Raw genomic sequence first — 115,343 nt, 5'->3', positions numbered from 1 at the left:
TTAAAAATCCAAGCAAAAATAATAGTGCCTGTAATGCCTAGAGGAAGCCCTAATAAAATAATAAAAGGAACTTTCCAGCTTTCATATAAGGCAGCCAAACATAAGAAAATAAACAAAATAGAAATGAGATATAAATAGATCGCTTGGCGGCTAGATTGTTGCTCTTGTAAAGAAAGACCACTCCATGCGACATCTATACCAGACTGTTTGCTGACCATATCACTTAACTGTTGCATTGCTTGACCTGAGCTAAAGCCTGAACTTACATTTGCTTCAAGTTGAATGGCAGCTAGCCCCATAAATCGGGTAAGAGCTTCTGGGCCACCCGTCCACTGACTTTGCGCAAAATGGGCGAGGGAAAGCATTCCACCTGTATTATTTCGTACATGCCAATACGCTAAATCTTCGGGTTTAGAACGAAACTCTGAATCACCTTGCATAATGATTCTCTTAATTCGACCTCGTTCAACAAAATCGCCAACATAGTTTCCACCCCAAGCAGTCGATAGTGTTGAACGAATTACTTGTTGGTCAATTCCTAACATTTTGGCTTTATTTTGATCGAGCTGAATAAATACTTCGGCTTTATCTTCACTCACAAGAGGACTTAGATTTTCAAAGGCTGAATAATTTCGAGATTCTTTTTCTAAGGCTTTATATTGTTTAATTAATTCATCGCGCCCTTGACCATTTACATCTCTAAGCCAAAGTTCTAAAGCATCAGATTGACCTAAACCAGATACACTTGGTGGCATTCCTACCATGACTTTAGCTGGCAAGTTTTTTTGTAAATATGCTTGGGCACGTTCACGAATAGCACTCGCCGTATTAGCTTCTCCTTTGCGCTCATTCCAATGTTTAAGCGAAACAAAGGCCATACCTAAATTTGGACCGCTCCCTGAAAAGTTTTGTCCATTTACCACCAGTACGGTATTAATATTTTTGGCTTCATGTTCAAAGAAATAATTATTGACGAGTCTTCCAATTTCTTCGGTTTGGCTCATTGAAGCACTGTTATGCAAACTATAGGGAACAGCAAGTAATCCTTGATCTTCATTTGGAATAAAGCTTGTAGGTAAACTGCGGTAAATTATAAATAGAATAACCGCGATGCCCACAACCAATAGACTGGAAAATACTTTGAACTTGATTAAAAAAACAGATAAAAAACTAAAAGCTGATCTGACTTTTTGAAGAGCAAGCTCAAGCATTTGTCCCCATTTTGGTTTTTTATTATGTTTTTTTAATAGAACTGCGCACATTGCTGGCGTGATGGTCATGGCTACAAATAGTGATAACAACATAGCTGCTGCTAATGTAATAGAAAACTGACGGTAAATCATACCCGTCGAACCACTAAAAAAAGCCATTGGAATAAATACCGCGGTTAAGACCAGCGTAATACCCACCAATGCACCGCTAATCTCTTGCATCGACATTAAACAAGCTTCACGTACACTTAGCTGTTGTTCGTGCATAAGCCGTTCAACATTTTCCACGACTACAATCGTGTCATCAACCAATAACCCAATCGCTAAAACTAGAGCAAATAGCGTAAGTGTGTTAATGCTCATTCCAAACAAATACAACACCACAAATGTGCCACTAATGACGATCGGAACCGTAATGGTTGGAATAAGAGTTGCACGCCAATTTTGTAAAAAGAGATACATCACAATAACAACAAGCACGATTGCTTCAAGCAAAGTGATTATGACCTGCTTAATTGACTCTTCAATAAATGGTGTATTGTCTCTCGGATAAACGACTTTATATCCAGCTGGTAAATGCTGGCTAAGCTGGGCCATTTTTTCTTTAATAAGAGCAGAAGTCTCGATTGCATTGGCATCTGGACTTAGAGAAATTCCTAAACCTGCCGATGGATAGCCATTAAGTGTGTTAATACTTTCGTAATTTTCTGCCCCTAATTCGACTCTCGCGACATCTTTTAAATAAACAAGGCTACCATCAACATTTGCTTTAACCACTACCGATTTAAAGTCATCTATTGTTTTTAAACGCGAACCTGCTTTTACTTTTGCATAAATATTTTGGTCAGCAGCAGAGGGCATTGCACCAATCGAACCCGCAGCAATCTGAGTATTATAATCTTCTAGGGCCTTTTCAATATCACTCGGCACAAGTTGATAATTTCTAAGCTGATTTGGATTTAACCAAATGCGCATGGCATAGCTTGAACCAAAAACATTAACTTCACCAATACCTTGTAACTGACTTAAAGGCTGTTCAAAGTGATTCACCATATAATCAGACAAATCAATATTGCTGGTTTTACCAGTTTCATCATATAGCCCCACAATAAGTAGCATATCGCCCGTAGTTTTCCATATGTTTACGCCTTGTCTTTGAACTTCCTCAGGTAAACGGTTTAATGCACCATTAATTCGGTTTTGTACTTGGAGCTGTGCTTTATCAATATCTGTGCCAATTTTAAAATGAATATCAATGCTACTCGTTCCTGATGATTCACTATAGGACGTAAAGTAAAGCAAATTATCCAGACCTTTTATTTGTTGTTCTAAAATTTGGGTCACACTTTCTTCTACTGTATCAGCAGCTGCACCACGATAGTTCGCAACAACCGTAACACCCGGTGGAGCAAGGTTGGGATAACGTTCGACAGGCATTGCTAAAGTGGCAAGAAAACCAAAAATAAGAATAGTGATTGCAATGACAGAAACAAAGATAGGGTGATAGATAAAAAATCGAGAGAGCATTGTTATGTCTACTTTAAGATTGTTTTAAATAGGTTTTTAGGCACACGAAAGTGTAATGGTAACGCTTTTTTACAGCACAAACAATAATGATTATCATTATATAACTAATAATTATTTTTATCTTGATCAGTAAAAGTCATCCGTATATGATGCTCGGCACATCATAAATGATAATAATTATCATGTGGTAATCATTATCCAGAATAAGGGCCGAGAAATGACGTTAACGAAAAAGGCGCTGGTGGTCGCCATCTCAACACTGCTTCCTTTCGCCGTTCAAGCAAATACAGGTAGTGAACAGCAGGGTAATAGTGAACCAGTTCAAAAACTTAAAACTATTGTGGTTTCTGCTGCATTAAAAGAACAAGACGTAGATAAAGCACCTGCATCCATTAGTGTGATCACAAGTGAAGAGATTGAACGCAGTGCGGCGCTGAGTCTTGCTGATGTTTTACAAAAACAAGCTGGGGTTTATAACTATAACAGCGGACAGGACAAAATTATTATCCGAGGGATGCAAGATACTTCTGGCAGTTATACTTTAATTCTAATCAATGGAAAAAGAACATCTTCCTTGGGAGCAATGTGGCGGGGCAATGACTTCGACTGGAGTTCAATTCCATTAAATAGTATTGAACGAATTGAAGTAATTCGCGGACCAATGTCATCGCTTTATGGGTCTGATGCCATGGGTGGTGTAATTAATATTATTACCAAGAAAGCCGAAAATGGACAGCTTCATGGTTCGGTCTTTGGACAATATAACCGAGCCGATCGCGGAAATGGTAAAGATCAATTCCGATACGGTTTTAACCTATACGGTGGCTTAACCGATAATGTTAGTTTCTCTCTTTCAGGTGATTCTTATAACCGTGATGCGTGGTATCGAAATGGTAAACCGGACTCAAATGGTGCCTATTTTGTAGAAAAAGACACTAAGAATGTACATGGGACTTTAAGTTGGGATATCAATGATCAACAAACTTTAGACCTAGATTTAGGTTATACCAAAGATAAGAGACCACTTACCCAAGATGCGGCATCTTCGATTCAAGAAGGTGAAGATGAGCGAACCAATGTAGGTATTACTCATCGAGGGAAATGGAGTTGGGGTAAAACAGAAGCTTATATTGGAAAAGAAACCGCTAAAATTTATGACTATGACAGTGAATATAATGCTCCACAAAGTCGCAATTATAAGCAAGAAAACTTACTAGGTCGTGCTTTTGCTAACTTTGACTGGATGATGAATAACACCACAGCTGGTGTTGATTATAAAGATCAGAAAATCACAGATCCTGTAGGATACACATCTGGTGGATCTGAACAGAAAAGTTATGGAGTATTTGTTCAGAATGATACCCATATTAACGATGCACTGACCTTAACTTTAGGTGGTCGTTACGACGACTTTGATAATTTTGATGGTAAAGCAACTGGTAAAGCATATTTAGCTTATCAACTCGCTGAAGGTGTGGTCTTAAAAGGTGGTGTTGGTCAAGCTTATAAAGTTCCGGGACCATATCAGTTAGATGCAAATTATGAGTTAATTTCTTGTGGGGGGAGCTGTTTTATTACAGGAAATCCAAATCTAAAACCCGAAGAAAGTACTAACTATGAAGCATCTTTAATTGTTCGTAAACCAAACTGGAATGCTGGCGTTACAGTATTTGAAAATGATGTTGAGAACTTAATTGAACGTGTTTCTAATCCTAATTCTCCAAATCCAACCAAATATCCATATAAATGGGACAACGTTGCTAAAGCAAAACTAAAAGGTGTGGAACTCAACGGAGCATATGACTTTAGTGATGATTTAGGCATAACAGCTAATGCAACATATTTGGATGCTAAAAATGAAGTAACTGGTAAAGACCTTACTGAACGTCCCGAATGGTTAATTAATAGCTCACTTTCATGGTCTATTGTTGAAAACTATCGTATGAATCTTGGTGCAAGCTATGTAGGTCATCAAATGTTATCTAGTGGTAAAGAGTTACCAGCCTATACTACTTACGATGTGACATTTACCTCACCACTTTCGCCACGTTTAACATTGGACTATGGCGTAAAAAACCTGACCGATGTTGATCTGGAAAATGAAGATGCATCATTTAATACCAAACTTTATGGCCGCAATTACTTTGTAAAAGCGACTTATAGTTTCTAAGTTAAAACTAAGTACAAAGCCTATTCGTAGGGGAATAGGCTTTGTTTTTTATTAGACAAATATCCATAATTTTCAAACCAGTGTAGACAAAATAATTTTAAGAATTTCTATACTTTTCAACATTAGGGCTAATTAATCATGACGGCAACTTCAAAATCATTATTAAATGGACTACCAATAAAAAAATCGAGAATACAGGTTTTTGAAATTTTAAATCAAAATCCACAAGGCTTAAGCGCGGTGAGCATTTATGCACAAATTAAAAATGAACATAAAATTACGCTCGGAACAATTTATAGAATCTTATCTGAATTTGAAAATCGCAAGCTTATCAAAAGGGTCTTCTTAGGAAAAAGTAAAAGTATTTATAAAATCAGAAAAGATAAAATGAGCTGTAACTTAATTTGTCTTAAAACCGCAGAAGCAACTAGCTATGAACATGAAAAAGTAAAAGAACTACTGCATGAAGTCATAGATGTTATTTTTGCGAATACAGGAACTAATATCAGTAGTATTGAACTTAATCTCTATACAGAATAAAAAGTTCAGATAGAAAAAAGGACAGCCTAAACTGTCCTTTTTTATTAAATTTGTTATTTGATGACTTTAATTCGAGTAGTCGCTGGAATAATTAAAGGTGAATTCTTAGCGACATAGCTTTCAAGGGCATCAATATCTTGACCACCACCTACACGGTTTTGACCTTCTTTTAATACCGTAAAGTTGTCACCACCATCTGCCAAGAAGCTATTTACCGTCACGCGGTATACTTTACTTTCAACCAACGGTGAACCAGCAACCATGATGTTACTTGCTCGTGGTGAAACAGATGTATTTGCCGCATATTGATAAGTTAATTCTTTAGACGGCTGTAAAATTCTAGCTGAGTTTGCATTTGCACCTGACCATTGCTGTTCAATTACATCTCTAATTTGTTTGCCAGTTAAGCTCAGAGTCACAATAGAGTTACCAAAAGGTTGCACCGCAAAAACATCGCCAAAGGTGATTTGGTTACTGCTATTGATGAGTAGATCGGCACGGACACCACCTGGGTTCATTAACGTAAAGTCAGAGCCTTGGTTACTTGCTTTTAAGGCAGCCGCTTGTTGAGCATCTGCAATCATAATACCCAATGGGCTTTCACCACTTTCGACTTGAGTACGACTGACTACTGCTGTTGCAGTTCCAACCACACGGCTTGAAATGGTGGTCACCGCTTGGCGGTATTTATCTAAAATCGCTTCAATGCTTGGGGTTTTACTAAATTTTTGATAGAGATCGGTAAGGCTTACCGTGGTTGTGCCAGACGTATAGGCCTCACTTTGTACAGGAACTTGTTTAGCATCCTTCTTAATCACATCACCAGTTTTACCATCTAACTCAACCTTGATGTCAGTAATGAGCGTGCCATATTGTCCAGCTGAGGTAAGTAAGAACGGTTTTGCGGGATTTTTGGTTGCATAGTCGCAAATATAAGATTGATGCGTGTGACCTGAAACAACAATATCAACTGCTGGATTAAGCTTATCCAAAATTCCTAAAATCGGGCCGCTTAAGCCATCACATGTTTTCTCATTAAACTTCGTACTTGGCGCTGCACCTTCATGTACTACCACTACAATTGCTTCAATTCCTTGTTTTTGTAACTCAGGAATCAAGGCATTTACTGTATCGGCTTCATCACGAAACTCAACGTCTTTAATACCGGCAGCAGAAACAATACTTGGCGTTGCTTTAAGGGTTAAACCAATAAATGCAACTGGAATTCCACCATAAGTTTTGACTTTATATGCAGGAAAGATCGTTTTACTGGCATCATTTTTCATTGCTACGTTAGCAGCAAGGAAATCAAATTTTGCACCACTAAAGTTTTTATTAATTTGGCAAGGCGTAGTGCTTGTATATTGCTGACATCCACCGTTCTTTAAACGGCGTAATTCATCTGTACCACGGTCAAATTCATGGTTACCCACAGCATTAAAGTCAATTTGAATATCATTCATGACTTCAATGGTCGGTTCATCTAAAAATAAAGAAGAAGTTAGAGGAGAGGCGCTAATTAAGTCGCCCGCCGAAACCACAGCATTATTTGGATTTTCTGCTTTAAGTTTTTTAATCGCATCGGCGAAGTAACTCACTCCACCCACAGGAATACGAACAGATTGAGCAGCATCATTTGGATTGGGTGCTTCGACGTAACGCTTAGGTGGCTCAAGATTTCCGTGAAAGTCATTAAAAGCTAAAATATTTACGGTTTGATTGCTTCTTTGAGCGGGTGGTGCGGTGTAATTATCATCATCGTCATTACATCCAGCCAATAACGTTACTGCCAGAGAAAGTGTTGTTACTTTAAAAAGTGTTGTTAAATTTTTCATTTTTTTATCATTTGATCAATTAAGACGGATAAAAAATACGCTTTTAGTATGAATGTTTGATGAAACCTTTAATGAGCAAATATGTTCGAAATATTAAAATTTGGACAAAAAACACAATTATCGAACAATATCTTGGCTAGGGGTGGTCTACAAACCCAAATTTTTTATTTAGAATAAATTTTTAATGACCTTATAAGATTTAATCAAGTGATTCATTTCACAAGATTAATATGAACCGGAGATAATTTATGCAATGGACTAAACCAGCTTTTACTGATTTACGCATTGGTTTTGAAGTTACTATGTACTTCGAAGCACGTTAATTCAGTTTCATCCAAATATGTCATAAGCCCTAGTCTTGTTCTAGGGCTTATCTCTTTCTAATAAGATATTAATTTTATGTATATTTATGTTTTAGGTTCAGCTGCCGGAGGCGGGTTCCCGCAGTGGAATTGTAATTGCCCGAATTGTCATGGTGTACGCACAGGTTCAATCCAAGCCAAAGCTCGTACTCAATCATCAATTGCTGTTTCTGAAAATGGAACAGACTGGGTTTTATTAAACGCATCACCTGATATCCGCCAGCAACTTTTTGAATTTAAAGCAGCTCAACCCGCACGTAAATTGCGTGATACAGGAATAACAAGCGTTATTTTAATGGACAGTCAGTTAGACCATACGACTGGGCTTTTAACCTTACGTGAAGGTTGTCCAATGAATGTATGGTGTACAGAAATGGTCCACCAAGATTTAACGAGCGGCTTTCCAGTATTTAATATGCTTAAACACTGGAATGGTGGTCTTCAATACAATGAAATTAATCCTAAACAAGCTTTTAAAATTGATGGTTTCGAAAATTTAGAATTTTTGCCTTTAATTATTAAAAGTGCTGCGCCACCATATTCACCGCATCGAAATGACCCACATGATGGTGATAATATTGCTTTAATTATCAAAGATCATAAGACACAAAAACAGTTGTTCTATGCGCCTGGTCTTGGAAAAATTGACGATCAAATCATGCAGATTATGCAGAGTTCAGACTGCGTCATGATTGATGGTACGCTTTGGACAGACGATGAAATGCAACAAACAGGGGTTGGAACTAAAACTGGCCGTGAAATGGGGCATTTATATATTAGTGGTGAAGGTGGTTCACTATCTTATTTAAATCAGCTGAGTACACCTAAAAAAGTGCTGATTCATATTAACAATACCAATCCAATTTTAAATGAAAACTCTAGCCAGTTTGCTGAACTTAAAGCAAATGGTGTAGAAGTTGCCTATGACGGCATGCAGATTGAACTCTAAGGTGAAACATGACTCAAACACCTGAAGCTTTAACGACTGAACAATTCAAACAAGCCATTATCGATAAAGGTCAGTATTATCATATCTATCATCCATTTCACGTGATGATGTATGAAGGTAAAGCAACCCAGCAACAAATTCAGGCTTGGGTTGCAAATCGATATTACTATCAAATTAATATTCCGCTTAAAGATGCGGCGATTATGGCAAATTGCCCCGACCAGCGAGTCCGTCAAGAATGGATTCAACGCATGATCGACCAAGATGGTGAATATCCAGATGGAGGTGGTCGAGAAGCATGGTTACGCTTGGCCGAAGCTGTGGGCTTGAGTCGTGAACAAGTTATTTCTGAAGAACTGGTATTACCGGGTGTGCGCTTTGCTGTAGATGCATATGTGAACTTTGCACGCCGTGCTTCATGGCGTGAAGCAGCAAGCAGTTCTTTAACTGAACTTTTTGCTCCACAAATTCATCAGTCACGACTTGATTCATGGCCACAACACTATCCATGGATTGATGATAAAGGCTATGAATATTTCCGTTCTCGTTTAAGTCAGGCACGCCGTGACGTTGAACATGGTTTAACAATTACACTTGATTCATTTACAACTCATGAGCAACAAGAGCGAATGCTTGAAATATTGCAGTTTAAACTAGATATTTTATGGAGCATTCTAGATGCTTTAACACTTGCACATGTTCACAATGAAGCACCATATCACAGCGTGACGAGCAAACGAGTTTGGCACAAAGGACTATTTAAATGAATAAAGAGCAGTTTGATTTAAACCTTGTGCCAACATGGCGACAAGGCTACCGTTTTCAGTTCGAGCCAGCTCAAAATGGTTTTGTGATTTTATATCCTGAAGGCATGATCAAGTTAAATGAAAGTGCAGGGGCAATCGGGCAATATATTGATGGGCAGCAGAATGTTTCTGCAATTATTGCCCAGTTAAAGCAAAAATTTGGTGATATTGCTGAGATTGATCAAGATGTAGTGGATTACATGCTGGTCGCAAAGCAGCAACACTGGATTGATTTAGTATGACAGAAGGTGTTGGCCTACCTTTATGGTTATTAGCGGAACTTACTTATCGTTGTCCGCTACAATGCCCATATTGCTCAAACCCATTGGACTATGCTCAGCATAAAAATGAGCTGACCACTCAAGAGTGGTTTGATGTTTTTGATCAAGCACGTCAGATGGGTGCTGTTCAACTCGGTTTCTCTGGTGGAGAACCACTGGTACGTCAGGATTTAGAACAACTCGTTGCACATGCTCATCAGCAAGGCTTTTATACCAACTTAATTACCTCAGGCATGGGCCTTACTGAACAACGTATTGCTGATCTAAAACAAGCGGGCTTAGACCACATTCAAGTGAGCTTCCAAGCTAGCGACCCTGTGGTAAATGATGCCTTGGCAGGTTCAAAGCATGCTTTTGAACAAAAGTATGAAATGTGCCGACTGGTTAAGAAATACGATTATCCAATGGTACTTAATTTTGTTATTCATCGACATAACATTGACCAGATTGAACAAATTATTGAACTTTGCCTTGAGCTGAATGCCGATACAGTCGAGCTAGCAATTTGTCAGTTTTATGGTTGGGCTTTTCTAAACCGCCAAGGTTTATTACCCACGCAAGAGCAACTGACACGTGCAGAACGGATTACCAATGAATATCGAGAAAAATTAAAAGCGCAAAATCATCCTTGCAAACTTATTTTTGTAGTGCCTGATTATTATGAAGAACGGCCAAAAGCTTGTATGAATGGCTGGGGTAAAATCTTCTTTACAGTTGCTCCAGATGGTATGGCGCTACCTTGCCACGCAGCAAGACAATTGCCAATTTCATTTCCAAACGTCCGTGAACATAAATTGTCAGATATTTGGTACAAATCAACGGGATTTAATCATTTTCGTGGCGATGCATGGATGCCTGAAGGGTGCCGTAGTTGCCCAGATAAAGATCGTGACTTTGGCGGATGTCGGTGTCAGGCCTATATGCTGACTGGAGAGGCGGCTAATGCAGATCCTGTATGTGGGAAATCGCCGTATCATCAAATGATTGAACAAGCACGTACAGAAAGTCAGTTGGCTGCACCACTGCAAAATTTAGTATTTCGTAATAGTAGAAACTCTAAATCTTTAAGCGCCACAAAAAATATTCCAGTCCACACGCTTACAGACATATAGCAAGTAGGAATGCTCATGAAGCCTAGCCATATTTCAGTTTTTGATGGACATAATGATGCTTTAACACGCTTATGGCTAAGTGATCACCCAGATCCCGTACATGCTTTTATTCATGAACGTTTAGCTGGCCATCTTGATTTAAAACGCTGTCAAGAAGCTGGTTTTATGGGAGGAATGTTTGCGATTTTTTTACCCCCATATAGCTATGTTCAACAGCATCATCCTAATAAGCTATTTGATCAAAATGCTTCTGATTTTACCCAACAGCAAATTGAACAAATTTGCTTAGAACAACTCGATTTAGCTCATCAACTCGCTCAGCATTCTAAAAATATTAAAATTTGCACATCAGTTCAAAATATTCACGATTGTTTAGCAGAGAAAAAGCTAGCAATTGTGTTGCATATGGAAGGTGCTGAAGCTTTACAGCAAAATCCTGATTTACTCGATGTATTTTATGAAAGAGGTTTGCGTAGTATTGGCCCACTTTGGAATAGACCTAGCCGCTTTGGACATGGTTTAAATGCCAAGTTTCCTCATTCACCCGACACCGGAGCAGGTCTTACCAGCGATGGTAAAAACTTTATAAAACGCTGTGCCAATAAAAAGATGGTGATTGATGTTTCACACATGAATGAACAAGCGTTTTGGAATACGGTAGATATATTGCAGCAGCCAATTGTAGCAACGCACTCTAATTCACATGCTTTATGCCCTCAAGCACGTAACTTAACTGACTCACAGCTTAAAGTAATTCGAGAAAGTAAAGGGATTGTAGGCGTAAATTTTGATGTCGCGTTTTTACGATCCGATGGACAACGCAATGCAGATACATCCATCGATGTAATTTTAGAACATTTAGAATATTTAATGGATCATTTAGGCGAAGAACATGTGGGCTTTGGCTCTGATTTTGACGGTGCACTTATTGGTACTGAACTTAAAGATGTGACAGGGCTACATCGCTTAATTGAGCGTATGCAACAGCGTGGTTATTCTAAAACACTGATTGAAAATATATGTCTTAATAATTGGGTGAGGGTACTTGATAGAATTTTGGCTTAATAATGAATGACTAAATAGAGTTAATCTACAGAATCATAACAGTTTTTTTATTGGCCGAAATGACTAAAAAAAATACAAATAGTTTAATTGTCAACCATTCGGTATATTCACTACACTCAACCTTACTGAATGTAAGAACATTTGGTATTTCAGGTCTTTTGTGGTTTTCACATTACCCATTTCTTCATGAGAAGTAGAAATGGGTTTTTTCTTATGTGAAACAAATAAACGTGATATCCATCACAAGAACTACTAATTATTGGTATAACCACTCAATTTCATCTTGACTAAAACTTCAGCATTAAATACATTTGTAGTGTATTCAAAGATAATAAGATTGCTTAAAGCAATTCATAATACTGCTTAATCCTGAAATACAGTAAAAAGCCTATTCAAAATATAGAATAGGCTTTTTGCTTTGTATCAAAATTTATTTTTTAACTATTACACTATTCAATTAACATAAAAATTAAATACCTTACAAAAGCGGAGCAAATGAAAGCCGTTAAATAACAAATTATGTGCTATTAATTAAAACTGATTTTTCAAAAGTTACTCCGTCAATCGAAGAGGTGCAAAATGTTAAAGTCAATTTTAGTGATAGGAACAGGTATTGCGATTGGGATGTGTGTCTACAAGAAGAAGCAAAAGAACAGTAAGAGTTTTAACACAGATCACGATAGCGACCCAGTGACTAGTAAAGACAGGGTCCAAAATCAAGATGATGGCTCAATTGATAACGCTGTACAAGTTTAAAATTAAATAAAAAGGGGTTCAAATAATGAACCCTTTAATTTTATTAAAACTCATAATTATTTTAAATAGATTAACTTAAAGATAATAATTAAATTAATAATTACTCAACTATTCATTTAATTATTACAAAAGTATGATTAGAACAAAAAAAACACTTTCATTATTAAAATTTACATATTGTATCAGTGGAGTCTTTATTATTAGCGATGCGGATAATAAAAAAGGAGACTAGAATGTCAAAGCGCCATATTTTAAAAGAAGTAAATGCCAAAAGTATGTGTGGTATGGAAATTGTAGTTGAACAAATTTATGAAAATATTTATGAAAAAAATTTTGTCCAAGCTGAACAAGAGCAAAGCTGGTTGCCACTTTCTAAAATTGTGATTTCGGATAAAGTCATTAATTTAGATCCGGATAACAGTTTTGCTCATCCAAGAACAGGTAAGGTTTTTAAAGTATTGAACTCCTAATAAATTTGAGTTCACCAGCACACTACACGTTACAAATTATTGAGGTGATTCCTACAGAGGTATCACCTCAATGTCTTTCAGTAAGAGCTGATTTTTCCCATTAACGCTTTAATTAAGAGAAATTGCATTTCATGACTCGTGATTAACTAAAAAATAGGGTAATTTGTTTATAAAGTTTTTAAGTAAACACTGATTTTTTATGATAATTGAGATAGAAACACATCCACTAGAACCCTTTTTACCTGAAAATGCGCGTTTACTCATGTTAGGTAGCTTTCCGCCACCGCGTAATAAATGGAAGATGGATTTTTATTATCCAAATTTCCAAAATGACATGTGGCGAATTTTTGGTTTAATTTTTTTCCAAGACAAAACTTACTTTTTAAGTGAAAACCAAAAAAATTTTAATGAAGAACGTATCCGAAATTTCTTAATGGAAACAGGTATTGCGATCTTTGACACGGCTTATCAAATTAAGCGGTTGAAGGGGAATGCCGCAGATAAATTTCTTGAAATCGTAACCCCAACAGATCTTACCGTTTTGCTTCAGCAGATTCCCCTATGTCAGACCATCATGACCACAGGAGATAAAGCAACTGATACCCTAATTTCAGTTTTACCCGAGAACACTGAAAAACCACTTATAGGGACATCTACATCGACTTACTTTGCAGGAAGGCATATCAATTTATATCGCTTACCATCTTCGTCTCGAGCGTATCCATTGGCACTAGAGAAAAAAGCTGAGGCTTATCAAAAATTCTTTCAAGAAATTGGGATTTTATAAGTCAAGTTGAAGTCTCTTACATCATCCATTCAACGGGTAAATATGAAACGGCTTTAATCATTGTACGTTGGAAAAGACTCGTATCTGGGTCTTTTTCATATTCAACAACTTGTCCATTCGACTGATAATCTAACCAAATAATTTTACCTTCACTGTTTAACTTAAGCTGATAAGCGACTTGAGGTAAATGCTGATCGAGCATGACCGAAATTTGAGCTTGTAATTGACTCGACTCAATAACAAGACCAACCTCAGTATTTAAGTAAGTCGAACGTGGATCAAAGTTAAAAGAACCAATAAATACTTTACCGTCTACATCAAAAAATTTGGCATGCAAGCTCGATTTATTTTTACCTTTTGCTGGAATCACACTTCCAGTTACCACTTCATACCATGTTCTACGTCTGCGTTCTAAAAATGGCTTAAACTCAAATAGTTCTACACCACTTTTCAGCATTTCGACTCGATATTGACTATAAAAAGCATGCACAATTGCCACATCGTTTGCAGCAAAAGAGTTCGTTAAAACCCTAACTTTAACGCCTTGAACTTTTAACTGTTTTAAATAGTAAGCGCCTTGTTGTGTAGGAACAAAATAAGCTGAAGCCAATTCGATGTGCTGCTTTGGTTCACCCATAATGGCCATAACTTGCCCATAAAGCATCTCTTCTTTAGAAGCTATTCCTAAGATCTTTTTTGGTGAATCTGCAACAAAATATGCTTTTGACCATTGAATTGGATAGTGCTCTAGAAGTTCTTTTAAATAAGTTTGAGCATCATAAAGTTTATCTTCGGTTTGAGTATGATTTTCACTTTCATGAAGCAAATCATGATAATGCTGTCGTAACGATTGCAAGTGGTGGACAGCGCAAGTCCCGACCAGCTTGGTCGCATCTTGGCTTAATTCACTTTGCCAGAAATCATTAAAAACTGCTTGAGCATGCTGTACCGTATGTCCATAAAATAAGATATCTAGATCGGTAAACTGAAACTTACTACTTGCATCAAAATATTCACTACTGATATTACGCCCGCCAGTTACAGCAATCACGCCATCTGCAATAATTAATTTATTATGCATACGATGGTTTACTTTCTTGAACCGGAAAATATAGTCCAAAATTCTTACATATCTGAATTTATATGGATTAAATAAACGAATTTCAAAGTTAGGATGGTGTAGAAGGCTTCTTAGAACACCATCAAGTTTTACTCCATTTTGATCGTCAATGAGTAACCGAACTTTTACACCACGATCTGCCGCCGTTAATAACTCGTGCAGCATTAGGTTCCCAACAAAATCATTTGTCCAAATATAGTATTGTAAATCGATTTTTTCTTTTGCATTTCTAATTAGATACATACGAGAGGCGATACTGATAAAAGCATCATCTAATGCAACAAAAGCAGTTAATCCTTGTTTAGTTTTTTCTGTAGCTTGTTCATCATTCAACCAATTAAAGCTATTTGTCACTGTATCATTCTCATCAGGGTCGTATGTATCGTTATACGAAGGTGTGTGTGTAAAGCCCCAGGCATTTAATGCCATACTACTGTAGTGCTGATAGAACTGATTAATCATGTAAGCTTTTGTCGCATCCAAGATAAGCACATCACAGCATTTTTATATTCAATTTATATGTCAAAATTCATATTAAACTCTATAAATGCATTATGCCAAGCCTCAACTCTAGCAATTCCTTATATTTATAGGCACTTCTAAGAGAGCATATCCATTTAAACATATAAAGTTAAATTTAACCTTTTTAAGGCTAATGCTATATTTAATATTATTTTCGAAGGATGCTCGAGATGAGTCATGTAGGTTCTTGTTTATGCAATGAAGTCAAATTTTCTATCAATAACGAAATCAAGACTGTGTACCATTGCCACTGTAGTCTCTGTCGTAAACAAACTGGAACAGGAGCGAATGCTGCAACTTTAGTGAGTCAGGATAAATTTGAATGGCTCTCAGGTTTTGAGCTTATCCATACTTATAAAAAAGAAACAGGCTTCACATCTTCATTTTGTAGTAAATGTGGATCGCCTGTACCTAATTTGGTAGGAACTACTCATTTTATGTGGATTCCATTAGGTCTATTAGATAAAGACATTCGGGTTTTAAAGAAGCTTAATTTTTGTATAGTTTCAAAGACAAACTGGGCAAATACCGTAATTGCAGATCAATCTTATAATCAGCTTCCAACTTTAGATGAGCTAAAAATATTTTTTGATTAGAATAAATTTTTATCTAAAAACGAGACTCAGTTTGCATTAACTTTATTTTTTTCGGATGGTTATGCTTGCAGGTTTCACAAAAACACACTAATTACAATTGGCAGCACAACAATTACATTAGAAAACATGATATCTATCATACTTCCTTAAAGGGTTGAGTGAGTAGCCTGACAATAAAAGGGAGAAAATAAAATGCCACAATATTTAATCATTGCTGAGAATGTGTATAAAAAAATTGAGGACAAAAATTTATTTTCTGAAAGCTCAGCAGAGAACTTAAATCAGTTGGTTAGCGTAATCCGCAAAGAAATTAAAGGAACCAAGTTTAAACTTAAATATAATTTTATAGATTTTGAAGAATGCTTAACCAAGCCATTAGAAGAATGCGCGATTAAGTTGGATATGAGCCTCATGCCCAAACATAAAAATAAAGATGAATATATACTTTGGCTCGCGGGTTTTATTGAAAGAATTACAACGGGAGGAGAGGCCAAGCTTCCACCAATCTCGAAATTTATTCCTCCAGACTTTAAGTTTAACTATGACGAACCTCCTAAAGTGTCATCCTCGACAAGAGATGATGGGGAGATGATTATTAATTATTTCAAATCAGATGCCTTTACTAAAATTATAAAAGAAGAAAAATAAGTTAAAAAAATATAGAAGTGATCGTCCACTACACTTCTATATGTCGCTGTAAATTCAGCAACCGCCTTCTGGGGCGGTTTTTTAATTTAGCTCTCCTTATTCTTATAAAATATATTGTTATAACTTTTCACAAAAGTTTGCATAACGCACAGAATCAGTCTCATTGGCCTAAAAACAGATACAACCTTCAATGTTAATTTTTAATTTACTTAACTATCTTTTGGAGATACCAATGTTCAAAGCTCTGTTTTTCTTTAGTGCTGGTGCTGTTTTCGGTTACTGCTGTAAACACAAAGAGGATAAAGCTAAAAAGGAAAATTCTTCTAAATAAGCTAAATATATTCTTAAAAAACTCGCTGCTTAGTCAGTTTTTTATAAGGAGGTGTCTATGCTCCACAACCTTAGACAAATTTTCTGTATTCATGTCTGGGAATATGATTTTGATATAACTCACGACGAAATTAAAGAGTGCAGAAAATGTGGGAAAGTTCATAGAGTGAAGAACTTCCGCAAACTTACTTAAGATTTAAAGAAGCGCTTTTCCTCTTAAGTAAATATTAAAAATTAAATAGGCTTAATCGTTTAAATATGTTGAGCCTATCTAATATAAATTTTAAAACCAAGCGTTTTAGTTAATATTAATACCTACTAATTTAATCAGAATAAAAAAGTAAAAATAAATCACACTTTTAAACAATATGTTGTTATTATCGCCACAATTGATCAAGTAAAATTAAAAATGCAGAAACAATTTAATAAAAATTAAAAACTTATTTTTATAACTTTGAAATTATAATTATATTTTATAAATAATTAAAAAGGAGATATAAATGCCAAAATACTTGCTATTAGCAGAAAAAATTAATAAAAATATTAAATATAAATACTCTAGCAATCATTTTAAAAACTTAAATAATCTCATCATAGAAATCAAAAAAGCCATTGCAGGTACAGAATTAAAATTTTTATATAACTTTGTGAATTTCGAGGGTGCAGTTGTTAGCTTTAAAAATGAACTACCTATTACATTAGATATGAGTTTGATTCCAAAGCATAAAAATGAAGATGACTTTGTTTTATGGTTAGCAGATTTTATTGATCGTATTACTATAGATACAAGCAAAGGAATTGACTAAAGGTAGTTCGCTCTTAGACAAACCATCAGGGATAAAATATTTAAGGTTCCTGTCTAGGGGCTGAATTCATATCATGTCGAACTTTGCTTATATTTTCATAAATGACCTTACGCATTCTGTTTACTGCACCTAATGGCTTATGTTCAGGTAAGGCATGCCACGGCGTAAAAGAAAGATTTTCACAGAACTGGTTTTGTTCAGGTGTATCAAAGTTTTGCTTTGGAATGTGAATAGTTGCTACTTGATAAAAGGGAGCTGCTTTTTCATCCCATTCTGTCATCGCATCTTCTACTAGCATTTTACTTGAAGTTCTCGGCTGAATAAGGAACTCCATACAAGCATCAGTATTTTGCAAAGTATTTTTTAAAGCTTCTCTTAAAAAATCATGACTAGGGTTTTTAGGTAGATTATTTGGTGTTACCGAACAAGCACGTACTGAATATTTAACTGCTTGTCGATCTTTGCCAAGTCCCAACTGATAGGGAACCATAGACCAATAACGTGCATAGAGTGGGTTTGCAATTTGTGAGTTACGTGCTCCCAGCGCATTCATGGTTCCCTTAAAGCCTAAGGCAAAAGGAATATGAAGTTTTCTGATCATATTATGGCTATTCACATCATTCATAAAAGAAAGATATCTTTTTGCATCATTGGCAAAAAAGACAGGGTGATTAATCATAATAAAATCTTGAGTGGTCGCTTGTTTTTCACTTTCTAAAATTTTGTCTCCAGATACACCTAAAAGTTTTATGGCGATTCCGCGTGCATCTTTGTCAATGTCGGCACTCGTGGCGTCATTAGATGCATTTGAAAAACGAATCCATGCTTGATAACTTTGATCTGGGATAAAAACTCCTTTAGCAAACTGAGCAGGTATATTTTTTGAGACATGAAACTCGGCTCGAACACAACCATGCGCTTTAGGATGTGCATCACGTAAAGCATTTCCCGCCGTATATTGTTCACGAATTGACTTTTCAATGACTTGAGCTATGTTCTGAGCTAACGCTTCCTCATTAGACTGTAACTTTTCCCCTAAAACTGTATCAGCTTCTGGATAGGCGATACTTTCTGAAGATGTCTTTATTGGTATGGTTCTTTGGGAATGTAAAGTTTCACTACAACCTGTGATTGCAAACACAAGAGGAGTAAATACAAACAATATCCTAAAATGAGTAGGCTGCATAAAATTTGACATTTATTATCTCCTCAGTGCAAAAATATTTTAGGATAATATTAAGTTTAATTGTTTAACTATATTTTGAGCTTTATAAAAAATATTAACTGTAAATAATTTAAACGTCATTGTTACTTATCTGAACAATAAAATAAAAATTATTATTTAATATAAAACCTCTTAATACATTAAGAGAATGTAGACATGATAACTAACTCACAAAATGTACAAAATAATTCTAATTCATCACCACATCCAATCACTCAAAATACACTTATTGATCGGTTTAGTCCTATCTATTGGAGAATAGATGGCCCACAAACAATGTCTTTTGCTATTACGAATTATGGAAATGGTTTCGAAGCATCTTTTAGAGCACGAATGGCAAATGATCTAGTAGGAATTAGTTGGGATTCTAATGATACTAAAGATCATAAATTTTTAGCGTATCAGACCAAATATAGCTATGCAGGGGTGGTTTGGGACTTCGATATTGAGTTATCTGCCACGATGCCAGTGCTTAACAATCCAAGTTTAACGCCCACTTTAACGGTGTACTATAATGAAAATGGTGTAGATAAAGTTGCCTATGTTGTCTTATTTAACTATGCAAATAATCCTTCATCGCGAACGGCACATATTCATATTAACTGGGATACAGTAAAAGCTGGATTTTCTGCTACAGATAGCTTCCCGGTAACTAACATTCAACGGATTTCATTTTCAGGTTTCACGAGCCATTATAATAGTCAATCAGCCTTACCTTTAAGCCAGCCTGAAGATGGCTACATTCGTCTGACCAATTCAGTCGTAACTGGTACAAATGCAAAGTTAAATTTGAGCCGTGTGGTTGTTCCTCAGCACAATTATGGTATCTGTACGAGCTATGACGACCACTATGATTTAAATCCTCAGCGCTTAGTCAACAATATGGTGACTTTGGGATATAAGGGTTTGGTTAACCACTATTGTGGAATGTCACATTATCCTGAAATGACATGGAAAAGTGATATTAATAAATGGCAAATACCAGATACGTTGGTAACAGGTGAAGCGGTCGTTAACTCATGTACGCGTAAATGGCATGAGAAATATGCTCAGGCGTTACATAGCGCCAGTCTGCAACCCATCTTTGGGGTAAGCTTTGAAATGTATTCCTTGGGGGCTAATGAATATTGGGCTCAACGTGACTGGAACAGTAATTTGGGTAAAACAGGCTATCAACCACCGAGCTATTTTTTTAGTTTAAGTCATCAGAATGCTTTGGCATATCTACGTAAAGTCTTTATTGAATTTGCAGATGCAATGGTAGTAGGGGGATGTGATGTAAACATGCAGATTGGTGAACCTTGGTGGTGGTATAACACCGATACGAATCTACCTTGTGTATATGACTATCCAACAAAACTAGCCTTTAATGCAGATACAGGTTTATATGCACCAGATTTGGGAACAATCTATGAAGCAATGAATAAAACAGGAACGCCATATGATGAGTTTAAAACATGGCTCAGAAATAAATTAGGTCAAACCTGCCAAGACATTCGCACGGTCATTAAAGCGAAATACTCCGCTGCCAAAGTTAGCCCCCTTATTTTCTTTCCTTCTATTCAATCTCCGATTCAGACTTTAGCCACTTATATTAACTATCCAAGCCAACATTATTCATATCCTAATTTTGATTATATGATGACAGAAGCTTATGACTGGCTATTGGAAGCTCGTTTAGACTTAGCACATCAGGCAGTTTCACAAATACCTATACAAGGACTAGGCTATCCTGCCAATAAAGTCATTTACTTATCAGGGTTCGTTCCTGATGCATCTATTGCCTATATTTATGGATTTGATAAAACCAAGCCATATCGAACGCCCATTTGGCAACGAATTTTTGGTGACATGAAAAACAATGTTTCCTTAGGTTTAATGAAGCAATTTATTTGGGCCTATCCACAGGTTATGTTTGATTCAATTACGATCGATACTACTCAGGCTCCAAATGGCTTCTTTGTTGAAAATACGCTGTATTCGCCAATTAGTGATAACACACCATATCCACCAGATATTTACCTCTAAGTAAACATAACCCTTTTATAAAATAAGTGATTTGATAAGAAAACCTCTTCAAGTAAGAGGTTTTCTTCTTTTTGAAACTGAAGCTTGCTTAGACGTACCTGACTGGCTATGCTGTGATAGATTGTCATGAAAGCCAATTTTAATTTAAGCAAAATTAAGCTCTTGTATTACTGTTACATAATCTATTTTGCTCGACTATAAATACCGAATGATTTAAAGGAAACCCAAAGATGAAATCTCGTGCAGCTGTCGCCTTTGCCCCAGGAAAACCTTTAGAGATTGTTGAAGTTGATGTTGCACCACCTCAAGCGGGTGAAGTTTTAATAAAAATTACCCATACAGGGGTATGTCATACCGATGCTTTTACATTATCTGGTGATGACCCAGAAGGTGTGTTTCCTGCCATTTTAGGTCACGAAGGTGCAGGTGTTGTAGTTGAAGTGGGTGAGGGCGTAACAAGCGTTCAGCCGGGTGATCATGTTATTCCACTGTATACAGCTGAATGTAAAGAATGCTTATTCTGTAAATCTGGAAAAACCAACTTATGTGTTGCAGTACGTGCTACACAAGGTAAAGGTGTCATGCCAGATGGAACCACACGTTTTTCTTATAATGGTGAGCCGATTTACCATTACATGGGTTGTTCAACCTTTAGCGAATATACAGTGGTGGCAGAAGTATCTTTAGCAAAAATCAATCCTGAAGCGAATCACGAGCAAGTATGTTTACTTGGATGTGGTGTGACGACTGGTATTGGAGCAGTGCATAACACAGCAAAAGTACAAGAAGGTGACTCTGTTGCTGTATTTGGCTTAGGTGGTATTGGTTTAGCTGTTGTACAAGGTGCACGTCAAGCGAAAGCTGGGCAAATTATTGTAGTAGACACCAACCCAGATAAATTTGAACTTGCTAAGCAATTTGGTGCTACAGATTTCTTAAACCCTAAAGATTATGATAAACCGATTCAACAAGTCATTGTAGAAATGACAGGCTGGGGTGTTGACCACTCATTTGAATGTATTGGTAACGTCAATGTAATGCGCTCAGCTTTAGAGTGTGCACATCGTGGTTGGGGACAATCAGTCATTATTGGTGTTGCTGGTGCAGGTCAAGAAATTTCGACTCGTCCATTTCAGCTAGTTACCGGCCGTAAATGGTTAGGTACTGCTTTTGGTGGGGTAAAAGGCCGCTCACAACTTCCAAAAATGGTCGAAGATGCAATGAAAGGTGAGATTCAACTTGAACCATTTGTAACGCATACTATGCCTCTTCAAGACATTAATACTGCTTTTGATTTAATGCACGAAGGTAAATCAATTCGCACAGTCATTCATTTCTAAATGAAATAAAAAAGGGCTGTAATTCAGCCCTTTTTTACAACTTATGATTTTATATGTTAAATGGCATTACCGCACATGTCAGTTGTACCCTGAGGATAGTTAAACTGTAGCGCATTACGGTCAGTGATAAGCTCATTAAACAATTCTTGTCCAAATAATTGATTAGAATATACTGATATACTGCTTGCTACAGAAAAACTTATATTTTCAAGAGGCGCAGGTAAAGAAGATTGATAACCTTGATCAACACCATTAAAAATGAAACCGACTTGTCTAGTATTCTGATTAATATATATTCCTAAACGTTGGTATTCCTGTGTATTATTTGTCATGTTTTGACTCTTGTAGTAGGAGTGATCAGGTCCACTATTATCGCTAACTCGATAAGCCACTGAATAACTTAATCTAGGAGGGTTTTCACCAAAATCTGGATCATAAGTTCCCATTTCAAACCCATAGCTTGATCTAACTGAATAACCGTTATTTGTTACGCCAGTAAAATAAATACTAGACATATAAGCATTGTTTTCAAAACCTGAGTTAACAAGCGTTATTGTTGGAATTTTAAACTCCATTTCAAATGCAATAATACCTGTGTGAGGTATCGTTAAATCTCCAATGTCATTAGACGAATTAAGACTCGCTTTACTTCTAGCTACATAATCTATGTAGCCATACTCACTTTCTGGCCTAGGCTCTACTTTTAGACTAAATTTTTGACCTGTTATCGATGGAAATATACTCAGAGGAACATATCCAGGATTTTCATTACTCCAAACATCATAGTCTTGTTGTGTGGCATCAAAATTGTATTGACAGACAGGGGCAGAATTAAGGGAATTCGTTTGAGCTAATAGCATCTGTGGTGCTAATTTTTCATTTTTTACAGATGATGAACTGCTTTTAGATGCGACTTTTCGGTTAGCTTCATTAAGCGGTCTGGTACTTGTATTGTCAGAAGATACTTCATACATTGCCCAACATAATGTAATAGCGCTAACAGCAATTATGCCTATTTTTTTCATAAATATTCCTATTAAGTTAAGTATTAAATTTTTAGAAAGTAGCGATAAAGTAAAATTTATTATTAATTTTTAAATATTTGAAATTATTAGGTTTATAAACTATTGAACATGATTAATCATATTCAATAGTTACAGTAGCCATTGCACGTACTTTACCAGCAGTCACATTTGCGGCTGTTTGATAGTAGCGAGCAGTCATCGGTATGTTATATTGAAGTGTCTGGTTAGAGGACAATGTACCTAAAGCGAGCTTATCGCCTTTTTTGATGACCTGATTCTTATTTTGATAGTTCCACAATAATTGTACACCCACACCATTGGCTTTTTCAGATGCAGCAGCTGTATTAGTTAAAACCTGATTGTTTGTGCCGTCTTGTGTAAAGTCATAAGTTAAACTAATGAGGTTTTTCTCTTCATAACCCGTTGGGTTAATACCACCATTACAAAGAATGTTCATATCAAAAGTTTGTTCGCCTTGAGTAGAACCAACGCCTTTGAATCCAGCCTTTGTAACTGTAGGAAGCTGTACTACCTTGTTAATATTCCCTTGAATTTCACATGAAGAGGATGCAATGGTAATCGCATTAGCATTAACAGTACTTGTTAAGAATGGTTGATTTGGAAAACCGCGGACATAATAGCTACTATATCTACCCGGTACTAACGTTCCAGAGCCAGTTTGTGGAGCAATTTTAATAATTTCCACCACAAAATAACCAGATCCTAAATAACGAGTACCAGATATTCCACCACGTACATAAGGATAATAGCCCGAGAAATTCGTATTATTGTCTGCTTCACGATAGAGGCGAATACCAATACCCGGAATGTTCGTGGTATAGATGCTATTACCTAAAGAACTTAAAGGGTAAGATTGGGTTAATTCAGCAATTACTGTATCGTAATTATCGCATAGGCGCGCTTCAGTGGAAGTACGGTTAATAGGAAAAGTCGCTTTTCTTAAAACTGCCCCGACTTGGTCACTAGGGCGTACAACAACACGCCCTACAGACATAAGGACATCATTTGCCTCATAATTATATATACGACATGCAGCATTAGCCTCACCATACACACCAAGGCCAGCCGTAAATAAGAAACTTGTTAATAATATTCTTTTCATTTGCAGACAGCCTCAGTCATTACCATGCTTTGTTGCTTATTTTGCAACTGATTACTAATGTTGTACTCAACTGAACAACGTTCATTGCTTTCGTCACCCCATTTCACATAGAGACGATCTTGAGCAAGTGGAGTACGTAAGTAAATCATACTACCTTGTGCAACAATACCGACAGCTTCATCTTTCTGATTAAATACTTGAGCTGCAAACGGTAAGCTGTTGCCATCTACAGTTTTACTATTAATGTAAACTGCATAACCAGTTTTAGTCGCAAAATCTACTTTAGCAATTGCACCAGCAAAAGGTGCAATACGTTGACTTGTTTCTTCAAGTTCTACTTCGCTCGACATTTCTTGTGGGTCAAGGGTAATGTCATTAAGACGGTACGGAGTAACATAAGGAACTACCGCATAACCCGCTTTATTCACGCTCAAACCAACAGCATTATTAACTTTTGCTCCGGCAGCTTCTGGCGCATGCACAAGTACCATCGTTTGGCCTTGTTCAGGTCCAAATAAAATACCTTCTGAGTGTGCAACCACACTACCAGTTAAGCTAACCATTGCTTGTTGGTAAGAATCAGCCACACTATAGGAACCACCAACAGTTGTATAGTTAGTACGATAACGACCATTTACGTTAAATGATGGATTCGCATAATCCTGATGCGACATTGAAGCGCCGTAACTAAAGCGATCCCCAACCATTCCACTTGCACCAACAGTACGACTGTCTTCAGAAGCAGTAACGTTGACGTTAACTGAATTCTTTTTGAAATCAATCGGGAACGATAATGTCATTAAATATTCAGTATCGTGTGTTTGATTCGTTGAGCCATATTCAACTTTACGGTTAATTGCAGATAAACCATAAGTTAAGCCATGGAAATTATTACTATAACCAAGCTGATATTGCTTAGTACTTTCGCTACGGTTCCAATAGTCAACCCACGAACCTACTACATAGAAGTTACCCCAACCTTCAGGTAAACCTTGGTTCAAGGTAATTTGGAATTCGCTACGTTGGCGACCAGCAGAGTAGGTATTAATACCTTTTTCTTCAAAATCACGGATAAGTAGAGCATCACGTAATTTGTAGAAGTTTTCTGTTGAGTAACGATAGGCTGCTAATGTTAAGTTTGTGTTGGTCGGAGTAATTAGCTTGCTATAACTTAAACGGAAACTTTGCCCCGATTGTGAAGACTGTTTTTCAAACTCAGCTTCAGAATGTGTAACGTCAAGTGCAATCGCACCAATTGGCGTAGCAAAAGCAGCACCCAACAATACAGCGGCATAATTTTCTGTAGCTTGTATGCCTGTATAACCTGTTAGGTAGTTGTTAATACCTTGCTGGTATTTACCTTGAACTACCCAAGGATCGAGATCAATATCCTGATCGCGGAACTGACCTACAGTTAATGAATAACGATTCATGCCAGGACGTAGCATCTGCACAACAGATGCGTAAGGCACAGCAAACTTTTGTATCTCACCATTTGCTTCAATAACAGTAACTTCAATCTCGCCACCAAAACCAGTAGGGTAAAGGTCATTAATTTCAAAGTTACCTGGTGCTACCGTTGTTTGATAAATAAGTTGACCTTGTTGACGAACTTCAATTTTTGCATTGGTTTTGGCATTACCACGAATACGCGGAGCATAACCAAGCATACTATTTGGTAACATACGATCATCACTTGAGAAATCGATACCACGATAACCATATGAGTCAAATATTTCGCCGTTTGTAAAGCTATCACCTAAGGTTAAAACACCACGGTATTTAGGAAATGCGCGCTGTAAGTAAGTACTTGTTTCTTCGTAACTTGATTTAGATTGATTTTCGGCAGGGGTGTCTTGCCATTGCCATTGACCATTATGACGTAATTGCCAACCGCCTAAATTTAGTCCAGCAGTTACGCCCATAAACGCATTTGTTGTTTCGCTTTGGTCATTAGACTGAGTAAATGTTTTGTAAGCACTGCCGTTATAAGATAAAAAGGCAGCATTAATCCCTCGATCCCATAGACTTGGGTCGACATAGCCTTGCGCATTTTTTTGCAAAGCAACTTGTGGAATCGAGATATCTACACGTAAGCGAGAGTTATCAAACTCATAAAATGCATTTTCAACCCACTCTTCAATTTTGTAACAACTACTATTTTCTTTTTGAAGAGAAGCGTGTTGCGCTAAAATCTCTTGTTTTACACCATATTCAGCAAGAGTATTTCCTGTAAAGCAGGTTACAGCATTTTTATTTGATTCTAATGCTTTAAAGAACATACGACGTTTGCCAAACCATTGGCCATTTACATAAACGTCAACATTATATTCGCCTGGTAAAACAGGGTTCCCGTATTTAAAACGAGAAATATCAACTTTTTGAGCATCGCCAATTAAAAAAGCAGAATCAAATTCAGCTTCTACAGGAGCACTCGCGACTGTTTCTTCAGCGTGCACGAATACAGGCATTGTCATTGTGACAACACCAGAAGCCAAGTAGTAACAAATATGGCGTTTTAATAATTTATAAGATTCTTGCCTTTTTTTTGGCATAGCTAAGTCCGCCTACTCACATAATAGGTGCTTAAATTTATTAAAAAGATAAATCTGATTACTGAAGTTTTATTTGGTGTTCGACTCGACCACCATAGTCATTGACATTCATAAAACTCATATCTTGAAGATTGCCATTCTTAAGCTGAACAGACTCTTCAGAAAAAGGTTTAATCATTAAACCTTGAGGTAATAAATCAACTTTTTTATCACCTGCCTTTTGGTAAACAGAAGTCATCGTGATATGAAAAGGAGTTGGGTTTTTTACCGTTAAGTTTTGACCAGATTTAACCCATTGAAGCTTATCAGCTGCTAAATTCGCATCGTCTTTAATCGAAGCTGGTCGATAAAAGAATTTAATACGTGAGCGAATTGCTAATTGCAGGAAATTATCAGGCGTCGTATTTTCAGTTTTTGAAGTTGGTCTTGGAGGAATATCCAAAACGTTTAACCACAAAACTGTTTCTTGCTTCTGATTTAGCTGAGAAGCTGTTGGCAGAGCAGTAATACGAAGGGTCTGACTTTTTGTAGCCTCAACACGAGAAATAGGTGGAGCAATCATAAAAGGTACTTTTGATTGGTCCGGAGTGCTTTTTGAGTCGCCTTCATCAAGCCATGCTTGAACAAGTGCTGGTTTTGAACCGTTATTACTAACTTGTAGTGTAACTTCGCGAGCATCCGAAGGATAAATCACACGAGTGCCATGAATTACAATTTCTGCTTGAGTAGCAGGTGCAACAACTGCTGAAGCAAATGCCAAACCTAACAAAAAATTATAACTGTTCAATTTCATTTCAGAATTCTCAACCAACAAAGATTCGGGAAAGCGTCACAAAAAGAGGGTTTCCATGTAAACATAGAAACCCTCTCATCCATCAATTATTGATAGATAATTGTGTATTGAACAGAAGTGTTTACTTTACCAGCAGTAGAAGCGCCAGTTGCATAGTATTCAGCATAGTAGTTAAGGTCTGCGCTACCAGCTGCAGCTACGTCAACCCATTGAGAGTTAGCTTGAGCACCGTTTGCACCAGCAGCAAGAACTGGGATGAAGTTGTTGTTGCTACCTAAAAGTTGAACGTTAACGTTTTTAGCACCAGTAGCGTCTTTGTTAAGTAAACGACCAGTATTAAAGTCAACGTTAGCACCTGGTTCGAAGTAAGTAGCTACTTTACCTTCAGAACAGTTAGCTAATTTAATTTGGAAAGGAGTACGACCAGCAACATCCCCAGCAACAGCTAAAGTTTGCTTAGAAACAGTTGGAAGAGTAACTGTGAAGTCTTTACCAGCTGGAGTAACGATGTCACAAGTTTTGTCTGTAACTAAACCATTAATTGTAATTGTACCATCAGCAGCTTGAGCATTCGCAATCCCTACAACCGAAAGAGCAGCGATCAAAGCAAGTTTTTTCATAGTGTTTTCTCAAAAGTCTGGATAAAAGTTTATTTCCTTACTTTTCCAGTGTTTGACATCTTGAAAAGTAATGCGGCGATATTAACACTTCTTAAACAAAATGCAAACTAGATCACATTATTTTTTCATAATAAAAATTAAATCACACTAAAAATAAATACTTAAAGACTACCTTTTACAGGCTATATAGCTGTTTATAAATAATTTTTGTTTTTTCGAAAAAAGAAGAGATACAGAAATAAGCAAGTTACATAAGAACACTATGTAAATAAGAAAGAATTGAACAAATTATGTGAAAAATAAGCTTAAATTCTTACAATACAATTATATAGAATAATTTATGCATATGTATATAGAAAAAACATACAAATAGTCATTTTTTATGAAAAAAGAGCGACTCATCATTTAATTCATCAAAATGTGCGATGAAGTCGACAAATCACTCTTAAATCATACTTATTGTAGGAGTAGCCTCAAAAGCTACGCCTTATTAAGTTAGTGATAGTTGATAACCACCACTTTGCGATTAGAACCTATACTTTCAATGCTAGTGTCCATTTTCTCAGTATGTTGAGCTAAGTTAGAAAGACTATTTTTATTTAAATATTCACTATCAAGTTTAATATTTAAATTGTTTACCTCAACACATTCTATCTCGCTATGCTGTGTTGAGCATGTATCTTCAACAATATTTCCTCTTATCATTATTGTGTTATTTGCATAACAAAATAATGTGGAAGTGGAAAGCACCATCAGAATAAGAAGTTTAAAAATATTATTTTTCATTTTATATACCTATTTATAAAATAGTTTATATATATTTGATACAATATTTTTAATTCAAAAACAATCATTAAGTTTAAATCAAGAAAAATTATTAATTTTCATGTGATATAAATCACATTAACCATTTTAAATAATGTAATAGTTAGAATTCTTAAATTATATTAATCCATGTAATTATTTAAAAATAAAATCATTAATTTAAATTATTGATATTTATGTAATTTTTAAAATTAAAGATTAACAAAAAAAACAGATAATTATAAAATCACCCAATAATATACGATTAAATATTTAATAAATATGTAATTTATTAATTTGATTCTATTATTTATATTTCAAAATTACTACAGAGAAATGAGATACCAATTTTATTTAAAATGTGACTAATTTAACTTTATCAGAAATAAATTAAAAATTAATTACACCTTATTTATTAAAAATTATTACGCACCGCAAACATATTGAAACCCATCACACTTTTTTAATATATTGAGGCGTAAAATATATTTTTCTAACTACAATTTAAATATGTACGATTTTTTAAGGCTGAACAATATTAATTAGAGATATGAGTTAGAGAAAAGCGTAGCAGTGTTTAAACGCGACATCTTTAAAAATTATTTAAAAGAAGTGCGCTATTTGAGATAAAAGCATAATGAATATTCATCTAGCTTTAGAGTTAAAGAAGTTTAGTCGTAGGTTTGTTTGCAGACAGACAACATTTAGTTAAGTTCTATAAGTACTATCCAAATAAAAAATACTCACTTTAACAACGTCGTCATCAAGCTTATTTCGGCCATCTACTAAAGCTTCAAGCTGCATTTCAGCGAGTACTAAGATAGCTGATCGTATATTTTTGCATTTTGGAAGTTATGTTTGCCTGAAATAATTGTTGATAAAACAACACTAGCATTGAAAAATGATGAAATATAAACATTTCCAATCCTGCTATTTTTGCGTAAACAATTGAAAATAAATAATAAATTAAATTGGCATAAAAGCTGCTCAATGCAAGTGATGAAAGTGGAATTATCCTAAGGAATCCGTATGTCACTTGTAGTAGATAAAAAAGAAAATTCTAAAGAATTTGTAAAAAACATCCTGTCTGAAATTTGGGTCACTCGATGTCCAGTACCTACAGCAACAGGTATTTCATTAAAACGCGGTACTTTAGTTAAAAAGTTTGAAAAGCACGGCATTGATGTTGCCGTCTTGCAAGATGCGCGTAAAGGTTTATCGGTTCATCATTTTGATCACCAATTGCCAGCTTTGTTCCGAGAAGGTGGAAATGTACCTGCATTAGCTGCACGCTCTGAAGGCGCGCCAAGCCGACTCATTGGATTGACTTGGATTGATGAGTGGCAAGTCATTATTGTGCGACCTGATTCAGATATTAGCCAGCCAGAGCATTTAAAAAATGCGAAAGTTGCTTTACCAGAATACGCTGACAAACGTGCTGGCAGTATTTTTAGAGCCATGTCATTGCAAGGTATTCGTGGTGCTTTACAACTTGCCAATCTCACTTTCCGTGATGTGAATTTTATTGAAGTACCTGAGCGTGCTGGATCTAAAGAAAATCGTGATGCGAGTACATATTGGTCAGGCCTAGATGCATTAATTACAGGTGAAGTTGATGCTGTGTATGTAAAAGGAGCATCTGCTGTTGAAGCTGCAACTAAACGTGGCCTAAAAGTTGGAATTGATTTAGATAAATTTGAAGATGTGACTTCTCGTGTTAATAACGGCACACCTCGCCCAATTACCGTCCATGAAGATCTATTAGAAGATCACTTTGATGTGGTAGTCGATTTTCTTGAAGAGTTATTCGATACCGCAGATTGGGCACAAGATCACTTAGATGAGGTCTTGGTCATTCTAGAAGATGAAACGATTGCAGGGGCAGAAAGTGTTGCGACAGCCTATCGAAATAATTTTCATAAGTCTTTACATCCGTCATTAAGTGAAGAGCGTTTAGAGCTTTTAAAACAACAAAAAGATTTTCTTTGGTTGCATGGCTTCTTAGAGCGCGACGTCGATATTGAAACATGGGTAGATCATCGTCCCTTACTCGAAGTTTTAAAACGTCGTCAAAATAAAAAATTTTAAAGAGGATTTGATCATGACAACACTTATTCAAACGCCATTGTCTCGTGAACTCAATGACTTTATCGAATTGAACCGTGAAAAAGCTGAATTTGCTTTTGAAGTATTCCGTGAAACAAGAACAATTACTGCAAACGGAACAGTTAATTTTGTTGAACGTGGACCTGAAAATACCTTAGCCACTTTTAACTATGCAGGGCCGTGGTCTAAAGATAAAAAAAGCAAAGTATTGGTGGAGACAATTGATGGTGAAGTTCTACTGGGAAGAAAAAGTGCAGGTGGCCGCTATAACAAGCTTTTTAAAGAGCATGCAGATGTCACCACAATATCTCATGTACACGCGCCGAATTTAGGTGCTTGGGCTCAGACCCATCGTACTTTACCGATCCGTTATGTGCCTGTTCAGCGCTTTCATTTGTTTAAAGAGTTGCCGATTTACATTGATCGCCGTCAAGCTGAAGTGGATTTTATTTTAGATCAGCTCAAAGTTGATATTGAACATCGGGCCATCTTGGAGGCCAATGGCGGAGCGACTGTATGGGGACGCCAAGGACTACAGGAAACTGCTGAATTTATTTTATTGCTTGAAGAAGGAGCTCAAATTCAGCTGCTCGCTGAATTAGTCGGTGGCAGCCGAGAATACGGGCAAGGGGTTTTACATCAGCAATGGAAAATGAGCGGATTGACTGAAAAAGCAAAATCGCTGGGCTTACTTCCCCTGAATTAGATAAAGATTTAAAAAATAAAGATCGAGAATACTATGGCTGTAAAACTTTTATGGTATCTCACTTCTCCAGATGGACCATATCCTTGGTTGGAATCTGGGCGGTGGGATACCGATTATGAACACTTGCAACAGATTGCGATTACCGCAGATCGACTTGGTTTTTACGGTTCACTCATGGGTACAAGTGAGTATGAAACACTTGCTGTTGCTGCAAGTTTAATTCCATTTACTGAACGTTTAAAGTTTCTGGTTGCTCAACATCCCGGAGAAGTTCAGCCAGCAGTTTTGGCAAAATATGCGCAAACTTTTGATGCATTTTCTAAAGGGCGTTTGTTATTTAATGTCGTTAATGGAAATGATAAGGGTCTGGCAGCTTTAGGCATTCACTATACTCATGATGAACGTTATGACTTTAGTAAAGAATACTGGAATGCATTTCAACAAAACTACTTAGGTGATACCTCTGGATTTGAGGGCGAGTTTATTAAAATTGCTCCACGATTAGAGGGCGGATCTCCAATGTCCAAATGGCGTGGTCCAACTCAAAAACAAGGTGTTCCTTTGTGGGGAGCAGGAACTTCTGCCAAAGGCGTTCAGCATTCTGTTGAATTGCTAGATGTATATTTAAGTTTTGCGAATACACCGCCGTTACTTGGAGAAAAGTTTAGCAAGGTTACGGCTGAGGCAGCAAAAATTGGCCGAACTTTAGAATTTGGGACTCGATTACAAATTATTGTTCGGGAAACAGAAGAAGAGGCTTGGCAATATGCTCAGTCGTTACTTGACAAAATTGATGTAAATTATGCAATCGAAGCTGTTAAACGACAGCTTCCTCCAAATGAAAGTTTTGAGAGTTATCAAAGTAACAACCCATCTATTCAAAAAAACTTAGAACAATTACGGCGAGGTGTTTTGCCTCAAGCTAAAGATTTTGAAATTTATCCTAATGTTTGGACTGGCCCATCTTTATTTGGTTTCGATATTTTAAACCCAGCCGCAGGAACTGCCTTAGTGGGTAGTGCTGAAAATATTGCCAAACGGATTAAAGAATACGAAAGCTATGGTGTATCAGCCTTTATCTTGTCTGGTTTCCCTTTGATTGGAGAAGCTTATCGGGTAGCAGACTTATTATTTCCATTATTAGAGCTAGATCATGGTTTTGAGTTACCTAAGCTAAATAGAAATTCATCCATTGATTCCCTCTTGAATCAAGAAGTCGTGGTTTAAGGGAGAAGGTATGAATAAAATTACACGTAGGGAACTCATTAAACAGACTGGATTAGGTGTTGGTGCTTTTGCTGCCATTAGCCTTATAGGATGTTCTAAACCCGACTCTTCATCGTCTGAAAGCGCTACTGCTGCTCCCCCCCAAAATGATACGCCGAAAAAAGGTGGTGTGATCAAAATTGGAGTGATTAATGGTAACCAAGCAGGCAATTTAGATGCACATAAACCTATTGGTATGTCCAGTGCGTTTAGAGGCTGGCCTTTATATGCAAAGTTATGGGAATGGGGCAGAGATATTCAGCCAAAACTTGCCCTTGCTGAATTTGCTGAGCCCAATAATGACGGAACCAAATGGACCATTCGCTTAAAAAAAGGACTCGAATTTCACCACGGTAAAACCATTACAGCCGATGATGTTATTTTCTCTTTACGGCGCTTAACCGACCCCAAACTTGCCTCACCATTTGCAGCTTATCTTTATTCTTTACAAAGAGATGCAATTAAAAAACGCGATGTATACACCGTTGAAATTCCTTTTTCTCAAGGAAAGGGATTGGTTGCTTTACCAGAAGCATGGATGAGCTGGGGTGGCATTGTTCCTACAGATTATGACCCAGTTAAAAATGTAGTCGGCGCTGGTCCCTTTAAGCTGGAAAGTTTTACACCCGGTCAGCGTTCACGTTTTGTACGTTTTGAAAATTATTGGAAAGAAAATCAACCTTATGCTGATGCAATAGAAATTATAGATTTTAAGGATCAGACAGGGCGTCTTGCTGCTTTGCAATCAGGTCAAATTGATATTGCCTCTGGGGTAAGTGCTGAGCATATTGCTTTAATTCAATCTAATAAACGGCTAAATCTAGTTTCATCGGAAACCGATGCTTGGCAATCATTTGATATGAATACGTCTAAAGCACCGTTCAATGATCCTCGGGTACGACAAGCTTTTAGATTGATTGCTAATAGAGATGATTTAGTTAAACGGGCTTTAGCTGGGCAAGGACGAGTTGCAAATGACCTTTATTCTTTTAGCGATCCTGTATATGACCACAGTATTGCTCAGCGCAAGCAAGATTTAAATAAAGCAAAATCGCTACTCAAAGAAGCTGGTTTTAATAACAGTTTAACAGTCGATTTATATACAGGCCCAGATAGCAATGCCGCATTAGTTTTTGCTCAACATGCTGCTCAGGCTGGTGTCATTGTTAATGTTAAACAGGTTGAAGCTGCTACTTTTGCGGATGCTTTAAAACAAGATTGGGCATTTAGTACAGGCTCGAATGTTTCGCGTCCTTTCTTATTAACAGTCTTGCAAATTGATGGACCGGGTGCGGCAAATAATAAAACTCGTTTTAAAAATGAGCGTTTTACCGAACTAGTGCATGCAGCATTGCAACAACCCGATTTGGAAAAACGAAAAGTTCTTGTACATGAAGCACAGCATATTCAACATGAGCAAAGTGGTTTACTCATTTGGGGCTTTAATAATGTCCTGGATGCACATTCGAACCAAATTGGTGGTGTAACGCCCGATCGCACAGGCTTTGCTGCGTGGCGTACAGATGAATTCTGGCGTAGAGGGTAACCAATATGACAATTCAATCCAGCAAAATAGAAGCATCCATTCAACAACCAGCAATTGCCAAGTCATTTGAGTTTCCTGCATGGTTACCTTGGTTTTTGACACGTTTAGTGTCAGGGGTATTGGTTGTATTTGTTATTAGTCTCATTGTTTTTATTGCGACACAAGCACTTCCATCTGACCCGGCTCGTGTCATTTTAGGACCAGAAGCACCTGAAGCAACGGTACAAATACTTCGTGAACAATTGGGATTAAATGATCCGATATTGCTTCAATACTGGCATTGGTTGAGTCAATTATTACAAGGTAATTTTGGACGCTCGATTGATTCCAATGTGCCTGTTTTAGAAATTATTCAGAATTATTTTGGTAATACAGTTGCACTCACGAGTCTCGTGATTGTTGTTACTGTACCGCTTTCAGTCGTGTTAGGTGTGTGGCTCTCGCTTCATCGCGATAGCAAACTCGACCGTATTATTGTCTCTAGCTCTATTGTGTTTAAAGCGGTGCCAGGGTTTGTTATTGCAATTTGGTTAATGATGTTTTTCTCAACATCGGTTTTACACATATTGCCAGCCGCATCGTTGCTGATTCCTAATGAGTCGCCTTATAGCCAACTAGAGTTTTTAATTTTACCAATTTTAACTTTAGCTTTATCACTCATTCCATATCTGATGCGTTTAGTACGTGGTTCCATGATTGATGCTCTAGAGTCGGAATATGTAACCTCTGCGCGACTGCGAGGTATTCCTGAGCGCCGGATTATTTGGAAACATGTTTTACCAAATGCATTGGTTCCTGTGGTGCAGGGTACAGCATTGACCATACGAGTTTTGCTGAGTGGTGCTCTCATTATTGAGGTGGTTTTCAGTTACCCCGGTATTGGTAATGCACTTAATGCAGCAATCGAAATGAGGGATATCCCGACTATTCAAGCAATCGTTTTATTGCTCACCATTTGTGTGGTGGTTGTTAATTTAATTGCAGATTTAATCACGACTTTACTCACACCAAAAATACGAACTGCAAAAAGACATAAAGCACGTTCGCCAGGCCGACGTCAGGCATTACGTTTATGGAAATCTGGCCGACCAATTACTGTAAAACCTGTCGATCGTCGCAATGCTTTAAAGAATATTCAGCAAGGAGGTGGGAAATGAGCTCACTTCATTGGTACCAAAGAAACTTTTTTCAAACACTAATTCGTGAAAGACAAGTACGTTTTGGATTTGTAGTCACAGCCCTAGTTTTGATTTTCGCACTGGTTGGACCGTTATTTGTTGCATTTGAACCTACGGCATTGGTCGGCATGACTTATGGACCACCTGAAGGAAAATCATTTTTAGGTTATGACTATATTGGGCATGATGTTTGGTCACGTGTACTTGCTGGCGGTGCTTCAATTATCTGGATGACGCTGGCTGCCAGTTTGGTCGCATTAATTATTGGTTCTAGTTTAGGCATATTCGCTGCTTTTGCCCGAAATAAGATTGATCAGTTCGTAACTTGGCTGACTGATGTTTTTATGGCCTTTCCTGATCTTATTTTGGTCTTACTTATTGTTTCGATGTTAGGTCGACAGCCTTGGCTCATTGTTTTAACGGTTTCAATTGCTTTTATTCCTGGAGTCATACGTCTTGCGCGAAGCGTTGCACTTAATTTAGTGGAACAGGAATATATCGAAGCCGCCCGAATTCTTGGTTATTCAAAAACTTATATTTTATTTCGTGAAATTTTACCCAATATGTTGACGCCTTTACTCATTCATCTTGGTGTGATGCTGACATGGGCAGTGGGTATGTTATCTGGTTTGGCTTTTCTGGGTTATGGCGTGGCACCTCCAGCAGCAGACTGGGGACTCATGATTAATGAGAACCGTGCGGGTTTATTGGTTCAACCGTGGGCTGTGTTTGCTCCTGTCATTTTAATTGCTTTGTTTGCGCTCGGAACGAATGTATTGGCTGAGGGTGTTGGACGTGCAGCAGCTCGGATTGAGGAAAAATAAGCATGGCAAATACATTTAAAAATACAGTATTGACCGTAACAGACTTAACCGTGGCATTGGTAAACACTGGCAATCACATCGTTTCTAATATTTCATTTAGCTTACGAGAAGGTGAAGTTCTAGGGTTGGTCGGAGAGAGTGGTTCGGGTAAAACGACATTATCGAGCGCCTTATTGGGCTATGCACGACATGGTGCCAAGATTATTCAAGGGACTATTGAACTGGATGATGAAGATATTCTCAGTTTAGATGATCATGCTTTACGTCAGGTTCGTGGCTATAAAATTAGTCATGTCGCTCAAGATCCTGGAACGGCACTCAACCCAGCATTAAGTATTGGTCAACATTTATTTGAATTATTAGAAGTCCATCAAGCACAGTTATCGAGCGCTGAAAAATACCAAAAAGTAGCTAAAATTTTAGATGAAGTGGGGTTACCTCATGATGAGCTATTTCTCAAGCGTTATCCCCATCAACTTTCAGGTGGACAGCAACAACGAATTTTATTGGCCTTGGCATTCTTGCTACAGCCACGTTTGATTGTTTTAGATGAGCCAACCACCGCCTTAGATGTGACGACGCAGACATTGGTGTTGAACATCATTCGTAAATTATGCCGTGAATATAATGTTGCTGCTATTTATGTATCGCATGATTTAACGGTTGTAAAAGACATTGCAGATCGGGTGATTGTTTTATATTCAGGGCGAATTGCTGAAGATGCGGTATTAACACAACTATTTGAAACCCCTAAGCATCCTTATACGCAAGGTTTACTTAATGCCATTCCCGATGTGGCCATTCGTAAATATTTATCTCCCATTGAAGGACATGCACCTTCACCAACTGAACGTCCAGCGGGGTGTGCTTTTGCAGTACGTTGTACTTTCGCCACAGATATATGCCGTCAAAAACAACCTGAATTAACTCAATTAAAAGATGAGTTTGACCCGCATTTTGTTGCTTGTCACCATTCGGATCATGTTGGCGTGATTACTTTTAAAGAGATTAATCATCAGGTTATTGAACGAGAAACCGATCGAGAAGCACTGCTAAAAGTTGAACATATTAATGCATGGTATGGGCAGCAACAGGCTCTTTTTGATATCTCATTTCAACTCAAAAAAGGCGAATGTTTAGCATTGGTTGGTGAGTCGGGTTCGGGTAAGACTACTTTATCACGTGTGATTGCTGGCCTGAATGAAAATGCAGATGGACAAATTACCTTAGCAGATAAAGTATTGTCATTGCGTGGACAACAGCGTCATTTACAGCAGCGACATAAACTGCAATATATCTTTCAAAACCCTTATAAAGCCTTAAATCCAGCGCATACGATTGGTCAGACATTAATTAAGGTCGTGCAGCATTTCTTTGGAGCATCTCGACAAGAAGCCATAGAAAAAGTCACACAGGTACTTAAACAAGTCTCTCTGCCTATACAAGTTCAAGAACTCTATCCTAGAGATCTATCAGGTGGAGAGCGACAACGTGTGGCTATCGCGCGAGCTTTGCTGTGCCAACCTGATGTTTTGATTTGTGATGAGATTACCTCTGCTTTGGATGTTTCAGTTCAGGCATCTATTTTAAAACTGTTACAAGATCTTCAGCAGCAAGGTGTGACCTTACTATTTGTGACCCATAACCTAGGGGTTGTTCGTGCAATCGCAGATCGGGTCGCCGTATTAAAAAATGGACATATTGTTGAATATGGTGAAACAGACCAAGTGCTTAGTCATCCTCAACATATATATACCAAAACTTTGCTTACCCATGCGCCAAGCTTGTTTAAAAACAACGTACTTGAAGTTAGCGCATAAAAAAGAACAGATTTTTCGGAGTTAAAAATGAACGATATTAACCAACACAGTTTTTTAGAATTAGGTAGCGTAAGACATATTCAAAGCGAGCAAGAAGCACTTGATATTGCAAAAGAGGTGGCAGATCAACTGAATCAATTTGCTCGAGATCCAAGTTATAACAAGACAGTACCGTATGATCAGGCGCGTTTAATTTCAGAAGCTGGTTTAACCGCGATAATTGTGCCTAAGCAATTTGGGGGCTTAGGTGCCAATATTTCAACATTGGTCAATGTGGTAAAAATTATTTCATCTGCCGATGGTGGTGTAGGGCAGTTATTACAAATTCACTTCACTATGTTCCGAGGAATTTTGACTGGCTATGACGATGAAATCCGTGATCAATTACTTGCCGATGTATTAAGTGGAAAACGTTTGGGCAATGCACTTGCAGAAGTGGGAGGCAAAGATAAATTTCAGCATAAAACACGCGTAGAACGAAATGCGGAAGGACAATTAATTCTAAACGGCAGTAAGTTTTATTCTACGGGCTCTTTACTCGCAGAATGGATTTCTTTATTCGCGGGTAGTGATGATGGACCAGTCTCAATTTTAATTCATCGAGATACACAGGGAGTAGAGTTGCTCGATGACTGGGATGCGATGGGACAAAATAATAGTGTCAGTGGCACTGTTAATTTTAAAGATGTAATTGTTGATGAACGTTATGTTGCTAAGCGAAATACGGGTGGTTTAGGCACTGTTTTACGTACGGGACTTACTTGGCCTCAGATTTTACACGCTGCAATGGACACAGGAATTGCGAAGGGCGCATTACAAGGCGGGATTGATTATTTACAACATCATGCTCGACCTTGGGTGGAAAGTGGCGTCGATTCACCTACACATGAACCTCATATTATTAAACAAATTGGTGAGTTTGCTGTTTTGGTCCGTTCGGCTGAAGCATTGTTAGATCGTTCAGCACAGATTTTTGAACAGCATTTGGCAAATGTAGAAGATGAAGACTTACAAACTGAACTGATTTTATCGGTTGCTGCTACACGAAGTCAGTCTGATCATGCATCTTTAAAAATTTCGAGTGAAATTTTTGGATTACTCGGCGCAAGTTCAACTTTATCGAAATGGAATCTAGACCGTTTCTGGCGTAACGCACGAACGCACACCACGCATGATCCAATTCGTTGGAGGCTATATCATGTTGGAAATTATTATTTAAATAATATTCCGCCAGGAGAATACAACTCAGTACTCCTGAAGAAACAGGCAGAAAATGTGACTAAATTTAGTAAATAACCCGAGTTCGAAAGTAAATATGATACTCGGAAACGTCATCTGCAACCTGCATGGTTTAAACAAGAGACTGTTTCTACGAGAGGTTTTAATAAATCCAAGAAAAGAACAGGTTTTGCAGGTGACAATGCCTTTGGTTACTTTGGGCGAAACCAAAGTAACTCCAGCTGAAAGCTAATCCTAAAATTGGATAAAACTCGATAAGACTCCGTTAAAATAATTGTTTTTAAAGAGATTAACATTACCGATGCTAACTACTACGATAGTTTACGGTTACTTGAATTTGGATGCTAAAAATAAAAAGGTTGTCATCAAGACAACCTTTTTTATTTTGAAGTATTAAGCCACTTGAGCTTGAATAGAAATATCTTGTGCAAGCCATTCACGAACATTAATTTGTGCAGGAATAAAGTTCCAGCGATAGAGAAAATCACTCAAGTCTTGTAAAGCAATAATAGAGATTTCATCAAAGTTAGTGTTCAGTTTCAGATGTGCATCTGCACCGTATGCCGCATGAACCCATTGCTCACTACTATTACATTCTTTTGCCAAATAACGATGGGTTTCATCGGCATGTGCATGGGCCCATTGTTCTGCTTGTAAAACAGCATCGACAATTGATTGGGCTTGCTCTGGATATTGTGTTAGAAAATCTTCATCAACAGTCAGCGTTCTTGGTGTTCCATTATTGGAACGTAGAATAGGGTCTGGATGTGAGCCAATATCAATAATGGTATGCAGGGCGAAATCATGGGCAATTTGCGCAGCATGTGCACCTTTTAGAAAAATGGCATCGACATCACCTTTAATTAATGCCACGATCTCCGCACTTGCATTAATTTTGTTGCGATTGCCATAAAAACTAGAATCATTTTCTTCAGGCTGTTGTTGTTGGGCGGCTAAAATGTCTGCTCGTAAACAATCAACCAACTCAAGATCACTTACCTTCAAATTTACGGTTTTTAATGAATTTTCTAAACCACGAATCGCCTGTGCACGTGAGAAATCAATAATTGCATCTTGATTCAGTGGAATACCAAAACGTTTGCCTTTTAAGTCTGCAACAGTTTTGATGTTTGAATCATAGCGTGTTAACAACAATTGAACTTCATCAGCCCAAGATAAGCCAATCACTTTGGTTTTTTGACCCGATGCATATGCCCAAATGGCTGGAATACTCCCGCCATGTCGAACTGAGTTGGCAAGTGTGTGGTTAAAATGAGAGTTACGAATATCTTTGGAGTTTGATTCTCGAATTGATTTTATTTCAATCTGTTGCTCATTAAACTTTTCTTTGAGCCAACCTTTTTGAATTGAAATGCCTAGACCAGTTGGTACAGGGCAGCGTGTATACCAAAGTGTGTTTAATGGTTGAGTTTGAAGTGTTGTCATCATGACATCCTTTTGTGGTTTTCATGCTTTAAAGCAAAATTGATGCCATTCATTAATCTATTGATATTTATTAATTATTTTTAATATCTTTTTTTGTGATGTTGATATATCAAATTTTGTTGCGATTACAACACAAGAATTGCGCGGGTGTTTTAAAAACAACACCTCCATAAATAGCGCTCTATAAAAATAATATAAAACAATAATTTAAAATATTTTTTAAGGCCATTAATTTGGCATGAATCTCGCAATAAAACGGAATCTTAAATTTTTACTATCTTTTATGTTTAAAAATTATCCATTACTACGAAGTTTGGCTTTATATCGTTTTATGCCATTTCGTTTCTTATTGACGGCAACCTTATTTGTTATTGCGAATATAGGGTTAGCACTTCAACAGTATTCAATCGGACATGCGATTGATACCTTAAAACATAGTGAACGAGAAACCTTATTTCAGCATGCTATCACTGATCCTTTAAATCCTTGGTTTTGGTTCATTCTACTTACGAGTATTGCCACTATCAGAGCTGTTATTCAGTATTTGGCAGGGTTAAGTGCTTTAACCATTGGCCAGCAACTGCTAAGTATTTTAAGAGAAAGAATCTTTAGTCAAGTACAGCATTTAGATGTTTCATGGCACTGGAAACATGGTCTAGGAGAAGTATTATCTCGTACAACACGTGATTCAGATAAATTAAAAGAAGCGCTCATCAATTTTTGGCGTCAAGTGTTTGAGTCAAGCTTAGTTGTTACCGTAACTGTTGGGCTCTTGTGTTGGTATCATCCTTGGCTCGGCCTAGTTCCTTTATTATTTATTTTTTTAGGGCTTTGGGTTTTATTTAAACTGACCAATCAATTGGTGGTTCTGGACCATCAAGTTGCATCTGCATATGAAAAAGTCAGCGATACATTGGCAGAAAGCGTGAATGGAATTCGGGTAGTCAAAGCTTTTCAGCTCGAAGAGAAACTTTTACAACGTTTTAACCATGCTGTAGATCTATTTATTCATCATTCTATTCAGACCATCAAGACAAGTGCGAAACGGTTGCCTATTCCGCAAGTGATTATTGCTGGTTCTTACTTATGGGTTATTGCTTTTGGTGCTTATTTAATTGGTCAAAATCAGTTGCAAGTAGGGCAATTTGTAGCTGCCATTCTCATGGCAAATTTATTGGTGTTTCGCATTGAAAGCATTGGTCAGGTCTTACATATTTTCGCTGATGCGCGTTCGTCTGCGACAAGAATCTGGCAAATGTTAGATGAGAAGTCCGCAATTGAAGATCAACAATATCCTCTAACGTTGCAATCGCGTGATGAGTTAAGCATTAAATTAGAAAATGTCAGCTTTCAGGATAAAACAACAAAAAATTATATTTTAAAGCAATGCAGTGTTGAATTTCGAGCAGGTGAAGTCGTTACTGTTGTCGGTAAGACAGGCTCAGGTAAAACGACTTTGATGAATTTACTCAATCGTTTTATTGACCCAACAGAAGGGCAAGTTTTGATTGGTTCTGAGCAAATGGGATGGACGAATATTAAAGATTTGAGCCTATTTGAATTACGACATTTGGTTCAGATCATTCCTCAAGAAAATTTCTTTTTCAGTGGCACACTGGCAGATAACTTAAGAGTTGCTAAACAAGATGCAACGGAGCAAGAGATGAAAGAGGCTTTACATTTAGCTTCTGCATCTGAACTATTACAAAGACTTGATCATGGTTTAGACACGTTGATTGGGGACAAGGGCGTTACTTTGTCTGGAGGACAAAAACAACGACTTGCCTTAGCCCGTTCTATTTTAAAAAATTCGCCAATTTTAGCGTTAGATGATTCTACCAGTGCCTTAGATGCGACTACAGAAAAACAAGTTTTACAGCGTCTATCAGCGCTGTCTGATGATGGAAATCATTTTAAGAAAACAATCATTATTAACTCTAATAAACAAACCACGATTGCTTTATCTGATCGCGTTATTGTGCTTGATCAGGGTCATATTATTGCCCAAGGCACACATGCTGAATTGGTTCAAGATTGTTTGTTTTATCGAGAGTTGATGGGTTTTCAGTTAGAGCAGCAGGAGATTGATGCATGAATACCAGTGTTAAAAATTTCCGCCCATTTACAAAATCAGCTGATCTACAAATTGAAGAAAATTTGGCAAATACCTCAATTCATAGAGGCATGCTAAAAAAACTTATTCCTTTAGTTTATCCCATCCGTTACTTGCTCCTAGCTCTAATTGCAGTAGAAATTTTACAAGTGATGAGCGTTTTTGTTCGGCCTTGGGTGGTGAAATATATTTTAGATTCGGGCTTTCAACAAATTGCTGGAAAAATAGTATTGAATCAGCCTGTTTTATTCATTGCGATTAGCATTTTAACTTTGAGTTGGATTTGTCGTTTTGCTTTAGCGGGTGTGTCAAAATATCTTTCAGGCCGAGCAGCTTTGAAAGTAATTAATGGTTTAAGACGTTCGTTATTTCAGCATATCCAGAGTTTAAATATTGGTTATTTTGATCGCACCAAGGCTGGCAGGATTATTTCACGGGCCGATCGTGATGTCGAAACACTAGAGCCTGTTTTAATACAAGGGCCACCAGAGTTACTTTCGGCAATTTTGCGTTGTGGATTAGCTTCAGTACTGCTTTGGCATATCTATCCACCTTTCTTTTGGTGCTTATTTGCGACACTACCCATTTTATTTGGAATGACTGCTATTTTTAAAAAGTCATCACAAAAACATTGGGGACGAGTTGCGGAGGAACGCAGTCGATTTACTGCTCATTTGGTTGAAACAGTAAATGGAGCAAAAATCATTCAGCAGTTAAATTACACTGAAACCAATCAATCTCGTTATCAAGAATTATTAAAAGACTTTAATAACTCTATTATTTATGGCAGCAAGCGGACCAGTTGGTTTGCTCCCTTTACAGGTTTGCTTTCGACTCTAGCTACTGCCGGATTCATTGTGATTGGTAGTTATGCTTATAGTGACGGCATGATTAGTATAGGACAATTTGCAGAAAGTATTTTCTATGTGTTTTTATTCTTAGCGCCGTTGCAGGAACTGACTGATCTATTTGAACGTTATGCCAATGGGGCAGCATGTGCGCAGCGAATATTTCTACTTTTAGACACTCAATCTACGATTCAAGAACAACCGAATGCTGTGAAGCTTGAACATTTAAATGGTCATATTCGTTTTCAGTCGGTAGATTTTGCCTATACCCACAAACCTGTTTTACAAAACTTTAATTTAGACATTGAAGCTGGAAAAATAATTGCGATTGTAGGGCCAACAGGACATGGCAAAAGCACCATGGTTCAGTTGCTAACGCGATTTTATGAACCTCAGCAAGGTGGAATTTTTCTAGACCGTTATCCAATACAAAATATTCATCTTGCAAGTTTAAGACAGCATGTGAGTATCGTTTTACAAGATAATGTTTTATTTAGTGGATCTATTTTAGATAACTTACGTCTAGTTCAACCTGATGCTACAGACCAGAAACTTATCCAGGTTATTGAAGACTTGGGAGCGGATGAGATATTTCAACAACTGCCGCAAGGCTATTTCACCGAAGTGGGAGCGCTTGGTAAAAATCTTAGTCATGGACAAAGGCAACTTGTTTGTTTAGTTCGAGCTTATTTGGCAAACCCTAAAATATTAATTCTAGATGAAGCTACCTCTGCAATCGATATTTATACCGAGCAAAAAATACAATATGCGCTCAGACGCTTATGCCAAAATAGAACATGTATTGTCATTGCACATCGGCTAAGTACTATTCGTGAAGCCGACAAAATTGTTGTAATTGAAAATGGCCATGTCGTAGAAGAAGGTTCGCATGAGCAGTTAATACAGCAGCAGTCAGCTTACTTTCAGTTATATCAGTCATATTTACAAAACCAACTTGTTTAAACGATTTGCAAATTTAACAACTGTAGTTTTATAAACATTTTTTTGAATCATTGTTTAAATTTAAACAATGATTCTTTTATTTAATCTTCTTAATACATTGATAATAAATAATAAAATATTTGGCATCGGCTTTGCTATATCGGTCTAGATCGTTAAGGAAGCCAATATGCGTACATATTTTTCTCAATTCATTCTTCACTCCTCAATTTTTGCACTGAGTACACTCACTGCCTCAATTACTTTGGCAAATGATCAAAAGAATTTGCCAGAGAAAGAGGATGCTATCACATTACAATCTGTGGTCGTCACAGGCTCTAGACGAGCAATTACTAGCTCTCTTGATGCACCTGCACCTGTTGATATTTTAACTGCCAAAGAGTTACAAGAGACTGGTGCAACTGATCTTGCAGCAGCATTAACACGGCTGTCTCCTTCAGTGACTTTACCGAGTTCTCCTGCAGGTGGGTTTGGGGCATCGGTTCCGCCAAGTATTGCACTTAGAGGATTATCTGCTGATCAAACTCTAATTTTAATTAATGGAAAACGTCGACATACATCCGCTTATTTCACCCGCCAAGCCTATGCAGGTGGAAGAGGCGCAGCGGTAACTGATTTAAGTTTAATTCCAGTGAGCGCGATTGAGCGTATAGAAATCTTGCGGGATGGTGCTGCGGCACAATATGGGTCAGATGCAATTGCCGGTGTCGTTAATATTATTTTGAAATCACGAGATCATGGAGGTGGCGTAAGCTATCAAACGGGTGGCTATACTCAAGGAGATGGTGAACAACATAAAGTTAATCTTTGGAAAGGTTTTGCGCTCCCTAATGATGGTGCGTTGACGGTTGCATTAGATTTAGGCAAACGTGAAGCTGCAAGTAACACGGCACCGGATACGCGAACTTTTTATGATGGTTCAACCAAGGCTCAATATACAGAACAAAATACGCCCTATAGAACGTGGAAATTTGGCTCCCCCGAACAAAAAGATCAAATCAATGTGACTGCCAATCTAGATTTGCCTTTGACAGATGACGTTGCACTGTATGGTTTTAGTAGCTATGGACACCGTAAAACAATAGGGGAAAATTTTTATGAGCCTCCAACAACCAAAACAGTACTGAATCAATCTAGCTATTTTAAAGAACGTTATCCAGATGGACGCTCGCCATTGAGCTTGGTCACTGTAGATGATTTTGCAACCACAGTTGGAGTTAAAAAGGGAGAGCAAGCGTCAGGTAAATATGATCTTTATGCGACCTATGGGCAAAATAAAGTGAGTACCGAACAAGGTAACGGTATTAACCCAAGTTACGGCTCAAATTCTCCTTCAAACTATGACTTGGGTGAAAATATCTTTGCACAATTAAATACAGGGCTAGACTATAGCCGTGATATTGCAATTGACTGGTTAGCAAGTCCACTCACGTTGTCTACAGGGGTTTTATATCGTTGGGAGCAATATAAGCAAAATGCAGGTGATCCAATTGCCTATACCCGCGGCCCATATTTCAATCCAAGCACAACTTTAGGCGTTGGTGTTCCGGGAATATATGCAGGAATTACAGACCAGGATGAACGAAAAATCAGTCGTGATGTCTATGGTATCTATCTAGATTTAGAAGCAGATATTATTAAAGACTTGAATGTCGGAGCAGCAGTCCGGAGTGAAAAATATTCAGACTTTGGTTCGACCACAAATGGAAAAATATTTGCTAAATATGATGTATCACCTAAATTTACGGTACGTGGTTCAGTCAATACAGGCTATAGAGCGCCGTCATTGGCACAGCAGGGCTATTCGGCTTATAGCGTACAAACTGTGCAGACCCCTTCAGGTTGGCAAGATGTTCAACAAAGAACTTTAGTTGCAGGAAGTGAGGCGGCTTTACTCATTGGTGGAACTTCTCTTAAACCAGAGAAATCGACGAATTATTCTTTAGGTTTTGTTTGGAAGCCACTTGTTAATACATCGGCAACTTTAGACCTTTATCAAATCGATATTAAAAATCGTATTTTGCTTTCAGACAATATTACTGGAAGTGTAATTACCAATGCTTTTGCCAATACACCGTATTCAAATATTGCCAATGTGGCGTTCTTTAATAATTTATTAGATACACGTACTCAAGGCTTAGAGCTCGCACTTAAACATGATTTAAACCTTGAACAATATGGCAAGTTAAATCTGAACCTAGGTCTGGCATATAACAAAAATGAAATTACCGAAACTCGAGATTCTATTACCGCAAAAGGTGAGCGAATTCCTGTTTCAAGTATTGCAGGACGAAATACACAAAGCCTCATTGAGTCTGCTGCACCGAAAACAAAGCTAACGCTTGGCGCACTTTGGTCAAATCAAGCATGGAGCGTGAATACGGCTGTCCGTCGCTACGATAAATGGACCACTTTAAATAATACCAATACTGCACTAGACCAAACCTTTGACCCTCAATGGATTGCAGATTTGGATATTGGCTACAAAGCGGATGCATTCGTGAAAGGCCTGAAATTTAATTTAGGGGCGATCAACTTATTTAATAGCCATCCTGATCAAGCCAAAGATTCCTCGGTTGGCAACATTGTCAAATATAGTTTTAATGCGCCTGAAGGAGCATTTGGAACGTATTTATATGGCCGCGTAAGTTACGAATTTTAAATCAAAAATGATGAGACAGTTTTTAAGGTAAATAACAATGCAACATACTTTTTTATCAACTTTATGCAAGTTTTCTTTAATTACAACGATGTTAACTTCAAGTTGTTTGGCGACCGCTCAAAAAGCTTCAGCGCCTGAAGATAAATATGGAGATGGCCGAGTTTCCGAGTTTTATACATGGAAATCGGCTATTCCTGAACAGGCAGGAAAATTATTAAAAACAGAAGCGATTCATAATCCTTATATTCGTTTAGCAAATGACAGTCAGGCTATTCGGATTCTCTACAGTTCTACGAGCGGTAAAGATAGTAAAACACCTATTGTGGTTTCAGGAAGTATTCACTTACCAAAAGGAACTCCACCGAAAGAAGGTTGGCCAGTGGTGTTATGGGCACATGGTACTGTAGGTTTGGCCGATGCTTGTGCGCCGTCTTGGAGTGGACGATCATACCGAGATGTACAATATCTAAATCGTTGGCTTAAAGAAGGATTTGCTATCGTTGCCACAGATTACGAAGGGTTAGGTGTTGCAGGACCACACTTGTTAATTAATAATCCAATGCTGGCTTATAGTATTTTAGATAGTGGTAGAGCTGCTTTAAAAACCAAATTGCCACTTGCCAATAAGTTTGTGATTGTTGGCCAATCACAAGGAGGCGCTGGAGCTGTTGCGGCTTCTTCCTACTCGGCAACGTATGCACCTGACTTAAATATTAAAGGTTCAATTGGTACAGGCGTGATTTATCAAGATCCTGAAGCGACGCCTGAAAAAAATCAGTTAAAGTTAAATCCTTACGAAGTCAGCCCATCACTCGCTTATGGCATCTATAGTTTTTTAGTGACACAAAGTTTATATCCAGAAATTAAAACAGAAGATATTTTCACTCCTGAAGCTGCTCCTTTAGTTGAACAAGCAAGAAATGCCTGCTTAACAAGTTTTATGGGAGATATTCAAACCGCAGGGCTTTCGCCAGCACAAGCATATAAACCTAATCCGCCAGCAAGCTATAAAAAGCTGCAAGAGAAACAGTCAAATGATTATGGTTATTACCCTACATTAAAAATCAATCATCCATTATTTATTGGGACAGGGGCAAATGACCGAACTCCAGATGCTCGTTCTCAAATGAAGCTAGTGGCAGATGCTTGTAAAGCAGGTACAGTAGTCGAAGGTCATTTGTATCATGGCTTAGGACATAGCGAAACTGTGAATGCCTCCTTAAAAGATTCAATTCCGTTTGCTAAAAAGGTGATTGCGGGAGAGAAAATTCAGGCTATTTGTAAACCTGACTTGCAATAAAAGATGGACTAAAGATTTTCTCACTGAAGAAAATCTTTATTAAAAAAAGCCGCTCTTCAAAGATATTGAATAAGCGGCTTTTTACTTTAAATGTTTAAGCGATTTGTTTTAATCTTTTGGCTGCCTCTTCACGTACAGCGGGGATAATATAACGACCATAATCGACCGTATCATAGATCGGATCGTAGCCCCGATTTAAGAAAGTCGTTACCCCTAAATCTACATAATCAAGTAATGAGGCAATAATGGTGTCTGGCGTGCCAACTAGGGCAGTCGTATCGCCATACGCCCCTACAGCAGTTGCGGTTGGCATCCATAATGCGCGGTCATGTCGATCACCTTGCTGGGCTACTGCTAATAAGCGCTGTGAACCGATGCCTTTGATTTTATGTCCCGATAATGTGCCATTATTTTGAAAAGTCGGATTATTTTGAATATCTGCAAGAATCTGTTCTGCTCGTTGCCAAGCAAGTTCTTCAGTTGCACCAATAATAAGACGTACAGATAAGCTAACAGGAGGCTGCGGTTTATTGGCTTTTTCTGCTGCGAGCTTCAATTTAGTAATTTGCTCTTTTACTCCAGCCAGTGGTTCACCCCATAGTGAATAGAGATCTGCATGGCGGACTGCAATATCATAAGCAATGTCTGATGAACCACCGAATGAAATCGGGATTGTACCGTTGACTGGCTTTAACGGGCAAAAAGCATTATCTAACTTAAAGTATTTACCTTCATAGCTAATCGGTTGATCGCTTTTCCAAAGTTTCTGGATGATATCTAGATATTCACCCGTCCGTTCATAGCGCTGAACTTTATCAACAATATAATCGCCTTCTTGAGGCTCAGCTGTAATTCCCGTAATTGCATGTAAACGGATTCTTCCACCACCTGTAGTATGGTCAAGCGTAGCAAAAGAACGCGCAGCTAGATTTGGAGTGAGGAGTGCAGGACGATGGGCAATCATAAATCCAAGACGTTCTGTATGTTGGGCAAGGTATGCCGCGATTTGTGCACTGTCTGGGCTGGTTGGTCCGCTAGCAATTAAGACTTTATCAAAACCCGCATATTCATGTGCACGTGCATGGTAACGTAGATATTCGAGGTCAATTTTATGGCCAATTCGCGTTCCTTTGGTTTCAGACCATTGGTTAGGGAAAACCATACCTACAAATTCGATGCTCATTATTAAACCTATTTTATGGATTTTAAATGAATGAGCAAAATAAATGCCAAGGTTTATACCTATATAAATCAAATATAGAAATGGATTATAATTTTTTAGAGTGTTTGGATTTAATCAAAAAGACAACATTGTGTTTGAGAAGCAACATATCATAAAAAAAGAATTGTGTTGATTTTTAATTTATAAGAGAGAATATTCTTATAATAAAATAGGTGAATTTTGGATTAAATATCTTTATTTATTATTTATTAAAAAACACCCTGAAATGTAATATAGCCTTTTAGAATGCTTATATCATAAGTTTTATGGGGCAATTATGAAGACCTTTTTAGATAATGATTATAAAGTAATTACTTTGCCTGATAATGGTGTTCCTGTAAAACCAATAAGAGCAAAAGCAATTATCTTTTCAGATCAAAACTCCCGTAAATTATTAAATCAAGTGGAAACGATTGCTCCAAGCTCTGCCAGCGTCATCATTCAAGGTGAATCTGGAACAGGCAAAGAGTTAATTGCACGTGAAATTCATTTGAAAAGTGATCGTAAAAATAAGCCTTTTCTTGCAGTCAATTGTGGTGCTTTAGTCGAGACACTTGCTGAGTCTGAACTGTTTGGTTATGAAGCTGGGGCTTTTACGGGTGCAAACAAAACTCGAGCTGGTATTTTTGAAACAGCCGATGGTGGTACTTTATTTTTAGATGAAGTAGGTGAGTTACCACTATCTTTACAAGTTAAGCTGTTAAGGGTATTGCAAGAAAAAGAAGTCGTACGCGTGGGTGGTCGAAAACCAATCCCAATTAATGTCCGTATTTTGTCGGGAACACATGTCGATTTACGTAAAGCTGTAGCAGAAAACAAGTTTCGTTTAGATTTATATTATCGCTTGAACGTGGTTGTGCTTAATATTTTGCCACTGCGTGAACGTAAAGGAGATATTTTACCTTTGGTTGATTTCTTCTTAAGTTCATACTCTCAGAAGCTCATTACCACTAAACCCAATATCAGCGATAAAGCAAGAAATGCGCTGCTGAACTATAGTTGGCCAGGCAACATTCGTGAGCTAGAAAACAATATCCATTATGCTTTGCTCGTGAGTGGCGGTCAAACAATTGATCTTGAGCACTTAAGATTTTCTGAGGAACCGGGTTCCGCCGTGTTACCAGACAATGATCTGATTCAAGAGTTTGAGAATATCTTAAAGCGTTTATTTCAGGAGTATGATGGGGAAGTTTGGCATATTATTGAAGATAAAATTGTAAATACTGCATTTTCAAGTTGCTGGAATAATCAGGTCAAGACTGCAAAAATGTTAGGTCTATCTCGTAATGTTTTGCGTAATCTTCTATCAAGATATAACTTACTACCTAATAAGAATGAAAATGAAATCGCTTAATGATTTTACATAGAAAAAACATCCATTTTTTAATGGATGTTTTTTTGCGTTGTGAATTTTGTGACCCATAAACCCAATTCAAAAAGCAGCCACATTGGGACTGCAAGAGCAAGCATGCTAAAAACATCAGGAGGGGTAATAAACATTGCAATAAAAAAGAAAAATACAATGATGTGCTTACGATGTGCTTCTAGCTGTTGGATAGAAATAAGACCAATAAAAATAAGAATATAAGTTAAAACTGGAATTTGAAATGCCAGACCAAAGGCCAGAAAAAGCTTTAGACAAAAATCCAGATAGCTATTGATATCCGTCATGGGTAACACATTATCGGGTGATGCCAATACGAAGAACTTTAAAGCAAGTGGCAAAATTAAAGTATAGGCAAACACAATTCCTAAATAAAATAAAAGGTTACTCGAAAGCACGAGTGCTATACCGAACCTTTTTTCTTTTTGATAAAGAGCTGGAGCAACAAATTGCCAAAATTGATAAAGAATAAAGGGAATGCTTAATAAAATCGCAAAATAAATATTGAGTTTAAAGGGCGCTAAAAATGTACTCATGACATCTGTTGCAATCATGGTGGAATTGCTAGGAAGTAATGAAATTAAAGGATGAGCAAGAAAATGGTAGTTCTTCTGAGCAAGCGGAAGTAATAATAAAAAAATCGCTAAAACAATACCAATGCTATAGATCAGCCGTTTTCTTAATTCTTTTAAATGTTCGCTATATTTCATTTCAGTGAGGCTTTCACTGACAATATGTTCCATCATGCGGCTTGTTCCTCACTGAATTTATTGGCTATTTTAAAATGAGCTAAAAATGGTGTCTTTAACTCATCTTGTGAAAGGGTATAGATATAGTCATTGATGCGCCGTGGTTTGGCTTTTTGTTCTGTAAAAACAGATGTTTGTACATTTTCAATTTCTTGTTGCATAAGAGCGAGTTGTTGTTTGAGCTGCTCTTCATTTTGTTTTATTTTTTGCAGCTCTTCTTGCATGACTCTCTTAAGTTCGATCAGGTCAAGTTCGTTTTCAATATCATTTTGAATTTTACTAATTTGGTTTTTAACTGCTCTGTATTTGAGGAGAACTGATCTTAACGTGTGAGGAAGTTTTTCAGGTCCTAAAATAATAAGCGCAATAATTGCAAAAGCTAATAACTCTCCAAAGCTGATATTAAACATAATACTAAATCACTCATATTTTATTTTGTTTTTCATTATGTGATTCGAGTGGACTGATATCTTTGTATTGCTGGTTTTGCAATAATTTTTGATCATCAGAATTAACCGAGTCTTTGAAGTCTTTAATTGCACCACCTAAATCCTTACCTAGATTTTTTAACTTTGAAGTTCCAAATAACAAAACAACAATCACTGCAAATAGCAAAATATGCCAAATAGATAAACCCATTTTCTCTATCCTATATTAATTAAATGTAAAGAGTATTAATATCACGATATTATCTGTTTTCTAAATCACATTAATATCGATCAATATTCAAATTAATTATGCTGTGTGATCTAGCATATTAAGTGCCTGATTACGGAAACCAAATAAAAGTTCACTTTCTTTATGACGAGGATGTGTCAGCGGAACGTGAATAATTTCTTTAATTTTTCCTGGCCGGGCTGACATCACAATGACACGGTCTCCGAGATAGACAGCTTCTTCAATATCATGAGTGACTAAAATCATAGTGATTTTTTCGTGTTGCCAGATACGCTGAAGTTCAGCTTGTAAGTGACTCCGTGTAATGGCATCTAAAGCGCCAAAAGGCTCATCCAAAAGTAAAATATCGGGTTTATTGACGAGTCCACGGGCAATTGCAACACGTTGTGCCATGCCACCAGAAAGCTCATGTGGATACGCCTTTTCAAAACCCTTCAGCCCGACAATTTCTATATGCTCATTTACCCGTAAATTTCGCTCTTCACGAGTGAGTAGAGTCTCTTCAAGTGCTAAATGGATATTTTCAAAAACAGTAAGCCATGGAAGTAATCGGTGTTCTTGAAAGATAAGACCTCGTTTTAAATCTGTGCCTTTGATCTGAGTTTGATTCAGTAGAATTTCACCGTCATAGTCTTGATCTAATCCAGCAATAAGACGTAATAGTGTTGATTTTCCACAGCCACTACTACCAACAATCGAGATAAATTCGCCTTGCTCAATGTTGAGATTAATACCATCTAAAACGGTCAAAGTATTTTGATCACGTTGAAAAGATTTATTGAGTTTTTTAATAGAAAGTAGTGAGAACGACATATAAATTCCTAACAATATTTTTTAAAAAGACAAATTAGGTACGCCATTGCAGCAGGCGTTTTGAAATAAGATGAATACCTGCTGTCATAAAGGCCCCACAAAGGGTAACCGTAATAGCGCAAACCAACAGAATATCCATTTCGGCATTAATCTCAGCTTTCATCATTAAGTTGCCTAGTCCTGCACCTGCATTGAATAGCAATTCACTTGCTGTAGTGGTGATCCAAGTAAAGGGCACGGCTAAATTTAGACCAGTTAAAATATGGGGTAGGGCTTGGGGAAGGCGTATTTTTTTAAATTTGCGCCAGAATGAAAATTGATAAATACGTGCGATTTCATCGTATTTTGCATCGTTGTGGCTAAGGCCCTGAAATGTATTAATGACTAATGGAAAAAATGAGGCAAGCGCGATAATAAAGATTTTTGCTTCTTCTCCATTACCAAACCATAAGGCAATTAAAGGTGTTAAACCCAGTAAGGGAACTTGTCGAATACTGTTAAATAGTGGAGAAACTAAAGCATTTAAAACTTTTGAATAGGCAAGCAAAGTACCTAAAATTAATCCACTTATCGAACCTAAGATAAATCCAATTCCAGCTTTTTTAAGACTTCCCCACGTGTTTAGCCACAATTCACCTGTTTCAAGCAATTTAATAAATGCGAAATAAATGTTTTGCAAAGGAACAAATGCATAGGCATGACTGGCGCCTAAGCTTGAGTTGTATTGCCATAAGCCTAATAACAATAATGGTAGTACTAAGCCTTGTATTAAAATAATTGGCCGTTGCCATGCCTGTTTTAAAGTAAAAGAACGCTGAGACATTATTTTTCCCCCGAACTAAGCGCAGGTGAGATAAAACGTTGTTCCACTAAACGTAAAACTTTATCTAAAATAAACCCGACCACGCCTGTGATAAACACACCAACCATCACAACATCTAAGCGCAACATTTGACGTCCTAGTTCCATCATTTGCCCAATACCCGTTCCAGCTGCCAGTAGTTCAACAGCAACTAAAATCAGCCATGCACGACCAAGTACAATGCGTAGTCCACCAATTAAAGGTGGGAGTATTGATGGAAGAATAATAAGCCTGAGCCAAGCTCGTGTTTTAAGCTGGTAGATTTGTCCTAGTTCAATATATTTTTTGGGAATATTTTTGACTGCATCGGCTGTTGCTAATGCAATTGGAAAAAAGCAGGCTTTGATAATCAGTAAAATTTTAAATAATTCACCAATCCCAAAAACTAAAATAAAAATAGGAATAAGGACAAAGATTGGAATTTGGTAAAAAACGTTAAATAAAATATAGGTGTAGTTGCGAAAGAGAGTATTTGCTCCATAGGCAATACCAAAAGCAATTGCACTGATTGCTGCAATAGAAAATCCCAAAAACAAACGTGAAAGACTATCTTTGAGATGCATTTGAAGCTCACCGCTTTGTAACAACGCAATGAAAGTATTCCAGACAGTTTTAGGCGGCACCAAAATTTGGGTTGGAAAAATCTGTAAAGAACTAATCAAATGCCAAATGAGTAATACTAATAAGGGTGAAATCACAGAGAGCAGCCCATACACCTTTTTAGAAGAAAATTTCTTACGGAGTGGGGTTTTAAATAAAACGTTATTTTGCTCAATAAGTGGCTTTACTAGTATTTTCATTGTCTAGTTTCCCTGCTTATTTGAGGCATGATTTGCCTGTAAATTTTGAATCGCTTGATGGGTAAACTTCGGATTTAAGAGTTCATCTGCTTTGATTGGTGTTTGAATAAGCTGATTTTTCACAGCGTGATCAATGACTTTTGAATAATGCTGTTTCAGAAAGTTGACTTGATAGTCTGGAGACCAGTCTTGTTGCCATGTGCTTGCCGTATTCTGGCTTTCACGTTGAATCACACTAAGAGGTTGGCCAAACTTAGTTTGACTTTGCTGAAACTCATCTTGATGGTACGCAATCCAATCCATTGCACGTACTGTCGCATCAGCAAGTAATTGTGTGGTATCTGGATGTTGCTCAATATAACTTTTGCTACCCCAAAGTTCGGCACGCATTTTCCAATCTGCGGGCAAAGATTGTGATGACCAAATAATTTTACCCAAATGGCGATCTTGCAAAGTAAGCGCATCACTTAAGGTAAAAAAGGCATCTACACTTTTAGCAGATAAAGCAGCGGCCCCAGCTTGCGGGTTTAAATTCACAATTTGAAAGTCTTTTAAGCTTAATCCTTTACTTTGTATGAGTTGCCCAAAGTTAATTTCCCACGGACGTCCACGATGTAGGGCAATTTTTTTACCTTTTAATTCTTCAATAGATTTAATAGGTGAATTTTCTGGAACAATAAGGTAGACGTTATTACCGATACCTCCAGGTACAACAATTTGCGTTTTAACGCCTGTTGCATTGAGCACTACAGCGGGAAGGTTTCCATAAAAAGCAAAATCAATTTTATTATTTATAAAACTTTCATTAACCAAAGTCGCTACAGCAGCAGTGGTCACAGGTTCCCATTTTAATTCAATGTGATTTTGCTTTAATGCTTTTAGAAAAATTTGATCTTGTGAAATAAGTTGTGGCACACCAATGAAGTCCAAACTACCCGAAGTGCCATTGGCAACGACAGCAATTCGGAGTTGTTGCTGTTCAGACTGTTTTGGGGGGGTCTCTTCTGTTTTTTGTGCGCCACAAGCAACAAGACCCAAAAAACTAAAACCTAAAAGTAGACGTGGAAAAATACGCATATCATCATAAGAATTAAAAAATATAGGGGTATTGAGCAAAAACCACGCCAACAAAATTATATTAAATAAATCAACAAATTATATTTTTTTGGAATTATTATTGAGGTTAAATGCCGCCGTTGTGTTGTGATTGGGACACTCTTTAGCGTTTAAGTGTTGAAATATCAACACAGCCTTTAAACTCGATTTTTTAATATTTATATAAAACAGTAGCATAGCTAAAAATTAATTTAAAAAAATAACGGCATGATTCCTGCTCATAAGACTTTTAACGAATTAAATATCGTCAAATCTTTAAATTATCGAGATTCATTATGTCAGTTGAGTTTTTATGGAGAATCCCTGTTCATGGGGATGGTCGTCGAGCACATCAATTACACACACGCGGTGAATGGAATCAATTAACTCCAGCAGTTCAATCTCCACAACGTGTTGCACCGCAACATGAAGATCAGTTATTTGCTTACTATGACTATGTCGAGCAAGTCGCGAAAGCAGCCGATATTGTTGGTTTTCATGGCGCACTCATTCCTGCTTTTCCGCATACTGAAGAACCATGGGTGTTAGCGTCTGCATTGGCAAGAGAGACAAAAAGACTTCGTTTGCTCATCGCAATTCAGCCTTGGTTTATTCATCCTGCTTATGCAAGCCAAATGGCTGCAAGTTTGCAGCGTTTAAGTCAGGGGCGAGTAGAGTGGAATGTGATTTCAGGTGGAGGTGGTGCACAACAACGTGCGTATGGAGACTTTATTGAACATGATCAACGCTATGCACGGACCAATGAATTTTTAGAATTTGTGAAAGGTTATTCGCACCATGCACCTTTCAATTACGATGGAAAGTTTTTCCATGTTGAACAAGGTGGCCTGAAATACCCAATGAATCAATATGAAGTTCCACGCTTATGGTTAGCAGGTGCAAGCGATGCGGCTTTACAAGTGGCAGGACGTCATGCAGATATTCATTTAACCTGGGGCGAACCTGTTGAACAACAGAAGAAAGTGATCGAACAGGCTCAAAATTTCTTTGAGCAGAATTCGCCAGAAAGAAAAGTTAAATTTGGCATGCGTATTGATATTTTAGCGCGACCAACCCAAGAACAAGCCTTCCAAGAGCTTAAACAAATGTATGAAACCATTACTGTCGATAGCAATGCTTTTGAACGAAAAGACACTGAATCTGTAGGAGCAAAGCGCCAGCAAGCCTTAGCACAAGGCAACCGTTTTGAAGACCTATTTGTGAGTCCGAATGTGTGGGCGGGAATGTCAAATGTACGAGGTGGCCCAAACTGTATTTTAGTCGGGAGCTATGAGCAAGTCGCAGAACGTTTGCAAGAATATATTGATATTGGGGTGGGACATTTTATTTTAGCAAGTAACCCGCATTTAGAAGAATCATATCGCGTGGCTGAAGAAGTCTTACCCTTAGTAGGATATAAATTAAAATAATAAACTTAGATCCCTTTGCGATATCAAAGGGATCTTGTTGTTTGAACAGCATAACACTGTCTGAAAACCAACATCTTTTGTATCAATCATTTGAAAAATACAAATTAAATTAATAAAAAATAATAACTTAAAGTTTTGGCATGGCTTGTGCAATTTACGACTTAATCTTTTATTTTTAGTTTAAATTTTTATGCATGATCAAATCCTTAATCCCCATAAGCGGGCTTTGCTCTTTGAGCAATTTGCGACAGTTGCAGCCACAACTGAAATTGCAGATCCGTTTGCACAGCATGATCAAGACGTTATTCAACCTGCTCCAGTGAAGTTGAATAAAGTCTTAATCGCAATTATTGCGGTTGCTTCAGCACATCTTGGAATTTGGTATGTTGCAAAACAATTGCCGACACCAGCTTTAGATATTCATAAACCAGAACCTGTGGTGATTGAAATCGTAAAACCGGTTGAACCACCTAAAGTGATTGAACCCAAAATTCCACCCATTACTGAAAAACCAAAAGTTCCACCTGTGGTGGAAAAACCCAAGCCAATTCCTAAACAAGTTGAACAACCCAAACCTGTCCAAAAAAGTGTGGAGCAACCTAAGCCAGTTGCAAAAGCGGTGGCTGAACCAACTCCACAAAAAGTTGCAGAACCTGTGGTCACAAAAGAAGTAGTCACAGAACCGGTTAAAAAAGTTGCTGAGCCTGTAAAAGCGTCAGATGACAATTTACCTGTGACTGAAGCCAAAGGTTATGCCGGATATCTCAGCAACCCTGCACCTGAATACCCTGAACAAGCTTTAGAACGTGGTTGGGAAGGCTCAGTCATTTTACGGGTCAAAGTATTAGCAAATGGCAGCCCGGATACAGTCAGTGTCAAGCAAAGTAGTGGCAAAAAACTTCTAGACAGTGCTGCCGTAAGAACAGTAAAGCAATGGAAATTTTCACCTGCGCTAAAAGGGAAAACCCCTGTAGAAGGCTGGGTCGATGTTCCAATTCATTATCAATTACCGAAATAAAATTTAAATTAAGAGGATATTTTCATGTCAGATATTAATTCATTGATCCATGACGGCACCATCTGGTTATTAGTTGCTTTCTCAATTGTGACTTGGGTGTTGATTGTGGTTAAAGTGGTCCAGACGCAGCGAGCAACAAAACAAAGTAAGCTTTTTGTAGAAGAGTTTTGGAAGGCAAAAAACTTATCAGATGCAGTAACTAAGTCTGAACTTGGTGAAGGCCCAGCAGCTCGAGTAGCTAACACAGGTTTTCAGACTTTAATTGAAGCAGATGAAAAGACGCATCAAGACTTACAAAACAGTTGGAGCCGTCAGGACTTATTAGAGCGCCATTTAAGTAAGCAAGTTCTAACTGAGCGCCGTCAATTAGAAAAAGGTTCGGCTTTACTGGCTTCTATTGGAAATAACGCCCCATTCATTGGTCTGTTCGGTACAGTATTTGGGATTATCCATGCATTACAAGCGATTGCTCATTCAGGTAATGCAAGTATGGATGTCGTGGCTGGACCAATTGGAGAAGCGCTGGTTGCAACGGGTATTGGTATTGCAGTTGCTGTACCAGCGGTGCTTGCCTATAACTACTTTGTGCGTAAAGTAAAAACAATTGGCGCAGATCTTGATGATTTTGCAACGGATTTCGTGAGCCTGAATCAAAAAGCAGGATTCCAACTACCAACTGCAAAAAAGGGTACAACTGGTAATACGGCGCTTAAAGATACTTCTGCTAAAGAAGTGAAAGAGAAAGGAGTGTTTGCATAATGGCAATTTCTACCTCTCAAGAAGACGATGTCGTCAGTGAAATTAATATTACGCCGTTAGTTGATGTCATGTTGGTCTTACTCATCGTATTCATTGTGACAGCTCCTTTGTTAACAAATACGGTGAAAGTGAACTTACCAAAAGCGGCCCCAACTCAATCTACAGACCAAAACAAAGCTGTGGTGATTAGTGTAAATCCACAAGGTGAAATATTCCTTGATAAAGATAAGGTGACACTTGCGAACTTTGAACAAAAAATAAAGTCACGCAAAAGCAGTAACCCTAAATTAGCATTAAACTTAAATGCTGATGAGACTGTACCGTATGGAACAGTCGCAAAATTATTGGCAAGTATTGAACGTGTAGGGGTAGATAAACTTTCTGTGATTACAGTGCCTAAATAATTAGGCCTCCATAAAAAAAAGCTGCTTCGGCAGCTTTTTTTATATTTTGAGTACAGATGAATATTAAGCTTTCCAGAGTTTTTCAAAGCGCCATGTCGGAAAAATCGTATGTTCAGGAGCTAAACCACCAATATTTTTAGCTGCTGCGTCAATCGTATGGCTAAATCCCCAAATGAGCATTCCACCACGTTCATGTTGAATTTTTTGTGCTTGCGCTAAATGGATTTTGCGTTTGGCTAAATCAGGCTCTGCCAGTGCTTTAAAAAATAACTCACTATATTCAGGGTCTTTAAAATTCACACGATTAGTCGTGGAAATTGGGGCATCGTTAACAACAGCCGTCGATAAGTAGGGCGTGCCGACATTGGTCGCATTACTCGATAGTTGCCACTTACTACGGTCAGGACCATTAAACGTTGCAAAATCGACTTGTTTAACTCGAATATTTACATTCGCTTGTTTTGCTTGCTCGGCAAAAATTAATGCAGGTTGAGCACTACTCACTGGGGTAACAAGTTCTACACTCAAACCATCTTTAAAACCTGCTTGGGCTAATAGATTTTTTGCCTCGGCAATATTTTGTTGGCGCTGCGGCAAATTGAGAAAGGCAGGGTCTTGCGGCGAATAAAGATCGTTGGCGATTCGACCTTGCCCATTTAAACCTCGTTGTACCAACTCCTCTCGGTTTGCAATCAAACGAAATGCCTGACGCACTCTAGGATCATTAAACGGCACTTGTTGAGTATTAAAGTCAAAACTATTATGCGTATTGGTCGCAGAACGTATGGTTTGAATGTGTTTTGCTTGCTCCAAAATTTTAATATATTCGGGCGAAATCGCATTTGCTACATCAATTTGTCCAGCCAATAAAGCATTTAATCGAGAGACCTGATCTTTAAAATCAATCACTTCAAAACTATCTGCATAAGGTTTGTCTGCTTTAAAGTAGTTATTAAAACGGGTAAAAACAGAACGCTGCCCCGGAATAAACTCTTTAACTTTATATGGACCAGCTCCGACTGGATTATGAATAGGGTCAAAGTCAGTCGGCACAATTCCTCCAAAGTTTACCCAGGTTTCGGGCAGTGCAACAAAACCGGGAATCGTACTAATAAAAGGAATACGAACGGTGTATTCATCTAGTTTTTGAATACGATCTCGGTCAATCCACTGCACCAGATTACGAAATGGTGAAGCGAGTTTAGGATCTGTTAGACGTTTAACTGAAAATATCACATCATCAGCAGTAATGGTTTTACCGTGATGAAATTCTAAGCCTTTACGTAAACGGATGGTCCATTCACTTGCATTATGATTAGGTTCGGCAAACTCCGCTAAAGCAAGTCGGGGCAGCATATTTTCATCCCATTCCCATAACTTATTATAAATAGCGAAACCTCGTGTAATACCACTTCCTGATGCCGAAAGATGAGGATCTAGACTGCCTGATTGTTGTCCTCCAATCAGCCCCAAGCGTATAACTCCTCCATGCTTAGGCGTTGCTGAAGAGGTAGTTTTTGATTCGTTACTATTATCTGGAGAGGGGCCACAACCTGATAAACTGCCCAACAAAGAGACGCCACCTAGCGCCGTGAGACTTTGTGTTAAAAATTTTCGACGTGATAACTGAAATGTTTGATTTGTCATTATAAATACCTGATTAGATCTTCATCCTCTAAGGTATTGCAGAATAAATGCCAATATTTTTATATAATTTTAATATATTTATCAAATGCTTATATAATTATTGTTTTTGGTGAGTGTCTCTATTTCAACAGCTTTGTTGAAAAAATAAACATGAATAGAACTGATAAGTAAACAATGAGAAATTAAAAACAACTGAATCAAATGGTTAGGGCAAATTATTTGGCGATTCAATGGTTGGCATAGGCTTTGCGTAACGCATTGTAAATTTACTTTCCTGAGTGTGATATGAGACAGCCTTTTCAATTAAAACCTTTAGTTATTGCGCTTAGCGTATTAGGGGCAACTTTACCGTTATATGTTTTTGCCGAAGAAACGCCACAACAAGCAGGTGATTCTGAAAGTGATGTAATTACTTTGTCCGATGTAGTCGTTACTGGAGCAACCAAGAAAACTACCGTAGTTCCTAAACGCAAAGTTACCTCAATTTATGGAACGGATAGCTCTGTATTGGATACCCCACGTGTAGTATCCCAAGTATCAGAACAACAATTTAGAGAAGATGTTATTCGCAGTGCGGATGATCTCGTCAAATATGCACCGAGTATTACGCGAGGCGGGGGACAAAATGCTAACTTTGCTCCACAAATTCGTGGACAGAACTCGGAAGTTTTTCAAGATAGCCAACGCATTTACAGTACTCGCCATCCAACCAATCTCAATGCTTATGAAGCAGCCGATATTGTGGCAGGGCCAACAGGTGTAATTTTTGCGCCTACTTCAGGTTCTGGCGGATATATTAACTACCTGACCAAAAAGCCTAATTTTAATAAAGCCGAAACCAATATCTCTGGGACTGTAGGTTCCATTTACTCAGGTAAAGGCGCAGAGCCTAATTTCTCTGTCAGTATTGATCATACAGCGCCGATTTCAAAAGAATTAGCATTTCGCGTGAGTGCAACAGCTCAAAAAACAGATGACTATTATGACAATGTGAAAAATAACTTTAATGCATTTTATGGAGCACTTGCTTGGCGCCCAAATGATCGTTTAAGGGTAGATTGGAATATCAGTTACGATGACTATTACGATTTTAATGTGACGCATGGCTGGAATAGAGCATCGCAACAATCGGTTGATAATGGCCTTTATTACAAAGGTAGAGCTACGCCTATTATTCAAAACGGTTCGACTTTTTGGTCTCCTGTATTTGAATCGGGTGCGGCAAATTCTAAAGTCATTGGTTGGCAAACTCGTCAGAAGAACGATAAAAACCAATATGTTGCTGTTGGTGGAGTTCAGACCACGCCGTTACCGAACTCAACTGCGGATCAAGCAGGAACCATTAAAGGTTGGGTCTATGATCCATCAATCCCCGGTAATGAATTGGTCAAGCTAGATGATAATGTTTCAGGACGTAGTGAAGATAAAAATAGTGCCAAGCGATTTAGTACCCAATTAAAAGTAATTAAAGATTTAAATGACCATTGGTCTATTGCAAACAGTACGCTCTATCAAAATAACAAAGATTTAGGCGACTCTGTTGGGAGCTTCTTTACAGATTTAGATCATGAGTTAATTGATAACCGATTAGAATTTTTAGGCGACTATGATTTTGAAATAGGTGGCGTAAAAATTAATAATAAAAGCAGTACCGGAGGAACATATCGTCATGAGAAGTTTACCTCTTTAGCTGCAAATAATAGTTTTAATATTAATCCTTATGATTTAACCAATGATCCATCGCAGAAGAATCCTGGTGATTTACTGGGGTTAATTAACAATAGCGGTTCAACAGGAGGTTGGATTGGACAAGCCGGAGTACCACAGTATTCCCAATATTTTGGTTATTTAAATTTACCGCGCATGTACCCAATTGGAAACGGTTTATATGCAGAAAAAGGTGGCTTTCCACCGAATGGAGGAGGCGCTGTCTATACGGGTTCTGGTTTTTGGGATACGTTGAGTGTATTCACTCAACAGAACTTTACCTTTAACGATGTATTCGGTATCAATTTAGGTATTAACCATAGTTCAGTAAGAGCAAAACTTGAAAATCCACTCGTTTTAACCCCAGCAGATGTCCGTTCATCGAGTGATAAATATAGTCTATTGAGCTATCAACTGAGTACGTTTATTAAGCCTACTGCGAAAAGTACACTCTATTTTACCTATGACAAAAGCACTGCATTAAATACGGGAGTATTTGGGCCTTTCTTGATTTGGGGTGCAGGAAATCAACTCAATCCTTTAGCTTTTGACAGTCAAAGTGAGCTAAAAGAAGTAGGATTTAAATATGAACCTATTACTGACCAGTTATTTTTAACCCTAAGTGGATTTGAACAAAAACGAGATTTATCGCCTGATACCAACGGCAATATGGCTCGCTTTGAAATAAAAGGAATTGAGTCATCATTAAGATGGCAACTCCAAAAAAATATAGCAATTGGGGGAAATTTCACTTATTTGGATGCTGAATACAGCTCTATTATACCTGCTGGTTTTTCACCATTTGGCTTTCATGCGGACAATGCTACGGTTTGGGGAGACAATAACGCTTTAAACCAACGTAAAGCCGGACGTTATGATGCAGCAGGAATTCCCAAGTACTCTGCAAGTGCTTATGTAGATTACCAGCATCAGTCTGGTTTTGGAGTTAACCTTTCGGGATGGTGGACAAGCTACTGGTACACAAACTTAAGTCAAACCGTGAAAGTACCGAATAACTATAATCTGGACTTAGGTCTTTATTATCGCCAGCCACAGTGGACGGTGGGTCTTAACATTCTTAACCTAACCAATGAACGAAATTTTGTGAATGGTTTGGCAGGAGCGAATAGCGAGTTTTTACAACCAATGCGTCCTCTGACTGTACAAGGTCAATTTAGTTATAAATTTTAAAACCAATCAATCATTTCCAACAATCTTAAAAAGCCATACATCTGTATGGCTTTATTATTAATACGGGATATAAAACACGTTAAATCGTGAATGTTGAAATAACAACAATAATACCTTTCAGACTGTCTATCTATCAGCAGTATTGAATCATTTTTATTTTTAAATTTTTATTAAGTATTTGAAATTATTTAAATAAATTAAATGGCATAGAAGTTGCCAATATAAGAATAGATTTATTTAAATGGAGTCACCATGTTTAAGGTTACAAAAATTAGGCAGAGTATTTTAACTGCTATGTGGGGAGTAACAGCGAGTGTTTCGACATTAGCTTTAGCGAACGATGATGCTGATGCAATTCCTGCTGAGCAACAAGCTCAAGTGGTAAATGCTAAAGATGTAAAAAAACTAGGCGATGTCATCGTTACTGCACAATATCGTGCACAAAACATTCAAAAAGTTCCGACTGCAATTACAGCGGTTTCAGGCAAAGATTTGGCCGCGAAAGGCTCAACATTTATTGGCGATGTTTTAACTTATACACCCAATGCAGCAGCTGAAAACCCAGATGGCGATAGCCGTCCACGTTGGTATATTCGTGGTCTAGGAACTGGCGATGTAGCAGCCTCTACAGTTTTTCCAGTCGGTATTTATGCAGATGGGGTTTATTTAAATGCGCCTGTTGCTGGTGCTGGAGATTTATTCGATTTAGAACGTATTGAGGTTCTACGCGGTCCACAAGGCACGCTTTACGGTAAAAACACCACGGCTGGTGCGGTGAATTACATTTCACGAAAACCTGCTTTTACAGATAAACCGACTGGTTATGGAACAATAGGAATAGGTGACCATAATCTTCGTACTTTTGAAGGCGCCGTGAACGGGGCTATATCAGATAACGTTGCCGTACGAGGAGCATTCTATTCAGAAGACCGCGATGGCTATGCAAAAAATTTAGCCAATGGTGAAAATTACGGGGATGTAGATAAAAAATCATTCCGCTTCCAAATATTAGGAAAAATTAATGATGATTGGAATGCTTTAGTCAATCTACATAGCCAAACTTATAATGGTCTTGGCAATAATGGCTCTTTAAGTATTGGAAAATACTGGGGTGTTTATGAAAGACCACAAGGCCGAGATACAAATTTAGATTTACCTGAAAGTAATAAAATCCAACATGATGGCGCTTCACTCACCTTAACAGGAGATTTAGGCGGCGGTCATACTTTTACATCCATTACAGCGTTTGATAAAACCACTCAAAAATCTATTTCTGATGGTGACTATACGCCTTACGATGTAGCAAGAAGCTATAGCGATAATGAATGGCGCCAATATAGCCAAGAGTTTCGTATTTCTTCTGATGCTGAAAAAAGACTCAGTTGGATCGCAGGTTTTCACTTCTTTAATGAAGATTTAGACTCAACAGGCGTAAGTGCGCGAGTAAATAAAACACTACCGAATGGTGCTCCAGCACAAACGGCGGGAACTCCAGCTTTTAGAGATATTACCTATAACCAGACCACACAAAGTTTTGCCTTGTTTGGGAATAGTACCTATAAATTTACCGATAAATTTAAAGTGACAGGTGGTTTACGTTGGACAAGTGAAGAAAAAGACATTGATCTAGATCTTGTTCAAATTACCTCAGGCGATTACACCAAAGGCAGTTGGTGGCAAAAGGATGGGTACAGTAATGCGGTTTATAACCCAGCGCCGAATGCAAATGGTTCAACAAGTCGTAAAAAGAGATGGAATGAGCTGACTTACGATATTACGCCAGAATATGAAATCACTCCTGATATCAACACATACTTCCGTTTTGCTCGAGGTTTCCGTTCAGGCGGTTTTAACACCGGACTTTCAAGTAGCCTGACGCAACTTGCAGATGTTAACCCTGAATATTTAAACAGCTATGAGCTAGGTTTGAAGTCTAGCTTGTTACAAGGCAATTTAACCGCCAATGCCAATATTTTCTATTACGACTACAAAGATATTCAAACAAATTTATTGGTTGCGACAGAAGGACAAGGTGGGGGGGTAACCTCAGTTCTAGCAAATGGACCTAAGGCAGAAGTAAAAGGTGCCGAATTAGAATTAGATTATTTAGCTACCGATAACTTACGCCTACGTTTTGCAGGTGCTTATTTAGACAGTGAATACACCGACTTTGTTGATAAAAACCCAGTAACCAATGTCGTAAATGCTGACAATACAGGTAACAGCTTGGTTCGTTCTCCAAAGTACACCATCGGTTTAGGGGGTGAATATACCTTTAATCTTGATAGTGGAGCACGAGTCATCGTGGGCACAGATGCAAAATATCGTGACCGTGAATTTTTCTTAGTCAATCGCCAAGATTATTCTGTTGACCCAATCTTGAGTCAAAAAGGGTACACCTTATGGAACGCAAACGTTGGGTATATCAGCGCAAATAATAAATACCAAGTTAATGCTTACGTTAAAAACTTGCTAGACGAAGAATATCAAGTTCATGGGCGACCAAATGGTCCTGCTGGACAATATGTCTTAACCTATGGAAACCCACGTCAAGTTGGTGTTTCTCTCACTGCAAAATTCTAAGCTTTGCTTTACGGAGAAAATAATGGGAATTGAATTTTTTACACGTTTACCACTTCATGGCGAAACAGAATTTTTACCTGGTGATCCACGTAATCGCGGTGATTGGGCCAATATTGAAAATGTTGAAAATACCGGAGCTGTTTCGAACTATGAAGTAGGTGATGACTTTACCTATATTGATTACTTAAGTCAGGTAGCACGGGCAGCAGAAATTAATGGTTTTGCTGGTGCACTCATGGTGAACGCACCAACGGGTGAAGAGCCTTGGACAGTATGTTCATTGCTTGCAAGAGAAACCAAAAAACTTAACTTTGTGACTGCATTTCAGGCCTATCATTTTAGTCCATATAATGCTGTACAAACTGCGGCAACTTATCAGCGTGCAACGGGCAATCGACTGGTTTGGAATATTATTAATGGCGGCTCGGAAGTCATCCAACGTCAGGTCGGCGATGACTTACCTCACGATGAGCGTTATGCACGTGCTACAGAGTTTCTAGATGTTGTAAAAGGATATTGGAATAATCCTTCATTTCACTATAAAGGAAAGTACTATTCGGCAGAAGGCGGTGGTCTAAAATATCCACTGAATAAAGCAAGCCTTCCAATTATTTGCACGGCTGGTTCTTCTGAAGCTGCTCGCGAGTTTGGAGCAAAACATGCCGACTATTATTTAATGCGAGCTGAAAAACCAGAAGAAATTGCCGCATTGATTGCAGACGTACGTGCTCGTGCAAAAAAGTATGGTCGTGAAAATATAAAATTTGGTCTATCGATCGATACCATTGCTCGCCGTACTGAACAAGAAGCATTGGCAGAAGCACAGCGCTTTCTCGATGAAGCTGCTGAAAAGCAACGTTTACATGCAGCAGCAGCCCATGCGGGTTTACGCTCAGCGCGGGTATTAAGCTTCGAAAAAGAGTACGCCGAAAAAGATGGCAGTAAAAATGTTAGCGACTTTTTTATCCATCCAAATGTTTGGTCTGGATTTGGATATATTGGTGTGCCACCCGGTGTTGCTTTGGTAGGGAGCTACCAGCAGATTATTGAGCGTATTGAAGAGTACAATAGCATAGGCATAGAGTTATTCTTTCTTGCAGGCTATCCACATCTTGAAGAGTCCTACCGTCTTGGTGAACATGTTCTTCCGCACTTTAAAAAGCAACGTGCTCGATTACAGCCTACGGTAGCTAGCCCAGAGTTTGATATTGCGCTTTAAAGTTTAAATGTTCTTTAAATAAGCCTGATTAGTAAGCTAGTTGGGCTTTTTTAATTTTTGTTCCTTTTACGCGTTTGATCTTTTATGAAAGTTCTATACAAGAATTCTTATCTTTATCTCTTATTTATAAATATAAATATTTTCTGATCTTTGTACCTGTGTAGACAGTTAAACAAAACATCTCTATTTACACTCATCCAGAGCATAACACCAAAGATGATCACAACACGTCTCATATTAGATCTGAATGACACGGATAAATGATCATCAGGTATACGTTTAGTTAAACATTCTGAGAAATCTATAACAGCAGAATGTATGGATATATATCGAGATATGAAAGAAATAATTTCGCAAAAAAATTCATCCGGCATTGTCTGGAAAAGTACCAAGAAACCATGGTTCATTTCTGTTGGGTATTTTAACTCGCTTGCGATCTATTGGATTGTACCTCTTTGTTTATTCCTACTATGGTGGGTAGCGTCAAACGAGCAATGGATGCCTGCCCAAATTTTACCTACCCCAAAAGACACTTGGCATTCTTTCGTTGAAATTGCATCTCAAGATCTATGGTCACAGCTTGCGATTAGTCTTGAACGCTTTGGTCTTGGCTTATTGTCAGGTGTGTTAGGTGGCGTATTTCTAGGTATTTTATTGGGTTATAGCCGCATTGCTGAGCAATACCTATCTGCAACGTTTTATGCGTTGGTCATTATCCCAACACTGGCTTGGTTGCCTTTGCTCATGATCTGGCTCGGCATCGAAAATAGTTTAAAAATTTTCATAATTTTTAAGGCCACAATGGTGCCGATTGCTTTACACACTCAGGCAGGGGTACGTGACATTCAACCCAAACTCAAAGAAATGGCAGCAATTTTACAGTTCAATCGTCTAACCTTACTCACAAAACTTGTACTGCCAGCCACACTTCCATATTTCTTTACGGGTTTAAGACTAGCTGTTGCAGCAGGCTGGACGAGCTTAATTGCTGTTGAATTGTTGGCTTCATCGGAAGGCATTGGATATTTGATGGTGACAGGTCGTCAGCTATTTCAGCTTGATATTGTTTTTGTCACGATTTTTGTGATCGCATCTGTCGGAATTATTTTCGATTTTATCCTACATCGAATTGAACGAAAGTTTGTGTTTTGGCCACATGCTGCTTTGAGTGCGCATACTTTTCACAAAAAAAACAGATCCGATGTTTTCAAGTCATGGGTTTTACCCTTGAGTTTAGTCGTGCTTTGGGCAGTGAGCAGTTGGTTTAACTTGATTTCGAGTCAAATTTTGCCCGCGCCGTGGAAAGTATTAGAAGCGCTATGGTCAGGCATTCAAGATTTCTCACTCACTACCGCCATGTATTACAGCCTTTATCGTGCAATTTTGGGTTTGATTATCGGCGGGTTAATTGGGGCATCAGTAGGAATTGTGGTAGGGCTATTTAAACCTATTGAAAATCTGTTGGCACCTACACTCAACACATTACGTCTCATTGCCATTTTTGCTTGGATTCCGCTACTGACAGCTTGGTTTGGACTCGAAGATTTATCAAAAATTGTTTTCATTTCAATAGCGACATTTTTTCCGATGTTTATTGCGACATGGAAAGGCATGTCGAGCATTCCCATGCAGCTTGTTGAAGTCTCGAGCACTTTAAGAATGACATTGCTTCAACGCTTAACGCTTTTGATTTTACCGAGTATAGCACCATCAATGTTTGCTGGGTTTCGATTGGCATTGCTCTATTCGTGGATGGCATCTTTTGGAGCTGAATACTTGATGGGCTCTGGAATTGGTATAGGTAGCTACATGATGGCAGCACAGCAAAACTTTGAAATGGAGCGTGTGATAGCAGCAACCGTTTTGGTCGCTGGTTTAGGGGCGATTCTGGCATGGCTGGGCAAAATAACTGAAAACTACGCAACATCTTGGCGAAAAAATTGAGGTCAGACCATGACAATTACTCTTAATACAAATATTGAAAAACATCACCAATCTTTTCAAGCTAATGCTCAAACACGTGTGGCATTTCATCATGTCCACAAGTCTTTTGTGGTTAATCAACAACCTGTCAAAGTTATTCACGACTTTAATCTAGAAATTAAAGAAGGGGAGTTTATTGCGATTGTAGGTAGCAGTGGCTGCGGTAAATCTACGCTCTTACGTCTTTTGGCAGGACTAGATCAAGATTTTGATGGTCGAATTTTAATTGATGGTGCCGATGTAAGCGGGATTGGCGGCGATCGAGCGGTAGTCTTTCAAGAACATCGCTTATTTCCTTGGCTTACCGTTGAGCAAAACATTGAGCTGGGTTTATTAAATGAGGCGTTAACTTCACGTGATAAAGATATTCTGGTCCAGAAAGCAATTGAGTTAATTGGCTTAAATGGCTTTGAAAAGGCGTACCCACATCAGCTATCTGGTGGGATGTCTCAACGTGTAGCTATTGCACGCAGTCTTGTTGTGCAACCACGCATTTTCCTGCTAGACGAACCGTTTGGTGCCTTGGACGCATTAACACGGCATCAAATGCAAAATGAATTGCTACGCATTCAATCCCAACAAAAAATGACTACTGTTTTTATTACGCATGATGTGGAAGAGGCCGTAACTCTGGCAGATCGTGTAGTGATTTTAAAACCTAAACCTGGTCGTGTTGAACAGATTATTCCCGTCAACTTGCCACGTCCTCGAAATCGTTCAAGTTTTGAATTACATCAATTAAAAGAACAGATTTTTCGGATTTTGACCGAAGACAAAATTGGTTAATTGGAGTTATTGATGAGTGAATTTAGTCAAGGCTCGATTAGAAAAGCATTTTTATTTGAGCAACTATCCAATCAGGTCACCCATACAACGTCGGTTAATGATCCTTTTAGCCATAACGTAGATGTTGGAAATGATCCTGCTGAGCCAAAAAAGAATGCTTTGGCAATTGCGATTGTCGCCGTTGCTGCGGCACATTTGGGAATCTGGTATATCGCCAAACAACTTCCTACACCTCAGCTTGATGTTAAAACACCTGACCCTGTGGTGATAGAGATTGTCAAACCACCTGAACCACCTAAGGTGATTGAACCTAAAATCCCTCCAGTGGTGCAAAAGCCAAAGATACCACCTGTTAGCCCAAAGCCTGAGCCTGTACAAAAGCAAATAGAGACACCAAAACCAGTACAGAAACACGTTGAGCAGCCTAAACCTGTTGAACAGCATAAGGTAGTAGAGCAACCACGACCTGTAGCGGAACCCTTAAGTAAAAACGTGGTGGCAGCTCCTGTTCAGCAACCCGTTTCAAAACCAGCTGAAGCACCTGCGAAAGCGGCTGATGACAACTTGCCAGTTACAGAAGCAAAAGGCTATGCGGGTTATTTGAGTAATCCAGCGCCTGAATATCCTGAACAGGCTCTCGATCGAGGTTGGGAAGGTTCAGTCATCTTGAGGGTAAAAGTCTTGCCAAATGGCAGCCCTGATAGCGTGACAGTCAAACAGAGCAGCGGCAAAAAAATACTCGATAGTGCAGCGGTGAGAACCGTAAAACAATGGAAATTCTCACCAGCCTTAAAAGGAAAAACACCAGTCGAAGGTTGGGTCGATGTTCCTATTCACTATCAACTCCCAAAATAATTTTTAACTTAATATTGATCTATAAGGAATTTTAACATGAGTGATATAAACTCCCTGATCCACGATGGGACTATCTGGTTATTGGTTGCTTTTTCAATTGTGACATGGGGTTTGATTGTAATTAAACTGGTTCAAACCCAAAAAGCCAACCGCCAAAGCAAAGCCTTTGCAGAAGAATTCTGGAGTGCCAAAAATCTGCAAGATGCCATTCAGAAATCGGAAGCAGGAGAAGGACCAGTGGCACGCATTGCAAATACTGGTTTTAAAACACTTGCCGATGCAGACGACGATACTCATCAAGATTTACAACATAGCTGGAGTCGTCAAGATTTACTTGAGCGCCATTTACGCAAACAAATTTTGTCTGAACGCCGCCAGTTAGAAAAAGGTTCTGCCTTGCTCGCATCAATTGGTAATAATGCACCTTTCATTGGGCTATTTGGTACAGTCTTTGGGATTATCCATGCTTTACAGGCCATTGCACATTCGGGTAATGCCAGTATGGATGTCGTTGCAGGGCCGATTGGTGAAGCACTAGTTGCAACAGGCATCGGGATTGCAGTAGCGGTTCCAGCGGTACTGGCATATAACTATTTCGTGCGTAAAGTAAAAACTATCGGTGCAGAACTAGATGACTTTGCGACCGATTTTGTCAGTCTAAACCAAAAATCAGGTTTCCAGCTTAAGACAGTCAAGGCTAAAACAACAAATACGAGTACTCCAGCCAACGAGTTAAGCCATACCCACAATAAAGAAAAGGTATATGCATAATGGCAATTTCAACATCGGAACAAGATGATGTCGTCAGCGAGATCAACATTACCCCTCTAGTGGACGTGATGTTGGTTCTGTTGATTGTGTTTATCGTCACGGCGCCCTTACTAACGAATACTGTTAAGGTAAACTTACCCAAAGCTGCCCCAACACAAGTGACAGATCAAACCAAGGCCGTAGTCATTAGTGTTAATCCCAAAGGCGAAATTTATCTAGATAAAGACAAAGTCACTCTTGAACACTTCGAACAGGCCATTCAAACGCGTAAGGCGGCCAATCCTAAACTGGCTCTGAACCTGAATGCAGATGAGACGGTTCCATATGGTACGGTTGCCAAGTTACTGGCCAGCATAGAACGGGTAGGCGTTGATAAACTATCAGTCATTACATCGCCTAAGTCTTAAGTTCTATCAAAATAAACAAGACGAAAGAAAATCAAGATCCAAATTTGAGATCTTGATTTTCATATAATTGTTTAATCTAAATTTATATTAAACTTGAATTTCACGATTAGGTTGTATGGTCTATTTTAGAGCTTCAATTTGATGGTGAGATGGCGAATGACAACACTTGTTTATAACGATAAAAGAAGAAATAACTATGATCATTTTTTAGATTTATTAGATCAAACTCATATCAATCGTTATCAAGATTTCAACATTACCTTTGAATATAAAAAACTGGCTGAACAAATGCTGTCAGAATGTGAATTCATGGACGCATGTTCGCTTGAAGAAAAGCAGAAGTTATTTAATGAAATTAAAATAAAGCATCTATATCAAGGGCAAGTGCTATATTCGAGAAATCAAAACTGTCGTGAACTCATCATTGTTTTAAGTGGTGTACTCAAATTAGGTTGGAACTCATACGATGGGAAATATCTTATTCATCGTTTTATTCCTACAGGCGCACTATTAAATATTGTCTATCTTATTTCTGAATCTGCCTTAGAGCATGAATATGTTGCACATGAAGCAACTGTGATAGCAACCATCCCTGAACATATCTTTAAGCACACCATACAGCACAATTCACGCATGCTATATCAGGTTTTAAAACTGGTATGCCAGAGAACACGGCTTTTAGATAATGATATCTATCACACATCTACACAACCTTTAAAAGTACAAATTGCACGACAGCTCATTTATTTAATCGAATTTTTTTCAACTCAAACTCAAAAAGGTATTGAGGTTTTGTTAAAACTCTCACAAGAAAATTTAGCTGAACTTTTAAAGATATCGAGACAAAGTATCAGAAAGGAAATTCAGTGGTTTGTTGAAGAAGGTATTATAGAAACTAAATACAATCATATCTCTGTCAAAGACATCGACAAATTAAAAGCCTTATTGCACTAAAGAGATTATGACGAATTATGAATAATTTTTCATAAATGCAGAAATGCTATGTAATTTTTGTTGCAGAATTTAAAGGGGGGAATTTCTAAACTCATATCATCAATGACGAGAACGATGATATGGCAGATTTATTAATAAGAAAACCAGTGAATGAGTTAATCGATGTAATTCCTTTAGCAGGTCGTATCGGTGCACAAATTAATGGTGTTGAATTATCTTCAAACCTCAACCCTGAGGTCTTGAATCAAATTAGGCAATCATTGCTTGAACATAAAGTTATTTTTTTCCGTAATCAAGAACATTTAACAGATCAAGAGCAGGAAAAATTTGCCGAATTGCTTGGGCAACCTATTTCTCATCCTACTGTTCCAGTGGCAGAGGGTTCGACTTATATATTTGAGCTTGATTCCCGTCATGACGGTCGTGCAGACGTTTGGCATACCGATGTTACCTTTGTATCAAATTATCCAAAAATCAGCATTTTAAGAGCAGTAACTACCCCCAATCGAGGGGGAGATACCACATGGGCAAATACAGAGGCAGCCTATGATGAATTGCCAGAGCCGCTAAAGCTCCTTGCCAATCAGCTCCGTGCGATTCATACCAATGATTTTGATTATGGTGGTTTTCGGCCTTCTGCAAGTGATGAAGTCGTAAAACGCCATCAAAAAATCTTTGCTTCAACGGTCTATGAGGCAGAACACCCATTGGTCAGAGTACATCCTGAAACAGGTAAGAGAACCTTAATTTTAGGTCAATTTTTTAAACGATTTGTAGGTCTGACTGCTAAAGAGTCCAACAAGCTGTTTGAAATTTTTCAAGATCGTATTACCAAACCAGAAAACACGATTCGCTGGACGTGGAAGGACGGAGATGTCGCTATTTGGGACAACCGTGCCACTCAGCATTTAGCCGTCAATGATTATGGTAATGCCTTGCGTATTATGCGACGCGTTACGTTGGCAGGCGATGTTCCTGTTGATATCGATGGCAAAGCGAGTAAGCAAATTAAGCCATCTACGTCTTAAGCGTCTAAACAATACAACGCTGATTTATCAATAAAAATGTGGAAGATATAATGAAACCATCAATTTTTAAAAAATTGATCTTGCTGAGCTTATTGGCTTTTGGACATGCCAGTTATGCTGAAAGCCTTAAAACAATCCGAATTGGTTCTCCTGATTTGACAGCTGGTCAAAAACACGCGGGTGGTGGAGTTGTTGATGTGCTTTACAACAAAAAATGGCTTGAGCAAGAACTTGCAAAAAACAATGTCAAAGTGGAGTGGCACTTCTTTAAAGGTGCTGGGCCAGCCATTAATGAAGCATTAGCCAACAATCAACTGGATTTCGCCTTTTTAGGGGATTTACCTCCAATCATTGGTAAAGCCAATGGATTAGATACCCAATTACTTGTTCCAACGGCGCGCGGCATTACCAATTATCTAGCGGTAAGATCTGATCTTCCGATCAAAAACTTTGCTGAATTAAAAGGAAAACGCGTTGGTTTGTTAAGAGGAACAGCAGATGAATTGTCATTTGTGAGTGCATTGAACAGCCAAGGTTTAAAGCTCAGCGATGTGCGAGTGGTCAATTTAGACTTTAACGCCGTCAACGCCGCTTTGGCCGCAAAAAAAATTGATGCGTCATGGGGACCTTCTCGATTTTTTGCGTTACGTGACAAACACATCGTTAACTTGCCTATAAGTAGTCGTCAATTAAATGGTGCAGGATCTACTCAAGGTGTGTTTTTAGGTCGTCAATCGTTTATTCGACAATATCCAAATGAAACACAACAAGTTGTGACTCAGGTTGTAAAAGGGCTGAGTTGGCTCTCAAATGAGCAAAATCGAGTCCCACAAGTCGCACTCTTTTTTACCCAATCGGGTTATCCAGCATCTATCTATGCTCAAGAACTCAATGGTGTAAATCTGAAGTTTTTATATTCACCGCTATTTGATAGTTATTACACCCAACAATTGCAGCAAAAAATCACTTTGGCTACGCAACAAGGGTTGATACGTAAAAATATTGACGTCAAAAGCTGGATTAATCCGTCATTTGTAAATCAAGCACTTGAACAATCAAATTTAAAGACTTACTGGAAGCCAACTCAGCAGTACGAATATTTGAAATCAGTGAAATAAGCGCCGTCTTTTAAAACTTAATTATGGGGTAAATAATGTCGATACATTCGAAAAATGTAGCGCGTGATCCGTTCACGTCAGCAACTAAACAAAAAATTTTAAATTTAAGTCTGCTCTCGCTGAGTATCTTGTCAGTTTGGGGACAAGCTCATGCAGAAACCGTCTCAAATACCGCACGTTCTTCAGAGGATGTGGCTCAGTTAGAAACCGTTGTTGTGACAGCAACACGCCGTGAAGAATCACTCCAAAAAGTACCTGTTGCCGTTTCAGTCATTAGTGGAAAGGAACTCGATAAGCAACAGCGAAACTCACTTGAAACATTGGTAACACAAGTACCAAGTGTTAATTTTCGGGCAGGAGCCTCCAATAAGGATACTTCTTTATTTGTTCGCGGTATTGGAACTGTTACTACTTCACCGGGTGTCGAACCTTCAGTCTCAACTGTGATAGATGGTGTTGTGTACAGCCGACCGGGGCAAGCAACACTTGATTTGTTAGATGTGGATCGTATTGAAGTCCTACGTGGTCCGCAAGGAACACTTTTTGGTAAAAATGCATCGGCAGGTGTAGTCAATATTGTGACCAAAAATCCAACCAGTGAAACCTCTGGTTATATTGATGCCTATGCCACTAACGATGGTGAGCAACGAATTAAACTAGGAGCATCTGGTACATTAATTCCTGAAAAATTAACTGCCAATGTCTCGGCGCTATTAGGTAATTTTGATGGCAATGTAGATAATCTTACAACCAATCAAGATGTTAATGGCTATAAAAACTATGGGTTTAGAACTAAATTTGAATATACGCCTACCGATAGTTTAGTGTTGGGCTTTACTGCCGATTATCTGCATAAAAAAGGAAGTGCTCCAACAGGTATTGTGGTTAAAAATACCGATGCCAACTATGCAGCAGCATTATCGCCTGTTGTGGCATCTCCAACCAATCGAAGTACAGTTGAAAATACTCAAGCCTCAACTGATGATACCAATCAGGGGGTAGCACTTACCGCAGACTGGACATTAACCAATCATCAATTATCATCCATTACGGCCTTTCGCCAATGGAAGAACACACAGATTGGTGACAGTGATCAGCTTGCTGCTCCGACACCAAATTTTGCCGGAATTGCCGATTTAGGTCATGTTAACAGTAAGCAATTTTCTCAAGAAATTAGAATTAAACCGCTCGATCATGGTTTTTTTGACTATGTCGCGGGTCTATATTTTTCAAAGAACAAAAACGATGAGACTTATCAACGTGAATCAACTTGGTACAACAATGCCTCTAATGCTTATGTCGTAGATTTTGGTAAGGCAATCTATAACACTGACAGCACCAACTATGCAGCATTTGGTGAAGGTACCTTTCATTTCACAAATCGGTTGAGATGGATTGCAGGCTTACGTGTTACTCGAGATGAGTTGTCTTATGATCACAGCCGAGTTTCAACTGTTCCAAGCAGTGTAGGTGTCCGAAATGCTATTCGTTCTTCATTTAGCAGTGATGGATCGACCAGTGAAACTGGAGTTTCAGGCCGCATTGGACCTCAATATGACTTTACACCGAATATATTGGGCTATTTTACCTATTCGAGAGGTTATAAAGGTCCTGCATATAACGTTTATTTTAATATGCAGCAAAATGATACGCCTGTCATTGATCCTGAAACAGCTAACTCTTACGAACTTGGTCTCAAATCTCAATGGCTGAATAATCGTCTGCGTGTCAATCTAGCGTTATTTAACACGGATTATGATAACTATCAGGCAAATTTTAGAACCCTCGACCCAAATGGTTTCCCAATAACCCGCTTGGTTAATGCAGGAAGCGTGTCTACCTATGGGGCTGAAATTGATTCGGTATATAAGATCAATCCAAATTGGGCACTAAACTTTTCAGGTGCCTATACACATGCACGAATTGATGACTTCCAATGTCCTGCTGCCGATACTTCATGCCCAAATGTAAATGGTAAACCGCTGCCATTTTCTCCGGACTGGAAATTTAATACGCAGCTCGATCGCTATTTTACTCTGGCAAATAACAAGCAAATTGAACTTTCAACCCAATATGCATGGCAAAGCAAAGTACAGTTCAGTCTCGACCAAAACCAAAACACCATTCAGGGTGCATATGGGCTTTTGAACGCGAGCATTGCTTTAGCTGATACTGCCTCTGACTGGCGATTGGCATTGAATGTACGGAATATAACGGATAAATCATACGCAACTCTGCTGAGCACAAATGGTAGCCGTATTAATCGTCAAGTCCCTCGAGATGACGAACGCTATTTTGGTATTTCATTTCGTAAAAATTTCTAAAAAGTATGTCTAGTACGCCTCGTTTTTTACGAGGTGTACACCAATCAATTGGACTGATTAAAATGAGTAATCCTTTAAAACCTGTAAGGTCATCTCAGGTTCAACATTCGTCTACAAGAAAGCTTCACCTTAATTTATTTTTAGACGGTTACGGCCATCATTTGGCCAGTTGGAGACATCCAGCGAGTCAATTAAACCTAAGCCCCTATGAACGCTACTTAAGTGCAGCAAAAATAGCTGAAGAGGGGAAATTTGATGCCATTTTTTTTGCCGATAGTTTAGCTGTTGATCCAGCAACTGCGACATCCGGCAAAATTCGCGGTAGCGAGATTGAACCTCTCACATTACTTTCGGCAATTGCCACACAAACCCGTCATATTGGACTCATTGGAACAGCCACGACAACCTATAATGAGCCATATCATCTCGCAAGAAAATTTGCCTCTTTAGATCAGATTTCTGCTGGACGTGCAGGCTGGAACCTCGTCACCACTGATTTTGCGCTTGAAGCGAAAAATTTCAGTACAAAGGAACATGTCAAACATCAAGACCGCTATGCACGTGCTGAAGAATTTCACGATGTGGTAAAAGGACTTTGGAATAGTTGGGATGAGGATGCAGCGATTCATGATAAAGCCACAGGTATTTTCTTTAATCCAGATAAGGTACACACGCTTAATCATTCTGGTGATATTTTTCAGGTAAAAGGTCCACTCAATATTAGCCCAAGCCCACAGTCTCATCCTGTGGTGGTTCAGGCAGGCAGTTCGGAACGAGGCAAAAATCTGGCAGCTCGTACGGCAGATGTCATTTTTACTGCACAATCTAACTTAGCCGCTGCACAGCAATTTTATAGCGATGTAAAGCAACGTCTTGAAGACTTTGATCGCCAAGAACATGAGCTAGTAGTCATGCCGGGTGTATATGTGCTTGTTGCCCATACACATGAAGAGGCTAAGAAACAGCAACAGCTTTTAGATGAGCTCGTTGATGATGACATTGGCCTAGGGCTTTTAGGAAGAATGCTGGGCAATTTTGACTTAAGCGATGTTGATGTGAACGAGCCTTTAGCTTCCTTAGATTTATCTGAAACCCAAACAGGGCAGCAAAGTCGCCAGCAATTAATTCAGGCACTCGGGCAAGAGCAGGGTCTAACCATTAAACAGCTCTATCAACGTATTGCATCGGGACGTGGGCATTTTTGCTTGGTTGGAACGCCAGAATATATCTCCGACCAGCTTGAAGAGTGGTTCGTCAGTGGTGCAGCAGATGGATTTAACATTATGCCTGCAGTCATATCAAACGGCATTAGAGACTTTGTCGATCTGGTTATTCCTATCCTTCAACAGCGCAATTTATTCCGCAAAGAATACGAAGGTCAAACATTAAGACAAAACCTTGGCCTCTTGGCTGCTACCGAATAAAAGGACAAAGTATGTATCTCGCAAATTCAGAACGATACCAATCATTTCAATATCGAAAAATTAAAAATAGCGGTTTGGTATTACCACCATTGTCACTCGGTTGCTGGCATAACTTTGGAGATGACACCCCAATTCAGCAACAAAAATCGGTACTTTACACGGCGTTTGATCATGGAATTAATCATTTCGATCTAGCCAATAATTATGGAACACCCTTTGGAAGTGCAGAGAAAAATATTGGGCACTTTTTAAAAACTGATTTCAAGCCATATCGAGATGAACTCATTATTTCGACAAAGGCAGGCTGGGACATGTGGCCTGGACCTTATGGACAAGGTGGTAGCAGCCGAAAATACCTAATGGCTAGTCTTGATCAAAGCTTACAGCGACTGGGACTTGATTATGTCGATATTTTTTATTCACATCGTTATGACTCAGAAACACCACTTGAAGAAACAGCCAAGACACTTGCCGATATTGTGCAGCAAGGTAAAGCACTCTATGTGGGGATTTCTTCTGGGTATACACCAGAGTTAACTTTACAGTTAATAGAATTGCTTCAGGCCTATCACGTTCCACTTACTTTGCATCAACCGATTTACAATTTTTTTGAACGTCAGATTGAGCAAGGTTTAACAGAGACCGCTAAACAAGAGGGTTTTGGTGTAATTACGTTCTCACCACTGGCCCAAGGCCTATTGGCTGGACGATATCTGAATGGTGTGCCTGAAGACTCACGTATTGGGCGTGGTAGTCGTTATTTACAGTCAGAGCATCTCGTTTCATTGAAGCTACAGCAAATACAGCAGTTAAATGAAATAGCAAAGTGTCGAGACCAAACACTGGCTCAATTATCACTGTCATGGGTTTTACGTGATGAACGGATTACATCGACAATCATTGGTGCTAGTCGCCCCGAACAGATCATCGAAAACTTAAAAGCATTGCAAAACACGGTGTTTAGTGCAGATGAGCTGAATCAGATTGACGCTATTCTAAATACGCTATAACTCTATACAAAATTTGCAGCATGGCTTTTTAGGAGCCAATGCTGCAATGATTGAGCATTTTATTTGTTAAAAGCTAAGTTTCACGGTTGCACCAATGGTACGAGGCTGACCTAAACTAGCCAGAACAATACCATTAGAAGAATTCCAAGTATTGGTCACATAGGTTTCATTGGTGAGGTTTTTTACCCATAGCGCAACATCCAGTTCATTTTCACCAATACGATGTCGTGCACCTAGACTCGCATTCGTTAATCCATAGGCTTTGATGACACTGTACGGGTTATTATCTAAAGAGCCATATGACCAATCTCGCCAAGCATAACTTCCTGAAACATAGGGCTGCCAGTTATTATGCTCAGTTAAGTCATAACGGAAATTGAAATTTGCAATCCACTTTGGTACGCCATATACACGCTCTCCAGACAGATCTTGTGTATTTACGCCTGTTGGAATGCTGATATTGGATGGAGCAGGCGCGTTTTTGTATTCTGTATAGGTGGTGTCGTTAAGAGACCCATTAAAATTAAGTGTAAGGCGACGAATAGGTTGATAGGTTGCATCGAGTTCGATCCCTCGGCTGCGTACTTTACCTGCATTTGCCAATACACTCACTACAGAGTTACCGACTTGTTCATAGCTTGTGGTTTGATAGTCAGAAACATCAATCCAGAATATATTGCTATTGAGCTGTAAGGTATTATTAAGAAAATTTTGTTTTAATCCAATTTCATAGTTATCTGCTTTTTCAGGATCAACCTTTAACGAGTTAGCACCTGCTGCTGGTGCAGAACCAATGCTCAGGTTAAAGCCACCTGATTTCTCGCCGTGTGAATACGTTGCATAGGCCAGTGTGCTCGGATTTACCCGATAGCTGCCAGTCAGTAAGCCAGAGTAACTTAAACCATGTTGCTTCAGTTCACCCGAGTCGTATGCGCCAAGCTGGGCATTTAGTAAATTACGCTCTGCCGCACTTAAACCCGAAACTGGAGTACCCCCAATAGGGTCGGTTCTATAGATACTGGCAGATTTATCTTCATAGGTGACTCGTGCACCTGTGGTGATGTCTAGCTTCGGTGTCGCATGCCATGTACTTTGACCAAATAATGCTGAGCTTTTTGTCTCAGTTGTTCCATATGAATACGAATCTCGATTATTCAAAATATTCGATTGACCATTTGCTATTAAGGTTCTTACGCTCGGAACGTTGTAAAGATAGAATGCGTCCGCCGTATCTCCATATAAAGAGAAAGTCGTATTGTCTAAATGTTGCTGAAAGTAATATAGGCCCGTTACCCAATCCACTTTTTGATTTCCAGCAGATGTTAGGCGTAGCTCTTGAGAATACTGTTTATCTCGAACCGAAACACCGGCATTCGTCAATGCATTTGAACTAATAAAATCACTATTGGTTGGAGTGAAGTTCCAAAAGCGGTATGCACTAATCGACGTAATTTTTTTACCGCTATCTAGCGACCAATTGGCTTCTGCCGATCCACCACCTTGTTCAACAGACATATGTTGTGGGGCATCTGAATGAATCTGTTTGTCTTTCCAGTTGGTGTAAAGATTTTTGGCACCTGATTGTGTGGCATTTTCTAAGTAACGATTGTAGTTATTTCCATATACGGTACTGTTAAACGTTGGCCCAGCGTAGTACACCACCATCGCGCCTTGATCATCATCTTGTTTGTTGTAATCTGCAATTAGACGTAAATTAAAATTCTCTTGCGGCTTCCAGAGAATTTGACCGCGGACACCTTCGCGATCTGTATTGTTATAATCTTTACCATTATAGGTGTTATCAATAAAACCATCCTGAGTTGTTTTATAAAAAGAGAGTCGGCCTGCTACAGTTTCGGATAGAGCATCTGAAAACGTTCCTTTAGCCTGCAAATAATTGCGTGAACCAAAAGAAATTTCAGCAGAATGGTCTGGGTCGAAGGTAGGCTGTTTTGAGCTAATGTTTAATAAGCCCGCCGTGGTATTTTTACCAAATAATGTCCCTTGTGGCCCGCGCAATAATTCGAGTTGAGCAATATCTAATAAATCAAATACAGCCATGCCGGGGCGACCTAAGTAAACATTGTCCAGATAGACCCCAACACTAGCTTCCAAACCATCACTGGCTGGGTTATTGCCCAAACCTCGAACCGCTACACTAGATTGACGTGGGTTCAAGAAAGCAACATTAAGGCTGGGCAGGGCTTGTTGTAGATCTTCAAGTTTACTGAGTTTTTGTGTTTCCAGTGTTTTGGCACTTAAAATACTAATTGGTGTTGGAACATTTTGTGCTTTTTCTTCACGTCTTCGTGTAGTCACAATAACATCTGCAAGCTGAATGACATCATCTGCTTTACTTTTTGACTGTGAATTTGACGTACTGGCTTCCGTTACCGCTGTACCTGAAGTAGTGGGAGTATCTTCGGCATAAACAATAGATGAATATCCTGCACACCCTATAAGTGAAATAAACAGACTTTGCGTGATTCTATTTAAAACTAATCTTTTTCTCTTGAAATGAAAGGTGTGCTTTTGAACTGACATTAATGACTCCATTTGTGTTTTCTTTGTGATGATTTTAATTTTTATGTAATTGAACACTGTCATTATCAGTACAAACTTAAGTTTATATTTTGATGATCTTATCTTTATATTTAATAGTAATTTTTTAAACAGAGGCCTTTTAAAATATTGTTCAGGTGGCAAATGTAAAAGCCAGCATTAGGTGCTGGCTTAGTTCAATCTAAATACTAATCTCTTTGTTATTTTTATGCTTCAAATGGTTCTAGCTGATCATTCTGTAATAATCTTCGTTGTTGCACATTTTCAATCACACCATTTTCTTTGACATAAGTTGCCCATTCTTTGAGTAATTCATTGAGCTTTTCTGGATATTGTTTTGCCAAATCCTGAGTTTCACCTTTATCACCTTTAAGGTTATATAGCTGCCAGCGATTCGGGCCATTTGGCGCAGGGATGAACAGCGCTTTCCATTCTCCTTTACGCAGAGCCTTTTGCCCAAATAATTCCCAGCCTGTGACATGATCTTCACTGTGAATATGGTCTTGTTGTACTTGTAAATATGGCAAGATAGAACGTCCACGCAGTGGTACCAATTGACGACCTTTATAAACCTGACCAGGATGCTGAATATTTAAATAATCTAATAGAGTTGGTAGTAAATCCATGACCGTCAAAAATTCGTGACTGATCTGATTTTGGCGTTTAAACCCTGCGTAGTGAATGAAAGAAACTGTTCTGATTCCACCTTCGCTAGTATGTGCTTTATATAGGCGAGCAGGGGCAGTGGCTGCTTGTGCCCAATGTTCTCCGTACCAAACATATGAGTTTGCTCGCCCAATATTATCAATACTGTTGTCGTAATATTGCTCGATAATTTCATTAAGTTGGCCGCCAAAGACGGGTAGAGCTTCAAGTTGAGCACCTTCTGCACCATTGTCTGATAAAAAAATAACAATAGTATTGTCTAATTCACCTCGATCTTTGAGGTATTCCACTACACGTCCAACGTTTTGATCCATACGATCTACCATAGCCGCATAGACTTCCATAATTCTTGAGGACTTATCACGTTGCTCTTGAGTCAGATTTTCCCAGAATGGAGTTCTAGCTAAGACAGGGTGAATTGTCGTTTCCGCATCTACCAATTGAAGTTGCTTGAGTTTTTCAAGACGCTGTTCACGTAGTTTAACGGGGCCATCTGCATAACGTCCTTTATATCGATCGATATCTTCCTGAGGTGCTTGAAGCGGCCAGTGTGGTGCAGAGAAAGGTAAGTATGCAAAAAAAGGACGTCCTTGGCGTACTTCATCATCTTGTAAAAAGTCTAGAAGGCGAGTGGTAAAATAATCGGATGAATAAAACCCTTGAGGTAGTTCTTCCGAAAACTCATCATCTTCTGCATAGAGTCCTTTTGTTGACTTAAGTAAGCGTGGAATTTGGTCTTCTGGAATATCCGCTTCAAATAGATAATGATTGGCTGCACCAGGTAATAGTGCAAAAGAACGTTCAAACCCTTTTTTAATTGGAAAATATTCTGGTTTTAGTCCCAAATGCCATTTCCCAGACATAATGGTGTAGTATCCCGCATCTTTTAATAATTCTGGTAATGCGGCAACTTTGTTATTTAATACACCTTCATAGCCTTCTTTACCTTCAAGTTCTGGGGTAAGGGCCTCTGCCATGGTTCCTAAACCAGCTAAATGATGGTCAGTGCCTGAAAGTAACATCGCACGAGTAGGGGAGCAGGTTGACGCCGTATGAAAATTAGTAAGTCTTAAGCCGTTTAATGCTAATTCATTCAAATGAGGTGTATTGATTTCTCCGCCAAAAGCACCTAAATCTGAAAAACCTAAATCATCTGCCACAATCAATAAAATATTAGGTTGGTTTTTGATATTTACATCTGTCATGTTTTATCCAACAAAGCAACTAAAATGCTTAGTGTAAATATGACAAATTTTTATTCTGTTTCTATTCTGACAGTTATCTCCTAATAAAATCATATCATTATGACAAAAGCAGATATATCAAAGAAACTTAGTGGTACTGTTAAACTGATGAGTCTGAGCAATATCGCTTAGTTTTTCAAAGTCTAAAATAAAGATTTGATTGTATTTAACCTCAATAATGTTTTGGTTCGAAAGCGCTGCTAGTTCTTTATTAATGCTTTGTCTTGAAGTCTGCAAAAGCTCTGCCAGATTTTCCTGACTCAATTTGAGATTCAGTAAAATTTTATCTTTGTCCTGATAGGAATGATAATCCACTAGAAAAACTAGTTTTTTAGCGAGACGAGTTTGCAATGTTTCAGTTGAATAAATGAAATTTTGTTCACGATTTAGCTGTGTTCTTACACAGATTAATTTCAACACCATGAATAAAGCATCTGCATTATTTCTGATGACATCCATAAACAATTGACCAGGAAGGTTGGCAATTACCGTTCTACCTTGTGCAATGTGGTCATGAAGTAGGGGTTGACCCGTTACGATCGGAACAATATTGATTAATGTACCTGAAGGCACAAAAATATCGGTGTGGTATTTGCCTTGAGATGTGCTCCAGCCAAGTTTAAGCGCGCCTTCAAGCAAAATATTGATATCAGTACACGGATCATTTTGATTGTATATCGTTTGATTATGATAATACTTTCTTATTTTTAAATGCTGAATAAGCGTAGATTTCTCTGTATTAGATAAAGATTGAATAACCTGATAATTTTCTAAAATACGAATACTTTTATGAATAAATTCATTCGTTATAATTTGATGATCAGAAGATTGTCCGCCGTCAAAATCATTCTGATATTTTGAGATAGGATTCCTAAACTCGATAATTGATGATGCTTTCATGATAAATCAGAGATATAAACTAAGATTTTAACCAGCTTATCAGAGTTAAAATTTATTCAAATTTTAAAAAAATATAATTTCATATTTAATTTTCATATGTGCGTGTTATTAATTATTTAAATAACAAAATAATTTTTTACGTGATGGATTGTCTCTGAAATAACAGAATAAGCCGCCGTTTCTGATAAAAATTCAGTCATATATTATGACAGGAAATTAACATGACCACATTTATTCAGAAACCAGCACAACAACTTCACGTTAAAAAATTAACTGGTCGAATTGGGGCTGAAATATCAGGCATTCATTTAAGCTCTGAGCTTGATTCATCTACAGTTCAGTTTATACACGATGCGCTACTAGAGTATAAAGTACTCTTCTTTCGTGGCCAGCAACATTTGGGGGACACGGAACAAGAAAAATTTGCAGAATTATTTGGATCACCCGTTAAACACCCAACAGTACCAGCAGTGGATGGCACAGATTTTATTTTTGAACTTGACTCACAAAAAGGTGCCCGTGCCAATTCTTGGCATACTGATGTCACTTTTGTCGATGCCTATCCTAAAATTAGTATCTTGAGAAGTCTAATTATCCCTGAAACAGGTGGCGATACAACTTGGGCAAATACTGAAACAGCCTATGAAGATCTTCCTGAGCTTTTAAAGCAATTTGCTGAGCAATTGGTAGCTGTACACTCTAATGAATATGATTATGGTGGACCAAAACAAAATGTCGAGCCAGAACAACTCGAAAGACTGAAGAAAATTTTTGTATCTACCAAGTATGAGACAGAGCATCCGGTAGTCGTATTACATCCAGAAACGGGCAAGAAAAGCCTATTACTTGGGCATTTTTTCAAACGGCTTGTGGGGTTTAGCCAAAGTGATTCACAGCTTTTATTTAATATTTTACAAGAAAAAGTAACGCGACCAGAAAATACAGTGCGTTGGCAATGGCAGGAAGGAGATGTCGTGATTTGGGATAATCGCTCTACACAGCACTATGCAGTTAACGATTATGGCGATCAACATCGCGTTGTACGCCGAATTACGCTTGCCGGTGAAGTAACGACTGGTGTACATGGCTTAAAAGGTAAAACCACATTACCCAAAGATTTATCAGCAGAACAACTCGAAAAAGCCAAGCTTCACGCTGTTTTAAATGCCAACTAAAGACTATTTTAAACATGCAAAACGTCACTGTTGTTAAGCGGTGACGTTGTATATGTTGTTGAGAAAAACGATATGGCCACACTATCAAAACGTAATCGATTTATCTGGATTATTCCTGCACTTATTTTTGTCGCTTTGCTACTGTTTATTTTCAAACCATCTTCATCAGCACCATCAAAAACAACAAATCAGACTGAAAACATTGTAAAAATTAGAATTGCAGTACCTGATCTAAGCAGTAGTGAAAGACACAGCAGCGGCACACCCTTAGTTGATTATATATATTTAAATCAGTTACTTGAAAAAGAATTTGCAAAGAAAAATATTCAGGTTGAATGGCAATTTTTTAAAGGTGCAGGGCCAGTAATTAATGAAGCCTTGGCCAATAAACAATTAGATTTTGCTTTTTTAGGTGACTTAGCCGCTATTATTGGTAAATCGAATCAAATCGATACTACTTTATTGGTAGCAACTGGACGGCATATAGATGCTTATTTAGGTGTTTTGCCAAATAAAGGATATACCAGTCTCGAACAGCTAAGAGGTAAACGAATAGCGATTTTTCAAGGAACTGCTATGCAATTGTCGTTTGATCAATATATCGAGCGATATGGCTTTACTGAAAAAGATTTCCGCATTATTAATTTAGATCCTGCTGCGGCCAATGCAGCACTTGCAGCTAAGCAAATTGATGCTAGCTGGGGTTTAATGCCAATTCTAGCGCTCAAACAACAGAAAATTGTAGAGGTTCCTCTGAGTACTGGGCAGAGACAAGATGGAGCTGGCACAATTCAATCAGGTTTGGTGGGTCGTAGTGAATTTATTAAACAACATCCTGAAATTGTCCAAACATTGGTCAATATGGTTTTACAATCAGCACATTGGGTTTCACAGCCTGAAAACCGCGATAATGCCATTCAACTTGTCACTAAAAATGCAGGATTACCAACGGAACTCTATGCATTGAGCCTACAAGACAAAGCCTTAAAAACAGTTTTTTCGCCACTTTTGGACGAATATTATCTAGGGCATCTACAAGAAGGTGTACAGACTGCATTAAAGGCCAAACTGATAAAACGCGATGTTGATGTAAAACAATGGCAAAATGCTGAGTTTGTAGAACGAGGGATTCAACAGTTGAATTACGTCAATTATTGGAATTCTTCAAAATAAAATTATGAAATTAATTTAGCTGTGCAAAAAGACCTTAACAAAGGTCTTTTTTATAAATTGCATAATACGCATCTAAAATAATTAATGATTCTTTGTAGAGGCAACAAGTATAGCTAAACGTACAGCAACAGAATCAAGGACTTACTAGTGAATTATATAACTGTTCGTATAATGTATATTATGTTAAATAGAAGATTTGGAAACCTACCATATATAAGGCTCTGGCTACTCTACGTTGATGCCACGCCGTTTATACTTCACTACACTGAATTATTAAAAGCTTCTTTAATTACATCTGTTGCCCAAGCAACTTACTAAGCCGTGGCACTCTTAACAACTTAAATTGGTTGAACCCTATTTCTAATCTTAGCCAGAATAATTCTCTACACAGCTTTGTATAAAATGTCATTACACTTTTTATTTACCCTAGTGAACTGCACACCACCTTTACGAGCTTTATTTTGTGGCTACTACTGGCTGCTATATAGATTTCTTTTTCGAAATCGCCTTTTAAACATTTATATCTCGAAAATGGCATTTGGAACTAAAACTAGAAAAATTCTTGGCCTGCCCAAGCTCTTGGTTAACATTTCAACAACAGCATATCCTATTGAAATTTAATTAAAAAATATCTAAAAAAGCTATACATGCTTTTAAAAAACTTATATAATTTATGTGTACAGCTATTCTTTAGATTTCTATCACCACAATACATACAGTATTTCAAATACTCACATCAATGCATCAAAAAATACTCAAGCAATCTCTCCCGCTCATTACGTTTAAATTCCAACCCTCTCATTTTCCAACTAGCTCAGGTTATAATAATGGACTCCCAAAATATTGTTGATCTATTATGAACGCCTCCAATGACCCTTTACACGGCAAAAAACTTGCTGACATTTTGGATGAATTATTGGATTACTACGGTGGATTTGAAGGCTTAAGTCGTAAAATTGAAATTAGATGTTTTTGTATAGATCCAAGTGTTAAATCATCATTACGATTCTTACGTACCACACCATGGGCACGTGAAAAAGTAGAAAACTTATATTTGTATGTCTTACGCCAAAAAGCCAAACAGAAATCGTAGCGATCAAAACTCTAGCTTCAGTATTTTAATTAGTGGTGGACTGCCACCACTCTTCTTTAGTAGGAAAATATGTATTCATAGCTTCCTAACAATTAAGCCCTATAAGTTGAATATTTAAACAATTCATTTAAGAAACATCTACACGCTTTTCATAAATTTTATTTTACTTTTACTATAAATCCCTAAGTTCAAGTGATCACACATGACTAAAAGAACAATAAATATTTATGGAGCCAGACAAAATAACCTTAAAAATATTTCATTAAAAATCCCAAAACATGAAATTGTTGTCTTTACTGGAGTCTCTGGCTCAGGTAAATCGTCTTTAGTTTTTGAAACCATTGGCGCAGAAGCACAAAGACAAATTAATGAAACTCAAGATAGTTTTGTCCGCAATCGTTTACAGCATTTTGGCGTAGCTGACGTTGATAAAATTGAGAATTTAAATGTACCTGTCATTATTAATCAAAAACGTTTAACGGGTAACATCCGCTCGACCGTTGCTACAATTACTGATATTTACGCCAATCTTCGCTTATTATTTTCACGTATGGGCGAACCATTTGTTGGATATTCGAATGTTTTTTCTTTTAATCATCCTAATGGCATGTGTCCACAATGCGAAGGTATTGGTTTAGAGCAAACAATTGATATTAATAAAATATTAGATTTAGATAAATCCTTAAATGAAGAAGGCGCTATCAATTTTCCTACCTATCAACCTACAGCATGGCGTTGGACTCGATATGCAGATTCAGGTTATTTCAATTTAGATAAAAAGTTAAAAGATTATAGTGAAAAAGAATGGGACTTGTTGCTGTATGCCCCTCAACACAAACCTTTGAATCCAACAAGTAAATGGAGAAAAACTGCACTTTACGAAGGATTGGTGACCAGATTTGAACGTAACTTTTTAAAAGGAGAAACACGGGAAAGAAATCGTTATGGGAATAAACTTGAGCAGATTATTACAACCAAAGAATGTTCTTTATGTAAAGGCCAACGACTTAATCAAAAATCTTTATCTTGTAAGATTAACGGTAAAAATATTGCTGAATGTACAGCCCTATCTGTATCAATGCTTTTAGAGTTTATAGAGTCCATAAAAAGTGAAAAATTTGAAACCGTTTTACATGAACTCATTAATAAGCTGAGTAACTTAAACTTAGTTGGTCTCAGTTACTTAAACCTTAATCGTGTGAGCAATACATTATCGGGCGGTGAATCACAACGAATCAAAATGGTTAAACATTTGGGTAATAGTCTAGTTGATCTGCTCTACATTTTTGATGAGCCAAGTATTGGGCTGCATCCAAAAGATTTAGATAATATTATTAAAATCATTCAAAAGATTAGAGATAAAGGAAATAGTGTTTTACTGGTTGAACATGACCCTGATCTTATTAGAACAGCGGACCATGTCATTGATATGGGTCCTCTTTCTGGTGTCAATGGTGGTCAAATCATTTACCAAGGCACTTTCGAAGAATTAAAGAACTCATCAGGTTTAACAGGCCAGTTTTTTAAAAGACCAAATACCTATAAGAAAACACCCCGCATTCGTTGTGAATGGATTTCGATTAAAAATGCCCATTTATTTAATCTAAAAAATATTGATGTCGATATTCCCAAAAATTGTCTAAGCGTTATTACAGGTGTTGCGGGCTCTGGAAAAAGTACATTAATCAGTAAAGTCTTACCTCAACAATATCCTGAAACAAAAGTAATTGATCAATCTGCAATTACTGCAAGCATTCGGTCAAATTTACTGACCTATCTAGACCTTCTTGATCCGATTCGCCAACTATTTGCAAAAGCAAATAAAGTGAGTGCTAAGCTCTTTAGTTTTAACAGCGAAGGTGCTTGTCCTCAATGTAAAGGATCAGGTATCGAGAAAATTGAACTCGCATTTTTAGATGATGTTGAAATGACATGCGACCTTTGTCACGGCTCAGGATACGCCCCAGAGGTGTTAAAGTATCAATATAAAGATAAAAACATTGCTGAAATCTTAAAAATGACTGTTACAGAAGCCGGCCACTTTTTTGAAGATCGTAATTTACAACAGCAATTTAATTCATTGGTAAGCTTAGGGTTAGACTATATTGCAATCGGCCAACGCTTAAATACTTTCTCTGGTGGCGAGCGCCAAAGATTAAAACTCTCAAAAGAGCTCAATGAAACAGATAATATTTTTGTATTAGATGAGCCGAGTACAGGCTTACACCCTTCTGATACTGAAAAATTGATTAGTTTATTAAATAGCTTAGTTGAAAAAGGCAATACGATCATCGTTATTGAACATAACCTAGACATTATTAGCCAAGCAGATTGGATTATTGATATTGGTCCATTAGCTGGTGACAAAGGTGGTGAATTGGTGTTCTCTGGAACTGTTACTAGTTTGCTCTCCGCAGAAAAATCATTCACAGGCCACTATTTGAAAAAATATCTAGAGCTGTAAAGATTTGATTAACTAGCTTGGCACAACAGTGAATCAGATTTTGCTTGAAGCAGAGCGGCATGTATCAAGGAATAAATAAATGGAGTAATTAAAATCAACCGCTCCATTTAAAAATTAAAACCGATATCCAAATTTTAGACCATAGGCGATTGCATGATTGTCTTTAAAATCTGCCTGTTCTGCGAATGGTTTAATTCCTTCTATTGGCAAGTAATAAGTTCCATCTTCGGTTTTTGTATCACCTAACCAATAATATTTTATACCACCAGCTATAAAGTAGTTTTTAGCAGGGTTAAATTGGACACCTAAACCAAGCGACCATGAACCTTTGATTGGTCCCATTGTTGATGCAGGATCACCCGTACCAGAATCCCAACTTACATCTGTTGAAGCACCCCATTTTTCTGTAAATTGATGTGCGAGACCGACAGTCGCACTATATTGATCGTTCTGATAAGAATCGAGCTTAAAGCCTTGGGTATAAGCTCCACCAGTTGCCTCTTTCATAATAATTTCAGATAGAGCGCCATATTGCGGAGGGCGTGTTTCAAACTCTTTCCAATTCACCCATCTTAAATTCATATAAACAAGTGATTGTTCAGAAATACCTGTTTGAAAATCAATATTTAATGATGCTGGAGTCTCTAATTGGGTTTTCTCATTTTCAACGAGTTTTAGTGGTTCACCATAAATATCTTCATCTACTTGAAATTTATATTTGATTTTGGACCGATAGGTTACCGCTGCTTTTAAGGCAAGATCAGGTAATTGATAACTTCCTCCTAACAACCAACCGACTTCGCCTTCTTGTTTAAACTTAGCATTATAGCCATTAAAAGCCTGAGTATAGGCATTGCCCCGAAGACCTAGGTTTGCTTTTACGGTTTGATAAACTGGTCCACCGTAAATCTGAAAATGCTCAACTGGTGAATAACCCACAATCATACTTAAATTTTGAGTATCGGCTTTTACGAATGTACCTTGATGGCTAACGTCATTATCAAAATAACTATTATTAGAACGTGCCGGATATTTAATGTCAGCACTAAAAGGCTGATCGTATAACACACCAAAACTTAAACGATCTGTAAGTTGTAACTTTAGAGCAGCTGTATAGAACTGCGTACTTTCTGCAATATCGCCTGTATCACGACTTTGATGATCTCGTACAAGATCGGCTCTATCGTTGACTATGCCAGAAACAGATGAATCGACTGCAAATAAATTCGCTTCTGCATAATTACCGTTTTCTAGAAATGGCAAGATAGATTGGCCTGATTGTTCCAAGGCTGAAGCGTGACTAATGTTACTCACAAATACGCCAAGCATTCCTATTAAAATCGGATTTGTCCTATTAGTTGGCATTCCATTCATACCTATATCCTTTTTCGTTGTTATTTCCCAAAATCCTTAGGATAGTTTTTTATGTTTAGAGCCATATTTCACAACATGGCTCTAAAATTCTTTAAATCTATTTTCGTAATAAACCCAAACCGAAAAGACTTAGCCATACGACCTGCACTGGTAATAAAAACAGTTCAAGAAGTAAGGCTACTTTAGGAAAGCCTGAGAAAAGAAGTGTAGCAAATCCAACATATCCCAACCCAACCAAAACCAATGGGAAACCTAAAGCAGATTTGTTTTTTCTCAGAAGTAGTCCGTTAACTATTGCCCAGAAACCGATTGTCGGTCCTTCCATTGGCCATAAGCCATTTTGAGAGCCTTGCGAAATGGTAGCCCAAACAGTGCCCGCTGCCTGTTTAGCCATTTCATTTCCAGACATATATGTTTCAGCAAGTGGTCCTAATACAGAGGCCTGTAAAACAGCCCCTGCTATACCTAACATGGTTGAAATGACAAGGAATAAAATAGCGATATCGGACAACAACCCTCCCGAAGAGCGCAACTTTCTCCACAGATATACGCCCACAGCCAGAAACGGAAGATAAAAACCAAAACAATCAGAAATCATTGAAGTTCTGAAAAGTGCTTGGTCTTTTGCCGACAAAGTTAATGCAAATTCAGGTTTAAATATTTGATGCAAATCAAAACCTGTAACTGCAAGAAAACAAAGTAAGCAAGTTGCAGCCATTACCGTACCGATTAGTGCAACCCACGCTGTAAATACGTGTCCATCATCATATTGTTTAATCGAGTCCAAGGCGTCTTCTCCTAGAAAGTGCTGATACTCGTTCGTATTCGAAATAAGTACGTAGCGCAGCGATAAGACCCGGAATTAATGGGAAACGTTTAAATTTAGCGTGTCCTTTTTCTCCATTGGCAACAAACCAATGCTCGGTAAGCTCCGTTTTACGTTGCAATGCAAGATCAGCTAAAATTCGGCCATAATTTTGTGACATCATTACGCCCGCACCACTGTATCCATAGGCATAAGAAATACGACCATTATGAAGTGTGCCCACTTGAGACCTTACGTCAAAAGGAATAGAACAAGCGCCACTCCAACGTTGAGCAATTTTTAATTTCTGAAATGCAGGAAATACCTTTTTATACATTCGCTCAGCGGCATCATAAAACTGCACTTTCTGAGCTTCGTCCATAGAGCGCCCTTCACCCACGTAGATATCACATAGGTTAAATTGCAATCTTCCATCTACAGTCGTTCTACAGGTTGGAGGACAATAAGTTGTTTTGTCATAAAACTGACCACGATGTTTCCAACCAAGCGCTTTCCAATCTTCATCAGTTAAAGGTTCAGTAATTAACTGATACACAAACATTGGAAGTTGTGCGCGTTTAAGCCCCAATTCTGGTTGTAGTAAATGGGTAAAACCATTTGTTCCCAATACAATATGTTTGGCTCTAACCTCACCTTCTGGAGTTTTGAGAATAAAGAACTTTTCCTTATCTTCTATATCCAGTACTGGTGTTTGCTCAAAAATTTGTGCGCCCGCAGCTTCAGCTATTCGCTTGAGTTCTCGAGAATGCTTTACAGGGTTGACTTGTCCAGAATGTGGCATTCGGCAACCACCAGAAAATGCATCACTATTTAGCGCTTGGCTGACTGTAGCTCGATCCATATACACACTGTCTTTTGAGCGAGGTTGATCGTGCCAGTATTGAGTAAATTGCTCTAATCTTTTTTCATGGCCGCGAAGTGTCGTAAATGTCACACCGGGCATTTCAAAATCGCTATCCATATTTTCGCGTTTGATGAGGTCCTGCACATAGTCCAGACCATTCCATGCGAAATTTTGAAGCTCAGTTAATCTTTCTTTTCCATAAAGTACTTTTGCAGTGGTGGGGTCAAGTACTGGAACTGGCACAACCCAACCAGATGTACGGCCTGAGGCACCAAATGCCACACATTCGCCTTCAAGAACAGCCACTGATGCAGCAGAATCGGCTTTTTTTATGTGATAGGCGGTAGATAATCCAGTAAACCCTCCTCCAATAATCACCACATCTACATCGATGCTACCTTTAAGAGGTGGTGAAGGAATGTATTCGCCTGAGTGGGCTAACCAGAATGACTTATTTGCATGTGGAATATTATTCATCTAATGCTCCTTCCTTTGATATTTGATATTGCTCAGTCCACGTACCCATACTTTCGCCTATTCATTTTTTTTCAAAAAAAAGGCTTATCGCAAACTCAAGACATAATTTCTTCCCTGAAAAAATGTTGAGTGCTTTATCGCAATGCGTACGAAATCGTAGAGCTGAATATATATTGCTCCAACAATTACACAGTGTCAATGACACTGTGTAATTAAACATAAAAATTTAGCTTCTGATAAGAATGTTTAGAAAAAAGGAAAATGAGATTGAAAAAATAATTGAAAAAAATTTTATTAAATATTAAACACATATATTTTTTAATTATAGAAATGAATGAACAATTCCTTTTGAACATTCATAAATTTATAGTTAATATTTTTTTAATTAGCACCATAAAGTGTCGATAACCAAATGTTTTGAAGTACCCTTATCGCTACCTTTGGATCAACTTCTGATGGACGTCCGAAAACTTCAGAAAGATATCTTTCTTCAAGCCAGATAAGTGCTTTTGCTGTTTCTTCTACATCTAAATTTTTCTTAATTCTACCAGCTTCTTGTTCTTCTTTAATATGTTGAGCAGCAGCGTTAATAAAGTCTTGCACTAAACTCCGATATGCATTGTCCACACGTTCATCGCCTCCTGCTGCTTCTCCGAAAGCTCGTAGTACACGCCCATGCTGCATGTAAACTTCTACCAAACCAACTAAAGTACGGCGCAAATCTTCTTGAGGACTATCACCTTGCAGCCACCTATCTGCAATAGTAAATAATTCTTTCCCAATATTTTCAACAAGGCGTAAGGCCAAGTCATGCTTATCTCGGAAATGTACATAAAATGCTGGACGTTTTAAGCCCGTTCGGCGCATGACCTCATCTACATTGAGTTCACGAAAAGGATGTTCACTTAAAAACTGTTCAGCAGCATTTAATATTTCATTTTCAGAAACTTTAGGGTCGTGTTTGGGTCTACGTCTTGTAGTTGTCATACTATCCAATTTCTCATTGACACGATGTCATTGTAGGTATTAATAAATTATTCGACAAGCATTAATGCACTATTGTGGAACAAATTCTTGGAAAAAAAATAAATAAGAAGATTTTTATACTTAATAACACAATCAGAATTATATATTTTTAAAATCAAACTTTTCAAATATTTAAATAATTATTTAGAAATTCTCAATAACAAAATAAGCATAATTACACTGTGTCATTGACATTGTGTAATTATTAAATTAATAATATTGAACAGCCCCTTTTTATGACGGGGACTTCTTAAATGAAAACATACTGAGCTTAAGTAAGGCGTTTGTTCATCAGTTCCATGGATCAGGGAAAATGAAGATTAATAAATTCATCATCTTAGAAAATCTAACTGATGCTCAATTTACTGAAATTTGTAGAGAGGAATAAGATATGAATACATCAGAACAAGTTACTACTACTGATGTTTTAATCATTGGCGCAGGGATTGCTGGTATTAGCGCAGCGTACCATTTAAAGAAATATCGTCCTAATTCAAGCTTTTTAATTCTAGAAGGCCGAGAAAAAATCGGTGGCACTTGGAGCTTATTCCGCTACCCTGGCATCCGCTCCGATTCAGATATGCAGTCTTTTGCATTTGGTTTTAAGCCTTGGACCGAAAAAAGGACTTTCGGTAGCGCGCAAATGATCTGTGATTATTTGCAGGAAACCCTTACTGAAAATGGTATTGACCAACATATTCAATTTAACAGCTATGTAACGAGTGCAGAATTTTCATCAAGTGAAGGCATTTGGACTGTTAAAGTCAAACAAAAAGACCAAAAAAATTTAGTCACCTTACGTTCGCGCTTCCTGCTTATGGGCACAGGTTACTACGATTATAATAATGGTTATTCGCCTGAGTTTCAGGGAAGCGAAGACTTCAAAGGTCAAATCGTTCATCCTCAACACTGGCCAGAAAATCTCAACTATTCAGGCAAAAAAGTTGTCGTAATTGGCAGTGGAGCTACAGCGGTAACCTTAATCCCAGCTATGGCTAAAGATGTTGAACATATCACCATGCTTCAAAGATCACCTAGTTATGTGATTGCGATGCCAAGTGTCGACCCTATTGCACTGGCTTTAAATAAAGTTCTCTCGCCTCAACGTGCATATGAAATTATTCGCAAGAAAAATATTGCACTCAGCCGAGGAATGTATAAATTAAGTCGCCGTTTTCCAGATGTGATGCGCCGCCTACTGATTGCAGATGTAAAACGCAGACTGCCTAAAGGTTTTGATGTCGCAACTCATTTCTCTCCAAAATACAATCCATGGGATGAACGCTTATGTGTTGTACCAGATGGAGATATGTTTAAAGCAATTTCTTCGGGCAAAGCTTCTGTTGTGACAGATCATATTGACCGCTTTACTAAAGATGGAATCTTACTGAAGTCAGGTAAAACACTTGAAGCAGATATTATTATTACTGCAACGGGTTTAAACATGCTGGCATTCAGCAAGATTCAACTGACTGTCGATGGTAAGAAAATCGATTATCCAGATACCACCATTTATAAGTCTATGATGCTATCTGATATTCCAAATTTTGCCTTTGCATTTGGTTATACCAACATCGCATGGACCTTAAAAGTAGATCTAGTATGGCGATACTTCTGCCGTCTACTTGACTACATGGATGAGAATAAATACGGAACATTTACGCCAGTGATTGCTAATCAAGACATGAAGCGAGTTCCGTTTGTTGATTTGAGTCCGGGATATGTTCAACGTGGTTTAGCTCAGTTCCCTAAGGCAGGAACAGAAGGACCATGGGAATTTCAACATGATTATGAGTTTGATTTAGAAAGGCTCAACAAAGGTCCTGTTGTCGATAAAGCATTACATTTCACTGCTCTTTTACCTAAGAAAAAATTGGCAGTTGTTCCAGAGTCAAATTCAGATGAATTGAAGATCAAAGCTTAATACTACCCTCAAAATTAAGGTCTCTTATTTAAGTAAAACCTAAATAAGAGACTAAATATATTAGGTAAACATTATGGAAAATATTAAATTTACCAGTAAAGGAATTACATGTTCGGCTTGGTATATCCCGACCACATCCGATAAGTACAAAAGCTCTCGAGGGCGCCCCTGCATTATTATGGGAAATGGCTTCGGAGGTACAAAAGATACAGGGTTATTACATTTTGCAGAGCCATTTAGCAAAGCAGGCTTTGATACATTTATATTCGATTATCGTAGTTTTGGAGAATCTGATGGTTTTCCAAGACAGAATGTGTCCTATAAAAATCAACGTGAAGACTATCATGCAGCAATCGCAGCTGTGCGAAGCTTACCCAATGTAGATCGAAACCGTATCGCACTTTGGGGCACGTCTTATTCTGGTGGACACGTAATGGTCGTTGCAGCTCAAGACCCAAAAATCTCAGCTGTAATATCAATGAATCCAGCTACAGATGGTTTAGCCGCCCTTACCCAGATCTTACGTTACGGCGGGCTTAAGCAGTTAACAGTTGCCGTGGCTCACGGTTTAAAAGACTTAGCCCGCTCACTGTTAGGCCAAGAAGCACATGTTATTCCAATTGTTGGGCAACCTGGCACGGCAGCCATGATTAGTACACCAGGGGCAGAAACTTCTTATAAATCGATGGCTGGACCAACGTGGCGTAACGAAGTATGTGCCCGTACAGCTTTAGAAGTTGCAAGAAATCGACCAATTAATTTCGCTCGTCAAATAAAGTGTCCTTTACTGGTACAAGTTGGTTCAAATGATCAAGTTGCTCCACCTGAAGCTGCACGCAAGTCCGCTAATTTAGCAAGTGGTAAAGTTGAATTAGCGGAATACCCAATCGATCATTTTGATTTTTACAGCGGAACATGGCAAACAAAACTATTAGATGAACAAATCAACTTTTTAGCAAAAGTTTTAAGCCATCCAAAGGCGAAATAAAATTTTATAGTCATCAATAAACATATGAAAATAAGCTGATTAGGAATCTATCTAATCAGCTTATTTGAAGCCATTATCTCCATAACTTTTATGTATATAGTTAACCTTATGATCGGTACTTGGCCTGAATCACCAGCATGATAATAACGAACAACGAAGGTATTGCAGCAATCACAAATAAATGGGTAATGACCAGAAATTGAGAAAGATAACCACCAAATAACGGCCCAATGACCGAACCCAAACGGGCAATCCCAATACTCCAGCCTACACCAGTGGTACGAAGTGAAACTGGGTAATAACTCGCAGACAGCGCATTAATAGCAGGTTGCCCACCAACAATCGCAAAGCCAGCAATGAAAATGATGATAAATAATAAAACAATATGGCTAACAGCATAGCCAATTAAAGCAACACTAATTACTGCAACTAAAAAAACAGGAATTAATACTTTATAAAATCCAGTCTTATCGATTTTAAGACCCATCACAATACTACCGATCGTACCGCCTAATTGTAGAGTTGAGCCGATCATCAATGCCTGATTTAATGACAGCCCTGACTCTTTAGACAAAGTCGGTAGCCAGTTCGCCAGAAAATAGAGACTGATCATATTTAAAATACTGATGATCCAGATGGAATAGGTAAAAAACGCACGCTTATTTTTAAATAACTCAAGCGGTGACTTCTTAACCTGAACTTCAGTAGTATTAATGATTTTCATCTCTGAATTAAATGTTAATGCAGGATAAAACTTCTTTAACCAAAACAAAATCTTGGGCGTATTTTTACTATTTTCACTTAAAAAATATAAAGACTCTGGTAACTTAAAGAACGTGATAAAGAAAATAATTAAAGGAACAATACCGCCAAAATAGAAAATCGCCTGCCATCCTCCCCAAGGAACTAACAAGGCTGATATGCCTCCTCCCAACATTGCCCCAACCGTATAACCGCAAGAAATGACCATCATGGTGAAAATACGAGATTGATATGGAACAATTTCGGAGCTATAAGCCATGACATTTGGCATGATACCTCCTAAAAAAATTCCTGTAACAAAGCGGATTGCAGTCAATTGCTCAATGTTGCCGACATGTGGTGTTACCAGCATCAATATGGAGAACATAAAGGTTGAGATCAGTAATATGGGACGGCGGCCAAAACGATCCGAAAGTGAACTTAATAAAAATGATCCAACAAACAAACCAAATAAGCTGGCGCTAAACACAACGCCTAGCATGGTTTTATGAACGCCCCATTCTTCAATAATCATTGGGGCGGCGTAAGCCATGGACTGAATGTCATACCCATCCATAATCATCAGCAATAAACAAGTGAACAAAATAAATTTCTGATAACGTCCAACTTTCTGCTGATTGATCAGATCACTTAATGCAACTTCTTTCATGGTCATCCTTTCTCCATGTTGCGCTTTCAATTATTTTCATTTTAATTACGTTATTCGTAATTAATTTATGAATAACGTAAAACAAAATAACAATATTCTCCCCCAAAAGTCAAAACATTAACTTTTTCGGCTGATCGCACAGCGCTCATGATTTACTCATCACACCATATTTTTAAATTATTCTTTTATATTCAAATGCTTGTTTTAAAAAAACTGCTCTAGGATGACATCTCTCTCTTCCAAACTATTGGAACTTAGAAATTGCATCATTAAGCCATCGATTAGGTTTAACACCATTTGGGCATCGGGTTTTATTGCACAAGTTTCTAGACTAAAAATCAGATCAAAAATCTCATGAAGTAGCCATTTTCGATATTCAACTGCCATGCGGTAACCTTGCGAATAAACGAGTTTAATTTCAAATATGGCTTTGATTAATAAGTGATACAGACTATTAGAACAGACATGTAAGCGCACAATTTCTTTGAGTTTATCGCTTGAAGTGTAGTAACGGTTTGAGTAAATAATTGACAGTACTTCTTCTTTAAGGAGTCTCTTTTGAAAGGCGATACACATTTCAATCAGGCGCTCTTTTGAGGCAAAGTAATTATAAAAAGTGGTTTTGGTTATTTCAGATTCTTTCACAATCAGGTCTATTCCTGCTGTGTGAAAACCATGGCTGGTAAATAAGCGTATCGCCGTACGAATAACCTGTAATTTTTTGGAAGAGATTTCTAAATTTGACATAGTTTTACCGTTATAAATTTTTGTTGTTTCTAAAAGAAATACTTTTCTGGGAGAAAAAAAGGCATAGCAAAGCCGTAAGACTGTGCTTGGCACATCTCAAGTTTTATTGTTGATGCAAGTTTTTTGAGTCGTAATTACCTAAAGCCTGAAAACCTTTGGGTGACCAAGCTGCTTTAAATTTTTAAGTTGTGTCGTTATAGCTTTTGGCAAGGACTGCCAAGAAATAATGAATGTGCAAAGCCAACTCCTTCTATAGGGAGTTCTGCCAGACATTTTAAATTATGGTGGCAGAACGGAAGAGGGTTAGCAGACTAGTAATAACTCAAACTAGCACACCCGTAGGTGTCCCTCTCCCGTCCTACCGCTACGGGAGGGAACGAGTAGTTCACCACACAAGGCTGTTCCTCAGAAGGAATGGCTCTGATGCGGGAGTTATTATGCGGTCTGCTAAAACCGACTGGCAATGTGGCCAGCAGGCAAATGGTAATCTTCAAAAATTAAGGTGTCAATGTGAAATTGGCTATAAATTATTTAATTAATTATTGTTTTTCATTTAATTACATAATTAAGGAAAGTCTTAAGTAAAATTGAATAATCATTTTGTTTTTTAAGTTTTCTAGTTGAAGATACTCTTTTTTCATTTGCGCTGATTTAAGAGATTGGAACAAGCTTCAACTAGAAATATGAATTACAATTATTATGATTCTTTAGATAATCCCCCTCCTAAAACTTTATAAATTTCAATTTGGTTATTTAATTTGACCTGTTCAAGTGCCAGTAAGCCTTGCTGTGCTGCGTACGCAGAACGTTGTGCATCTAAAACCGTAAAATAACTATCAACTCCAGCTTTATAACGTGCCATTGAGAGTTTATATGTTGCGGATGTGGCAGAAACTAAACGGCGCTGAGCATCTAAGCGTTCTTCAATATGTGCATGGGTAGCAAGCGCATCATTCACTTCTTTAAAGGCTGTTTGAATAGACTTTTCATATTCTGATAAAGCAACTTTTTGGTCTATTTCAGCAATTTTAATACCCGCCTTTCTTGTTCCCCAATCAAAAATTGGTAGATCAATGCTTGGACCAACTGACCATGCAAAATTACCCGACTTAAATAAATCTTTAAGTTCAGTAGATGCATAACCCGTAGAACCAGTAAGGCTTATGGTTGGGAACATTCGAGCCTTCGCAGCACCAATGTTTGCACCTGCCGCTCGCAACCCATATTCAGCCGCTTTAATATCTGGACGATGATTTAACAAATCACTTGGTAAACCCGCTGCAAAATTCTTCTCAAGGGTAATATTTTTAATTGAATCGCTTGGAAGTAAGTTTTCAGGAATAGGAGAACCTGCTAACAAATCTAGTAGATTTTTTGCCTGTAGAATTTGAGTCTTATAAGTTGCGACATCATTTCTAGCAGTCTCTACAGAAATTTGTGCTTGTTTTAGTGGCACTTCACTGTCAATACCAACATCAAAGCGCTTCTTGTTTAGGTTATAAGCATCGACTTGCGCTTTTAAAGTCTGCTCAGCAAGATTTAAATTGGCTTGTGCAAAAGCATAATTTAACCAGACCTGCGTGATGTTACTGATTAGACCAATTTGTACAGCTTCTTTCGCGCTTTGAGTTGCAAGATAGTTATTTAATGCTGCATCCTTTAAATTTTGAACACGACCCCAAAAGTCTAGCTCATAGGCAGTCATTCCTAAGCCCACTTGAAATGTAGAAACTGGGTTATTGGGGTTAATAGATGGGCTAACCTGCCGCACTGCATTTCCAGTTATCCCAATAGTCGGGAGCTGGCTATTTTTTGTGATTTGATATTGTTGCTGTACACGCTCAATATTAAGCGTAGCAGTCCGTAAATCCCGATTATTGTTTAGCCCTATTTCAATGACCTGTAATAATTTAGGATCAGAAATAAACTCTTTATAACTTTTCTCCGCAATGGTGGTTCCTGAGGAATTCTGAGCAAAATTTTGAGGAATATGAGAAATCGCTGTCGGCTGTGGTGCTTGCATATTTACACATGCGACGAGTGCAACAGAAAGTGCAGAAACAACGAGTCCACGAGATACGATTGCCACTTTCGACATAGTATTCTCCAAATAATAAAATGAGTTGAGCATAGGACGCATCAGAGGAAATGGAGTATTTCCCCTGACGCATTTAACTTAAGATGAGATTTTTTTCTTAGATGAAAATAGCTTTTCTACGGCGCCCAAAATGAAGATGAAGAACACGGGAACAAAGAAAATAGCCAGAATCGTTGCCGAGATCATGCCCCCAAATACACCAGTACCTAAAGCATGTTGAGTCTCAGAACTTGCACCTGTTGCAATGACTAGAGGAATTACACCGCATGTAAAAGCAAGAGAAGTCATCAAGATTGGTCGTAAACGAAGTTTGGCTGCTGCAACTGTGGCTTCAATCAAACTCATGCCTTCTTCTTTTAGCATCTTCGCAAACTCAACAATCAAGATGGCGTTCTTTGCGGATAGACCAATAATCGTAATGAGTCCAATTTTGAAGAAGACGTCATTCATTAGACCTCTCGACATAATGGCAATGATTGCACCGAAAATACCAAGTGGCACAACCAACATCACAGAAAGTGGAATCGCCCAGCTTTCATAGAGTGCAGCCAACACTAGAAACACCACTAACATTGATAAACCAAGTAAAAAGGCCATTTGAGATTCAGACTGCTTTTCTTGTAGAGAAATGCCTGTCCATTCAAAACCAATGCCTTTAGGCAACTTAGCAATCAACTGTTCCATTTCACGCATCGCCTCACCCGAAGATGTATCGAAGTTAGGAATGCCGGCAATACTTAAAGATGGTCGTCCGTTATAACGATTATATTGTTGCGGTGCTTTGTTCCATTGAGGTGTTACCACTTCAGACAAAGAAACCAATTGACCACTCGAACCCATCACTTTTAAGTTCAAGATATCTTTGAGTTGCATACGTGATTTAGCTTCAACTTGTACAATCACTTGTTGCATACGACCCTGATTAGGGAAATCATTGATATACATTGACCCCATTGAGGTTGAAATGATGTCTGAAACGTCTGAGAATTTAACACCCAGGGTATTAAGCTTTTCACGGTCAATTTTTAAAGAAATATTGTCGCCTTGTGGTAAACCCTCATTCCAAACCATATAGAACTTTTTATTCTTGGCAGCCATCTGCATAAGTTGGTCTTGGGCAGCCAATAATGCAGGCATACCTAAGTTTGCACGATCTTGTAAACGTAAACTAAAGCCTGAGAATGTACCCAGTTCATCAATAGCAGGTGGAAGTACCGCCATTGTTTCCCCTTCCGAACTGTTCGCCATTGATGCATTGACTGCATTTGTCATTTCAGTTGCCGAAGAAGTACGTTCTTTGAAATCTTTTAAAGTCGTGAAAGCAACACCTACGTTTTGTCCTGCACCACTAAAACCCCATCCCATAATCGTCGTATTACTTTTGACATCGGGTTTGTCTTTCAGCGAATTTTCAAATTCATTCACTACATTTCGAGTACGTTCTGCCGTTGCATCTGATGGTAATTGGAAAGAAGTCATAAACCAGCCTTGATCTTCCTCTGGCATAAATGCTGTTGGCCAATACTTCATTCCTGCAAAAGTAATGCCTGTAATCACCACAAAGATCATCATCACTGGAACCGTATGTTTGATGATTTTAAGTAGCATCAACTCATACTTTTTCGTCACTTTGTCAAAGCTACGGTCAAACCATGCAAAGAAGCCTTTCTTCTGATGATGACCATCAATTGGTTTTAAAATGGTTGCACAAAGTGCAGGTGTTAAAATGAGTGCCAATAAAGCCGAGAATAAAATAGACACGGACATGGTCAGCGTAAATTGCTTATAAATGATCCCGACCGAACCACTCGCAAAAGCCATTGGTAAAAACACAGCAGACAAGACTAAGGTAATACCAATAATAGGACTGGTAATCTCTTTCATTGCCTTAGATGTTGCTTCTTTAGGATTTAATCCTTCAGTCGCCATAATCCTTTCGACGTTTTCAACGACGACAATCGCATCGTCGACAATAATACCGATGGCGAGCACCATACCGAACATGGTGAGTACGTTAATCGAAAAGCCGGCAAGCAGCATCACGGTAAAAGTACCGAGCAAAGCAATAGGTGCAACAATGGCTGGAATGAGCGTATAGCGTACATTGTGTAAGAACAAATACATCACAATGAAAACCAGAACCATCGCTTCAAGTAATGTATGAATTACCTTTTCAATTGAAATTTTAACAAACGGCGCGGTGTCGTAAGGAATACTAAACTGCATGCCCTCTGGTAAGTTCAACTTTAATTCTTCAATTTTTGCTCTAACACCTTCTGCTGTTTTTACGGCGTTAGCACCCGGGCTTAACTGGATTGCGGCAGCGGTAGCCGGTTTACCATTTTCTAAAATAGCAAAGTTGTAGGCTTGTGATCCGATTTCAACATTTGCGACATCTGACAGACGAATTACACTTCCGTTGGTTTTGCTTTTTAAGCTGATATTCCTAAATTGCTCTACGCTTGATAGCTGACCTTGCGCTGACAATGGAATCGTAATCAGTTGACCTTTATTTGCAGGTAAATCGCCTAGGCGCCCCGGTGCAATTTCAACATTATTTTCACGAATTGCATTGTTTACATCGCTAATTGATAAACCATAAGAAACCAATTTATTTGGATCGACCCAAATGCGTAGGGCTTTCTCTGCACCAAAAGATTGGACTTTACCAACGCCTTCAACACGCTTTAGTTCTTCTACGACATTTCGAACCAGATAATCACTTAAATCTACTTCTGAATATTGGCCATTAGGAGAGTTAATACCCACCAGCATCAAGAAACCCGAAGATGATGCTTCAACCTGTAAACCTTGCTGCCGCACAATCTGTGGTAAGCGTGCTTCAACAGCCTTGATTTTATTCTGGACATCGACCTGAGCCATTTCGACATCTGTACCCGGTTTAAAGGTTGCAGAAATTTCTGCTGTACCCGAAGTATCCGTTGTCGCACTGTAATACAGTAGATTTTTTACACCCGATAATTCTCGCTCAATTAAAGTGACAACACTATCGTTAATGGTCTTTGCTGTTGCTCCCGGATAAGTCGCACTAATGTTTACTTGAGGAGGCGCTACACTAGGGAAACGAGCAATCGGCAATTTTGGAATACTAAGTAACCCAAACAATATAATGAAAATTGCGATCACCCATGCAAAAACAGGACGTCGAATAAAAAATTGAGACATCATGGTTGAGCTCCTTGATTTGTAGATGGTTTTGTTTCTACATTTGAAGCACTATTTTCTGATGCAGGCTTTTTCCACGTGGTCATTGCAAGTTTTTGATTTGGCTGGATACGCTCCATACCTTCAACAACGACTTTGTCACCGACTTTCAAGCCTTTGTTGGCGATATAGTACTGTTCATATTGCTGTCCAATTTCAATAGGACGAATCTCAGCCGAGCCTTTTGCATTGATCACATAGACCTGAGGCTCACCATTGATATTGCGCTGAATCGCTTGAGCTGGAACTAACAAGGCTTGTGGAATAGAAGCTCGGTCAATATTGACTCGCACATACATACCCGGAAGTAGTTTTCTCTCGGTATTATTTACTTCAATACGGAAGGTCACATCACCTGTTTCAGGGTCAACATTAATATCTTCAAACAACATTTTTGCTGTGACGTTATATTCCTGACCGTGGCTATTAGAAATACGAACCGTTTTTTCACTGTTTGCAGATAACTCACCAGTTTTTAAAGCCGCTTGTAGACGCTCGTATTCACTAATTGATTGCTTTACATCGACGTAGACTTTATCAATCTGTTGAATTGTGGCCATAGTGTTCGCATCGCCTTGACCAACCAATGCGCCTTCAGTGACAAAAGACTGCCCAATACGACCAGAAATCGGCGCTCGAACAGTTGCATATTGCAGATTCAAATTTTGTCTGGTGAGCAATGCTTTCATTTGCGCGACATCAGCAAGAGCCTGACGATATTGAGCTTGAGCATTACTCACTTCTTGCTTACTAATTGCATTACTTGGTAAGAGCTGCTCATAGCGATCTAATTGAACTTTCAGTCTCGCAACCTCTGCCTCAGCTTTGTTAAGTGAAGCTCTATTGCTATTTACATCTGCTTCAAAGGTTTCAGAATTAATTTTATATAAAGCTTGGCCTGCTCTAACTTCACTACCTTGTTTAAATAAAACTCTTTCAATAATTCCTCCGACTTGCGGTCGAATTTCAGCAGTACGGAATGCTTGTACGCGTGCAGGAAGATTTTCACTAAAATTAACTGATTGCGATTGAATGCTTAATACACTTACTTTCGCTGGTGCTGGCTCAGCTTGAGCCGTTTCTTGTGAACCACACCCCTGTAATATCAGCCCAATAGATAAAAATAAAGGAAGTAAAAGATGCTTTTGCATACTGTCCAAACCAAGTGAGTTTTCGATGCTGACATTATTTTTGATGAGTGTGTAGCGATCGTCACTAAAGTGTGGAGTAAGTGTGGAGAAGTACCAATAATTTAGCGTATGATGAGTTGAAGCATTTTATATAGCCAAATTTCTATGTTTGATCGTTCTTTTTCTTTTGATTGTCACGATAAAGTTATCCTCGTTGTAGAAGATGATTACGACATTGGCGACATTATTGAAAATTATTTAAAACGTGAAGGAATGGTTGTTATTCGTGCTATGAATGGAAAGCAAGCCATTGAATTGCACTCTAGCCAACCCATTGATTTGATTTTACTTGATATTAAATTACCCGAGCTCAACGGCTGGGAAGTGTTAAATAAAATACGTCAAAAAGCTCAGACGCCCGTGATTATGCTAACAGCGCTAGATCAAGATATTGATAAGGTCATGGCATTACGAGTTGGTGCAGATGACTTTGTTGTTAAACCATTTAACCCAAATGAAGTCATCGCTAGAGTTCAGGCAGTCTTAAGACGTACTCAGCTAACAAACAAGCCATTTAACAAAAATAAGGTCTACAAAGATATTGAAATTGATACAGATACGCATAGTGTTTATCTTCATGCTCAAAACAAGAAAATATTGCTTAATCTTACCCTGACGGAATATAAAATTATTTCCTTCATGATTGACCAGCCCCACAAGGTATTTACCCGTGGTGAACTTATGAATCATTGCATGAACGATAGTGATGCTCTAGAACGAACTGTAGATAGCCATGTGAGTAAGCTTAGAAAGAAATTGGAGGAACAAGGAATACTTCAAATGTTGATTAATGTGCGTGGCGTAGGATATAGACTCGATAATCCACTAGCTGTAAAAAATGACGCCTAAATAATATTAAAAATATAGCTAGGGAATATTCTATGAAAAGTAAGTTAGGAATTAGCAAGCAGCTCTTTATTGCATTAAGTATTGTTAATTTAAGCGTTACGCTTTTTTCAGTTGTGCTGGGTTATGTCATTTATAACTATGCGATTGAAAAAGGCTGGATTACTTTAAGCTCACTTCAAGAAGATTGGACCACTTTTCATTTTGTAGATTGGATCTGGTTAGCTACTGTTATCTTCTGTGGCTGTATGATTTCACTCGTGATCGGGATGCACCTCGCAAAACGTTTTATTGTGCCGATTAACTTCTTAGCCGAAGCAGCCAACAAAATTAGTCAAGGTGATCTCTCTGCTAGAGCTTATGACAACAGAATTCACTCCGCAGAAATGTCCGAGCTTTTATATAATTTTAATGATATGGCTCAAAAGCTAGAAGTTTCTGTTCAAAATGCACAAGTCTGGAATGCTGCCATAGCGCATGAATTAAGAACGCCAATTACAATTTTACAAGGCCGCCTACAAGGCATAATCGACGGCGTTTTTAAGCCCGATGAAATTCTATTTAAAAGCCTTTTAAATCAAGTTGAAGGTTTATCTCACTTAGTAGAAGACTTACGAACAATAAGTTTAGTTGAGAACCAGCAACTCAGATTAAATTATGAGTTGTTTGACTCTAAGTCTGTAATTGAAAAAGTTCTCAAGGCCTTTGAAGACCGCTTAGAACAAGCTAACTTAATGCCAGAACTTGATTTAACGACAACTCCGGTACTGTGTGACCGTCGCCGTATTGAGCAAGTTTTAATTGCGTTAATTGATAATGCTATTCGTTATTCAAATGCAGGAAAACTTAAGATCTATTCAGAAGTGGTTTCAGACAACTGGATATTAAAAATTGAAGATGAAGGCCCCGGCATTGCAACCGAGTTCCAAGATGACCTATTTAAGCCCTTTTTTAGATTAGAAGAGTCAAGAAATAAAGAGTTTGGTGGTACAGGCTTAGGATTAGCTGTTGTACATGCAATTATTGTGGCACTAAAAGGTTCTATTCAATATAGCAATCAAGGCTCAAGAAGTATTTTCACCATAAAAATTCCTATGGATCATTAAAACGCTGAAAGACTTCCAAGGCTTATTTTAATTTTTACCCGCTTAACTTATCCAAATTTTTTATGCTAAAACTACGATTACTAATTTAAGTAAAAATAAATCTATATGAATAGACTTGAATGTAATCGCATGTTTATTTCGATCATTGAGCAAGGAAGTTTTGTTAAAGCTGCCGAAAATTTAAATACAAGCGTCGCACAAGCATCCAAGCTTATTTCAAAACTAGAGAACGAATTAGGCGTACAGCTTCTAAAAAGATCGACACGCTCATTAAAGCCCACAGAACTCGGATTAGCTTATTACCACCGAATTAAGCAACTTATGGCAGAGTTTGATGAAATTGAAATTAGTATTAAAAATCAATCTCGCGCCCCAGTAGGTAAACTAAAAATAAGTGCTCCTAACTCTTTTGGAACAGTGCAATTAAGCAAAACACTGGTTAACTTTGCCCAGAAATATAGTCAAATTGAATTAGATGTGAGCTTTACTGACCGTACGGTGAATGTCATTGAAGAAGGATTTGATATCGCCATTCGAATTGGAGAGCTTAAAGATAATAATTTAATTGCCACTCCATTATCTCAAATTAGATTTGTATTGGTCGCATCTCCCCTTTATTTAGAAAAATTTGACTGTCCTCAAAGCCTTCAAGACCTAGAAACTCATTCCTGCATCATCGATACAAACTTTAAAGATCCATATGAATGGGCTTTTTTTGAAAAATCACCTTCGAATGTATTACATACCATTAATGTGAATGGTCGGATTCATTTTGCGAATACAGAAGCCTGTTTAGCTGCAACCATAGCAGGACTTGGCATCGCCAGATTACCCATGTTTATTTTGAAAGATGCACTTATCGACAAAAAGATTATTCCTATTTTAGAAAACTATGAATTACCGCGAAGAGGTCTCTATGCAGTCTACCCACCAGCAAAACACCTAGCCAACAAGGTGAGAACCCTAATTGATTATTTAAAAGAGCAATATGCGTACCCTGCTGAATGGGAAATTTACGAGTAATTATTTCCAAAATAGAAATAAATATTCAATTTCAGCCTACTTAATCACTTAAAAAATCAACAGTAGTATGTATTCATCAAGTTAATTCTCATCGAGATAGAAAATGAATACATCAAACACCGCTCCTTATGCGGCATTATTACTCCGTATAACCTTAGCGCTTTATTTCTTTGCCCATGCTGGTCTTAAACTGTTTGTATTTACACCAGCAGGTACAGCGCAATTTTTCCAATCTGTTGGAGTTCCGGGATGGATGGCATATGTGACTATTCTCTGGGAGATTTTAGGAGCAATATTATTATTCGTTGGTTTTAAACCTCGAATTGTTGCCATTGCACTGATTCCTGTCTTATTGGGTGCAATATTTACTGTACATGGTGCTGCCGGTTTCTTTTTTACAAACCCTAATGGCGGCTGGGAGTTCCCATTTATGTGGATTATTTCTTTAGTTGCTCTCGCACTCATTGGTGATGGACCATTTTCTCTAAGTAAATCTTTTAAAAACTAAGCTCGTTAATAGATGAGATGCCATTGCATGAATGGCATCTAAACACCAAATACTCAGCTCATTCAGGATATTAAAATGAAAGATCTATTTATAATTTTATTACACGGCGTAGGTAGTAATGGTGAAGACTTAGAAGCAGTTGGAGAATTTTTTAAGACCAATCATTCTAATTTAAATTTTGTCGCACCCAATGCTCCTTTTAGCTTTATGAACAGTAAAGAGGCCTATCAGTGGTTTAGCATCGCTGGGGTTAATGATGAGAATCGCTTTAGTCGGATTAAAGAAGCCAGAGCTCATTTTGATCAAAAAATCCAAGAGATCATTAACGAAAATCAATTAGAAAACCACTTAGATAAAGTCGTTTTTTTAGGATTTTCTCAAGGTTCAATAATGGCTTTAGATGCGGTCGTTTCAGGACGTTGGCCTATTGCTGGGCTGATTAGCATCGCTGGAAGATTAGCCAGTCCAATCAATAATGAAATTAATAAAAATACGAAAATTTTATTAATTCATGGTGAATCAGACACTGTTATTCCTCCAAGCGAAAGCCAAAGCGCATATCAACAAATGCATTCAGCAAACTTAAATGTTGAGTTGAATATTTTACCCGCTACGGGACATACCATTTCGCATTCAGCGCTCCAGTTAAGTCTTGATTTTTTAAACACTATTTAACCTATTTGGCCTACATCCAAATCTGAACTTAGATCTTCCTAAATCTAAGTTCCGTACTTTCTCGTCTCAAATTATTCTTCGGAGTTAAAAATGACTACATCAATCCGTGCAGAAGATATTATCAGCCCCATTACTGATACTATAAAAGCGAATAAAAACTCACCAAAAGAAGCAAAAAATCTAGGTTTATTTGCTTACGATAAACCAACCCCAGAAAATACAGTTTTATTACTTATTGATCATCAAGTTGGTTTAATGGCTAGCGTTCGTGATACATCGAGCCTCGCTGAATTAAAAAGTAATGTTCTTGGTTTAGCACGTACAGCCAAAGCTCTTAATATTCCAACACTGATTACATCATCAAACGCACAATGGCAAAACGGCGACACTCTCCCAGAAATTAAGTCATTGTTCCCCCATAATTCAATTTATCGACGTACAGGGATCATTAATGCATATGAAGACCCGACTTTTCGTAAAGCACTTATTAATTTACTAGAAGCAACAGGTCGAACCCATATTATTATTGCAGGCGTAACCATTGGTACTTGCTGTACTTTCCCGACACTATCGCTATTAAATGATGGATATAAAGTCTACCCAGTCATTGATGCATGTGGCGCATGGAATCAATATGAAGTTCAGGCCGCTACTTTACGCATGGCAAATGCAGGTGCAGAACCAGTAACAACCTTTAGTCTAGCTTGTGAATTACAGGCTGACTGGAAAAAGCCTTCAGCAGATCAAATGCTTGAGCCTTTCAAAGAGAACTTATCGGAATATGGGTTTGTGCTACAAAACTTCTGGGATAATGTCGGTACCCCAGCAGTTGAAGATCCTTTCAAAGTCAAATAACTGATTTTTCTTAAGCTTTGTATCTTTGATTTTTAGGTAAATTTAGAGATACAAAGCTTTCTCGTTTTATTTTAAGAATTAACTACTCGGACAGTTTGATAATTTTACCAACAATATGTTCATGTGTAGGTACAAGCCCTGCTTTTAAACCCAGCGGCTTAAACACCTTATCTAACACAGATTGGGTAAGTTTACCTTTATCCTGCTCAATATCAGTTAATGTTCGACGACTTACTCCAACCAAAGCAGCATATTGCTCTTGAGACAAGCTCAATACGTTCTTTCGCAAATACGTCAACAATTGACCAAGCGTAATTTCATTAAATAAATATTGTTTATATAAATCGATGAGAACTTGCTGACGATCTTGAGTCTGATTTTTCATGTTTATAACAGCTCCCATCTTTTCAATTTAGCTTCTATGTAGTCAAATGAAAGTGCTGGCATTTCAATAATCTGTTGAGGTACACCTTTATCGATTAAGCGTTGTTTTAGTCCAACAAAATTACGTGCCAGTGATTTTAATGCGCCTATAGACAAATCTGGGTCACACCAAGGTGCAAGTTTTTGGGTAATTTGAACCCAACGATACTCACCGCCTTCTTCATACGGACTTCCCCATGTAGTCGATCTAATCACTACTTCTGGATCGGCTTTCATAGGCGCAAAATCATAAATAGGAGAAAGAGAAATTTTTCCTGATTTTTTTAGAAAAGATGTATTACGACCATGATTGTCTGAATTACCGAAAATAATATTAAGCAAATCTCTTTGTAACCACTCACAGATGAATTGTGAAGCATCAAAATCTGAATCGATGTGAGTCAGTAAATTGCATAGATTCTCTATAACTTCAAAATGATTAAGATGACTACCTGAAGACTTATTTAGTACCGAATAAACAGATTCCAAACCATGACGGTGCCACTGCTGATTACGCCATTCTGTGTCAAATCTTGGCAGCCATAAAGAAGGATACTTTGTACCTTCAATGAGCTTCATTTGAGTTGTCTCAATCGTATCAAAACCTAATTCATTGAGTATTTGATAGTAATAATATTCAGCTCTGAGAATGTCGCAATCAATTTCACTGCGCTTATTTCTTGGAAATTTAACTAAATAATGTTGATCTGGTTGATCAAAATTTTCTTGGTATGTATCAATCCAGACTTTTTGATCTGGCGAAACACGAATAAGTAATTTGGGCGCTTCTCCACCGGCACCAGTTGCACCACCACTAATCGCACCCATTTGCTGAGCGTACTCAAGAAAATCAACATTA

93 protein-coding genes (2 of these 93 cut by a window edge) are annotated in these 115,343 nt (G+C 38.0%); 59 read left to right on the top strand and 34 right to left on the bottom strand.

The features are described from left to right. A protein-coding gene (locus AOLE_RS09935; RefSeq protein WP_013197935.1) for a multidrug efflux RND transporter permease subunit crosses the window boundary here: on the bottom strand, positions 1-2,738 show its 5' portion. It extends 424 nt beyond the left edge of the window; 2,738 of the gene's 3,162 nt are visible here — the first part of the coding sequence; the start codon lies at positions 2,736-2,738; the stop codon falls past the left edge of the window. Between the two features lie 217 nt (positions 2,739-2,955). Between AOLE_RS09935 and AOLE_RS09930 the strand changes: the two genes are divergently transcribed. Beyond that, positions 2,956-4,908, top strand: coding sequence for a TonB-dependent receptor plug domain-containing protein (locus AOLE_RS09930; RefSeq protein WP_013197934.1), 1,953 nt, complete (start codon positions 2,956-2,958; stop codon positions 4,906-4,908). Positions 4,909-5,046: 138 nt separating this feature from the next. After that, entirely contained in the window at positions 5,047-5,448 is a 402-nt protein-coding gene (locus tag AOLE_RS09925) for a transcriptional repressor (protein ID WP_005305185.1), read from the top strand. A gap of 53 nt (positions 5,449-5,501) precedes the next feature. On the opposite strand, the gene AOLE_RS09920 is transcribed toward AOLE_RS09925, so the two are convergent. Next, the gene (locus AOLE_RS09920) at positions 5,502-7,283 is read right to left on the bottom strand and encodes a bifunctional metallophosphatase/5'-nucleotidase (RefSeq protein ID WP_013197933.1); all 1,782 of its coding nucleotides are present in this window, start codon (positions 7,281-7,283) and stop codon (positions 5,502-5,504) included. A 248-nt stretch (positions 7,284-7,531) separates the two neighbouring features. Between AOLE_RS09920 and pqqA the strand changes: the two genes are divergently transcribed. From pqqA to AOLE_RS09885, 9 genes are all read left to right on the top strand, one after another. Next, complete coding sequence (pqqA, locus tag AOLE_RS19865; protein WP_001982218.1) at positions 7,532-7,606, top strand: pyrroloquinoline quinone precursor peptide PqqA; 75 nt, start codon at positions 7,532-7,534, stop codon at positions 7,604-7,606. 76 nt (positions 7,607-7,682) lie between these two features. Further along, the gene (gene pqqB, locus AOLE_RS09915; RefSeq protein ID WP_013197932.1) at positions 7,683-8,594 is read left to right on the top strand and encodes a pyrroloquinoline quinone biosynthesis protein PqqB; all 912 of its coding nucleotides are present in this window, start codon (positions 7,683-7,685) and stop codon (positions 8,592-8,594) included. Between the two features lie 8 nt (positions 8,595-8,602). After that, entirely contained in the window at positions 8,603-9,361 is a 759-nt protein-coding gene (pqqC, locus tag AOLE_RS09910) for a pyrroloquinoline-quinone synthase PqqC (RefSeq protein ID WP_013197931.1), read from the top strand. After that, on the top strand, positions 9,358-9,642 hold the full coding sequence (gene pqqD / locus AOLE_RS09905; protein WP_004792407.1) for a pyrroloquinoline quinone biosynthesis peptide chaperone PqqD: 285 nt from the start codon (positions 9,358-9,360) through the stop codon (positions 9,640-9,642). The genes pqqC and pqqD overlap by 4 nt, the downstream gene beginning before the upstream one ends. Then, the gene (gene pqqE, locus AOLE_RS09900; RefSeq protein WP_013197930.1) at positions 9,639-10,793 is read left to right on the top strand and encodes a pyrroloquinoline quinone biosynthesis protein PqqE; all 1,155 of its coding nucleotides are present in this window, start codon (positions 9,639-9,641) and stop codon (positions 10,791-10,793) included. The genes pqqD and pqqE overlap by 4 nt, the downstream gene beginning before the upstream one ends. A 15-nt stretch (positions 10,794-10,808) precedes the next feature. After that, the gene (locus tag AOLE_RS09895) at positions 10,809-11,858 is read left to right on the top strand and encodes a dipeptidase (RefSeq protein ID WP_013197929.1); all 1,050 of its coding nucleotides are present in this window, start codon (positions 10,809-10,811) and stop codon (positions 11,856-11,858) included. A 579-nt stretch (positions 11,859-12,437) separates the two neighbouring features. Further along, positions 12,438-12,614 (top strand): hypothetical protein, encoded by a 177-nt coding sequence (locus tag AOLE_RS19860; protein WP_013197928.1) that lies wholly within the window; start codon positions 12,438-12,440, stop codon positions 12,612-12,614. Positions 12,615-12,847: 233 nt separating this feature from the next. Next, complete coding sequence (locus AOLE_RS09890) at positions 12,848-13,084, top strand: hypothetical protein (RefSeq protein WP_004792401.1); 237 nt, start codon at positions 12,848-12,850, stop codon at positions 13,082-13,084. A 199-nt stretch (positions 13,085-13,283) separates the two neighbouring features. Next, on the top strand, positions 13,284-13,871 hold the full coding sequence (locus tag AOLE_RS09885; protein ID WP_013197927.1) for a uracil-DNA glycosylase family protein: 588 nt from the start codon (positions 13,284-13,286) through the stop codon (positions 13,869-13,871). Positions 13,872-13,887: 16 nt separating this feature from the next. Here the strand turns inward: AOLE_RS09885 and AOLE_RS09880 are convergent, their stop codons facing one another. Beyond that, positions 13,888-15,474: a phospholipase D family protein gene (locus AOLE_RS09880; RefSeq protein ID WP_013197926.1), complete on the bottom strand. Its 1,587-nt coding sequence runs from the start codon at positions 15,472-15,474 to the stop codon at positions 13,888-13,890. Between the two features lie 200 nt (positions 15,475-15,674). Here AOLE_RS09880 and AOLE_RS09875 point away from each other — a divergent pair, with 200 nt between their 5' ends. The 3 genes from AOLE_RS09875 (at position 15,675) to AOLE_RS09865 (ending at position 17,893) form a co-directional block, all read left to right on the top strand. Further along, a complete protein-coding gene (locus AOLE_RS09875) occupies positions 15,675-16,109 on the top strand; it encodes a GFA family protein (protein ID WP_081399151.1) in 435 nt (144 codons plus the stop codon). A 192-nt stretch (positions 16,110-16,301) separates the two neighbouring features. Continuing rightward, positions 16,302-16,757: a hypothetical protein gene (locus tag AOLE_RS09870; RefSeq protein ID WP_013197924.1), complete on the top strand. Its 456-nt coding sequence runs from the start codon at positions 16,302-16,304 to the stop codon at positions 16,755-16,757. 830 nt (positions 16,758-17,587) lie between these two features. Beyond that, positions 17,588-17,893, top strand: a complete 306-nt coding sequence (locus AOLE_RS09865) for a hypothetical protein (RefSeq protein ID WP_013197923.1) — start codon at positions 17,588-17,590, stop codon at positions 17,891-17,893. Between the two features lie 40 nt (positions 17,894-17,933). Here the strand turns inward: AOLE_RS09865 and AOLE_RS09860 are convergent, their stop codons facing one another. Continuing rightward, positions 17,934-19,091, bottom strand: coding sequence for a catalase family protein (locus tag AOLE_RS09860; protein ID WP_013197922.1), 1,158 nt, complete (start codon positions 19,089-19,091; stop codon positions 17,934-17,936). Positions 19,092-19,274: 183 nt separating this feature from the next. Here AOLE_RS09860 and AOLE_RS09855 point away from each other — a divergent pair, with 183 nt between their 5' ends. Next, positions 19,275-21,146: a non-contractile tail sheath protein gene (locus AOLE_RS09855; RefSeq protein ID WP_013197921.1), complete on the top strand. Its 1,872-nt coding sequence runs from the start codon at positions 19,275-19,277 to the stop codon at positions 21,144-21,146. A gap of 230 nt (positions 21,147-21,376) precedes the next feature. Further along, positions 21,377-22,486, top strand: coding sequence for an S-(hydroxymethyl)glutathione dehydrogenase/class III alcohol dehydrogenase (locus AOLE_RS09850; protein ID WP_003651772.1), 1,110 nt, complete (start codon positions 21,377-21,379; stop codon positions 22,484-22,486). Between the two features lie 56 nt (positions 22,487-22,542). Here the strand turns inward: AOLE_RS09850 and AOLE_RS09845 are convergent, their stop codons facing one another. The 6 genes from AOLE_RS09845 to AOLE_RS09820 all read right to left on the bottom strand — a co-directional run bounded on the left by AOLE_RS09845 (position 22,543) and on the right by AOLE_RS09820 (position 29,388). Then, positions 22,543-23,511: a DUF4882 family protein gene (locus AOLE_RS09845; RefSeq protein ID WP_013197920.1), complete on the bottom strand. Its 969-nt coding sequence runs from the start codon at positions 23,509-23,511 to the stop codon at positions 22,543-22,545. Positions 23,512-23,623: 112 nt separating this feature from the next. Beyond that, the gene (locus AOLE_RS09840; protein WP_013197919.1) at positions 23,624-24,634 is read right to left on the bottom strand and encodes a fimbrial protein; all 1,011 of its coding nucleotides are present in this window, start codon (positions 24,632-24,634) and stop codon (positions 23,624-23,626) included. Beyond that, on the bottom strand, positions 24,631-27,189 hold the full coding sequence (locus tag AOLE_RS09835) for a fimbria/pilus outer membrane usher protein (protein ID WP_013197918.1): 2,559 nt from the start codon (positions 27,187-27,189) through the stop codon (positions 24,631-24,633). Before AOLE_RS09835 ends, AOLE_RS09840 begins: the two co-directional genes overlap by 4 nt. Before the next feature lie 58 nt (positions 27,190-27,247). Next, positions 27,248-27,982, bottom strand: coding sequence for a fimbrial biogenesis chaperone (locus tag AOLE_RS09830; protein WP_004792379.1), 735 nt, complete (start codon positions 27,980-27,982; stop codon positions 27,248-27,250). 86 nt (positions 27,983-28,068) lie between these two features. Then, positions 28,069-28,602, bottom strand: a complete 534-nt coding sequence (locus AOLE_RS09825) for a fimbrial protein (protein WP_000731817.1) — start codon at positions 28,600-28,602, stop codon at positions 28,069-28,071. 495 nt (positions 28,603-29,097) lie between these two features. Then, entirely contained in the window at positions 29,098-29,388 is a 291-nt protein-coding gene (locus AOLE_RS09820) for a hypothetical protein (RefSeq protein WP_013197917.1), read from the bottom strand. A 1,047-nt stretch (positions 29,389-30,435) separates the two neighbouring features. Between AOLE_RS09820 and AOLE_RS09815 the strand changes: the two genes are divergently transcribed. From AOLE_RS09815 to AOLE_RS09780, 8 genes are read left to right on the top strand one after another with little or no spacing between them, the layout of a single operon-like run. Continuing rightward, positions 30,436-31,494 (top strand): ABC transporter substrate-binding protein, encoded by a 1,059-nt coding sequence (locus AOLE_RS09815; protein ID WP_013197915.1) that lies wholly within the window; start codon positions 30,436-30,438, stop codon positions 31,492-31,494. Positions 31,495-31,507: 13 nt separating this feature from the next. Next, on the top strand, positions 31,508-32,218 hold the full coding sequence (locus AOLE_RS09810; protein WP_013197914.1) for a class II aldolase/adducin family protein: 711 nt from the start codon (positions 31,508-31,510) through the stop codon (positions 32,216-32,218). A 33-nt stretch (positions 32,219-32,251) separates the two neighbouring features. After that, positions 32,252-33,445 carry an LLM class flavin-dependent oxidoreductase gene (locus tag AOLE_RS09805; RefSeq protein ID WP_013197913.1) on the top strand — a complete coding sequence of 398 codons (1,194 nt, stop codon included), beginning with the start codon at positions 32,252-32,254 and terminating at the stop codon, positions 33,443-33,445. Positions 33,446-33,455: 10 nt separating this feature from the next. Continuing rightward, the gene (locus AOLE_RS09800) at positions 33,456-35,030 is read left to right on the top strand and encodes an ABC transporter substrate-binding protein (RefSeq protein ID WP_013197912.1); all 1,575 of its coding nucleotides are present in this window, start codon (positions 33,456-33,458) and stop codon (positions 35,028-35,030) included. A gap of 5 nt (positions 35,031-35,035) precedes the next feature. Then, on the top strand, positions 35,036-36,187 hold the full coding sequence (locus tag AOLE_RS09795; protein ID WP_013197911.1) for an ABC transporter permease: 1,152 nt from the start codon (positions 35,036-35,038) through the stop codon (positions 36,185-36,187). Further along, positions 36,184-37,032 carry an ABC transporter permease gene (locus tag AOLE_RS09790; RefSeq protein WP_013197910.1) on the top strand — a complete coding sequence of 283 codons (849 nt, stop codon included), beginning with the start codon at positions 36,184-36,186 and terminating at the stop codon, positions 37,030-37,032. The genes AOLE_RS09795 and AOLE_RS09790 overlap by 4 nt, the downstream gene beginning before the upstream one ends. 2 nt (positions 37,033-37,034) lie before the next feature. Then, entirely contained in the window at positions 37,035-38,852 is a 1,818-nt protein-coding gene (locus AOLE_RS09785; RefSeq protein ID WP_013197909.1) for a dipeptide ABC transporter ATP-binding protein, read from the top strand. Positions 38,853-38,879: 27 nt separating this feature from the next. Then, positions 38,880-40,148, top strand: a complete 1,269-nt coding sequence (locus tag AOLE_RS09780) for an acyl-CoA dehydrogenase family protein (protein ID WP_013197908.1) — start codon at positions 38,880-38,882, stop codon at positions 40,146-40,148. A gap of 336 nt (positions 40,149-40,484) precedes the next feature. Here AOLE_RS09780 and AOLE_RS09775 read toward each other — a convergent pair whose 3' ends face one another. Then, positions 40,485-41,537, bottom strand: coding sequence for an ABC transporter substrate-binding protein (locus AOLE_RS09775; protein ID WP_013197907.1), 1,053 nt, complete (start codon positions 41,535-41,537; stop codon positions 40,485-40,487). A gap of 283 nt (positions 41,538-41,820) precedes the next feature. Between AOLE_RS09775 and AOLE_RS09770 the strand changes: the two genes are divergently transcribed. The 4 genes from AOLE_RS09770 (at position 41,821) to AOLE_RS09755 (ending at position 49,420) form a co-directional block, all read left to right on the top strand. Then, on the top strand, positions 41,821-43,632 hold the full coding sequence (locus tag AOLE_RS09770; RefSeq protein WP_013197906.1) for an ABC transporter ATP-binding protein: 1,812 nt from the start codon (positions 41,821-41,823) through the stop codon (positions 43,630-43,632). After that, the gene (locus tag AOLE_RS09765) at positions 43,629-45,461 is read left to right on the top strand and encodes an ABC transporter ATP-binding protein (RefSeq protein ID WP_013197905.1); all 1,833 of its coding nucleotides are present in this window, start codon (positions 43,629-43,631) and stop codon (positions 45,459-45,461) included. The genes AOLE_RS09770 and AOLE_RS09765 overlap by 4 nt, the downstream gene beginning before the upstream one ends. Before the next feature lie 166 nt (positions 45,462-45,627). After that, positions 45,628-48,120 carry a TonB-dependent receptor plug domain-containing protein gene (locus AOLE_RS09760; protein ID WP_013197904.1) on the top strand — a complete coding sequence of 831 codons (2,493 nt, stop codon included), beginning with the start codon at positions 45,628-45,630 and terminating at the stop codon, positions 48,118-48,120. Positions 48,121-48,157: 37 nt separating this feature from the next. Continuing rightward, positions 48,158-49,420, top strand: coding sequence for a lipase family protein (locus AOLE_RS09755; protein ID WP_013197903.1), 1,263 nt, complete (start codon positions 48,158-48,160; stop codon positions 49,418-49,420). A 94-nt stretch (positions 49,421-49,514) separates the two neighbouring features. Here the strand turns inward: AOLE_RS09755 and AOLE_RS09750 are convergent, their stop codons facing one another. Then, entirely contained in the window at positions 49,515-50,603 is a 1,089-nt protein-coding gene (locus AOLE_RS09750) for an LLM class flavin-dependent oxidoreductase (RefSeq protein ID WP_013197902.1), read from the bottom strand. A gap of 316 nt (positions 50,604-50,919) precedes the next feature. Here AOLE_RS09750 and AOLE_RS09745 point away from each other — a divergent pair, with 316 nt between their 5' ends. Next, complete coding sequence (locus tag AOLE_RS09745; RefSeq protein ID WP_013197901.1) at positions 50,920-51,996, top strand: sigma-54 interaction domain-containing protein; 1,077 nt, start codon at positions 50,920-50,922, stop codon at positions 51,994-51,996. 29 nt (positions 51,997-52,025) lie between these two features. On the opposite strand, the gene tatC is transcribed toward AOLE_RS09745, so the two are convergent. The 7 genes from tatC to AOLE_RS09710 form a co-directional block, all read right to left on the bottom strand. Beyond that, positions 52,026-52,772 carry a twin-arginine translocase subunit TatC gene (gene tatC / locus AOLE_RS09740; protein WP_013197900.1) on the bottom strand — a complete coding sequence of 249 codons (747 nt, stop codon included), beginning with the start codon at positions 52,770-52,772 and terminating at the stop codon, positions 52,026-52,028. Next, the gene (gene tatB / locus AOLE_RS09735; protein WP_013197899.1) at positions 52,769-53,185 is read right to left on the bottom strand and encodes a Sec-independent protein translocase protein TatB; all 417 of its coding nucleotides are present in this window, start codon (positions 53,183-53,185) and stop codon (positions 52,769-52,771) included. The genes tatC and tatB overlap by 4 nt, the downstream gene beginning before the upstream one ends. Positions 53,186-53,198: 13 nt before the next feature. Next, positions 53,199-53,414, bottom strand: a complete 216-nt coding sequence (locus tag AOLE_RS09730) for a Sec-independent protein translocase subunit TatA (RefSeq protein WP_013197898.1) — start codon at positions 53,412-53,414, stop codon at positions 53,199-53,201. Between the two features lie 96 nt (positions 53,415-53,510). After that, the gene (locus AOLE_RS09725; RefSeq protein WP_081399150.1) at positions 53,511-54,281 is read right to left on the bottom strand and encodes an ABC transporter ATP-binding protein; all 771 of its coding nucleotides are present in this window, start codon (positions 54,279-54,281) and stop codon (positions 53,511-53,513) included. 19 nt (positions 54,282-54,300) lie between these two features. Beyond that, the gene (locus AOLE_RS09720) at positions 54,301-55,089 is read right to left on the bottom strand and encodes an ABC transporter permease (RefSeq protein WP_013197896.1); all 789 of its coding nucleotides are present in this window, start codon (positions 55,087-55,089) and stop codon (positions 54,301-54,303) included. After that, positions 55,089-55,928: an ABC transporter permease gene (locus AOLE_RS09715; RefSeq protein ID WP_013197895.1), complete on the bottom strand. Its 840-nt coding sequence runs from the start codon at positions 55,926-55,928 to the stop codon at positions 55,089-55,091. The genes AOLE_RS09720 and AOLE_RS09715 overlap by 1 nt, the downstream gene beginning before the upstream one ends. Before the next feature lie 3 nt (positions 55,929-55,931). After that, the gene (locus AOLE_RS09710) at positions 55,932-57,005 is read right to left on the bottom strand and encodes an ABC transporter substrate-binding protein (RefSeq protein WP_013197894.1); all 1,074 of its coding nucleotides are present in this window, start codon (positions 57,003-57,005) and stop codon (positions 55,932-55,934) included. A gap of 314 nt (positions 57,006-57,319) precedes the next feature. Here AOLE_RS09710 and AOLE_RS09705 point away from each other — a divergent pair, with 314 nt between their 5' ends. The 4 genes from AOLE_RS09705 to AOLE_RS09690 all read left to right on the top strand — a co-directional run bounded on the left by AOLE_RS09705 (position 57,320) and on the right by AOLE_RS09690 (position 60,634). After that, positions 57,320-58,453, top strand: coding sequence for an LLM class flavin-dependent oxidoreductase (locus tag AOLE_RS09705; protein WP_013197893.1), 1,134 nt, complete (start codon positions 57,320-57,322; stop codon positions 58,451-58,453). 190 nt (positions 58,454-58,643) lie between these two features. Beyond that, entirely contained in the window at positions 58,644-59,471 is an 828-nt protein-coding gene (locus AOLE_RS09700) for an energy transducer TonB (RefSeq protein ID WP_013197892.1), read from the top strand. 24 nt (positions 59,472-59,495) lie between these two features. Continuing rightward, complete coding sequence (locus tag AOLE_RS09695) at positions 59,496-60,230, top strand: MotA/TolQ/ExbB proton channel family protein (protein WP_005040660.1); 735 nt, start codon at positions 59,496-59,498, stop codon at positions 60,228-60,230. Beyond that, positions 60,230-60,634: an ExbD/TolR family protein gene (locus AOLE_RS09690; protein WP_013197891.1), complete on the top strand. Its 405-nt coding sequence runs from the start codon at positions 60,230-60,232 to the stop codon at positions 60,632-60,634. The genes AOLE_RS09695 and AOLE_RS09690 overlap by 1 nt, the downstream gene beginning before the upstream one ends. A gap of 63 nt (positions 60,635-60,697) precedes the next feature. Here AOLE_RS09690 and AOLE_RS09685 read toward each other — a convergent pair whose 3' ends face one another. Beyond that, positions 60,698-62,281, bottom strand: coding sequence for an ABC transporter substrate-binding protein (locus AOLE_RS09685; protein WP_013197890.1), 1,584 nt, complete (start codon positions 62,279-62,281; stop codon positions 60,698-60,700). A gap of 285 nt (positions 62,282-62,566) precedes the next feature. Between AOLE_RS09685 and AOLE_RS09680 the strand changes: the two genes are divergently transcribed. From AOLE_RS09680 to mgrA, 14 genes are all read left to right on the top strand, one after another. Further along, positions 62,567-65,179 (top strand): TonB-dependent receptor, encoded by a 2,613-nt coding sequence (locus AOLE_RS09680; RefSeq protein WP_013197889.1) that lies wholly within the window; start codon positions 62,567-62,569, stop codon positions 65,177-65,179. A gap of 252 nt (positions 65,180-65,431) precedes the next feature. After that, complete coding sequence (locus AOLE_RS09675; RefSeq protein ID WP_013197888.1) at positions 65,432-67,762, top strand: TonB-dependent receptor; 2,331 nt, start codon at positions 65,432-65,434, stop codon at positions 67,760-67,762. Positions 67,763-67,784: 22 nt separating this feature from the next. Continuing rightward, positions 67,785-68,981: an LLM class flavin-dependent oxidoreductase gene (locus AOLE_RS09670; RefSeq protein WP_013197887.1), complete on the top strand. Its 1,197-nt coding sequence runs from the start codon at positions 67,785-67,787 to the stop codon at positions 68,979-68,981. Between the two features lie 318 nt (positions 68,982-69,299). Continuing rightward, entirely contained in the window at positions 69,300-70,925 is a 1,626-nt protein-coding gene (locus AOLE_RS09665; protein WP_023274236.1) for an ABC transporter permease, read from the top strand. 9 nt (positions 70,926-70,934) lie between these two features. Continuing rightward, entirely contained in the window at positions 70,935-71,750 is an 816-nt protein-coding gene (locus tag AOLE_RS09660; protein ID WP_013197885.1) for an ABC transporter ATP-binding protein, read from the top strand. A 12-nt stretch (positions 71,751-71,762) separates the two neighbouring features. Next, positions 71,763-72,605 (top strand): energy transducer TonB, encoded by an 843-nt coding sequence (locus AOLE_RS09655; RefSeq protein WP_013197884.1) that lies wholly within the window; start codon positions 71,763-71,765, stop codon positions 72,603-72,605. A 36-nt stretch (positions 72,606-72,641) separates the two neighbouring features. After that, a complete protein-coding gene (locus tag AOLE_RS09650; RefSeq protein ID WP_013197883.1) occupies positions 72,642-73,376 on the top strand; it encodes a MotA/TolQ/ExbB proton channel family protein in 735 nt (244 codons plus the stop codon). Then, a complete protein-coding gene (locus AOLE_RS09645; protein ID WP_004925095.1) occupies positions 73,376-73,783 on the top strand; it encodes an ExbD/TolR family protein in 408 nt (135 codons plus the stop codon). Before AOLE_RS09650 ends, AOLE_RS09645 begins: the two co-directional genes overlap by 1 nt. A gap of 156 nt (positions 73,784-73,939) precedes the next feature. Then, positions 73,940-74,737, top strand: coding sequence for a Crp/Fnr family transcriptional regulator (locus AOLE_RS09640; protein WP_013197882.1), 798 nt, complete (start codon positions 73,940-73,942; stop codon positions 74,735-74,737). Between the two features lie 119 nt (positions 74,738-74,856). Further along, positions 74,857-75,765: a TauD/TfdA dioxygenase family protein gene (locus AOLE_RS09635; protein ID WP_013197881.1), complete on the top strand. Its 909-nt coding sequence runs from the start codon at positions 74,857-74,859 to the stop codon at positions 75,763-75,765. A gap of 50 nt (positions 75,766-75,815) precedes the next feature. Further along, positions 75,816-76,883 carry an ABC transporter substrate-binding protein gene (locus tag AOLE_RS09630; protein ID WP_013197880.1) on the top strand — a complete coding sequence of 356 codons (1,068 nt, stop codon included), beginning with the start codon at positions 75,816-75,818 and terminating at the stop codon, positions 76,881-76,883. A gap of 128 nt (positions 76,884-77,011) precedes the next feature. Continuing rightward, complete coding sequence (locus AOLE_RS09625; protein WP_081399312.1) at positions 77,012-79,207, top strand: TonB-dependent receptor; 2,196 nt, start codon at positions 77,012-77,014, stop codon at positions 79,205-79,207. Positions 79,208-79,269: 62 nt separating this feature from the next. Continuing rightward, positions 79,270-80,631 (top strand): LLM class flavin-dependent oxidoreductase, encoded by a 1,362-nt coding sequence (locus AOLE_RS09620; protein WP_043961539.1) that lies wholly within the window; start codon positions 79,270-79,272, stop codon positions 80,629-80,631. Positions 80,632-80,642: 11 nt separating this feature from the next. Further along, positions 80,643-81,641: an L-glyceraldehyde 3-phosphate reductase gene (gene mgrA / locus AOLE_RS09615; RefSeq protein WP_013197877.1), complete on the top strand. Its 999-nt coding sequence runs from the start codon at positions 80,643-80,645 to the stop codon at positions 81,639-81,641. 66 nt (positions 81,642-81,707) lie between these two features. Here mgrA and AOLE_RS09610 read toward each other — a convergent pair whose 3' ends face one another. The 3 genes from AOLE_RS09610 to AOLE_RS09600 form a co-directional block, all read right to left on the bottom strand. Then, positions 81,708-84,197, bottom strand: a complete 2,490-nt coding sequence (locus AOLE_RS09610; RefSeq protein ID WP_081399149.1) for a TonB-dependent receptor — start codon at positions 84,195-84,197, stop codon at positions 81,708-81,710. A gap of 212 nt (positions 84,198-84,409) precedes the next feature. Next, positions 84,410-86,074, bottom strand: a complete 1,665-nt coding sequence (locus AOLE_RS09605) for an arylsulfatase (RefSeq protein WP_013197875.1) — start codon at positions 86,072-86,074, stop codon at positions 84,410-84,412. Between the two features lie 117 nt (positions 86,075-86,191). Further along, positions 86,192-87,013, bottom strand: coding sequence for a Crp/Fnr family transcriptional regulator (locus AOLE_RS09600; protein WP_004701544.1), 822 nt, complete (start codon positions 87,011-87,013; stop codon positions 86,192-86,194). Between the two features lie 221 nt (positions 87,014-87,234). On the opposite strand from AOLE_RS09600, the gene AOLE_RS09595 reads away from it, so the two are divergent. The 4 genes from AOLE_RS09595 (at position 87,235) to AOLE_RS09580 (ending at position 92,918) form a co-directional block, all read left to right on the top strand. Continuing rightward, a complete protein-coding gene (locus AOLE_RS09595) occupies positions 87,235-88,188 on the top strand; it encodes a TauD/TfdA dioxygenase family protein (protein WP_013197874.1) in 954 nt (317 codons plus the stop codon). Between the two features lie 72 nt (positions 88,189-88,260). Then, the gene (locus AOLE_RS09590; protein ID WP_013197873.1) at positions 88,261-89,361 is read left to right on the top strand and encodes an ABC transporter substrate-binding protein; all 1,101 of its coding nucleotides are present in this window, start codon (positions 88,261-88,263) and stop codon (positions 89,359-89,361) included. A gap of 856 nt (positions 89,362-90,217) precedes the next feature. Then, positions 90,218-90,454, top strand: a complete 237-nt coding sequence (locus AOLE_RS09585) for a VF530 family protein (RefSeq protein WP_004961824.1) — start codon at positions 90,218-90,220, stop codon at positions 90,452-90,454. 202 nt (positions 90,455-90,656) lie between these two features. Next, on the top strand, positions 90,657-92,918 hold the full coding sequence (locus tag AOLE_RS09580) for an ATP-binding cassette domain-containing protein (protein WP_013197872.1): 2,262 nt from the start codon (positions 90,657-90,659) through the stop codon (positions 92,916-92,918). Between the two features lie 114 nt (positions 92,919-93,032). On the opposite strand, the gene AOLE_RS09575 is transcribed toward AOLE_RS09580, so the two are convergent. The 4 genes from AOLE_RS09575 to AOLE_RS09560 all read right to left on the bottom strand — a co-directional run bounded on the left by AOLE_RS09575 (position 93,033) and on the right by AOLE_RS09560 (position 97,426). After that, positions 93,033-94,292: an outer membrane protein transport protein gene (locus tag AOLE_RS09575; protein WP_013197871.1), complete on the bottom strand. Its 1,260-nt coding sequence runs from the start codon at positions 94,290-94,292 to the stop codon at positions 93,033-93,035. A 97-nt stretch (positions 94,293-94,389) separates the two neighbouring features. Beyond that, positions 94,390-95,079 (bottom strand): hypothetical protein, encoded by a 690-nt coding sequence (locus AOLE_RS09570; protein WP_013197870.1) that lies wholly within the window; start codon positions 95,077-95,079, stop codon positions 94,390-94,392. After that, positions 95,066-96,439 carry an NAD(P)/FAD-dependent oxidoreductase gene (locus tag AOLE_RS09565; RefSeq protein WP_005305377.1) on the bottom strand — a complete coding sequence of 458 codons (1,374 nt, stop codon included), beginning with the start codon at positions 96,437-96,439 and terminating at the stop codon, positions 95,066-95,068. Before AOLE_RS09565 ends, AOLE_RS09570 begins: the two co-directional genes overlap by 14 nt. Positions 96,440-96,820: 381 nt before the next feature. Next, positions 96,821-97,426, bottom strand: coding sequence for a TetR/AcrR family transcriptional regulator (locus tag AOLE_RS09560; protein ID WP_005040635.1), 606 nt, complete (start codon positions 97,424-97,426; stop codon positions 96,821-96,823). A 430-nt stretch (positions 97,427-97,856) separates the two neighbouring features. Between AOLE_RS09560 and AOLE_RS09555 the strand changes: the two genes are divergently transcribed. Further along, the gene (locus AOLE_RS09555; RefSeq protein WP_013197869.1) at positions 97,857-99,389 is read left to right on the top strand and encodes a flavin-containing monooxygenase; all 1,533 of its coding nucleotides are present in this window, start codon (positions 97,857-97,859) and stop codon (positions 99,387-99,389) included. A gap of 73 nt (positions 99,390-99,462) precedes the next feature. Further along, positions 99,463-100,377 (top strand): alpha/beta hydrolase, encoded by a 915-nt coding sequence (locus tag AOLE_RS09550; RefSeq protein ID WP_023274235.1) that lies wholly within the window; start codon positions 99,463-99,465, stop codon positions 100,375-100,377. A 106-nt stretch (positions 100,378-100,483) separates the two neighbouring features. Here the strand turns inward: AOLE_RS09550 and AOLE_RS09545 are convergent, their stop codons facing one another. The 5 genes from AOLE_RS09545 to AOLE_RS09525 form a co-directional block, all read right to left on the bottom strand. Continuing rightward, positions 100,484-101,788 carry an MFS transporter gene (locus tag AOLE_RS09545; RefSeq protein WP_013197867.1) on the bottom strand — a complete coding sequence of 435 codons (1,305 nt, stop codon included), beginning with the start codon at positions 101,786-101,788 and terminating at the stop codon, positions 100,484-100,486. A gap of 204 nt (positions 101,789-101,992) precedes the next feature. Beyond that, complete coding sequence (locus tag AOLE_RS09540; protein WP_013197866.1) at positions 101,993-102,535, bottom strand: TetR/AcrR family transcriptional regulator; 543 nt, start codon at positions 102,533-102,535, stop codon at positions 101,993-101,995. A gap of 697 nt (positions 102,536-103,232) precedes the next feature. Beyond that, complete coding sequence (gene adeC, locus AOLE_RS09535) at positions 103,233-104,633, bottom strand: multidrug efflux RND transporter AdeABC outer membrane channel subunit AdeC (protein WP_013197864.1); 1,401 nt, start codon at positions 104,631-104,633, stop codon at positions 103,233-103,235. A 78-nt stretch (positions 104,634-104,711) separates the two neighbouring features. Next, on the bottom strand, positions 104,712-107,822 hold the full coding sequence (adeB, locus tag AOLE_RS09530) for a multidrug efflux RND transporter permease subunit AdeB (protein WP_013197863.1): 3,111 nt from the start codon (positions 107,820-107,822) through the stop codon (positions 104,712-104,714). Continuing rightward, on the bottom strand, positions 107,819-109,009 hold the full coding sequence (locus AOLE_RS09525; RefSeq protein WP_013197862.1) for an efflux RND transporter periplasmic adaptor subunit: 1,191 nt from the start codon (positions 109,007-109,009) through the stop codon (positions 107,819-107,821). Before AOLE_RS09525 ends, adeB begins: the two co-directional genes overlap by 4 nt. Before the next feature lie 144 nt (positions 109,010-109,153). Here AOLE_RS09525 and adeR point away from each other — a divergent pair, with 144 nt between their 5' ends. The 6 genes from adeR to AOLE_RS09495 all read left to right on the top strand — a co-directional run bounded on the left by adeR (position 109,154) and on the right by AOLE_RS09495 (position 114,061). Next, positions 109,154-109,897: an efflux system response regulator transcription factor AdeR gene (adeR, locus tag AOLE_RS09520; protein ID WP_013197861.1), complete on the top strand. Its 744-nt coding sequence runs from the start codon at positions 109,154-109,156 to the stop codon at positions 109,895-109,897. A gap of 32 nt (positions 109,898-109,929) precedes the next feature. Further along, on the top strand, positions 109,930-111,000 hold the full coding sequence (gene adeS, locus AOLE_RS09515; RefSeq protein ID WP_013197860.1) for a two-component sensor histidine kinase AdeS: 1,071 nt from the start codon (positions 109,930-109,932) through the stop codon (positions 110,998-111,000). Between the two features lie 129 nt (positions 111,001-111,129). Further along, positions 111,130-112,023, top strand: a complete 894-nt coding sequence (locus AOLE_RS09510) for a LysR family transcriptional regulator (RefSeq protein WP_013197859.1) — start codon at positions 111,130-111,132, stop codon at positions 112,021-112,023. A gap of 103 nt (positions 112,024-112,126) precedes the next feature. Next, complete coding sequence (locus AOLE_RS09505) at positions 112,127-112,531, top strand: DoxX family protein (RefSeq protein WP_005305413.1); 405 nt, start codon at positions 112,127-112,129, stop codon at positions 112,529-112,531. A 75-nt stretch (positions 112,532-112,606) separates the two neighbouring features. Continuing rightward, positions 112,607-113,206, top strand: a complete 600-nt coding sequence (locus AOLE_RS09500) for an alpha/beta hydrolase (RefSeq protein WP_013197858.1) — start codon at positions 112,607-112,609, stop codon at positions 113,204-113,206. Between the two features lie 90 nt (positions 113,207-113,296). Continuing rightward, positions 113,297-114,061, top strand: coding sequence for an isochorismatase family protein (locus AOLE_RS09495; RefSeq protein WP_013197857.1), 765 nt, complete (start codon positions 113,297-113,299; stop codon positions 114,059-114,061). Positions 114,062-114,143: 82 nt separating this feature from the next. Here the strand turns inward: AOLE_RS09495 and AOLE_RS09490 are convergent, their stop codons facing one another. Beyond that, entirely contained in the window at positions 114,144-114,452 is a 309-nt protein-coding gene (locus tag AOLE_RS09490) for a helix-turn-helix domain-containing protein (RefSeq protein WP_035331573.1), read from the bottom strand. Beyond that, a protein-coding gene (locus AOLE_RS09485; protein WP_013197855.1) for a type II toxin-antitoxin system HipA family toxin crosses the window boundary here: on the bottom strand, positions 114,449-115,343 show its 3' portion. Its footprint extends 437 nt past the window's final position; the window shows 895 of its 1,332 coding nt (coding positions 438-1,332); the start codon falls outside the window, past its right edge; it ends in the stop codon at positions 114,449-114,451. The genes AOLE_RS09490 and AOLE_RS09485 overlap by 4 nt, the downstream gene beginning before the upstream one ends.

The organism is Acinetobacter oleivorans DR1, from assembly GCF_000196795.1.
Classification (GTDB): Bacteria; Pseudomonadota; Gammaproteobacteria; order Pseudomonadales; family Moraxellaceae; genus Acinetobacter; species Acinetobacter oleivorans.
This window is presented reverse-complemented; position numbering and strand designations above follow the sequence as displayed.

Bases quoted from the DNA above. Each gene is read 5' to 3' on its own strand.
- AOLE_RS09650 (WP_013197883.1), top strand. From the start codon at position 72,642: ATGAGTGATATAAACTCCCTGATCCACGATGGGACTATCTGGTTATTG.
- mgrA (WP_013197877.1), top strand. From the start codon at position 80,643: ATGTATCTCGCAAATTCAGAACGATACCAATCATTTCAATATCGAAAA.
- AOLE_RS09540 (WP_013197866.1), bottom strand. From the start codon at position 102,535: ATGTCAAATTTAGAAATCTCTTCCAAAAAATTACAGGTTATTCGTACG.
- AOLE_RS09805 (WP_013197913.1), top strand. From the start codon at position 32,252: ATGGCTGTAAAACTTTTATGGTATCTCACTTCTCCAGATGGACCATAT.
- AOLE_RS09755 (WP_013197903.1), top strand. From the start codon at position 48,158: ATGCAACATACTTTTTTATCAACTTTATGCAAGTTTTCTTTAATTACA.
- AOLE_RS09655 (WP_013197884.1), top strand. From the start codon at position 71,763: ATGAGTGAATTTAGTCAAGGCTCGATTAGAAAAGCATTTTTATTTGAG.
- AOLE_RS09560 (WP_005040635.1), bottom strand. From the start codon at position 97,426: ATGACAACTACAAGACGTAGACCCAAACACGACCCTAAAGTTTCTGAA.
- AOLE_RS09695 (WP_005040660.1), top strand. From the start codon at position 59,496: ATGTCAGATATTAATTCATTGATCCATGACGGCACCATCTGGTTATTA.
- tatC (WP_013197900.1), bottom strand. From the start codon at position 52,772: ATGATGGAACATATTGTCAGTGAAAGCCTCACTGAAATGAAATATAGC.
- AOLE_RS09885 (WP_013197927.1), top strand. From the start codon at position 13,284: ATGATAATTGAGATAGAAACACATCCACTAGAACCCTTTTTACCTGAA.
- AOLE_RS09605 (WP_013197875.1), bottom strand. From the start codon at position 86,074: ATGACAGATGTAAATATCAAAAACCAACCTAATATTTTATTGATTGTG.
- AOLE_RS09835 (WP_013197918.1), bottom strand. From the start codon at position 27,189: ATGCCAAAAAAAAGGCAAGAATCTTATAAATTATTAAAACGCCATATT.
- AOLE_RS09590 (WP_013197873.1), top strand. From the start codon at position 88,261: ATGGCCACACTATCAAAACGTAATCGATTTATCTGGATTATTCCTGCA.
- tatB (WP_013197899.1), bottom strand. From the start codon at position 53,185: ATGTTTAATATCAGCTTTGGAGAGTTATTAGCTTTTGCAATTATTGCG.
- adeB (WP_013197863.1), bottom strand. From the start codon at position 107,822: ATGATGTCTCAATTTTTTATTCGACGTCCTGTTTTTGCATGGGTGATC.
- AOLE_RS09790 (WP_013197910.1), top strand. From the start codon at position 36,184: ATGAGCTCACTTCATTGGTACCAAAGAAACTTTTTTCAAACACTAATT.
- AOLE_RS09920 (WP_013197933.1), bottom strand. From the start codon at position 7,283: ATGAAAAATTTAACAACACTTTTTAAAGTAACAACACTTTCTCTGGCA.
- AOLE_RS09890 (WP_004792401.1), top strand. From the start codon at position 12,848: ATGTCAAAGCGCCATATTTTAAAAGAAGTAAATGCCAAAAGTATGTGT.
- AOLE_RS09500 (WP_013197858.1), top strand. From the start codon at position 112,607: ATGAAAGATCTATTTATAATTTTATTACACGGCGTAGGTAGTAATGGT.
- AOLE_RS09600 (WP_004701544.1), bottom strand. From the start codon at position 87,013: ATGAAAGCATCATCAATTATCGAGTTTAGGAATCCTATCTCAAAATAT.
- AOLE_RS09760 (WP_013197904.1), top strand. From the start codon at position 45,628: ATGCGTACATATTTTTCTCAATTCATTCTTCACTCCTCAATTTTTGCA.
- adeC (WP_013197864.1), bottom strand. From the start codon at position 104,633: ATGTCGAAAGTGGCAATCGTATCTCGTGGACTCGTTGTTTCTGCACTT.
- AOLE_RS09680 (WP_013197889.1), top strand. From the start codon at position 62,567: ATGAGACAGCCTTTTCAATTAAAACCTTTAGTTATTGCGCTTAGCGTA.
- AOLE_RS09665 (WP_023274236.1), top strand. From the start codon at position 69,300: ATGGATATATATCGAGATATGAAAGAAATAATTTCGCAAAAAAATTCA.
- AOLE_RS09510 (WP_013197859.1), top strand. From the start codon at position 111,130: ATGTTTATTTCGATCATTGAGCAAGGAAGTTTTGTTAAAGCTGCCGAA.
- AOLE_RS09775 (WP_013197907.1), bottom strand. From the start codon at position 41,537: ATGACAACACTTCAAACTCAACCATTAAACACACTTTGGTATACACGC.
- AOLE_RS09730 (WP_013197898.1), bottom strand. From the start codon at position 53,414: ATGGGTTTATCTATTTGGCATATTTTGCTATTTGCAGTGATTGTTGTT.
- AOLE_RS09765 (WP_013197905.1), top strand. From the start codon at position 43,629: ATGAATACCAGTGTTAAAAATTTCCGCCCATTTACAAAATCAGCTGAT.
- AOLE_RS09925 (WP_005305185.1), top strand. From the start codon at position 5,047: ATGACGGCAACTTCAAAATCATTATTAAATGGACTACCAATAAAAAAA.
- AOLE_RS09710 (WP_013197894.1), bottom strand. From the start codon at position 57,005: ATGCGTATTTTTCCACGTCTACTTTTAGGTTTTAGTTTTTTGGGTCTT.
- AOLE_RS09830 (WP_004792379.1), bottom strand. From the start codon at position 27,982: ATGAAATTGAACAGTTATAATTTTTTGTTAGGTTTGGCATTTGCTTCA.
- AOLE_RS09550 (WP_023274235.1), top strand. From the start codon at position 99,463: ATGGAAAATATTAAATTTACCAGTAAAGGAATTACATGTTCGGCTTGG.
- AOLE_RS09930 (WP_013197934.1), top strand. From the start codon at position 2,956: ATGACGTTAACGAAAAAGGCGCTGGTGGTCGCCATCTCAACACTGCTT.
- AOLE_RS09685 (WP_013197890.1), bottom strand. From the start codon at position 62,281: ATGACAAATCAAACATTTCAGTTATCACGTCGAAAATTTTTAACACAA.
- AOLE_RS09870 (WP_013197924.1), top strand. From the start codon at position 16,302: ATGCCACAATATTTAATCATTGCTGAGAATGTGTATAAAAAAATTGAG.
- AOLE_RS09815 (WP_013197915.1), top strand. From the start codon at position 30,436: ATGTCACTTGTAGTAGATAAAAAAGAAAATTCTAAAGAATTTGTAAAA.
- AOLE_RS09820 (WP_013197917.1), bottom strand. From the start codon at position 29,388: ATGAAAAATAATATTTTTAAACTTCTTATTCTGATGGTGCTTTCCACT.
- AOLE_RS09585 (WP_004961824.1), top strand. From the start codon at position 90,218: ATGAACGCCTCCAATGACCCTTTACACGGCAAAAAACTTGCTGACATT.
- AOLE_RS19860 (WP_013197928.1), top strand. From the start codon at position 12,438: ATGTTAAAGTCAATTTTAGTGATAGGAACAGGTATTGCGATTGGGATG.
- AOLE_RS09800 (WP_013197912.1), top strand. From the start codon at position 33,456: ATGAATAAAATTACACGTAGGGAACTCATTAAACAGACTGGATTAGGT.
- AOLE_RS09630 (WP_013197880.1), top strand. From the start codon at position 75,816: ATGAAACCATCAATTTTTAAAAAATTGATCTTGCTGAGCTTATTGGCT.
- AOLE_RS09675 (WP_013197888.1), top strand. From the start codon at position 65,432: ATGTTTAAGGTTACAAAAATTAGGCAGAGTATTTTAACTGCTATGTGG.
- AOLE_RS09770 (WP_013197906.1), top strand. From the start codon at position 41,821: ATGTTTAAAAATTATCCATTACTACGAAGTTTGGCTTTATATCGTTTT.
- AOLE_RS09610 (WP_081399149.1), bottom strand. From the start codon at position 84,197: ATGGAGTCATTAATGTCAGTTCAAAAGCACACCTTTCATTTCAAGAGA.
- AOLE_RS09620 (WP_043961539.1), top strand. From the start codon at position 79,270: ATGAGTAATCCTTTAAAACCTGTAAGGTCATCTCAGGTTCAACATTCG.
- AOLE_RS09580 (WP_013197872.1), top strand. From the start codon at position 90,657: ATGACTAAAAGAACAATAAATATTTATGGAGCCAGACAAAATAACCTT.
- AOLE_RS09595 (WP_013197874.1), top strand. From the start codon at position 87,235: ATGACCACATTTATTCAGAAACCAGCACAACAACTTCACGTTAAAAAA.
- AOLE_RS09645 (WP_004925095.1), top strand. From the start codon at position 73,376: ATGGCAATTTCAACATCGGAACAAGATGATGTCGTCAGCGAGATCAAC.
- AOLE_RS09715 (WP_013197895.1), bottom strand. From the start codon at position 55,928: ATGAAAATACTAGTAAAGCCACTTATTGAGCAAAATAACGTTTTATTT.
- AOLE_RS09840 (WP_013197919.1), bottom strand. From the start codon at position 24,634: ATGAAAAGAATATTATTAACAAGTTTCTTATTTACGGCTGGCCTTGGT.
- AOLE_RS09555 (WP_013197869.1), top strand. From the start codon at position 97,857: ATGAATACATCAGAACAAGTTACTACTACTGATGTTTTAATCATTGGC.
- AOLE_RS09750 (WP_013197902.1), bottom strand. From the start codon at position 50,603: ATGAGCATCGAATTTGTAGGTATGGTTTTCCCTAACCAATGGTCTGAA.
- AOLE_RS09720 (WP_013197896.1), bottom strand. From the start codon at position 55,089: ATGTCTCAGCGTTCTTTTACTTTAAAACAGGCATGGCAACGGCCAATT.
- AOLE_RS09545 (WP_013197867.1), bottom strand. From the start codon at position 101,788: ATGAAAGAAGTTGCATTAAGTGATCTGATCAATCAGCAGAAAGTTGGA.
- AOLE_RS09810 (WP_013197914.1), top strand. From the start codon at position 31,508: ATGACAACACTTATTCAAACGCCATTGTCTCGTGAACTCAATGACTTT.
- AOLE_RS09495 (WP_013197857.1), top strand. From the start codon at position 113,297: ATGACTACATCAATCCGTGCAGAAGATATTATCAGCCCCATTACTGAT.
- AOLE_RS09525 (WP_013197862.1), bottom strand. From the start codon at position 109,009: ATGCAAAAGCATCTTTTACTTCCTTTATTTTTATCTATTGGGCTGATA.
- AOLE_RS09895 (WP_013197929.1), top strand. From the start codon at position 10,809: ATGAAGCCTAGCCATATTTCAGTTTTTGATGGACATAATGATGCTTTA.
- adeS (WP_013197860.1), top strand. From the start codon at position 109,930: ATGAAAAGTAAGTTAGGAATTAGCAAGCAGCTCTTTATTGCATTAAGT.
- AOLE_RS09575 (WP_013197871.1), bottom strand. From the start codon at position 94,292: ATGAATGGAATGCCAACTAATAGGACAAATCCGATTTTAATAGGAATG.
- AOLE_RS09635 (WP_013197881.1), top strand. From the start codon at position 74,857: ATGGCAGATTTATTAATAAGAAAACCAGTGAATGAGTTAATCGATGTA.
- AOLE_RS09795 (WP_013197911.1), top strand. From the start codon at position 35,036: ATGACAATTCAATCCAGCAAAATAGAAGCATCCATTCAACAACCAGCA.
- AOLE_RS09660 (WP_013197885.1), top strand. From the start codon at position 70,935: ATGACAATTACTCTTAATACAAATATTGAAAAACATCACCAATCTTTT.
- AOLE_RS09705 (WP_013197893.1), top strand. From the start codon at position 57,320: ATGTCAGTTGAGTTTTTATGGAGAATCCCTGTTCATGGGGATGGTCGT.
- AOLE_RS09565 (WP_005305377.1), bottom strand. From the start codon at position 96,439: ATGAATAATATTCCACATGCAAATAAGTCATTCTGGTTAGCCCACTCA.
- AOLE_RS09700 (WP_013197892.1), top strand. From the start codon at position 58,644: ATGCATGATCAAATCCTTAATCCCCATAAGCGGGCTTTGCTCTTTGAG.
- pqqD (WP_004792407.1), top strand. From the start codon at position 9,358: ATGAATAAAGAGCAGTTTGATTTAAACCTTGTGCCAACATGGCGACAA.
- AOLE_RS09785 (WP_013197909.1), top strand. From the start codon at position 37,035: ATGGCAAATACATTTAAAAATACAGTATTGACCGTAACAGACTTAACC.
- pqqB (WP_013197932.1), top strand. From the start codon at position 7,683: ATGTATATTTATGTTTTAGGTTCAGCTGCCGGAGGCGGGTTCCCGCAG.
- AOLE_RS09875 (WP_081399151.1), top strand. From the start codon at position 15,675: ATGCTCGAGATGAGTCATGTAGGTTCTTGTTTATGCAATGAAGTCAAA.
- AOLE_RS09845 (WP_013197920.1), bottom strand. From the start codon at position 23,511: ATGAAAAAAATAGGCATAATTGCTGTTAGCGCTATTACATTATGTTGG.
- AOLE_RS09855 (WP_013197921.1), top strand. From the start codon at position 19,275: ATGATAACTAACTCACAAAATGTACAAAATAATTCTAATTCATCACCA.
- AOLE_RS09670 (WP_013197887.1), top strand. From the start codon at position 67,785: ATGGGAATTGAATTTTTTACACGTTTACCACTTCATGGCGAAACAGAA.
- AOLE_RS09780 (WP_013197908.1), top strand. From the start codon at position 38,880: ATGAACGATATTAACCAACACAGTTTTTTAGAATTAGGTAGCGTAAGA.
- pqqE (WP_013197930.1), top strand. From the start codon at position 9,639: ATGACAGAAGGTGTTGGCCTACCTTTATGGTTATTAGCGGAACTTACT.
- AOLE_RS09640 (WP_013197882.1), top strand. From the start codon at position 73,940: ATGACAACACTTGTTTATAACGATAAAAGAAGAAATAACTATGATCAT.
- AOLE_RS09505 (WP_005305413.1), top strand. From the start codon at position 112,127: ATGAATACATCAAACACCGCTCCTTATGCGGCATTATTACTCCGTATA.
- AOLE_RS09865 (WP_013197923.1), top strand. From the start codon at position 17,588: ATGCCAAAATACTTGCTATTAGCAGAAAAAATTAATAAAAATATTAAA.
- AOLE_RS09690 (WP_013197891.1), top strand. From the start codon at position 60,230: ATGGCAATTTCTACCTCTCAAGAAGACGATGTCGTCAGTGAAATTAAT.
- AOLE_RS09745 (WP_013197901.1), top strand. From the start codon at position 50,920: ATGAAGACCTTTTTAGATAATGATTATAAAGTAATTACTTTGCCTGAT.
- AOLE_RS09850 (WP_003651772.1), top strand. From the start codon at position 21,377: ATGAAATCTCGTGCAGCTGTCGCCTTTGCCCCAGGAAAACCTTTAGAG.
- AOLE_RS09825 (WP_000731817.1), bottom strand. From the start codon at position 28,602: ATGAAAAAACTTGCTTTGATCGCTGCTCTTTCGGTTGTAGGGATTGCG.
- adeR (WP_013197861.1), top strand. From the start codon at position 109,154: ATGTTTGATCGTTCTTTTTCTTTTGATTGTCACGATAAAGTTATCCTC.
- AOLE_RS09860 (WP_013197922.1), bottom strand. From the start codon at position 19,091: ATGTCAAATTTTATGCAGCCTACTCATTTTAGGATATTGTTTGTATTT.
- pqqC (WP_013197931.1), top strand. From the start codon at position 8,603: ATGACTCAAACACCTGAAGCTTTAACGACTGAACAATTCAAACAAGCC.